96 protein-coding genes (2 of these 96 cut by a window edge) are annotated in these 115,343 nt (G+C 75.1%); 32 read left to right on the forward strand and 64 right to left on the reverse strand.

Annotated elements, in window-relative coordinates; translation table 11 throughout:
* A protein-coding gene (locus CLV92_RS02290) for an endonuclease/exonuclease/phosphatase family protein (protein ID WP_211290781.1) crosses the window boundary here: on the forward strand, positions 1-426 show its 3' portion. Its footprint begins 372 nt before the window's first position; only the last 426 of its 798 coding nucleotides appear in the window; its start codon lies beyond the left edge, outside the window; the stop codon is at positions 424-426.
* Between the two features lie 339 nt (positions 427-765).
* On the opposite strand, the gene CLV92_RS02295 is transcribed toward CLV92_RS02290, so the two are convergent.
* From CLV92_RS02295 to CLV92_RS02325, 7 genes are all read right to left on the reverse strand, one after another.
* Entirely contained in the window at positions 766-3,912 is a 3,147-nt protein-coding gene (locus CLV92_RS02295) for a M14 family metallopeptidase (protein WP_104431109.1), read from the reverse strand.
* Positions 3,913-4,093: 181 nt separating this feature from the next.
* Positions 4,094-4,798, reverse strand: coding sequence for an SDR family oxidoreductase (locus tag CLV92_RS02300; protein ID WP_104431110.1), 705 nt, complete (start codon positions 4,796-4,798; stop codon positions 4,094-4,096).
* 67 nt (positions 4,799-4,865) lie between these two features.
* On the reverse strand, positions 4,866-6,806 hold the full coding sequence (locus tag CLV92_RS02305; protein WP_104431111.1) for an ABC transporter ATP-binding protein: 1,941 nt from the start codon (positions 6,804-6,806) through the stop codon (positions 4,866-4,868).
* 147 nt (positions 6,807-6,953) lie between these two features.
* Complete coding sequence (locus CLV92_RS02310) at positions 6,954-10,328, reverse strand: ATP-dependent helicase (RefSeq protein ID WP_104431112.1); 3,375 nt, start codon at positions 10,326-10,328, stop codon at positions 6,954-6,956.
* Positions 10,325-13,576: an ATP-dependent helicase gene (locus tag CLV92_RS02315; protein WP_211290782.1), complete on the reverse strand. Its 3,252-nt coding sequence runs from the start codon at positions 13,574-13,576 to the stop codon at positions 10,325-10,327. The genes CLV92_RS02310 and CLV92_RS02315 overlap by 4 nt, the downstream gene beginning before the upstream one ends.
* 41 nt (positions 13,577-13,617) lie before the next feature.
* On the reverse strand, positions 13,618-13,977 hold the full coding sequence (locus CLV92_RS02320) for an MGMT family protein (RefSeq protein WP_245886366.1): 360 nt from the start codon (positions 13,975-13,977) through the stop codon (positions 13,618-13,620).
* Positions 13,978-14,202: 225 nt separating this feature from the next.
* Positions 14,203-15,192 (reverse strand): DUF3152 domain-containing protein, encoded by a 990-nt coding sequence (locus CLV92_RS02325; protein ID WP_104431114.1) that lies wholly within the window; start codon positions 15,190-15,192, stop codon positions 14,203-14,205.
* A gap of 174 nt (positions 15,193-15,366) precedes the next feature.
* On the opposite strand from CLV92_RS02325, the gene CLV92_RS02330 reads away from it, so the two are divergent.
* Both CLV92_RS02330 and CLV92_RS02335 read left to right on the forward strand, forming a co-directional pair.
* On the forward strand, positions 15,367-15,591 hold the full coding sequence (locus CLV92_RS02330) for a DUF3107 domain-containing protein (protein ID WP_104431115.1): 225 nt from the start codon (positions 15,367-15,369) through the stop codon (positions 15,589-15,591).
* Between the two features lie 166 nt (positions 15,592-15,757).
* Entirely contained in the window at positions 15,758-16,030 is a 273-nt protein-coding gene (locus tag CLV92_RS02335; RefSeq protein ID WP_104431116.1) for a GlsB/YeaQ/YmgE family stress response membrane protein, read from the forward strand.
* Positions 16,031-16,061: 31 nt separating this feature from the next.
* Here CLV92_RS02335 and CLV92_RS02340 read toward each other — a convergent pair whose 3' ends face one another.
* Positions 16,062-16,763: a ferritin-like fold-containing protein gene (locus CLV92_RS02340; protein WP_211290783.1), complete on the reverse strand. Its 702-nt coding sequence runs from the start codon at positions 16,761-16,763 to the stop codon at positions 16,062-16,064.
* Positions 16,764-16,997: 234 nt separating this feature from the next.
* On the opposite strand from CLV92_RS02340, the gene CLV92_RS02345 reads away from it, so the two are divergent.
* Both CLV92_RS02345 and CLV92_RS02350 read left to right on the forward strand, forming a co-directional pair.
* Positions 16,998-18,920 (forward strand): DEAD/DEAH box helicase, encoded by a 1,923-nt coding sequence (locus CLV92_RS02345; protein WP_104431117.1) that lies wholly within the window; start codon positions 16,998-17,000, stop codon positions 18,918-18,920.
* 202 nt (positions 18,921-19,122) lie between these two features.
* On the forward strand, positions 19,123-20,049 hold the full coding sequence (locus CLV92_RS02350) for an oxygenase MpaB family protein (protein ID WP_158257096.1): 927 nt from the start codon (positions 19,123-19,125) through the stop codon (positions 20,047-20,049).
* A 91-nt stretch (positions 20,050-20,140) separates the two neighbouring features.
* Here the strand turns inward: CLV92_RS02350 and CLV92_RS02355 are convergent, their stop codons facing one another.
* From CLV92_RS02355 to CLV92_RS02410, 13 genes are all read right to left on the reverse strand, one after another.
* On the reverse strand, positions 20,141-20,986 hold the full coding sequence (locus CLV92_RS02355; RefSeq protein ID WP_104431119.1) for a PHP domain-containing protein: 846 nt from the start codon (positions 20,984-20,986) through the stop codon (positions 20,141-20,143).
* A gap of 118 nt (positions 20,987-21,104) precedes the next feature.
* Positions 21,105-24,011, reverse strand: coding sequence for a LysM peptidoglycan-binding domain-containing protein (locus CLV92_RS02360; protein WP_104431120.1), 2,907 nt, complete (start codon positions 24,009-24,011; stop codon positions 21,105-21,107).
* Positions 24,012-24,168: 157 nt separating this feature from the next.
* Positions 24,169-25,359 carry a hypothetical protein gene (locus tag CLV92_RS02365; RefSeq protein WP_104431121.1) on the reverse strand — a complete coding sequence of 397 codons (1,191 nt, stop codon included), beginning with the start codon at positions 25,357-25,359 and terminating at the stop codon, positions 24,169-24,171.
* A complete protein-coding gene (locus tag CLV92_RS02370) occupies positions 25,359-26,012 on the reverse strand; it encodes a hypothetical protein (protein ID WP_146099380.1) in 654 nt (217 codons plus the stop codon). Before CLV92_RS02370 ends, CLV92_RS02365 begins: the two co-directional genes overlap by 1 nt.
* Before the next feature lie 11 nt (positions 26,013-26,023).
* Complete coding sequence (locus CLV92_RS21240) at positions 26,024-26,497, reverse strand: pilus assembly protein TadG-related protein (protein ID WP_158257097.1); 474 nt, start codon at positions 26,495-26,497, stop codon at positions 26,024-26,026.
* Positions 26,498-26,502: 5 nt separating this feature from the next.
* Positions 26,503-26,925, reverse strand: coding sequence for a pilus assembly protein (locus CLV92_RS21245; protein ID WP_158257098.1), 423 nt, complete (start codon positions 26,923-26,925; stop codon positions 26,503-26,505).
* On the reverse strand, positions 26,922-27,398 hold the full coding sequence (locus CLV92_RS21250) for a TadE/TadG family type IV pilus assembly protein (protein WP_281256887.1): 477 nt from the start codon (positions 27,396-27,398) through the stop codon (positions 26,922-26,924). Before CLV92_RS21250 ends, CLV92_RS21245 begins: the two co-directional genes overlap by 4 nt.
* On the reverse strand, positions 27,359-27,619 hold the full coding sequence (locus CLV92_RS02385; RefSeq protein WP_245886333.1) for a hypothetical protein: 261 nt from the start codon (positions 27,617-27,619) through the stop codon (positions 27,359-27,361). The genes CLV92_RS21250 and CLV92_RS02385 overlap by 40 nt, the downstream gene beginning before the upstream one ends.
* A gap of 147 nt (positions 27,620-27,766) precedes the next feature.
* The gene (locus tag CLV92_RS02390) at positions 27,767-28,693 is read right to left on the reverse strand and encodes a type II secretion system F family protein (RefSeq protein ID WP_104431125.1); all 927 of its coding nucleotides are present in this window, start codon (positions 28,691-28,693) and stop codon (positions 27,767-27,769) included.
* The gene (locus tag CLV92_RS02395) at positions 28,690-29,625 is read right to left on the reverse strand and encodes a type II secretion system F family protein (RefSeq protein WP_245886335.1); all 936 of its coding nucleotides are present in this window, start codon (positions 29,623-29,625) and stop codon (positions 28,690-28,692) included. The genes CLV92_RS02390 and CLV92_RS02395 overlap by 4 nt, the downstream gene beginning before the upstream one ends.
* Positions 29,622-30,932 (reverse strand): TadA family conjugal transfer-associated ATPase, encoded by a 1,311-nt coding sequence (locus CLV92_RS02400; protein ID WP_104431126.1) that lies wholly within the window; start codon positions 30,930-30,932, stop codon positions 29,622-29,624. The genes CLV92_RS02395 and CLV92_RS02400 overlap by 4 nt, the downstream gene beginning before the upstream one ends.
* Positions 30,929-31,786 (reverse strand): hypothetical protein, encoded by an 858-nt coding sequence (locus tag CLV92_RS02405; protein ID WP_104431127.1) that lies wholly within the window; start codon positions 31,784-31,786, stop codon positions 30,929-30,931. The genes CLV92_RS02400 and CLV92_RS02405 overlap by 4 nt, the downstream gene beginning before the upstream one ends.
* 5 nt (positions 31,787-31,791) lie before the next feature.
* Positions 31,792-32,508 (reverse strand): SAF domain-containing protein, encoded by a 717-nt coding sequence (locus CLV92_RS02410; protein WP_104431128.1) that lies wholly within the window; start codon positions 32,506-32,508, stop codon positions 31,792-31,794.
* Between the two features lie 262 nt (positions 32,509-32,770).
* On the opposite strand from CLV92_RS02410, the gene CLV92_RS02415 reads away from it, so the two are divergent.
* Genes CLV92_RS02415 through CLV92_RS02425 form a run of 3 tightly spaced genes read left to right on the forward strand, consistent with a single transcriptional unit; the run spans position 32,771 to position 35,620 of the window.
* Positions 32,771-33,289 (forward strand): SigE family RNA polymerase sigma factor, encoded by a 519-nt coding sequence (locus CLV92_RS02415; protein WP_211290784.1) that lies wholly within the window; start codon positions 32,771-32,773, stop codon positions 33,287-33,289.
* Positions 33,286-34,524: a hypothetical protein gene (locus CLV92_RS02420; protein WP_104431130.1), complete on the forward strand. Its 1,239-nt coding sequence runs from the start codon at positions 33,286-33,288 to the stop codon at positions 34,522-34,524. The genes CLV92_RS02415 and CLV92_RS02420 overlap by 4 nt, the downstream gene beginning before the upstream one ends.
* A gap of 4 nt (positions 34,525-34,528) precedes the next feature.
* A complete protein-coding gene (locus CLV92_RS02425) occupies positions 34,529-35,620 on the forward strand; it encodes an amidoligase family protein (RefSeq protein ID WP_245886336.1) in 1,092 nt (363 codons plus the stop codon).
* Between the two features lie 59 nt (positions 35,621-35,679).
* Here CLV92_RS02425 and CLV92_RS02430 read toward each other — a convergent pair whose 3' ends face one another.
* Entirely contained in the window at positions 35,680-36,357 is a 678-nt protein-coding gene (locus CLV92_RS02430; RefSeq protein WP_104431131.1) for a DUF6758 family protein, read from the reverse strand.
* Positions 36,358-36,508: 151 nt separating this feature from the next.
* Between CLV92_RS02430 and CLV92_RS02435 the strand changes: the two genes are divergently transcribed.
* Positions 36,509-38,125 carry an aminopeptidase P family protein gene (locus CLV92_RS02435; protein ID WP_104431132.1) on the forward strand — a complete coding sequence of 539 codons (1,617 nt, stop codon included), beginning with the start codon at positions 36,509-36,511 and terminating at the stop codon, positions 38,123-38,125.
* 143 nt (positions 38,126-38,268) lie between these two features.
* Here the strand turns inward: CLV92_RS02435 and CLV92_RS21855 are convergent, their stop codons facing one another.
* Entirely contained in the window at positions 38,269-39,102 is an 834-nt protein-coding gene (locus CLV92_RS21855; protein ID WP_104431133.1) for a YflT domain-containing protein, read from the reverse strand.
* Positions 39,103-39,207: 105 nt separating this feature from the next.
* Positions 39,208-39,801, reverse strand: coding sequence for a Dps family protein (locus CLV92_RS02445; protein WP_104431311.1), 594 nt, complete (start codon positions 39,799-39,801; stop codon positions 39,208-39,210).
* Between the two features lie 97 nt (positions 39,802-39,898).
* Between CLV92_RS02445 and CLV92_RS02450 the strand changes: the two genes are divergently transcribed.
* The 5 genes from CLV92_RS02450 to CLV92_RS02470 all read left to right on the forward strand — a co-directional run bounded on the left by CLV92_RS02450 (position 39,899) and on the right by CLV92_RS02470 (position 45,947).
* A complete protein-coding gene (locus CLV92_RS02450) occupies positions 39,899-41,227 on the forward strand; it encodes a magnesium transporter MgtE N-terminal domain-containing protein (RefSeq protein WP_104431134.1) in 1,329 nt (442 codons plus the stop codon).
* Positions 41,220-42,110, forward strand: coding sequence for a DUF1003 domain-containing protein (locus CLV92_RS23185; RefSeq protein WP_245886339.1), 891 nt, complete (start codon positions 41,220-41,222; stop codon positions 42,108-42,110). Before CLV92_RS02450 ends, CLV92_RS23185 begins: the two co-directional genes overlap by 8 nt.
* Positions 42,111-43,847: a GspE/PulE family protein gene (locus CLV92_RS02460; RefSeq protein WP_104431135.1), complete on the forward strand. Its 1,737-nt coding sequence runs from the start codon at positions 42,111-42,113 to the stop codon at positions 43,845-43,847. It abuts the gene before it with no gap.
* A gap of 94 nt (positions 43,848-43,941) precedes the next feature.
* On the forward strand, positions 43,942-45,093 hold the full coding sequence (locus CLV92_RS02465; protein ID WP_104431136.1) for an Mrp/NBP35 family ATP-binding protein: 1,152 nt from the start codon (positions 43,942-43,944) through the stop codon (positions 45,091-45,093).
* Between the two features lie 116 nt (positions 45,094-45,209).
* A complete protein-coding gene (locus CLV92_RS02470) occupies positions 45,210-45,947 on the forward strand; it encodes a hypothetical protein (protein ID WP_104431137.1) in 738 nt (245 codons plus the stop codon).
* 72 nt (positions 45,948-46,019) lie between these two features.
* Here the strand turns inward: CLV92_RS02470 and CLV92_RS02475 are convergent, their stop codons facing one another.
* The 4 genes from CLV92_RS02475 to sigE form a co-directional block, all read right to left on the reverse strand.
* Positions 46,020-46,412 carry a sec-independent translocase gene (locus CLV92_RS02475; RefSeq protein ID WP_104431138.1) on the reverse strand — a complete coding sequence of 131 codons (393 nt, stop codon included), beginning with the start codon at positions 46,410-46,412 and terminating at the stop codon, positions 46,020-46,022.
* Positions 46,413-46,421: 9 nt separating this feature from the next.
* Positions 46,422-47,630: a S1C family serine protease gene (locus CLV92_RS02480; protein WP_146099381.1), complete on the reverse strand. Its 1,209-nt coding sequence runs from the start codon at positions 47,628-47,630 to the stop codon at positions 46,422-46,424.
* A 295-nt stretch (positions 47,631-47,925) separates the two neighbouring features.
* Complete coding sequence (locus CLV92_RS02485; RefSeq protein WP_158257100.1) at positions 47,926-48,453, reverse strand: anti-sigma factor family protein; 528 nt, start codon at positions 48,451-48,453, stop codon at positions 47,926-47,928.
* 32 nt (positions 48,454-48,485) lie between these two features.
* Positions 48,486-49,148, reverse strand: a complete 663-nt coding sequence (gene sigE / locus CLV92_RS02490) for an RNA polymerase sigma factor SigE (protein WP_245886340.1) — start codon at positions 49,146-49,148, stop codon at positions 48,486-48,488.
* A gap of 213 nt (positions 49,149-49,361) precedes the next feature.
* On the opposite strand from sigE, the gene CLV92_RS02495 reads away from it, so the two are divergent.
* Positions 49,362-50,009: an O-methyltransferase gene (locus CLV92_RS02495; RefSeq protein WP_104431142.1), complete on the forward strand. Its 648-nt coding sequence runs from the start codon at positions 49,362-49,364 to the stop codon at positions 50,007-50,009.
* 27 nt (positions 50,010-50,036) lie between these two features.
* Here the strand turns inward: CLV92_RS02495 and CLV92_RS02500 are convergent, their stop codons facing one another.
* From CLV92_RS02500 to dapE, 7 genes are all read right to left on the reverse strand, one after another.
* The gene (locus CLV92_RS02500) at positions 50,037-51,806 is read right to left on the reverse strand and encodes a leucyl aminopeptidase family protein (RefSeq protein WP_211290786.1); all 1,770 of its coding nucleotides are present in this window, start codon (positions 51,804-51,806) and stop codon (positions 50,037-50,039) included.
* Positions 51,807-51,907: 101 nt separating this feature from the next.
* Positions 51,908-52,075 carry a DUF3117 domain-containing protein gene (locus CLV92_RS02505; protein ID WP_104431143.1) on the reverse strand — a complete coding sequence of 56 codons (168 nt, stop codon included), beginning with the start codon at positions 52,073-52,075 and terminating at the stop codon, positions 51,908-51,910.
* Between the two features lie 144 nt (positions 52,076-52,219).
* Positions 52,220-53,473, reverse strand: coding sequence for an alpha-amylase family protein (locus CLV92_RS02510; RefSeq protein ID WP_104431144.1), 1,254 nt, complete (start codon positions 53,471-53,473; stop codon positions 52,220-52,222).
* 70 nt (positions 53,474-53,543) lie between these two features.
* Positions 53,544-54,020, reverse strand: coding sequence for an SRPBCC family protein (locus CLV92_RS02515; RefSeq protein ID WP_104431145.1), 477 nt, complete (start codon positions 54,018-54,020; stop codon positions 53,544-53,546).
* Between the two features lie 7 nt (positions 54,021-54,027).
* Positions 54,028-54,438: a DivIVA domain-containing protein gene (locus CLV92_RS02520; protein WP_104431146.1), complete on the reverse strand. Its 411-nt coding sequence runs from the start codon at positions 54,436-54,438 to the stop codon at positions 54,028-54,030.
* Positions 54,435-55,046, reverse strand: coding sequence for an LOG family protein (locus CLV92_RS02525; RefSeq protein ID WP_104431147.1), 612 nt, complete (start codon positions 55,044-55,046; stop codon positions 54,435-54,437). The genes CLV92_RS02520 and CLV92_RS02525 overlap by 4 nt, the downstream gene beginning before the upstream one ends.
* A complete protein-coding gene (gene dapE, locus CLV92_RS02530; RefSeq protein ID WP_245886341.1) occupies positions 55,043-56,209 on the reverse strand; it encodes a succinyl-diaminopimelate desuccinylase in 1,167 nt (388 codons plus the stop codon). The genes CLV92_RS02525 and dapE overlap by 4 nt, the downstream gene beginning before the upstream one ends.
* 134 nt (positions 56,210-56,343) lie before the next feature.
* On the opposite strand from dapE, the gene dapD reads away from it, so the two are divergent.
* Together dapD and CLV92_RS02540 are read left to right on the forward strand one after the other, a co-directional pair.
* Positions 56,344-57,333 (forward strand): 2,3,4,5-tetrahydropyridine-2,6-dicarboxylate N-succinyltransferase, encoded by a 990-nt coding sequence (gene dapD, locus CLV92_RS02535; RefSeq protein ID WP_245886343.1) that lies wholly within the window; start codon positions 56,344-56,346, stop codon positions 57,331-57,333.
* Between the two features lie 10 nt (positions 57,334-57,343).
* Complete coding sequence (locus tag CLV92_RS02540; RefSeq protein WP_211290787.1) at positions 57,344-58,324, forward strand: VldE C-terminal domain-containing protein; 981 nt, start codon at positions 57,344-57,346, stop codon at positions 58,322-58,324.
* A gap of 45 nt (positions 58,325-58,369) precedes the next feature.
* Here the strand turns inward: CLV92_RS02540 and CLV92_RS02545 are convergent, their stop codons facing one another.
* From CLV92_RS02545 to fdxA, 3 genes are all read right to left on the reverse strand, one after another.
* A complete protein-coding gene (locus tag CLV92_RS02545; RefSeq protein WP_104431149.1) occupies positions 58,370-59,659 on the reverse strand; it encodes a citrate synthase in 1,290 nt (429 codons plus the stop codon).
* A 78-nt stretch (positions 59,660-59,737) separates the two neighbouring features.
* Positions 59,738-60,835 carry a succinyldiaminopimelate transaminase gene (gene dapC / locus CLV92_RS02550; protein WP_245886367.1) on the reverse strand — a complete coding sequence of 366 codons (1,098 nt, stop codon included), beginning with the start codon at positions 60,833-60,835 and terminating at the stop codon, positions 59,738-59,740.
* A 53-nt stretch (positions 60,836-60,888) separates the two neighbouring features.
* Positions 60,889-61,215, reverse strand: a complete 327-nt coding sequence (fdxA, locus tag CLV92_RS02555) for a ferredoxin (RefSeq protein WP_104431151.1) — start codon at positions 61,213-61,215, stop codon at positions 60,889-60,891.
* Positions 61,216-61,488: 273 nt separating this feature from the next.
* On the opposite strand from fdxA, the gene CLV92_RS02560 reads away from it, so the two are divergent.
* The gene (locus CLV92_RS02560; RefSeq protein ID WP_211290788.1) at positions 61,489-62,502 is read left to right on the forward strand and encodes a GNAT family N-acetyltransferase; all 1,014 of its coding nucleotides are present in this window, start codon (positions 61,489-61,491) and stop codon (positions 62,500-62,502) included.
* 107 nt (positions 62,503-62,609) lie between these two features.
* On the opposite strand, the gene CLV92_RS22720 is transcribed toward CLV92_RS02560, so the two are convergent.
* The 10 genes from CLV92_RS22720 to CLV92_RS02610 all read right to left on the reverse strand — a co-directional run bounded on the left by CLV92_RS22720 (position 62,610) and on the right by CLV92_RS02610 (position 75,352).
* Positions 62,610-64,607 carry an AAA family ATPase gene (locus CLV92_RS22720; RefSeq protein WP_104431152.1) on the reverse strand — a complete coding sequence of 666 codons (1,998 nt, stop codon included), beginning with the start codon at positions 64,605-64,607 and terminating at the stop codon, positions 62,610-62,612.
* A gap of 234 nt (positions 64,608-64,841) precedes the next feature.
* On the reverse strand, positions 64,842-65,762 hold the full coding sequence (gene mshB / locus CLV92_RS02570) for an N-acetyl-1-D-myo-inositol-2-amino-2-deoxy-alpha-D-glucopyranoside deacetylase (RefSeq protein ID WP_104431316.1): 921 nt from the start codon (positions 65,760-65,762) through the stop codon (positions 64,842-64,844).
* A gap of 246 nt (positions 65,763-66,008) precedes the next feature.
* Entirely contained in the window at positions 66,009-67,916 is a 1,908-nt protein-coding gene (gene typA / locus CLV92_RS02575; RefSeq protein WP_104431153.1) for a translational GTPase TypA, read from the reverse strand.
* 40 nt (positions 67,917-67,956) lie between these two features.
* A complete protein-coding gene (locus tag CLV92_RS02580) occupies positions 67,957-68,475 on the reverse strand; it encodes a (deoxy)nucleoside triphosphate pyrophosphohydrolase (RefSeq protein WP_281256882.1) in 519 nt (172 codons plus the stop codon).
* Positions 68,472-69,101 carry a DUF305 domain-containing protein gene (locus CLV92_RS02585; protein WP_158257101.1) on the reverse strand — a complete coding sequence of 210 codons (630 nt, stop codon included), beginning with the start codon at positions 69,099-69,101 and terminating at the stop codon, positions 68,472-68,474. Before CLV92_RS02585 ends, CLV92_RS02580 begins: the two co-directional genes overlap by 4 nt.
* A 47-nt stretch (positions 69,102-69,148) precedes the next feature.
* Positions 69,149-69,799: a thioredoxin-like domain-containing protein gene (locus CLV92_RS02590; RefSeq protein ID WP_104431155.1), complete on the reverse strand. Its 651-nt coding sequence runs from the start codon at positions 69,797-69,799 to the stop codon at positions 69,149-69,151.
* Between the two features lie 140 nt (positions 69,800-69,939).
* Positions 69,940-71,709: a dipeptide ABC transporter ATP-binding protein gene (locus CLV92_RS02595; RefSeq protein ID WP_104431156.1), complete on the reverse strand. Its 1,770-nt coding sequence runs from the start codon at positions 71,707-71,709 to the stop codon at positions 69,940-69,942.
* The gene (locus CLV92_RS02600) at positions 71,706-72,665 is read right to left on the reverse strand and encodes an ABC transporter permease (protein WP_104431157.1); all 960 of its coding nucleotides are present in this window, start codon (positions 72,663-72,665) and stop codon (positions 71,706-71,708) included. The genes CLV92_RS02595 and CLV92_RS02600 overlap by 4 nt, the downstream gene beginning before the upstream one ends.
* Positions 72,658-73,584 carry an ABC transporter permease gene (locus tag CLV92_RS02605; RefSeq protein ID WP_104431158.1) on the reverse strand — a complete coding sequence of 309 codons (927 nt, stop codon included), beginning with the start codon at positions 73,582-73,584 and terminating at the stop codon, positions 72,658-72,660. Before CLV92_RS02605 ends, CLV92_RS02600 begins: the two co-directional genes overlap by 8 nt.
* 133 nt (positions 73,585-73,717) lie before the next feature.
* A complete protein-coding gene (locus CLV92_RS02610) occupies positions 73,718-75,352 on the reverse strand; it encodes an ABC transporter substrate-binding protein (RefSeq protein ID WP_104431318.1) in 1,635 nt (544 codons plus the stop codon).
* A 723-nt stretch (positions 75,353-76,075) separates the two neighbouring features.
* Here CLV92_RS02610 and CLV92_RS22725 point away from each other — a divergent pair.
* Positions 76,076-78,679, forward strand: a complete 2,604-nt coding sequence (locus CLV92_RS22725; protein ID WP_146099382.1) for an OmpL47-type beta-barrel domain-containing protein — start codon at positions 76,076-76,078, stop codon at positions 78,677-78,679.
* A gap of 104 nt (positions 78,680-78,783) precedes the next feature.
* Here the strand turns inward: CLV92_RS22725 and CLV92_RS02620 are convergent, their stop codons facing one another.
* From CLV92_RS02620 to CLV92_RS02635, 4 genes are all read right to left on the reverse strand, one after another.
* Entirely contained in the window at positions 78,784-79,503 is a 720-nt protein-coding gene (locus tag CLV92_RS02620; protein ID WP_104431319.1) for a F510_1955 family glycosylhydrolase, read from the reverse strand.
* Between the two features lie 200 nt (positions 79,504-79,703).
* Positions 79,704-80,351, reverse strand: coding sequence for a DUF305 domain-containing protein (locus CLV92_RS02625; protein ID WP_104431160.1), 648 nt, complete (start codon positions 80,349-80,351; stop codon positions 79,704-79,706).
* A gap of 78 nt (positions 80,352-80,429) precedes the next feature.
* Positions 80,430-80,903 carry a hypothetical protein gene (locus tag CLV92_RS02630; RefSeq protein ID WP_146099383.1) on the reverse strand — a complete coding sequence of 158 codons (474 nt, stop codon included), beginning with the start codon at positions 80,901-80,903 and terminating at the stop codon, positions 80,430-80,432.
* A 110-nt stretch (positions 80,904-81,013) separates the two neighbouring features.
* The gene (locus tag CLV92_RS02635; RefSeq protein WP_211290789.1) at positions 81,014-81,757 is read right to left on the reverse strand and encodes a M15 family metallopeptidase; all 744 of its coding nucleotides are present in this window, start codon (positions 81,755-81,757) and stop codon (positions 81,014-81,016) included.
* A 151-nt stretch (positions 81,758-81,908) separates the two neighbouring features.
* On the opposite strand from CLV92_RS02635, the gene CLV92_RS02640 reads away from it, so the two are divergent.
* From CLV92_RS02640 to CLV92_RS02650, 3 genes are all read left to right on the forward strand, one after another.
* On the forward strand, positions 81,909-82,520 hold the full coding sequence (locus CLV92_RS02640; protein WP_158257102.1) for a MarR family winged helix-turn-helix transcriptional regulator: 612 nt from the start codon (positions 81,909-81,911) through the stop codon (positions 82,518-82,520).
* 84 nt (positions 82,521-82,604) lie between these two features.
* Complete coding sequence (locus tag CLV92_RS22730) at positions 82,605-84,428, forward strand: sensor domain-containing diguanylate cyclase (protein ID WP_158257103.1); 1,824 nt, start codon at positions 82,605-82,607, stop codon at positions 84,426-84,428.
* Positions 84,429-84,567: 139 nt separating this feature from the next.
* Positions 84,568-86,364, forward strand: a complete 1,797-nt coding sequence (locus CLV92_RS02650) for a sensor histidine kinase (RefSeq protein WP_211290790.1) — start codon at positions 84,568-84,570, stop codon at positions 86,362-86,364.
* Positions 86,365-86,464: 100 nt separating this feature from the next.
* Here CLV92_RS02650 and CLV92_RS02655 read toward each other — a convergent pair whose 3' ends face one another.
* The 7 genes from CLV92_RS02655 to CLV92_RS02685 form a co-directional block, all read right to left on the reverse strand.
* Positions 86,465-87,094 carry an MBL fold metallo-hydrolase gene (locus CLV92_RS02655; RefSeq protein ID WP_104431164.1) on the reverse strand — a complete coding sequence of 210 codons (630 nt, stop codon included), beginning with the start codon at positions 87,092-87,094 and terminating at the stop codon, positions 86,465-86,467.
* Positions 87,091-88,287, reverse strand: a complete 1,197-nt coding sequence (locus CLV92_RS02660; RefSeq protein ID WP_104431165.1) for an S-(hydroxymethyl)mycothiol dehydrogenase — start codon at positions 88,285-88,287, stop codon at positions 87,091-87,093. The genes CLV92_RS02655 and CLV92_RS02660 overlap by 4 nt, the downstream gene beginning before the upstream one ends.
* 50 nt (positions 88,288-88,337) lie before the next feature.
* The gene (locus CLV92_RS02665) at positions 88,338-89,555 is read right to left on the reverse strand and encodes a cytochrome P450 (RefSeq protein ID WP_104431166.1); all 1,218 of its coding nucleotides are present in this window, start codon (positions 89,553-89,555) and stop codon (positions 88,338-88,340) included.
* Positions 89,556-89,588: 33 nt separating this feature from the next.
* On the reverse strand, positions 89,589-90,557 hold the full coding sequence (locus CLV92_RS02670; protein WP_104431167.1) for a PDR/VanB family oxidoreductase: 969 nt from the start codon (positions 90,555-90,557) through the stop codon (positions 89,589-89,591).
* Positions 90,558-90,681: 124 nt separating this feature from the next.
* A complete protein-coding gene (locus CLV92_RS02675) occupies positions 90,682-93,279 on the reverse strand; it encodes a beta-glucosidase (RefSeq protein ID WP_158257104.1) in 2,598 nt (865 codons plus the stop codon).
* A 331-nt stretch (positions 93,280-93,610) separates the two neighbouring features.
* Complete coding sequence (locus CLV92_RS02680; protein WP_104431169.1) at positions 93,611-94,453, reverse strand: IclR family transcriptional regulator; 843 nt, start codon at positions 94,451-94,453, stop codon at positions 93,611-93,613.
* Positions 94,450-94,848 carry an SDR family oxidoreductase gene (locus CLV92_RS02685; RefSeq protein WP_425433553.1) on the reverse strand — a complete coding sequence of 133 codons (399 nt, stop codon included), beginning with the start codon at positions 94,846-94,848 and terminating at the stop codon, positions 94,450-94,452. The genes CLV92_RS02680 and CLV92_RS02685 overlap by 4 nt, the downstream gene beginning before the upstream one ends.
* Before the next feature lie 235 nt (positions 94,849-95,083).
* Between CLV92_RS02685 and CLV92_RS02690 the strand changes: the two genes are divergently transcribed.
* The 7 genes from CLV92_RS02690 to CLV92_RS02720 all read left to right on the forward strand — a co-directional run bounded on the left by CLV92_RS02690 (position 95,084) and on the right by CLV92_RS02720 (position 102,910).
* A complete protein-coding gene (locus tag CLV92_RS02690) occupies positions 95,084-95,995 on the forward strand; it encodes a LysR family transcriptional regulator (RefSeq protein ID WP_104431171.1) in 912 nt (303 codons plus the stop codon).
* A gap of 116 nt (positions 95,996-96,111) precedes the next feature.
* Positions 96,112-97,320, forward strand: a complete 1,209-nt coding sequence (locus tag CLV92_RS02695) for an MFS transporter (RefSeq protein WP_211290792.1) — start codon at positions 96,112-96,114, stop codon at positions 97,318-97,320.
* Positions 97,321-97,494: 174 nt separating this feature from the next.
* Positions 97,495-98,535 carry a VOC family protein gene (locus CLV92_RS02700; protein WP_104431172.1) on the forward strand — a complete coding sequence of 347 codons (1,041 nt, stop codon included), beginning with the start codon at positions 97,495-97,497 and terminating at the stop codon, positions 98,533-98,535.
* Between the two features lie 8 nt (positions 98,536-98,543).
* Positions 98,544-99,716, forward strand: coding sequence for an alpha/beta hydrolase family protein (locus tag CLV92_RS02705; protein ID WP_104431173.1), 1,173 nt, complete (start codon positions 98,544-98,546; stop codon positions 99,714-99,716).
* Positions 99,713-100,723: a cyclase family protein gene (locus tag CLV92_RS02710; RefSeq protein WP_104431174.1), complete on the forward strand. Its 1,011-nt coding sequence runs from the start codon at positions 99,713-99,715 to the stop codon at positions 100,721-100,723. The genes CLV92_RS02705 and CLV92_RS02710 overlap by 4 nt, the downstream gene beginning before the upstream one ends.
* A 26-nt stretch (positions 100,724-100,749) precedes the next feature.
* Complete coding sequence (locus CLV92_RS02715; protein ID WP_104431175.1) at positions 100,750-101,901, forward strand: FAD-dependent monooxygenase; 1,152 nt, start codon at positions 100,750-100,752, stop codon at positions 101,899-101,901.
* Between the two features lie 10 nt (positions 101,902-101,911).
* Complete coding sequence (locus CLV92_RS02720) at positions 101,912-102,910, forward strand: fumarylacetoacetate hydrolase family protein (RefSeq protein WP_104431176.1); 999 nt, start codon at positions 101,912-101,914, stop codon at positions 102,908-102,910.
* A 248-nt stretch (positions 102,911-103,158) separates the two neighbouring features.
* Here CLV92_RS02720 and CLV92_RS02725 read toward each other — a convergent pair whose 3' ends face one another.
* Positions 103,159-103,812 (reverse strand): TetR/AcrR family transcriptional regulator, encoded by a 654-nt coding sequence (locus tag CLV92_RS02725; RefSeq protein WP_104431177.1) that lies wholly within the window; start codon positions 103,810-103,812, stop codon positions 103,159-103,161.
* A 153-nt stretch (positions 103,813-103,965) separates the two neighbouring features.
* Between CLV92_RS02725 and CLV92_RS02730 the strand changes: the two genes are divergently transcribed.
* Genes CLV92_RS02730 through CLV92_RS02740 form a run of 3 tightly spaced genes read left to right on the forward strand, consistent with a single transcriptional unit; the run spans position 103,966 to position 109,822 of the window.
* Positions 103,966-105,816, forward strand: a complete 1,851-nt coding sequence (locus tag CLV92_RS02730; protein WP_104431178.1) for a glycoside hydrolase family 3 protein — start codon at positions 103,966-103,968, stop codon at positions 105,814-105,816.
* Positions 105,817-105,847: 31 nt separating this feature from the next.
* Positions 105,848-107,173: an MFS transporter gene (locus tag CLV92_RS02735; protein ID WP_104431179.1), complete on the forward strand. Its 1,326-nt coding sequence runs from the start codon at positions 105,848-105,850 to the stop codon at positions 107,171-107,173.
* 30 nt (positions 107,174-107,203) lie between these two features.
* A complete protein-coding gene (locus CLV92_RS02740) occupies positions 107,204-109,822 on the forward strand; it encodes a glycoside hydrolase family 78 protein (protein WP_104431180.1) in 2,619 nt (872 codons plus the stop codon).
* 103 nt (positions 109,823-109,925) lie between these two features.
* Here the strand turns inward: CLV92_RS02740 and CLV92_RS02745 are convergent, their stop codons facing one another.
* The 4 genes from CLV92_RS02745 to CLV92_RS02760 form a co-directional block, all read right to left on the reverse strand.
* A complete protein-coding gene (locus tag CLV92_RS02745; protein WP_104431181.1) occupies positions 109,926-112,547 on the reverse strand; it encodes a glycoside hydrolase family 78 protein in 2,622 nt (873 codons plus the stop codon).
* Between the two features lie 75 nt (positions 112,548-112,622).
* Entirely contained in the window at positions 112,623-113,519 is an 897-nt protein-coding gene (locus CLV92_RS02750) for a carbohydrate ABC transporter permease (RefSeq protein ID WP_104431182.1), read from the reverse strand.
* Between the two features lie 2 nt (positions 113,520-113,521).
* Positions 113,522-114,406: a carbohydrate ABC transporter permease gene (locus CLV92_RS02755; RefSeq protein WP_104431183.1), complete on the reverse strand. Its 885-nt coding sequence runs from the start codon at positions 114,404-114,406 to the stop codon at positions 113,522-113,524.
* Positions 114,407-114,484: 78 nt separating this feature from the next.
* Positions 114,485-115,343, reverse strand: partial view of an ABC transporter substrate-binding protein gene (locus CLV92_RS02760; RefSeq protein WP_104431323.1) — the 3' portion only. 461 nt of this gene lie beyond the right edge of the window; only the last 859 of its 1,320 coding nucleotides appear in the window; the start codon falls outside the window, past its right edge — the gene reads right to left on this strand; it ends in the stop codon at positions 114,485-114,487.

The raw sequence follows: 115,343 nt of genomic DNA on the forward strand, positions 1-115,343 counted from the left end.
GGGCGCGGCGTGCTCCCGCTGCCCCTGCCACCGGGCGCGCCGCAGCGGGTGATGCTCGTGCCCGACGAGCCGCGGGTGGCCGTCGCGGCGGTGGTGGAGACCCCCCGGGGGACGCTGACCGTCGTCTGCACCCACCTGTCCTTCGTGCCGACCCGTGCGAGCGTGCAGCTGCTGGCGCTGCGGCAGTGGGCGCGGTCCCTGCCGGCGCCGCGCGTGCTGCTGGGCGACCTCAACCTGCCCGGCCGGCTGCCCGCCGCCCTCACCGGCTGGCAGCGGCTCGCGGCGCAGCGCACCTTCCCGGCGCCGTTCCCTCGGGTGCAGTTCGACCACGCGCTGGGCGAGGAGCTGCCGCTGCCCGTGCGGGGCAGTGCCGCCGTGGACCTGCCGGTGAGCGACCACCGGGCGCTGGTCGTCGAACTGGGCTGAGGGCGACCGACCGGGCGACGGCGCTTCAGCGCGGGGGCTCAGGCGCCGAACATGGAAGTGGCGGTGCCCCGGTCCAAGCCCCGGGCTCCAACCCTTCGTCGCTGTGAGCGACCACCGTGCCGACAGGCGCTTGCGGGGCACCGCCACCCACCGCTCCTCTGGCCGAGGCGCTGTCGCGGATGCGTCCGGCACGAACATCGCCGGCATCCGGAAGCGCATCCCCGGCCGCCGCCGCGCCGCCACGCGGGCGGACGCACGGCGGCCCCGGGCCGGACGTCGCCGGCACCGGGGCCGCCGCACCGCCGCGGGTCGTGCCCGCAGCGGTGCGCCCCTGCGTCGTTACGAGCCCAGCAGGCGCTGCACCGCGTCGCCGGACACCGCGGCGCGCCGGCCCACGTCCACCTGCTCGATGCCGAAGCCGAGGAGGACCGAGTCCTCCGTGGCAACGGCGGCCGTGCGCCCGCCGAGGCCCGTCGAGACCTCGAAGTCCGCTGCGTTGCCGGGGCTGCCCTCCGGCGCGCCGGGAGCGGTCCACGCCCCGAGACCCTGCTCGAAGCCCTCGGCTTCCCGCGCCCCGGCGGCAGTGCCCAGCCGGGTGTCGTCGACGAGGACGCCGGCCCCGCCGACCGCCCCGTCGGTGACGTAGCTGATGCTCACCTCGACCTCCTCACCCGCGAAGCGCGAGAGGTCGAAGGCGACCTGCTTCCAGCCGGCGGAGTCCCCGGTGAGCGCGTGCCACTCACCGGTGGTGCCCTCCGGACGGCAGTCGGCGCCCGGGGTCAGGTAGTGCGCCAGCCGCGGGTGGGTTCCGACGACGCTGCAGTCGGTCGGGACGTCCCTGCTCGTGGCCCCGCCGCGCTCGGGCAGCGTGGTCCAGTCGTCCGTTCCGACGGTGCGCGCCTCCACGAAGGCGCTGTCGTAGCCGGGTTCGATGTCCCACGACATCTGCGCCAGCAGCGCAGGGGCGTCCGCGGCGCTGATCCCGCTCAGGTCGAAGGTCCGGGTCAGCCGCGCGTAGGCGTTGTCCGAGTGCCGCGTGGCGGCCGCGGAGCCGCCCTCGACGGGCAGCAGCGGCCCCTTCGCGCCGGTGTAGTCGGCGATCCCGCGGCTGGCGAACTGCGGGAACTGCTCCACGGGCAGGACATCGCTGGTCACGGTGAAAGCGCCGGGCTCGTCGACCGGGTTCTCCTCGACGGCGGGCCCGCCGAACTCCAGCGACAGCCCGGCACCGGGGCCACCGGGGGTGCCCCGGACGCCCTCCGCCGAGGAGAGGGAGCTGCGGGAGTAGGCACCCAGGTAGTACTGCGTGAAGTCGTCCGCCAGCAGCAGGCAGTCGCCGTACGCGTCGGACGTGACGACGCAGTCCTCCTCCGGCGCCCCGTCGAGGCCGTACCAGATCCCCCCGAGCGCGGTGCCGAGCCTCCCGTAGTACCCGGCGGTCTCCCCCGAGTGGACGAGCTTGCCCCCCTCGTTCAGGTAGTCGCGCATCGCCAGCGTCAGGTGCTGCGCCCGCTCGGCCACGGCGACGTCCTCGTACGGCTGCCCGAAGACCTCCGTGATCCGGTCCTCGGGGTCCTGCGTCAGCCGGTTCTCCCCGAGGTACCACAGCACGGCGTCGTAGTGGCCGAGGACGCCGAGGTCGTGCGGCACGCCCTGGGCGTCGACGTCCCAGGTGTCGGCGGCGATCCCGCGGGCGGCCAGCGCCTCCACGTGGGCGCGCAGGTGCTCCGGGGAGCGGACGCTGTCGGGCTGGTCCGGGTTCACGCCGGTGTAGTCCTCGTTCGCGACGACCAGGACGCGCCGGCCGGTGTCGGAGGCGACGGTGTACGTGAAGTGCTCGCTCTCCACCCGCTCGCGCTTCCGCGACCGCCCGCCGTCGGTCCGGCCCTCGAACCAGACCTCCACGCGGTCGCCGGGCTTCGCGCCGCGGACCTCACCGCGGAGCTCGGCGTAGTACTGGTCACCCTCGGCGCCGTAGCGCTCGCCTCCCTGCCACTGCGTGACCTTCGCCCGCCGGACGGGCCCGTCGCCGATGCGGTAGCGCATGCGCACGCCGCGCAGGGACCGCTTCGCGACGACGGCCACGGTCTGCGGGTCGCCGTAGGAGACGCTGAAGGTGTCGACGAGGAAGTCCTCCGCGCGGTGGCCGACCGCGGAGACCGGGTCGTCCGGGTCGGCGGCGGACTGCGCGACCGACAGCGCAAAGGGCACGTTCCGCTCGAACTCCGCGCTGATGAGCCGCTCGTCGTCGGGGAACTCGAAGACGCTGCCGCACGCCTGCGGCTCCCACGCGTCGCCCTCCACGGAGGCCGCGGCACTGGCGCAGGTCGCCATCTCCGGGGTGAACCCGAGTGTGCCGTGCGCCTCGTGCACGTGCGTGGTCGTGTCGCCGTTCGTGGTGTACAGCTCGGCGGACAGGTCGGGGTCGTAGCCGGGGACCGCCGGCTCGCGGTCGTCACCGGCGAGGGCCGCGTACACGATGTCGTCGGGCGTGGAGGTCGAGACCTGCCAGCCGGAACCGTAGAGCAGCAGCTCCGCGGCGGAGTGGTAGTTGACGAGGAACTCCGGGGTGATCCGCTTCACGAGGGCGTCCAGTGCCTTCGTCTCCGGCTCCGACGCGGGGGACGGCCCCCGGTACGTCTCGCTCGCCGGGTTCGGCGAGGAGCCTTCGTTGTCGTAGCCCCACTTGGTGGGGAAGTTCCGGTTGAGGTCCACACCGTCGCCCGGGGTGATGCGCCCGTCGCCGTTGTTGTCCCGGAGGTTCTTGCGCCAGAGCCGGTTGCCCTCCTCGAACGTGAAGTCGTAGCCGTCGGGGTTGGCGACCGGCACGAACCACAGCTCGTTCTCGTCCACCAGGCGGGTGATGGCGGGGTCGCGACCGTAGGAGTCGAGCACGCGGTCGAGGAGGCGGCGCACCATCTCCGGGGTGATCCACTCCCGGGCGTGCTGCGCGCCGACGTACACCGTCGTCGGCTTCCTGCCGTCGGGGGTGCGCGACGCACGCGCGCTGACCTTGACGGCCAGGATGTCCTGGCCCTGCACGGTCTTGCCGATCGTGACGAGCTTGGTGGTGCGGGGGTGCTCGGCGATCTGGCGGCGCAGTTCCTCGGCGATGCCACCCGGTCCGGAGTAGCGGCGGAACACCCCCTCGCCGGGCTCCTGCTGGGCCTGGGCTCGCGCCTGCGCGGAGGACTCCACCGCGAGGTGGACGCCCTGGGCTGCGAGCCGGCGCGCTTGCTCCCCGCTGAGGACGACCTCCACGCGGGAACCGCCGGGCACCCCGGGCGCACCGGTGACGGCGATCTCGTGGCGGTCGATCCCGAGCCGGGCGAGGGCCTCGAGGCCGGCGACGTCGAGGACGCCGGTGTAGTTGGCCAGGCGGTCCGCGCCGGGCGCGGGTGCCGGGCTCGCCGCGGCCGTGCCCCCGGCGAGCAGCGGCAGGACGAGGGCGAGGGCGGGCAGGGTCGTTCGGATGCGTCGTCGCATGAGTTCCCCGTCGACTGTGACCAGCAGAAACCGGCTCACCGTCCACCCGCTGACTACTCTCTGTCAACGGTCCGTCGGGAGAACTTCTCCCGCGGAGGCGGGGAGCCCGGCGGATGTCGCGCTCCCGCGCGGTCGGGCCCGGCAGAACCGGTGGTGGTGCGCCGGACGCGGGCACGCTCGGTCATCGGTCCGGCCGCTGCCCGGTGGGGCGCACGACGATCTCACCGATGTCGACCTCCGGCGGCTGCTCCAGCGCGAAGAGCACTGCGCGGGCCACGTCCTCCGGGCGCAGGCGCGGCTCTGCCAGCCGGTCGGAACTCGTCTCCCCCGCGTCGACCATGCCCGGCTGGACGAGGGTGACCCGCACCCCGGTGGCCGTCACCTCCGCACGGATCGACTGCGCCATCGCGGTGACCGCCCACTTCGTGGCCGAGTAGAGCTGGCCGGGGACCACCACGCGCCCGGCGACGGACCCGGTGAGGACAAGGTGCCCGCGGGACGCGATGAGGGCCGGCAGCGCGGCGCGGGCCACGAGCGCGGTGCCGAGGACGTTGGTGAGGACCATGTCCCGCCACTGCTGCGGGGTTCCGGTGCCGTGCAGGAACGACGTGGGCGTGAAGGAGCCCGCGTTGGCGAACACGGCGTCCAGCCGGCCGAAGGCGGCGAGGGCGGCCGGGACCAGGGCGTCGACGTCCTCCGCCCGGGTCACGTCGCACGGCACCGCCACGGCACGGGAGGCGCCGCCCAGCTCCGCCGCCAGCCCCCGCAGCGCATCGGCCCGCCGCGCGGCCAGCACGAGGCGCCGGCCGCGCGAGGCGGCCATCCGGGCGGTGGCCGCGCCGATGCCGGAGGACGCGCCGGTGACGAGGAGGACGGGGGCGTTCACGGCGGCGCATCCTGCCACCGCCGCCCCGGTCCCCTGCTCGACCGTCCCCTGCTCGGCCGTCCCCTGCTCAGCCGTGCGCCGGCTCCATCCCCGGCTCGTCCGCCGTCCGGCCGAACTCCGCCGGGCCCTCCCCGTCCCCGGCTTTCCGCTGGTCCGCGAACTGGGTGCGGTGCAGTTCCGCGTAACGGCCCTCCGCGGCCAGCAGCTCGACGTGGGTCCCGCGCTCCACGACGCGGCCCTCCTCCACGACGAGGATCTGGTCGGCGGAGCGGATCGTGGAGAGCCGGTGCGCGATGACGATCGCGGTGCGCCCCGCGAGGGCCTCCCCGAGCGCCTCCTGGACCGCCGCCTCCGACGTGGAGTCCAGGTGGGCGGTGGCCTCGTCGAGGACCACCACCCGCGGCTGCGCCAGCAGCAGCCGGGCGATCGTGAGCCGCTGACGCTCCCCACCCGAGAAGCGGTACCCGCGCTCGCCGACCACTGTGTCCAGCCCCTCGGGCAGGGCCGCGACGAGGTCGGCCATCCGGGCCCGCCGCAGCGCGTCCCGCAGCTGCTCGTCGCCCGCGCCGGGCGCTGCCAGCAGGAGGTTGGCCCGCAGCGACTCGTGGAACAGGTGCCCGTCCTGGGTGACCATCCCGAGGGTGGCGCGGATCGACTCGAACGTCAGCCGCCGCACGTCGACGCCTCCGAGGCGCACCGCCCCGGAGTCGACGTCGTAGAGACGGGCGAGCAGCTGCGCGATGGTGGACTTGCCCGCACCGGAGGATCCGACGATCGCCACGAGCTGACCGGGTTCGGCGCGGAACGACACCCCGTGCAGCACCTCCTCACCGGCCCGGTCGTCGAGGACCGCGACGTCCTCCAGGGACGCCAGCGACACCTCCGACGCGGTGGGGTAGGTGAAGCGCACGTCGTCGAACTCGACCGACACCGGGCCCTCGGGAACGGACACGGCGTCGGGTGCCTCCTCGATCAGCGGGCGCAGGTCGAGGATCTCGAAGACCCGCTCGAAGCTGACCAGGGCGCTCATGACCTCCACGCGGGCGTTCGCCAGCGCGGTCAGGGGGGCGTAGAGGCGGGTGATGAGCAGGGCGAGGGTGACGACCGCCCCGGCGTCGAGGTTCCCGCGCAGTGCCTGGACACCGCCGAGGCCGTAGACCAGTGCCAGCGCCAGCGCGGAGACCGTGGTCAGCGCGGTGACGAACACCGTCTGCAGCATCGCGCGGCGCACGCCGATGTCACGGACCCGGCGGACCCGGCGGGCGAACTCCGCCGACTCCTCCGCGGGGCGGCCGAACAGCTTCACGAGCGTCGCCCCGGGGGCGGAGAACCGCTCCGTCATCTGGGTGCTCATCGCCGCGTTGTGACCGGAGGACTCCCGCTCCAGCTGCGCCAGCCGCGACCCCATGCGGCGGGCGGGGAGCACGAACACGGGAAGGAGCAGCAGCGCCAGCAGCGTGATCTGCCAGGAGATGCTGAGCATCCACGCGAGGGTGAGCGCGAGGGTGACGAGGTTGCCCACGACGCCCGACAGGGTGCCGGCGAAGGCGCGCTGGGCGCCGATGACGTCGGAGTTCAGCCTGCTCACGAGCGCACCCGTGCGAGTGCGGGTGAAGAAGGCGATGGGCATCCGCTGGACGTGGTCGAACACCGCCGTGCGCAGGTGCTCGATCAGCCCCTCCCCGATCATCGCGGACAGCCACCGCGACAGCAGCCCGAAGCCCGCCTCGAGGATCGCGATGACGGCGATCAGAGCGGCGAGGCCGATGACCACCCGAAGCTCGGCGCCCTCGACGATGGCGTCGACGACGTGCCCGGCCAGCACCGGCGTCGCCACGGCCAGCGCGGACGTGATGACGCTGAGCACGACGAACGCGATCAGGCGGCCGCGGTGCGGGCGGGCGAACGTGCCGATGCGGCGCACCGTCGCCCACGAGATCGGCTGCCTGCCCTTCTTGGCGTGCATCACGCTGTAGAGCGAGTGCCACGCCGTGCCCTGCATGTCCATCGAGCACCACCGGTTCCGGTTCGCGGTTCGGGAGCGGAGGCCCGTGCCTCCGGTTGTGCGGCCGTGGCCGTGGGCAACGCCGCACGGGCGGCGCGGATTCCTCCGGACCGGCCCGTGGCGACGCTAGAACCTCGACCGGAGTCGAGGTCAATCGGGCCCTGCGGGCACGGTGGCCACCAGCGCCTCCAGGGCCGCGGCGTCGAGCAGGTCCACCGGGCGCACGGTCTCCCCCGTGGAGGCGTAGAAGAACGCGGCGCTGACGTTCTCGGGGGGCAGGCCGTGCAGCCTCGACCAGGCCAGCCGGTAGACCGCCAGCTGCACGTCGCGCACCCGCGCCCGCTCGCCCTCCGGGGGGCGCCCCGTCTTCCAGTCGACGACGTCGTAGCGCACGGTGCCGTCGGCGTCCTCGGTGCGGAACACCGCGTCGATCCGGCCGCGCACCACCACGCCCGCCACCGGTGTCTCGACGGCGACCTCGACAGCCACCGGATCCCGCGAGGCCCACTCCGAGGCGAGGAAGCCGTCCTGGAGGCGGGCCAGTTCCGCGTCGTCGGCGGCGTCCTCGTCCGCCGCACCGGGCAGCTCCTCCAGGTCGAGCAGGGCACCGGCGCGGAAGCGGCGCTCCAGCCAGGCGTGGAACGCCGTGCCCCGCCGGGTCTGCGGGCGCGGCGCGGCCGGCATCGGCCGGCGCAGGGCGAGGGCGAGGGCCTGCGGGTCCTCCGCGAGCGCCACCAGCCGCGAGGCCGACAGGTGCTGGGGCAGCAGGACCTCCTGCGGGCCGCTTCCCGCGACGCGCTCGGCGAGGAGCAGTTCCGCCTGCCGCGCCCACTCCCGGACCTCCGCCACGCCGTCGTCGCCTGCACCGCGGCCGCCCGTCCCGGGGTGCTCCGTCCCGGGGTCCGTCCCGGGGTCCGCCTCGGGCAGCACGTCGGGATGCCCGCTCCGGGCCGCGGCCCGGACCTGCGCGGCGCCGCGCTCGACCTCGTCCCGGCGGGCCGCCAGCGGGTCCACCGGCCACACCACGCGCTGCGGCTCGGCGGTGCGCGGGTTCGGCGTGCCGGGCTGCGGACGCGGGGCGGGAGGCAGGCTCACCAGGCCCGGCAGCTCCTCCGGCGGCACGGCCAGCAGCTCCAGCAGGAAGCGCGAGGGCTCCCGGGGGGACGCCGGCTCGTCCCACCAGGCGCCGGAGAGCAGCAGCTCCTCGCGGGCCCGGGTGAAGGCGACGTAGGCCAGGCGGCGCTCCTCCGCCATCTCGTGGGCGCCGCAGGCCTGGCGGAACTCCTCTCGGGCCTCCTCCAGCTCCTTCTGCGTGCCCGCGGTGCGCAGCCCCCACGACGGCAGGTGCGCCCGGTCCCCGCGCAGCGGGAAAGGCACCGCGCCGGCGTCGCCGAGCCAGCCCGACGCCGTGTCGGCCGCGGCGGGCAGGACTCCCTCCACCAGTCCCGGCACGGCCACGACGTCCCACTCCAGGCCCTTGCTGGCGTGCACGGTGAGCAGCTGCACCGCGTTGGGGTCCACCTCCACCGCTCCCGGCTCCAGGCCTCGCTCCCGGGCGCGGGCCGCGTCCAGCCACGCCAGCAGGCCCCCGAGCGTCGGGCGCTGGGCCGTGGCGGCGAAGGAGGCGGCGGCATCGGCGAAGGCGTCCAGGTGCGCGCGGTCCGAGCCGGGCGCGGTGCCCGGCCGGGCTGCGACCTCCACGTCGAGGAGGAGGGCGCGCTCCACCTCCCCCACCAGGTCCGGCAGCGCCTGGTGGGTGCGGGTGCGCAGGTGCCTCAGGGTGCGGGACAGCACGTCCATGCGCCGCCTGCCCTCGGCGGAGAAGCGCCGCCCGTCCGGCGCGGTCCACGCCGGGCGGGGCAGGACGTCGAGGGCCTCCACGAGGCTGGCGCCGTCGGAGGTGTCGGGCAGCAGGACGTCGGCGTCGGCCCCGGCACGCTCGTCGGGGCGGCTCACGTGCAGCCGGTCCAGCTCGACGGCCCAGCGGGCCAGCAGCTCCAGGTCGCGCGGCCCGATCCGCCAGCGCGCACCCGTCAGCAGCCGCACGAGGTGGTCCCCGCGGGAGGGGTCGTGCAGGACGTGCAGGGCGGAGACGAGGTCGGCGACCTCCGGCGTGGACAGCAGCCCTCCCAGCCCGCCGACCTGCACGGGCAGCCCCGCCGCCCGCAGCGCGCGCTGCAGGGGGACGAACTGGCTGCGCTTGCGGCACAGCACCGCCGCGGAGCGCCGCTCGGCGCGGCGACCGTCGGCCAGCGCGGCGGTGTCGGCCGCCCAGACCTCCGCCAGCCGCGCGGCCACGTGTGCGGCCTCCTCCTCCACCGTGGGCAGGAAGGCGGTGCGCACCAGCCCGGGCCCGGCGCCCGGCCGCGCCCGCAGCGGCGGCACGACGCCGCCACCGCTGAGGGGCGCGGCGGCGACGTTGGCGACGGCGAGCACGGCCGCGTCGTTGCGCCACGAGGTCGACAGCGGCGCCACGGCCGCCGGGGTGCCGTCGGCGCGGGGGAAGTGCGCGGGGAAGCTCTGCAGGTTCCCCGCGCTGGCCCCCCGCCAGCCGTAGATCGACTGGTTCGGGTCGCCCACGGCCGTCACCGCGTGCCCGTCGCCGAAGAGGGAGCGCAGCAGGACGAGCTGGGCGTGGCTGGTGTCCTGGTACTCGTCGAGCAGCACCACCCGGAAGCGGGTCCGCTCCCCCACCCCGACCAGCCGGACCTCCTGCGCCAGGCGCGCGGCGAGGCGGACTTGGTCGCCGAAGTCGAGCTGCTCGCGCTCCGCCTTGCGGCGGGCGTACTCCTCCAGCAGCGGCACCAGCGCCCGGCGCGTGCGCAGGCCCGCGAGGACCTCGCGCACCTTCGCGTAGGGCTCGCCGGCCACGTGCGCGCCGAGCTTGGCGGCGCTGCGGTCGTCGCGCGGCAGGCGCAGCACGTGGGCGAGCGCGCGGTCGATCCACGCGGCGACGTCCTGCGGCTCCAGCAGGTGCTCCGCGCACTCACCCGCCAGGCCCAGCACCGCGCGCGTCACCGAGTCCGGTGCCAGGTCCACCTCGCCGAGGTCACCGCGCCAGCCCTCCACGACCTCCGTCGCCAGCTGCCAGGCACCGGCCTCCGTGAGCACCGTCGACTGCGGCTCCACGCCCAGGCGCAGCCCGTGGTCGGCGACCAGCGACGCGGCGTAGGAGTTGTAGGTGGCGATCGTCGGCTCACCGGCGTCGAGGTCGTGGGCGCCGGCGCCGCCGAGCCCGCGGGCGCGCAGCATCCGGAGGCGGCGGCGCACCCGCTCGGCGAGCTCGCCGGCCGCCTTGCGGGTGAAGGTGAGGCCGAGGACCTCCTCCGACTGCACGAGGCCGTTGGCGACGAGCCACACCACCCGGGAGGACATCGTCTCCGTCTTGCCGGAACCGGCCCCGGCCACCACCAGCATCGGCGCGACCGGTGCCTCGATGACCGCGGTCTGCTCCTCGGTCGGCAGCGGCCGCCCCAGCCGCTCGGCGATGGCCGCGGCGGAGAGGGCGGCGGTGAGTGCGGTCACGGCGCCGCCTCCTCGCCGGTGTCGACCACGCTGCGGCCCTCCTCCTGCACCGGGCAGCTGCCGCGGACGGGACAGGTGCGGCAGTGCGTGCCGGCCACGGCCTCGAACTGCGCCGCGGCCATGCCGTCGGCGGTGCGCTCGAGCAGGTCGCCCACCCAGCGGGGATCGGCGTCCTCCGCCAGCGGCGCCTGCGCCTGCACCGACACGCCCCGCTTCTCCCCCGTGCCCAGCTGCACCAGTGCCGCGCCGCCGGAGCCGGAGCCGACGTCGCCGAAGCTGCCCTGCTCCGCGGCCAGCTGGTAGACGCCGAGCTGGGCGTGCCGGGCGAGCTCGTCCTTGCGCGGCTTGCTGCCGCCGGTCTTGAGGTCCACGACGACGAGGCGGCCCTGCGCGTCCCGCTCCAGGCGGTCCACCCGTCCCCGCAGGCGCGCACGGCCCACGCCGACGGAGAAGTCCTGCTCCACCGCGACCAGCTCGCGCCCCTCCCGGCCGGCGAGGCGGTGGTACTCGGCGAGCTTGACGACCATCTCGTCGGCGCGTCGGCGGGTGGCGTCGCTGATCCAGCCCGGCGCCAGGCCCAGGCTCGGCCACGCCTCGTCGAGGCGGGCGCGCAGCTCCTCGGCACCCGCGGCGGGCGCCTCGGACGCCACCTGGTGCACGAGGCTGCCCACGGACTGGCCGGTGCTGTCGGCGGGGGTGCCGCCCACGGACTCCAGCAGCCAGCGGAGCGGGCAGTCCTCGAACAGGCCCACCCGGGACGGGGAGACCACCACCTCCTCCCCCGCCTCGCGCAGGGGGCGGGGGTCGGACAGCGGCGAGACCCCGTACCAGTCGTCCGGCCACGCGCCCGGCACGCCCGCCCTGGCCAGGCGCGCCAGCACCAGGGCCGCCGCCGCGCGCCGCCGCGGCCCCTCCACCGGAGCCGGCGCGCACACCACCTGCCGCAGCCGGGCCACCAGCGCCGGCAGCGACACCGCCCGCGGGACCTCCGCCAGCGGCCGTTCCCCCTCCTCGTCCCCCGGCGGGTCGACGAGGTCCAGGAAGGGCGAGGGCCGCTCGTCCTCGGTGCGCACCGAGGTGACCAGCAGCTCGGAACGGGCGCGGGAGACGGCGACGTGGAAGAGGCGCAGCTCGTCCTCCAGCACCGCGCGCCGCGCACCCCGGCCGTCCGCGGGCCGCCCGGCGACCAGGTCGACGAGCGCCTGCGCCCCGAGGACCGATCCCCGCAGGCGCAGGTCGGGCCAGGCGCCCTCCTGGACACCGGCCACGACGACGAGGTCCCACTCCCGCCCCACGGCCCCCTGCGGGGTGGTCAGCGTCACCGCGCCGGTGGCGGGGGCGCGCTCGGCGAGGGTGTCGGTGGGGACCTCCTCGGCCTGCAGCTGGTCGAGGAAGCGCAGGGCGCTGCCCGTGCCGGGGAACCGGTCGACGAAGCGCCCGGCGGCCTCGAAGAGGGCCACCACGGCGTCGAGGTCGCGGTCGGCGCGGGCACCGTCGCGCCCACCGGCCAGTGCCGCACGCTGCCACCGCGGGGCGAGGCCGCTGGCCTCCCACATCGCCCACAGCACGCTCTCCGCGGACGCGTCGCGGGCGCGGGCGGCGCTCCTGCCCGCCTGCAGGACCGCCGCGACGCGGTGCGCGGGCCGCAGGGCGGGGTCGGGCAGGGCCACCAGGCCCACCGGGTCGGCGAGGACGGCCGCCAGCACCACGTCGCTGGAGCGGTTGCCGCCCCCGGCGCGCTCCTCCCGCCGCAGGGCCTGCCGCAGGCGCCGCAGGCCCACGACGTCGGCGCCGCCCAGGGCCGAGGTGACGAGCTCGCGCGCCGCCTCGGCGTCGAGGGCCTCCGGGCGCAGCACGACCTGCAGCGCGGTGCACAGGGGCCGCACCGCGGGCTCGTCGCGCACCGGCATCTCCGCGAGCGGCACGGTGAGCGGCACCCCCGCGGCGGCCAGGCCCCGGCGCAGCGCGTCGGTAGAGCCCCCGGAGCGCACGAGGACGGCCATCTCGTCCCAGGGCACCCCCGCGAGCAGGTGCCGGGAGCGCAGCCGCTGGGCGATCCACGCTGCCTCCTGCGTCGGCGAGGACAGCACGACGGCCTCGACCCGCCCGCCGTCGCCCCCGGATGCGGCAGTCGCCGCAGGACCGGCCGCGGGAGTCGCGGGTCGCGGTGCGGGGTTGCGGTGCACCCCGCCCCCGACCGCCCCGATGCGGACCGCGACCCGGCCCGTGGCCGCGCGCAGCCGCGGCGCCTGCCGCCACGCCGTGGAGAGCACCACGGTGCCCGCGGGCCGGCCGTCGGCGCGGTGGTAGCGGGTGGGCAGCTCGGCCACGGTGCGGGCGTCGGCGCCGCGGAAGCCCTCCGTGACGGCGTCGGGGTCGGCGAAGAGCAGCAGGTCCCGGCCACCGCCGCAGAGCTCGTCGAGGAGCCGGAACCCGGCCTCGGAGACGTCGTGGGCGTCGTCCACGACGACGAGCCGCCAGCGCTCCCGCTCGGCGCGCAGCAGCTCCGGCGAGGTGCGCAGGTGCTCGGTCGCCTCGTCCACCACCCCGGCCGGGTCGTAGCCGTCGGCCCGCCCCAGCGCGTTGACGTCCAGGTACTCCTGCATGGCGCGCGCGGCGGCCAGCCACTCGGGGCGGGAGTGCCGCCGCCCCAGCTCGTCCAGGTCGGCCGGCGTCAGCCCGCGCTCGGTGGCGCGCATGAGGAGGTCGCGCAGCTCGGTGCGGAACGTGCGCAGCGTCCACGCCTCGCGCGGCACGTCCGCCGGCCACCCCGGGTCCGCGCCGGCCTGGTGCCCGCGGAGGAGCTCGGCGAGGACGAGGTCCTGCTCCGCACCGGTGATCAGCCGCGGCGGCGGGTCGCCCGCGGCCGCCCGGACCCGGCGCAGCAGGCCGAAGGCGTACGACTGCGGCGTGCGGGCGGCGGGCTCGGCCATCGTGCGGCGCAGCCGGTCGGTGATGCGGTCGCGCAGCGCACCCGCGGCCCGCCGCGACGGCGCCAGCACGAGGACGGCGTCCGGGTCGGTGCCGTCGCGCTCCACCCGGGCGGCCACGGCCTCCACCAGCGTCGTCGTGGCGCCCGTGCCCGGCGCGGACAGCACCACCAGCGGGCCGCTGCCGGTGCGGGCGGCGACGACCCGTTCCTGCGAGGGGTCCAGCAGCAGGTCGCGCGGGGCGAGCGCCGGCCGCCGCAGCAGGCGGGGCACCCGCGGCAGCGACGCGGCGGGGGCGCCGGGGTGCTGGAGCTTCACGGCCCCCATGGGAGCAGGCGCCTCCGACATCCCCGGCCCGCTCACCTGCGCCCGTCCCAGCGGGCGGCGGCCAGGTCGACGCGGACGTCGGCGGGATCGGCGGCCCGGCGCCGCAGGGGGGTCGCCTCCGCCCGCCAGCGGGCGACCGCGGTCGCGGCCAGCGGTGGCGCCGCGCTGCCGTCGGCGCGCAGGACCCGCCACCACGGGGAGCGGCTGCCGAAGCGGCGCAGCACGGTGCCGACGAGCCGCGGCCCGCGGTCCCCGGCCAGCTCCCCGACGTCCCCGTAGGTCAGCACCCGGCCGGCGGGGATGGCGTCGACCACGTCCAGGATCTCCTCGACGTGGACGGGGAGCAGCGGCGCACCCCCGTCCGCGGAGGGGCTGGGGGGACTGGGTTCCACCCCTCCAGGGTGCCAGCAGCGGGCGGGACGGCGGTGTCGGAGCCCTTCCACCTGTTCCTGCTGCGCGTGCGGCAGGTGGTGCACACGGCGGTCAGCGAGGGCGGCGCTGCCCTGCGGATCCGCTGGCGGCCTCCGCCGGACGGTCTCCGGGAAGCGTTGCGGCAGTAGCGGTATGAACCCTCGGGGGAAGCGGTGCGAACCCCGGGGGAGGGACGGCAGCGAGCGCTACGGGTTCGGCCAGGGGTTGGGGAGGCAGCCCTTGAGCCCCTTGGTCTGCTGCATCATCGTGGGGGCGGGGCGGCCGACCCCGGGGCAGGAGACGTGGTCGTGGCCGAGGAAGTGCCCGACCTCGTGGGTGACGAGGTACTGCCGGTAGGCGGTCCGGTCCTCGCCGTAGTCCTCGATCCCGAGCGTCCACCGGTGGCTCGTCAGGACCACCGTGTCGCCCGTCCGGCACGAGAGCTTCCCGAACGTCTCCAGCGGCCGGCACATGCGCCGGGAGGTGTCCGGGCTGGCGAGCACGAGGCGGATGTCGGCGGGCCCGTCGGTGCGGGCGAAGCTGACGCTCCCGTCGGCACCCCAGCCGCGGGGGTCGTTGAGCGTGGTGAGGACGAAACCGGCGAAGGCCGCCGCGTCCACGTCGAGTCCGCGTTCGACCTCCACCCGCACGCTGCGCTGCGGGCCGGGTCCGGGGGCCTGCGAAGCGCCGGGGACCACGTCGGTCTCGCCGGAGGCCGCCTGCGCCACCTCCATGGTGCGCACCCCGGCCTCGCGGTCGGCGTCGGTCACGCCCGGCGCGCCGGGGGCGTCGGTCACGCCCGGCGCGCCGGGGGCGTCCGCGGACCGAGCCTCCGCGGGGCCGTCCTCCGCGGGGCCGTCCTCCGCGGGGTCGTTCCCCGGTGCGGCGTCCGCGTCCGGGAGCACGCCTTCCGCGCCCTCCCCGGCGGCCCCGGACGGGGTCGGCTCCGGCTCTCCGGGCGGGCTCTGGGTGGAGGCGGAGGGTTCCGGAGCGGTCGAGGTGCTCCCGGAGGCGTCCGGCACCGAGGCCCCTGCGGGCACGCTCCCCTGCCCACCGGTGCACGCCGACGGCAGCAGGCAGGCCAGGGCGACGGCGGCGGCCCGCACGGCCCGCGCGGTGCGGGGCCTGCGCGCGGTCGTCGCGACGGCTCGCCGGGCCGGTGCGGATCCCGTCGCACCGGTCAGGTGGGCTTCCATGCGCCGAGCATCCCAGCCCCGGTCCCCGCCCGTCCCGGCGCCCGCGCCGGCCCGCCGCGTCCGCTCCTCGCGAACCCGCCCGGCCCGGCGGGCCCGGGCGCACTAACCTCGATCACAGCCCCGTGCGGGAGCCGCCCGGCGACCGCACTGCCCCACTCTCCAGGAGGACGCGCGGTGGAAGTTCGCATCGGAGTGCAGGACGTGGCCCGCGAGGTGGTGCTGGAGTCGTCGCAGACGGCCGACGAGATCGCCCAGGCCGTGGCCTCGGCCCTCGGCGAGGGAGGGACGCTGCGCCTGAAGGACGACAAGGGCCGCGAGGTCATCATCCCCGGCCGCTCGATCGGCTACGTCGACATCGGCGTCGCGGAGGTCCGGCAGGTGGGCTTCACGCTCGCTTGACGTCAGCGCTACCACATCGTAGCGCTGGGTTCACTACCACTCACAGGGGTCCCGCCACAAGAGTTCTCGGGTGGCGGGACCTTTGTTTGCCTGCAACAGTTCCGGGGAATTCGGATCTCGCCGGCGCTTCGCCCGAAGCCCGGCCCGACAGCTTTCGGAGGCACTCGTGGACATCGGCGGAATCATCTCTGCGATCATCGTCGGCGCCATCCTCGGCGTCATCGGCCGCGCGATCGCCCCCGGCCGGCAGGCCATGGGCTGGGTCCTGACCATCGTGGTCGGCATCGCGGCGGCATTCATCGGCGGCTTCATCGGCAGCGCCATCGCGCCCGGCAGCTTCCTCATCACGCTGCTCTGCCAGGTCGTCCTCGCCGCCGTCGGCGTCGCGATCGTCGGCGGCACCAGCAAGAGCCGCAACCGCAGCCTCTCGCACCACTGACCAGGGCCTGGCTCCCCGGGCCGCACGTGGTCTAGGGAGCCAGCCCCAGGGCGTCCATCCGGCGGGTGTGGGCCTCGGTGATGCGGGTGAGCATCCGACTCACCTCCACGAGGTCCGCACCCGGCCGGAGCCCGTCGCCCACCAGCAACGACGCCAGCGCGTCGCGGTCCGCCGCGACGCGCTGCGCTTGGTTCAGGGCCTCCCCCATGAGCCGCCGCCCCCAGAGGGCGAGCCGCCCGGCGAGCCGCGGGTCCCGGTCGATGGCCGCCCGCACGGCCCCCACGACGAACTCCGTGCGCGCCGTGCCGGTCGCGACCCGCTGCACGAGTTCCCGGCTGTCCGCGTCGACGTAGGCGCTGATCTCGCGGAAGAAGTCCACCGCGATGCCTTCCCCCACGTACGCCTTCACGAGGCTCTCCGCCCAGTCCGCGGGGGCCGTGCGCTCGTGGAAGGCGTCGACGGGACCGACGAAGGGCTCCATCGCCTCCTCCGGCGCGAACCCCAGCTCCTCCAGCCGCTGCAGGAGCAGCTCCGCGTTGGCCAGCTCCGAGGCCGCCAGCCGCGACAGGGCCAGGCCCTCGCGCAGCGTCGGCGCCTTCCGGGCCTCCCCCGCGAGCTGGGAGAAGGCGACGAGCTGGCCGTAGGCCATCGCCCCGAAGAGGTCGCGCACCGCCGGGTCCGCAGCCTGCACGCGAGCGCCTGCCTGAGCCGAACGGGTGAAGTCTGCGGTCACCGTCCGAGGCTAGGGCAGGGCACGTCCCGGCGGTCCGCCGCCGTCGTACCGCCGCACGGGCGCCCCCCGGACGCTACCCAGGGCTACCATGAACGTGTTCATGGTTGCCCGGTCGCCAGTCACGATCGGCTGCCGACCGCTGCGACGCGGCCCGCGCCCAGCGCCGGAGGACCCTCCGCAGGTGAGGACCCGAGCGCCGGGCCGAGCGGGCGCCGCTCCACCGTACGGAGACGCATGACCGACATCAGCACGAACGACCAGGCCTCCAGCGACCTGGACCCCACCGGCCCGGTCGCCCCCGAGGAGACCGGTTCCGAGACGACCGGCGCGGACGAGGCCGACGAGGCGCCCGCGCTGCACCGCCCCCAGCGGGAGACGTTCGCCGACCACGGCGTCCTCCCCGCGATCGCAGAGGCCCTGGCCGGCGCGGGCATCGTCAAGCCCTTCCCCATCCAGGCCATGACCCTGCCCGTGGCGCTGTCCGGGCACGACATCATCGGCCAGGCCAAGACGGGTACGGGCAAGACCCTGGGCTTCGGGGTGCCGCTGCTGCAGCGCACCGCCGTCCCCGGCGAGCCCGCCTACGACGCGCTCCCCGACCCGGGCAAGCCGCAGGCTCTGGTGATCGTGCCGACCCGCGAGCTGGCCGTGCAGGTGGCCCACGACCTCTCGACCGCCAGCCGGATCCGCAAGACGCGGGTGCTCACCGTCTACGGGGGTCGTGCCTACGAGCCGCAGATCGAGGCGCTGCGCAAGGGCGTGGACGTCGTCGTCGGCACCCCCGGCCGCCTGCTGGACCTGGCGCAGCAGAAGCACCTGGACCTCTCCCGCGTGACCTGCGTCGTGCTCGACGAGGCCGACGAGATGCTGGACCTCGGCTTCCTGCCCGACGTGGAGAAGCTGCTCGCGCAGACCTCGCCGAAGCGCCAGACGATGCTGTTCTCCGCGACGATGCCGGGCGCGGTCGTGTCGCTGGCCCGCGCGTACATGACCCACCCCACGCACATCCGCGCCGTCGACCCCAGCGACGACGGCGCGACCGTGGCAGCGATCACGCAGTTCGTCTACCGCGCGCACGCGATGGACAAGGTCGAGGTGCTGTCCCGCCTGCTGCAGGCGGAGGGGCGTGGTCTGACCATCGTGTTCAGCCGCACCAAGCGCACCGCGGCCAACGTGGCGGAGCAGCTGCAGGAGCGGGGCTTCGCCGCCGCGTCCCTGCACGGCGACCTCGGCCAGGGAGCCCGGGAGCAGGCTCTGCGCGCCTTCCGCAACGGCAAGGTCGACGTGCTGGTGGCCACGGACGTCGCGGCCCGCGGCATCGACGTCGAGGACGTCACCCACGTCGTGAACTACCAGTGCCCCGAGGACGAGAAGACCTACCTGCACCGCACCGGCCGCACGGGCCGGGCCGGCAACACCGGTGTCGCGGTGACGTTCGTCGACTGGGACGACATGCACCGCTGGGCCATGATCGACAAGGCGCTCGACCTGGGCTTCGGCGAGCCGGTCGAGACGTACTCCACGTCCCCGCACCTCTTCGAGGACCTCAACATCTCCGCCGGCATCACGGGCCGGCTGCCGCGCACCCAGCGCACCCGGGCCGGTCTCGCGGCCGAGGAGGTCGAGGACCTCGGCGAGGTCGGCAAGGCCGCGCGCGGGCGCGGCCGCAGCGGCCCCGGTGGCCCCGCCGGCCGCAGCGGCTCCGGTGGCGGCTCCGGTGGCGGCTCCGCCGGCCGTGGCGGCTCCGGCACCGGTGGCGGCTCCGGCACCGGTGGTGAGCGCCGCCTCGCGCCGGGCTCCCTGGCCGGTGGGCACACGACGGAGGACACCGCAACGGCCGACGGCGACCAGGAGGCGCCCGGCACCCGGGCACCCCGCCAGCGCCGTCGCACGCGCAGCGGCCGCCCGCTCGGCGCCGACGACGCCCCCGAGGCCGGCACCGGGGCCTCCACCGAGGTCGGCGCCGAGGCCGAGGCCACCGCCGCCTCGGACGCCGCGTCGGAGGCCGCCGAGGCACCCGCGACCGCCGCGGGCGGGGAGGACGCACCCCGCCGACGCCGCACGCGCAGCCGCCGCCGCAGCGGTGGCGGCGGGCAGGCGGAGGGGCAGGGCGACCCGCAGGGCGGCACGGACCCCGCTCCGGCCCCGCAGGACTGACCTCTCGCCCCTCTCCGGAGGCGGCGCAGCGGAAGTGGCAGCGCCACCCCGCCCCGGCCTGGCACCCTTGTCGGGCCGGGGCGGCGCAAGCCGCGAACGGGGCGGGTGGCGCGGTCACCGCCGCACGACAGGGGCATCACGTGGCGGCCGACACGCCCGATCGGGTGCCCGAACTGCGATCTCGAGGGCAGGAGGCGATCCTGTGGACGTGCCCCGGAACCCGGAGCGGCCCTTGCGGAGCGTCGCGCCCCTGCCTCCCGACCCACCCGGGCCGGAGCACGAGGACGAGCCCCGCCCGCCTGGTCAGCGCTCCCGCTCGCGGCAGGCGGACGACGCCGACGCGGGCTTCTTCGGCCCCGGCAGCGTCAGCTGGCGCCTGCACGCCGACCCCCTCACCGGGCTCGCCGGGCTGGTGGCCGTCCTGCTGCAGGACCTGCACCCGGTCTCGGCCGCCGCGACGGCCGAGGAGGGCGCGGGAACCTGGCTGCGCGTGGGACGCAGCGCGAAGGCGCTCGGCACCACCACCTACGGCAGCCGGATGGCGGCCCTGACCTGCGCCGCGAGATTGCGGGCCGAGGCGGGCATGGTGGCCGGCTTCGACCCCGAGACCGACAGGATCTTCCGCGGCGACGACCCCGACGTGATGGCCTGGCGCCACTGCTGCGCCGTGCTGGGGCGCGTCCTCGTCGCGCGCGCCGCGGACGTGGAGCTCAGCGACGCGGACACCGACACCTACGTCGGCGAGCAGCTCACCGCGGCCCTGCTGCTGGGCCTGGAGCCGGACGAGGTGCCGGCCACGGCCGCGGAACTCACCGAGCACGTCGACGCGGCCCTGCCGCTGCTGCGCGTGCCGCCGGGTGGGCGCGAGCGGCTCGAGGCCCTGCTCGCCGGCGACCTCCCGGCCTCCGGGGCGAAGCCGCCGCCGTGGGCTCCCGTCGCGGGGCTGGCCGTGGCCGCCCTGCCCTCCTGGGCCGCGAGCATCTACGGCGTCGAGGAGGCCGCGGGAGTGGCGGGCCTGCGGGGCGCTGCGTTCGCGGTGGCGCTGCGGACGCTGCGCAGCGCCCTCGCCGAGGCCCGGGCCTCCGGCACGCCCGTTCCGCACCTGCGCCTCGTCGGCACCGACGGCTGAACCGGCGGCTCCGCGGCCACCGGAGGCGCGCGGTCCGTGCGGCATCCACCCAGACCGCACCCGCGGAGCCCGACTGCTGGGAGAGCCCCGCTCAGCCGCCCAGCGGCGCCGGCTGCCCCGCCTGCCCCACCAGCCGCTCCAACACCTCGGGGTCGGTGGTGTGCTCGCCGAGGCGGTTCGGCTTGCCCGCACCGTGGTAGTCGCTCGCCCCCGTGGTGAACAGCCCGAGCTGGCGGGCGAGGTCGTGCAGCGTCCGGCGCTCCGAGTCCGCGTGGTCGCGGTGCTCGACCTCCAGGCCCGCCAGACCCGCCTCGGCCATCGCCTCGATCACAGGGATGCTCACGACGCAGCCGCGCGCCGTGGCCAGCGGATGCGCGAAGACGGGAACCCCACCCGCGGCGCGCACCATCCGCACCGCCTCGATCGGATCCGGAGCCGGGTGGGGGACGAAGAACCTGCTCCCCGCGTGCAGCCACGTCTCGAAGGCCGTCTGCCGGTCCGGCACCACCCCCGCCGCCACGAGCGCGTCGGCGATGTGGGGACGCCCGATCGTGGCCCCGTCGCTGACCTGGGCGAGCACGTCGTCCCAGGTGATGCCCACCTCGGAGCCCAACCGCTCCGTCATCAGCCGGGCCCGCTGCACCCGCGAGGACCGGCCGTCGAGCATCGTCTCGGCCAGGACGGGCTCGGCCGGGTCGTGCAGGTAGGACAGCAGGTGCACCGACCGGCCCTCGATCCGGCAGCTGATCTCCGTGCCCGGCAGCACCCGCACGCCGAGCCGCTCCCCCGCCGCCATCGCCTCCGTCCAGCCGGCGGTGGTGTCGTGGTCGGTGAGCGCGATGACGTCGAGACCCGCCTGCGCGGCGGAGGCGACGACCTCGGCCGGGGGCTGAGTGCCGTCCGAGGCGCTGGAATGGGTGTGCAGGTCGATGCGCACCTGCGGATTTTAGTGCCTGCACCCCCCAGCCCCGCGCGTCGGCGCAGGTGGCCGCGGCGTCGCGGGCCGTGGTCGCGCCTCCGGGCCGACAGCCGGCGCCGCACACCGGTTCCGGGCCTCAGGCGCTGAGGGGACGCGAGGCCCCGGGCTGGAGGTGCCCGAGCAGCAGCGCGCTCTCCTCCTCCAGCGGGACGGCACCCAGCGCGGCGAGCATCCGCCCGGCCGCGTCCGCGGCGTCCTCCGCCGAGCCCGCCGAGCGCAGCAGCGCCCGCCACAGGCCCTGCGCCTGCGGGACGAGACGAAGACCTGCCTCCAGCGCCGTCTGCGCGTCGGCGGGACGGCTCGCCAGCACGGCGAGGTCCGCCGCGCGCAGCGCCACCGCCGATCCCAGCGCCCGGGCGTCACGGCAGAACGCGGCGGCGGCGAGCCACCCGTAGCGCCCCGGCTGCTCGCAGCCCAGGGGCCCACCGCGCAGCAGCCGCAGGGCCTGCAGGAGCCGGTCGAGCTCGGCCTCCGGACCCGCCGCGGTGGCGGCCGCGTCGACGGCGGCGCGGAAGCGGGCCCAGTCGCTGCCCACGTCGCGCAGTCGCAGGCGACCCTCCGCGTCGCGCTCGAGGCGGTCCAGGCCGTCGGCGGTGGCGCCCAGCCAGGCGCGGGTCTGCGCCTCCAGGTCGGCGGCCTCGGCGTCGGACGTGCCGTGCGGCCACAGCGCGGCGCGCCACACCGCCTCGTGGACGCCGCCGCGGTGCAGTGCGGCGGCGCAGACCAGCTCGGTGGCGAGCCCGCGCCGGCGCGGTTCCGGCCCGGGGGCCAGCACCAGCACGGGTCCGAGCAGGGAGACGGTGCAGTCGGCGGGAGCGGCTCCCGCGCCGGCGGGGAGCCCGCGCTCCCCCGTGCTCTGCGGTGCGCCCTCCCCGGCCAGCGCGTCGAGCAGGTGCCCGGACGCGGCCGCGGCGGCCACGGCCCGCTCCCCGGCGCCCGCCGCGGCCCCGGCGCGACGCAGGGCGGCGGTCAGTGCGGCCGTCTCCCGCGAGGCGGCCCGCAGCGCCGTCCCGCGGATCCCGAGGACGCCGAGGTCGATGCTCCCGTCGTGGTCCACGGCGAACCTCCAGCGGGCGCCGGGGGCGTCGCCGACGCAGACCAGCACGAGGTCACCCGCGGCGGCGACCGCGAGCTGCTCGTGGGTGGGCGGCGCCGACATCAGCACGACCTGCCGCCGGCCTGCCGCGGCGGTGCCGGCCAGGACCTCGTCGAGGGAGGTGACGGAGCGGACCCGGTCCGCCGAGGGTTCCGCGAGGGCGGCGGCCAGTGCGGCCGGCTCCCCGGCGAAACCGGCCAGGACGACGGCCACGTCCGCGCACCAGGGGCTCGCCGCCAGGCCGAGCGCCAGGGCCACGACCGCCTCCCGGGCCAGGTCGAGGTCCCCGCCCACCGCCACCAGGCCACCGGCGGCGGCCAGGTCGACGAGCACCGTCTCGCCGGTCTCCGCGGTGGCCACGGCGACGAGCAGCGACCCGGGCAGGCCCGCCGCGGCGCCGGCCGGCGTCATCAGGTCGTCGCGGTGGACGTTCCACGTGCGCCCGGTGCCGGTGCCGGGGGTGCGCCACGGTGCCGGCAGCGCGAACCGCGGCGCGGCGGCCAGGTGCAGGCTCAGCTCGTCGTCGCCGAGGTGGGCGGCCACGGGCCGGGGCAGCGGCACGCCACCCAGCACGCTGACGGCGGCGAGCTCGCCGAGGGCGGCGCAGAGGAGGTCCGCACGGGAGCCGCCGGCGGACGCGCGCAGCTCCGCCTCCACGGCGTCGGGCGTCCCGTAGGAGCCGCGACGGCGCACGAGCGCGGCACCGGCCGCCGCGGCCAGCAGCCCGCCCAGCGCCGTGCCCACCACCGCGGCGGGGTGGAGGCCCTCGGGCAGGAGCAGCCCGCCCCCGCCGTCCATGGTGGCCGCCGGGGCGGGAGTGGCGGTGGCCGCCGGGGCGGGAGTGGCGGTGGCCGCCGGGGCGGGAGTGGCGGTGGCCGCCGGGGCGGGAGTGGCGCTGGCCGCCGGGGCGGGAGTGGCGCTGGGAGCGTCGGGGCGCACCGCGGCCCAGCCCGGCTCGGTGGGGGCGGCGGGCGGTGCGGGGGCGACCGTCGCGGCAGGGGCGGCCGCGGGGACCTCAGCCAGGGCGGAGGGAGCCTCAGCCGGGGCGGGCTCGGCGGGCGCCAGCTCCGCGGGCACGGGCTCGACGGGCGCCTCGGCGACCCCTGCCACCACCCCGTCGCCCCTGGCGTCGGCCGGCAGCAGGAGGGTCCAGCCCGCGCGCAGGAGGTTCGCGTCGGCCAGCCGCCCGCCGTCGGCCTGGATGCGGTCGCGGTTCAGCTCGTAGATCTCGCGGTAGCGCAGCGGGTCGCCGAGCGTCCGCTCCGCGATGTCCCACAGGCAGTCGTGCTGGCGGCCCTGCGGCGGGCGGACCTCGTACCACCGGGGCTCCCCGACGCTCACCGATGCGGTCGCGGGGCCGGTCTCCCCGGCGGCGTCGCGGTCCTGCGCGACGGCCGTGGGGGCGGGCGCCGCAGCGTCCGCCACGACGGTCGCCACCACGCGCTGCGGCGCGGGCGCGGCCGCGGAGGCGGCGGGAGCCACCACGACACCGGCGGAGGACAGCAGCAGCACACCGGCGACGAGCCGCTGGGCGAGGACCTGCGAGCCACCACCCCACGGCGTCCTCGCGGGTCCGCCGTGGCGCCACGCACGGAACTCCACCAGGACGCACGCCGCGAAGTGCAGCCACGCGAGCCACAGCGCCACGGCGAGGACCTGCACGACGGCGGCGGTGGTCAGTTCGGACGTCAGCCAGTCGCGCGTGGGCGGGCTCGTCGGCAGGGGGTTGCCGACGAGCAGGACCAGCGCCGCCGGAACCCCGGCCAGCAGGACCAGCAGCACCAGCGCCGAGGCGGTGCCGCGCAGCAGTTCCCAGCCCCGTCCCCCACCCGGTCCGGCGGGACGCGGCAACCGGGACGCGGGGGCCGTTCGCGTGGTGGTGCTCATGGTGGTGCCTCTCGGGTCGTGCCGCGGACGGCACCGGACGTGTCGGGGAACGACGGGGTTCGGGAACGACGGGGTTCGGGAACGGCGGAATCCAGCGCGGAAGGACTCAGTGCACCGGGAAACTCAGTGCACCAGGGAACTCAGCGCACCGGGGAACTCAGTGCACGACGAGGGTCTGCACCTCGGTGACCTTCACACCCGTGGGCGCGGAGCGCACCAGGTCGATGAAGACGTTCCAGGTGGCACCGCCGTCGAGGCTGTACTGGACCTGCCAGGTGGTCTCCGCCTCCGCGCGGAAGTGGCGGGCCGGGACCATGCCCCGGGCCGGCTGCCCGAGCGAGGACTCCCGGTAGGCGAACCAGCAGACCTCGTCACCGGTGGTTCCGGGCCTCTCCCCGCGCTGCGGAACGCGACCGGCGCCCGCGCACCTCACGGTGCGCCCGTCCCGCGAGCCCGGTGCGACCCTGAGGTCGCGCAGGACCGCGCGCATCACGACCGCTCCGCGCCGGATGGGCGGCGGGGCGCTGGAGGCCGGGGCGGAGAAGGCCACGTCCTGCCGCACCCGGGGCACCGCGGCGGGCGAGATCCGCAGGGCGGGCGTCGGGATGCTGCGCTCCTCGGAGTCGCGGTAGTCGACGAAGGCCTGCTGGCGCGGTGTGAGGTCCCACCAGAACGGGGTGTGCGGGCGGTCGTGGCGCACGACCTCGGTGGAGTGCACGTACACGATCGGGCCGGTGTGGTGGCCCCTCGCGTCGATCCCCTCGATGCAGACCTTCTTGTAGGTGACCGGCGGAGGCGGCGGCGGCGGGGTGGGGACGGGGGTCGGCTGCGTCGCCGGTGGGGTGGCCTGACCGGGCGTCGACGGGCCGGGCGCCACCCCGGGGCCGGGAACCGCGGGACCGCCGACCGGCGCGGGCGCCACGACCGGCGCGGGCGCCACGACCGGCGCGGGCGCCACGACCGGCGCGGGTGCCACGACCGGGGCGGGCGTCACGACCGGACGAGGCGGCGGCACCGGCTGGCGGCCCTCGGTGGGCGAGGCGTCGCCGGCCCAGTCCAGCGGCAGGAGCCAGCACAACTGCACCGGGTCACCGCGCAGGATCTCCCGCGGCTGCGTCACCCGCACCGCGGTGCCGGCGCAGCGCGCACCGAACGTCCCGCTGGCGGCGGAGGCGTACATGTTGCAGTGCCCCAGGCCGCGGTGGTGCGCGGCCGCCGACGAGACGGGCCGGCCCGCTCCGGGTTCCCCGGCGACCGCCGCCGTCGACTGCAGCAGGAGGGAACCCACCACGGCGAGGAGGGCGACGGCCGGGGGCCGCCCCCACCGCCCGAGCGCACCGACGGCCATCAGAACCTCTCCTCCACGACCCGGCCCGCGTCGCACGGGGTCTGCTCGTCCACGACGTCCGCGACGAGCCAGGTGCCCTGCACCAGCTCCACGTCGGCGTACCCACCGCTGTGGTGGGGGGAGTTCACGGGGCGGCCGGTTCCGCGGTCCACCTGCCACCCGCGGACCTGCATGCAGAAGCTCACCCTGGCCGCGGCCGGGGACGGACGGCTCACGTCGAGGACGCCCATCGGGTAGGGGCCCGGCATGAGGTCGCCGAAGTTGGCGCGCAGCAGCGGCAGCGCCCAGTCCTGCGCCGCCGGGGTCAGCGTGGCGCGGAAGACCGCGGCCGTCGGGTCCTGGGCGTTGGCGGCGCGGGCCTGCTCACGCAGGTACGCCCGCAGCGCCTCCACCGCCGGGTCGTCCGCACCGGGCGCCGCGGGCCCGGCCTGCACGGCGGGCCCGCTCGAACCCGCCGCCGTCGCCGGAGCCGTCGCCGGGGCGGCCACGACCCCCTCCGCGGCCGACGGCGGCGCGACCGGCCCCGCCGCCCTGTCGGGGGCCACGGGAGGACGCACGTCGGGTGCCGAACCGGCGCACCCGGCGGAGGCGCCCGCCAGGAACCCCAGCAGCACCCACCTCGTCAGCCGGGCCGGAACCCGCAACCCGCTCACCGTCCTCGTCCTCACTGCACGTCCGTCTCGTCGAGGCCCTGGTAGGGCCTGGCCTTGGCCTCGCCCGCGGCGGCGAGCTCGCGGACGCCCGCGATGCCCAGCAGTCCCGCCGGGATGGCCGTCTCCACCCGCGCAACCACCACCAGCCGCCGCACCGGGGCCTCCTTCGTGTCCTCCAGGCCCTGGAAGCAGTTCCCGGGGTTGCGGATCGGTGCACCCGCCGCGGCGGCGTCGAGGCAGTAGCGGTTCACCCGCTCCGCCACGACGTCGCTGGGGAGCAGTTCCAGCTCCTCCACCTCCAGGTTCACCGCGGCGGCCCCGGCGCGGGCGGCCTCCTCGGCGTAGGCGGTGGCACGCGCCCGGGCGTTGAGCTGCCGAGACCCGTCGATGACCAGCCCCGCCAGCAGGAGCACCACGAGCGCCAGCAGCGGCACCACGGGAGCGATGGAACCGCGGTCGTCCCCCACCCGCCGGCGAGGCGGCACGCCGCTCACTGCACGACCCGGTTCGGGTCGAGCGGGCTGGCGAACGTGCTGCGCGCCGTCAGCGAACCGGGCATCCCCGGCAGGCCGAGGTCGGAGACGGGGTACGTGCAGGACGCGGTGACGGTGACGGGCCGGCCCGGCTCGAACACCGCGATCGGCTCCACCCGCAGGCTGTCGCGGCAGTGCACGGACACGGTCGCGACGGCGGCGGCCAGCACGCGCTCGGCCCGCTGCTGGGCCTGCACCGGCGACCGGGCCTGCGTGGCGGCGCGCGCGGCGTCGCGGACCCCTGCGTCGAACGCACCGTCGACACCGGTGACCCGCCCCGCCGCGAGCAGGAACAGCAGCAGGAGCACCAGCCCCGGCGCCAGCATGGACAGCTCCAGGGAGAGGCTGCCCTCGTCCCGGCGCGACGTGCTCCCGCTCACAGCTCCGCCCTCTCGAACCGCTCGACCTCACCGAACGCCTGCTGCGTCGTCGTCAGCGCCAGACCGGGCACGAGGGAGACGACGCGACCGGTGACCGTCACGGACACCCGCGCGTTGCCGTCGGCCTCCACCACCCAGCTGGAGGCGACCCGCGGCTCGAGCAACGACTCGCCGCCGAGCGTCGATGCGTAGCGGAGCACCCGGTCCTCCACGCGTGGGCGCTCACCGGCGGCCTGCGCCGCGTCGTCGATCACCCGCAACTGCGAGACGCCCTCCCGGGCGGCCTGCAGGGCCACGTTGCGCCCGTGGAACCACAGGCCCACCTGGACGGTCGTGAACACGAGGAGGAGCAGCGCCGGGGCCACGAACGCCAGCTCCAGCGCCGTCGTGCCCTCGTCGCCCTCGCGCGCTCCCCGCCGCGGACCGCGCCCGCTCAGACCGCGCAGGTCGTGTTGACCGGCTGGTTCGCGCAGGTCTCCAGCTTGGTGCTCTTGGCCTTCACCACGCCGTACAGCGCGCCGCCGATCACGGAGGCCGCCACCACGACGATCGCCGCGATGATGGCCCACTCCAGCGCGGAGGCCCCCAGGTCCACCTCGCCCCGCGCCCGTGCCGCGCGGGCCCGCTGCCGGGCCGCCTGCAGGGTCCTGCCGAGGAACCGGACGGGGAACTGCGACGGGAAGTGCGTGCTCATGCTGTGCCTCCTGGGCGTCGTGGCCCGCGCCGGGTCGGCGCGTGCCCTGTGGGGAACGGGTGGTCTGGAACGGCAGCCGCAGCCAGCGGAACCGGTGCGGCGCAGCGCTGGTGCGGTGCGGCGCGGAGGAGGCGCCGGGCACGGCCCTCACCCCTGCGCCAGGAGGCCGTCGACGGCCGGGTAGGCGAGGAAGAGCAAGAACGCGCAGCACAGCAGCATCTGCGCGACGAGCATCGACTGCGAGCGCTCCCCCGCCTGCCCCTCGGAGTCCGACATCTCCCGCCGGCGCATCGTCGCCGAGCGCGCGCTCAGCGAGGAGCGGATCTTCGCGCCGTCGTCGGCGGCCAGGGTCAGCGCGCCGGCGAGGTCCTCCAGCTCCTCCACGCCGATGTCGCGACCGAGGTCGCCCAGGGCCTCCCACGGCGTGGTGCCCATCAGCCGGGCGTTCGCCAGGGACTGCCGGATGCGCACCAGCGCCCAGTAGTCGCTCACGCTCGCCGACGCCAGCAGGGCCTCGGGCAGGCCCCGGCCACCGGCGAGGTTCATCGCCACCAGGTCGAGGAACACCCCCACCACGCGGCGGAAGTCGCGGCGGCGCTGCTCCGCCTCGCCGCGCAGCGCCAGGTCCGGCAGGAACGCCCCGAGCGCGCCGAGGACCAGGCCGAGGACGAGCGGGACCGCAGCCGGCAGCGGAACCCCGGAGACGCGCAGCGCGGCCCAGCAGAACGGCACCAGCAGGAACAGCCCCACCCCCGCCAGCAGCTTCGTCGCCAGGAACGAGCCGAGGGAGCGGTTGACCAGCGCCAGGTCCCGGCGGGTCCGGTGCAGCTGCCAGCCGCGCTCGGCGGCCTGCACCTCCAGGAGGTCGGCGAGCCGGTCCATCCCCGCGCGGGCACCGCCGCCCAGCCCGGCGACGGCCTGGACCTCGCTGAGCGTCTCGCCCCGCAGGGACCGGCGGCCGGCGTCGATGCGCGAGACCAGCACCGCGACGTTGGTCCGCTGCGGCAGCAGGAGCCGGGCGAGCAGGAACAGCCCCGCCCCGACGACGGCACCGCACAGCACGGCGAGCGTCATGCCCCCGCCTCCACCGGTGCGCGCATCCCCTGCGGGAGCAGCGCCCCGGCGGCCCCGGCCAGGAACCGCTCGGTGCGCGGCGGCGCGGAGAGGCGGCGCAGCCACCACACCCCGGCCACGAGCAGCAGAGCGACGACGGCCAGGACGAGCTGGCCCGTGAGGCCGGCGTAGGGCGCGACGTAGGCGCCGTTGAACACGGCGAGACCCCCCATGACCCCGAGGACGATGAGCAGGACGATCCGCACGCTGCGGCGGATGCTGCGCCGCGACGCCTCCACCCGCCGGCGCATGTCCAGCTCCTCGCGGGTCGAGACCGCGAGCGCCGTCAGCACGTCGCGCAGCCCCGGTCCGCGCAGCCGCGCGTTGAGCACCAGGGCGGCGCAGACGACGTCCGCGCTGGGGTCGTCGACGTCGTCGGCGAACGCCAGCAGCGCCTCGGGCAGCGGCTCGCGGATGCGCAGCCGGTCCACGAGGAGGTTCAGCGACGGGCGCAGCGCCGGGGCCGCGGTGGGCGCGGTGGCGGGGATCGCCTGCTCCAGCCCCACCGCTCCGGCGATGGTGTCGCGCAGGGACTCCGTCCAGCTGGCGAGCGCCTCCAGCCGCGCGATGCCGCGGCCCTCGTCGGCGCCGCCGCCGAGCAGCTTGTCCCAGCTCGCCGCGAGCAGCGCGAGGCCGACCCCGGCGACGACCCAGCGCGTGAGGACGAGGGCGAGGAGGCCGACGACGAGCGCGCGCACCCAGCGCCGCCGCCACGGCGTTCCGGAGCCGCTGCGGCGCAGCAGCGACGGGCGCGCGGCGTCGCGCCGGGGCACGCCGGTCGCCGCGAGCACCGCGACGAGGACCCCGGCGCCGGCGAGGGCACCGGGCACGACGGCGAGCAGTTCCGCCGGGACCGGCAGCCCCGCGGGCAGCAGAGCGGAGGCGGAACTCACTGGGACCACCGGGCGACGAGCGGCGCCTCGTAGCCGTGCGCGGCGAGCTCGTCCGCGCAGCTGATCGGGGCGTGCGCCCGCGCGACGCCGTCGGCGGCCAGGGCGAACACCTCCGTCGACAGCACCCGGCCGTCGATGCCGGTGACCTCCCGCACGCTCTCCACCCGCCGGCGGATCGAGCCGTCGGGGGCGGAGCCCTTGCGCAGGAACACGACGAAGTCGATGGCGCCCGCGATGAGCATGTGCGTCGCCTCCACCGGCAGGTGCTCCTCCGCCTGCAGCGCGTAGGTCGCGATGCGGTTGAACACCTCCATCGAGGAGTTCGCGTGGATGGTGGACAGCGAGCCGTCATTGCCCTGGCTCATCGCGTTGAGCATGGTGACGATCTCGTCGCCGAGCACCTCGCCCACGATGACCCGGCTGGGGTTCATGCGCAGCGACCTGCGGACGAGCTCGGCCATGGTGACCGACCCCACGCCCTCCGAGTTCGGCAGGCGCTCCTCGAACGCGATGACGTTGGGGTGCAGCTCCGTGAACTGGTCGAGGCCGAGCTCCAGCGCCCGCTCGACGGTGATGAGGCGCTCGGCCGGGGCGATCTCGTTGGCCAGCGCGCGGAGCAGCGTCGTCTTCCCCGAGTTGGTGGAACCGGCGACCATGATGTTCTTGCGGGCCCGCACTGCCGCACGCAGGAACTCGGCGAGGTCCTCCGTCATGGTGCGCCGGGCCACCAGGTCGTCGAGCCCGACGGCACCCAGCCGCGAGCGGCGGATGCTCAGGGCAGGCCGCTGGCAGACGCCCATCACGGCGGACAGGCGGGAGCCGTCGGGCAGGCGCAGGTCGAGCTGCGGGTTGGCGGTGTCGAAGGGCCGGCTGGTCAGGCCGACGTTCGCGGCGAGCACCTGCACCAGTTCCACCAGGTCCTCGTCGCTGTCGGCGACCGGCCCGTGGAACTCCTCCCGGCCGTCGCCGTAGCTGACGAAGACGCGGTCGCAGCCGTTGATGTCGATGTTCTCGACGTCGGGGTCCTCCAGCAGCGGCTGCAGGCGGCCCACGCCGAACAGGGCGGCGTTGACGGCAGCCGCCAGCGCCTCCTCCTCCGTGGCCGTCGGCGGGGTGCGGCCCGCGTCGATCTCCGCGCGGGCGTGGTCCTCCAGCACCTGCACGACCAGGGAGCGGGCGAACTGCCGCTCGTCCTCGGCGCTCATCGGGGCGTGCCCGACGACCTCGCGGCGACGGCGGTGGACGTTGAGGCGCTCGGCGACGGAGGTGCGCAGGCGGCGCACCAGCACGTGGTCGGTGGTGGTCATCGGGAACCTCCGGCGGCGAGGAGCGCAGCGTCGGCCGCGGGAGCCACCGCGGGCGCGACGGCGCGCCGCTGGGGGCCGGCGGCGAGGGCCGCGAGGGCCGCGACGACCGGCCGCGCGGAGCGGACGAGGAGCGTGCGTTCCGGCCGGCGGACCGCGGCACCGTCGAAGACCGCCGCGCCCCGGGCGTCGAGCGCGAGGCAGCCGAGGTCCACGGCGCCCTCGGCCGCCCGCCGGATCGTGGCGACCGCCCCGGGCAGCGCCGGGACCTCGGTGGGTCCGGCCACGGCGAGCAGCGCCAGGTGCGGGCCGGTGCCGCCGCGCGGTCGCAGCACGGGCGCCAGGGCGCGCAGCCGCTCCCGGGCCTGCACCACCCCGGAGACGCTGGGGCGGAAGACCAGCACCACCACGTCGGAGAGCAGGAGCAGGTCCAGGTGCTCCGAGCGGGTGGAGACGCGGCCCGCGTCGGCGACCACGGAGCGGCGCACGGCACCCGCGGCCGGGGAGGCGAGGTCCGCGCAGGCGCGGGCCAGGACCGGCCACGACGCCGAGGCCGCCAGCGCCTGCTCCGGTCCCGGCACCCCGCACAGCAGGTCCGTGCCGCCCGCGGCGGTCTGGGCCTGCTGCAGCAGCGCGTCGGCCCGCAGGCCGCGGCGCGCCGACGTCAGCAGCGGCAGCACGCCCCGCTCCTGGTCCAGGGGGCGCCCGTCGGCCCCGGGCAGGCGCAGGGCGAGGTCACCGCCGTCGGTGTCGGCGTCGACGAGCAGGACGGGACCGGGCCACAGCGCGGCGAGGAGGGCCGCGCTGGTGGTCACCCCCGGGGAGCCCTTGGCGGAGCACAGGGTCACGAGGCTCACGGCGCTCAGCCCCGGACGAAGTCGATGGCGGGCACGGTGGACTCCGCGAGCTCCGCGAGGGCGATCTGCCCGGCGGCCGCGGCGGAGACGACGTCGCCGGAGCCGGCGGCGGGGACGAGCAGCGACACCGACGCGTTCTCGGCGCCCGTGGCGGCGGAGGCGGAGACGACGCGGGCGGCCTCGAGCAGGACCTGCCCGGGCGAACCCGCGACCGCGCTCGCCGCGTCGCCCTTCACCACGAGGTACACGCGCACGACGTCACCGGTCTGGAGCTGCTCCGCGGGCCGCTGGGTGGGGCCGAGGACGGTGCCCACGACGACCGCGTCACCCGGCACGACCCCGCCGGCGAGGAACATCGTGCGGTTCACGAGCGTCCCCGCCGGGATGCGCCCGGTGGCGTGGGTGCCGACGAAGTTCTCCCGCGCGGCGGCCGGGACGACACCGGCCCCGTCGGTGGCGACCCGCTCGACGCCGAAGTCCTCGGCCGTGATGCGCTGCCCGGCCTCGATGGTGTGGCGGGCGACGAGCACGTCGACCCGGTCGCCGCTGCGGTGCACCACGAGTGCGCTGCCCAGCCCGCCGCCGACGACGAGCAGCGCCGCCAGCGCGGCGAGCGCCGGCCGGCGGTCCCGCACGGGGGCCGGCGGGCGGCGCAGCGGCACGGCGGTAGGCATCGCGGCGGGCCCCGCAGTGGGTGCGACGAGGCTGGACGGGCGCGGCATGCACTCTCCCGGGTCGGACGGGACGGACGGTGGCGAGGGGGTGCCGAGCACGGCGCGGAGGCCGGGGCACACGTCGAACGTAGGTCGGTGCCCCGGCGCGGTCATCGCTGCGCGTGTGCGGTTGCGCCGAGAGGGGGGCTCCGTCCGCCCGATGGGAGCAACGCAGAGTGACGACCCGCCGGGCCACCACCGGCTGGTGATCGCGCAGAGTCGCCGCGGCCGCGGAGTGCACGGATCGGGCGGCTCGCACGTCTGTAGGGGTGTGACCTTCGAAGAGTTCGCCACGGCGCGGTTGCCGGAGCTGCTGCGCTACGCGGCCGCGCTCACGGGCGACCGCGACCTGGCCCAGGACGTGGTCCAGGAGGTGCTGGCCCGGGCGCAGCTGCGCTGGCGCAGCGTCTGCGCCGCCGAGTCCCCCGAGCGCTACGTCCGCCGCATGGTCGTCAACGAGTACCTGTCCTGGCGGCGGCGCTGGTCGGTGCGCAACATCTCCTTCGTGGGCGACCGGCTGGCCGACGTGGGCGACCGGGCACCCGGTGGCCGCGACTTCGCCCGTGACCACGCCCTGCGCGACGACCTGTGGCAGCGGCTCACCCGGCTGCCGCGCAAGCAGCGCGCCGTCCTGGTGCTGCGCTACTACGAGGGCTGCGACGACGAGGAGATCGCCGAGGTCCTGCAGTGCGCCACCGCCACCGTCCGCAGCCATGCCGCGCGGGCGCTGAGGTCCCTGCGGGCGGCTCCCGAGCCCCTGCCCCGACTGACCGTGGGAGAGATCCGATGAACGACCTGGAGCGACGGCTGCGGACGGCGTTCGCGGCGCAGGAGGACCTGGCTCCCGACGCCGACAGCGTGCTCGCCGGTGTGGAGGCCGCCGTGGCCCGGCACCGACGTCGCCGCCGTGCCGTCCGCGCCGGGGGCGCCGCCGTCGCGGCGGGTGCCACCGCGGCCTTCCTGCTCACCGCCGACGGCGAGGGGTTCGGCTGGGACCGCACGGCCGTGCAGCAGCAGACGGCGAGCGGCGACCCGGCGCGGTCGGCCGCCTCGGAGCAGGAGGCCGCCCGGGCCTTCTCCGATGCGGGCTACACCTACGACGACGCCGTGCACCTGTCGGGCCTGTGGCAGACGGCGCAGCCGTGGGACGCCAAGGTGGAGGGCGGCCACAAGCTCCTGGAGGGGCGGACCCTGCCCATCACCCCGGGCACGGCCCCGTCCGCGCAGAGCCCCGACGAGCAGGCGCTGAACGCCTATGTCGGCGCCGGCTACGACTGGGACGACGCGGCGGCGCTGGCCCTGCACTGGGGCCTCGACGACCCCTCGGACGCGAAGGTGAGGGCGGGGCGGCTCCTCCTCGACGGCGGCACCGTCCCGGTCGAGCCGGGCAGCGCACCGCCCGCGGCGGAGGGCAGTCCCGGTCCGGGTGATCCCGGTGACGGCGCGGTCGCCGACCCCGCGAACCAGCGCGCATGGGAGGCGTACGAGCGCGCTGGCTACGACTACACCGACGCCCACCACCTGGCGGCGCTGTGGGTGGGCGAGGTCGCTCCCCGCACCGGCGAGCTGCTCTCCGACGTCAAGGCCGTGGCCGGGGACGAGCTGCTCGCGGGCAACCGGCTGCCGGTGGAGAGCGGCCGTCCCGCCGACGCCCTGGACCTGCCCGCCGGCGCCCTGGAGCGGTTCCTGGACGAGGGCTACACCTCCGGGGACGCGGCGGAGCTGGCGCAGCGCTGGGGCATCGGGGACACGGCCTCCGCCAAGGCCGTCGCCGGGCTCAAGCTGGCCGCGGGCACAGGGCTGCCGTTCCCGGCCGGCAGCTTCGAGGCCCCCGCGTCGGAGCCGGCCCCGGACGCCGCCGGGGAGCAGGCCCTCGACGCCTACTTCGGCGCCGGCTACGGCTACGACCAGGCCGTGGAGCTGTCGCAGCTGTGGAAGGTCGAGGACATCCTCGAAGTCAAGATCACCGCAGGGAAGAAGCTGCTGGCGGGCGAGCGGCTGCCCGTGCAGCCGACGCGGGGCTGAGGCCGTGACACTGCTGCCCGCCGCCGGCGCGCCCGGGCAGGACTCCCCCGTCCTGACCGGGCGCGTCGGCGTCGAGGTCGAGCTGCTCGCCCCGCGCGGCTCCAGCCGGGCGGTGCTGGCCGCCGAGCTCGCACGCCGCTGCGGCGGCACGGTGGAGCCCACCTTCCACGCCGACGCCGAACCGTCCCTCGTGCCCGGCATGGGGCGGTTCCTGCACCTGACGCGGGGCTTCTGCGTGCGCGACCGCGACGGCGCCCCCGTGTGCACGCTCGTCGACGACATCACCCTCCGGGCCGACCTGGATCCCTCGGCCCGCCCGCAGCCCGGCTGGTACCGCATCCTCAGCGACGACGCACGGCTGCTCCGGCTCGTCTCGCGGCACGCCGACCCCGCGGCGGACCTCGCCACCGTGCTGGAGCCGGTGGCCGCGCTCTTCGGCGCTCGGGTCGAGGAGCACGGGGCGGTGCGCCGGCTCAACGACACCGCCGGAGCGACCGTGGCGCTGGCGGCACCCGCGCCCGGGGAGCGGGAGCGCCCCTGCGAGGTCGTGACGCCGCCGCTGGCCGCGCGGCACCTCGACCGGCTGGAGGAACTGCTCGCCCCCGCCCGCAACCTCGGCTTCACGGTGCCGCAGGAGGCTGCCGTCCACCTCCACCTCGACGGCGGCCCCTACCGGGAGGTGTCCGCCTTCCGCAACGTCGTGCGGCTGTTCGCGCTGTGGCGGGAGCCGCTGCGGCGGGCGCTGGCCACGAACCCCGCCTGCACCCGGCTGCGGCCCCTGCCCGCCGCGCTGGTGGACCTCGTCGAGCAGCCGTGGCGCGGCGACTGGCCCGCCCTGCAGCGGGCGGCGCTGGGGACGGGGCTGACGAAGTTCTTCGACGTCAACCTCACCAAGCTGCTCACGGACCGCCCCGACCGCGACACCCTGGAGGTGCGCATCCTGCCCGGGGCCCTGCACGGCGCGGACATCGTGGCGCGTGCGGCGCTGGTGGAGGCCCTGCTGCGCCGCTGCCGGCGGCCGGAGGTCCTGCCCGCCCCCACCACCGCGTCTCCTGCTGCGGCGCAGGCGGAACTGCTGGCGCTGGCGGCGACCTGAACCACCGGGAGCCGGAACCCCGGGTTCCGGGGGCGGCGAGGTTGCGCGAGGTGGGGCCGCTACGACGACGGCTGCGGTTGCCGTTCCCACTGCAGGTGCGGGGACATCGCCCCACAGGGCACGTCCAGGGTGTGGCCGGGATCGCGCACGTCGACCAGGTCGATGTCGAGGTCGAGCACGGGACTGGCGGACGCGGGCCACAGCACCACCCACAGCCAGACGCCACCCGCCTCCCCCACGAACACGGCGCGGTCGCCGGGGTGCCCGTCGACCTCCCACAGCGGCGCGCGGGCGCCCGCAGCCTGCAGCTTCGCCACGGGAGGCCCGCCCAGCAGCCCGTCACCGGGGTCGAGGTCGGCACGCCCGGCCAGGTGCGCACCGAGACCCACACCGGGCACCTCGGAGACGAGGAGCGCGTCGGCGACCGGCTGGTGGGACTGCGGGGTGCGCAGGGGGTTGGGGCCGCTGATCGCCATCGCGACGGCCTGCGCCCGCTCCGTCCTGCCGTCGCGCGCAGTGCGCACCCCCGTGACGAGCCAGCCGTCCGGCAGGGGCCACGGCAGCCAGATCGGCACGTCGGAGCACCCCGCGAGCCACTCGAGGTGCTCGCTGTCCGCCGGATGGGCCGGATGCAGCGGAACGACGTCCCCGTGGACGGCGCACGACCACGAGCTGCGCCAGATGCTGGGCGGACGCACGGCAGCGTCGCACCTCGGGCAGGTTGCCTGACCGCTCATGCTCAACCGTCCTACGGCGGGCCGTGGACGTCAACACGGACCGTGACAATCCGTGCCGTTCCCTCGCCCGGAGAGCGCCTCCTCCGCGGTCCGCGGTCCGCGGAGGAGGCCGGCAGGGACCCCTCCGCGAGAGAGGCGGCGCGGCGCCCCGATGCGCGAGACTGGCCGGGTGAGCGATGCACCCGCCAGTGAGGCCCTGCCCCCCGAGGTCACCGACCCCGCCGCCGCGGACGCGACCGGGCAGACCGACGCGCAGGAGGCGAAGAGCCACCGCTCCCTGCCGCGCTCCGCCGCCTTCCGCCGCTTCATCGCCGAGGGCTGGGGCCCCCAGCCGACCGAACCCACCGCCCCGGACGCCGCCGCGCCGTACGCCGCCGCCCGCCGCGCGGTGCTCTCGGGCACGTTCCCCGGAGAGGCGCTGCTGGTGCCCGCGGGCGGGCTGTCGGTCCGCTCCAACGACACCGACTACCGCTACCGGCCGCACTCGGCCTTCGCCCACCTGACGGGGCTGGGTACGGACCGGGAGCCGGACGCCGTGCTGGCGCTGCTGCCCCGCCCCGACGGCCACGAGGCCGTCCTCTACCTGCGCCCGCAGGGGGAGCGCAGCAGCGAGGAGTTCTTCGCCGACGCCCGCTACGGGGAGCTGTGGGTCGGCCCGCGCCCCACCCTGGCAGGGATGACCGTCAGCACGGGGATCCGCTGCCGCGACGTGGCGCAGTTGCACGCCGACCTGGAGGAGTCGCTGGCCGACGCCGCCACGAAGGGCCTGCGCGTCCTGCGCGACGCCGACGCCCGCGCCACGGAACTGGCCGACACGCTGCGCCGCAGCGGCTCCGCCGGCCACGGCCAGGCGGATGGCGAGGAGGAGCGCGCGGCCCGGGAGGCGGACGAGGAGTTCGCCACCGCCGTGTCCGAGCTGCGGCTGGTGAAGGACGAGTGGGAGGTGGAGCAGCTGCGCGAGGCCGTCGCCGCCAGCGTCCGGGGTTTCGAGGAGGTCGTGCGCCGGCTGCCCGCCGCCGTCGCCTCCCCGCGCGGCGAGCGCGTCGTGGAGGCCGCCTTCGACTCCACCGCACGCATCGAGGGCAACGGCGTCGGCTACGAGACCATCTCCGCGGCCGGGGAGCACGCCTGCACCCTGCACTGGATCCGCAACGACGGACCCGTGCGAGAGGGGGACCTGCTGCTCCTCGACGCCGGCGTGGAGGTCGACTCCCTCTACACCGCCGACATCACCCGCACCCTGCCGGTCACGGGCACGTTCACCCCGGCCCAGCGCAAGGTCTACCAGGCCGTCCTCGACGCCGCCGACGCCGCGTTCGCCGAGGCGCGCCCCGGCCGCAGGTTCCGCGACGTCCACGAGGCCGCCATGCGGGTCATCGCCGACCGGCTCGCCGGGTGGGGACTCCTGCCCGTCGCGGCGGAGCAGTCGCTGGAGGCGGAGGGGCAGTTCCACCGCCGGTGGATGGCGCACGGCACCAGCCACCACCTCGGTCTCGACGTGCACGACTGCGCCCAGGCCCGCCGCGAGATGTACCTCGACGCGGAGCTGCGGCCCGGCATGGTGTTCACCATCGAACCCGGCCTGTACTTCAAGGCGGACGACCTGCTCGCCCCGGAGGAGCTGCGCGGCATCGGCGTGCGCATCGAGGACGACGTCCTCGTCACGGCCGACGGGTGCGAGAACCTCAGCGCCGCTCTGCCCCGCGATCCCGGCGAGGTCGAGGAGTGGATGGCGAGGCTGCGCACCGCAGCGCCCGGGGGGTCCTGACAGCTGCGAGGGGGCCCTGCGGCCGTCACCGCAGGTCCCCCTCGTCCCCTCCACTGCGGGACGGGCAGCGCCCGCCCCTCCGGCCCGCCGGTCCGGCCGTGCGCGGCACGACCACCGGAACGGGCCCGGTCCTCAGCCCGGCGTCAGCCCTGCGAGCCGGGGCCCTGCTCCCGCTCGAGGCGCTCCCGCTCCTCGCGCTCGCGGCGCTCCCGGCGCTGCCTCTCGATCTGCTCCGAGTACGTCGGCCCCGTGGGCGCCGGCTGGGGCTCCTGCTCCCCGTACCCGGGCGGGGGCGGCGGCGCCGCCGACGGGTCGACGGCCGTCCCCGGCGCGGGCGGCGGGCCGTACCCCTGCGGCGGGCGGGTGCCCTCCGGCGGGCGGGGCGCCGGCGAGGAACCGGACGGGCCGGGCCCCCAGGGCGCCTGCCACGTGCCCTGCTGCTGCGGCGGCTGCGGCTGGGGAGCCCCCCAGGCCCCCGCGCCGCGACCGCGCCCGCCCGGCAGCCGCTCCAGCACTTCCACGGCCTGCGGCACGAGCCCCGGCGTGCAGAGCACCGTGTACTCCCCCGCCACGATCTGGCTGGCCGAGGTGAAGTCCCGCCGGCCCCCCGTCAGCGCGAAGGAGATGACGCCGAAGAACATGCCGAACCCGGCGCCGATGAAGAGCGCGCTGAGCAGGCTCGGCACGCCCCCGTCACCGAAGAACGACAGGAGCAGTCCCACGAACAACCCGAACCACGCACCCGAGGCGGCACCCGCCCCGGCCGCCCGCGCGTAGGTGAGGCGGCCGGTGACGCGCTCGACCATCTGCAGGTTCGTCCCGACGATCGTCACGTTCTGCACCGGGAACTGCTCGTCCGAGAGGAAGTCGACGGCGCGCTGGGCCTCCTCGTACGTGGAGTACCTGCCGATCGGGTCACCCTGAGGGGGCGTCGGCAGCGTCGGCCGCGAACCACCCATGGGACTGAAGTTGGACATCTCCCCATCCTCCCCGACCGCGCGCGCCGCACCGCAGGGCCTCGCCGCGGCCCCGCGGTGCCGTCGTCAGGTGCCGTCCGCTCGCCCCCTTCGGGATCGCCCGGCTCAGGCCGCGTCGGTGCTGCCGTCGACGGCGGCCGACGCCTGCTGCTCGGTGTGCGATCCCGCGGACTTCAGCTCCCCGCCGGCCGTCTCCAGGTGGGCGCGCACGAACCAGTGGTACTGCTCCAGCTGCCCGACCTGGCCGATGAGCAGGTCCTCCGTCACCGGGTCCACCTCGCCCACCTCCTCGATGGCCTCGCGGTAGTCGGCGATGACGCCGGAGTACACGAGGTCCAGGGCCGCGAGGTGCTCGATCGCCCCCGCGCGCCCGATGGAGTAGTCGTCCCAGTCGCGGTCGGCGACGATCGCACCGGGGGTCCCGATCGGGGCCACACCGAGGGTCGCGATGCGCTCGGCCACCTCGTCGGCGAACTCCCGCGCGGTGTCCACCTGCGGGTCGAGCATCTGGTGCACCGCGATGAAGTGCGGGCCGACGACGTTCCAGTGGACGTGCTTGAGCGTCAGGTGCAGGTCCGTCAGTGCGTTGAGCCGGTTCTGCAGGATCGCGGAGACCCGCAACCCCTCCTCCGGGGTCAGACCGGGGACCGTGTAGGACGGGACCCCCGCGGACTTCGTCATGTCACTCGCCTTCGCCATGGGCACACGGTAGGAGCGCACCCGCCGCCCCGCAGTTCGGAATCCGCCGCCCCCTTCCGGGACGGGAGCAGCCGACGGCTCGCACTAGCCTGGGAGCATGACTGGTGCGCCGTCCCGGGTGTTCGTGGCACGGCTCGCGGGCACCGCCGTCTTCGACCCCCAGGGCGACCAGGTCGGCCGCGTCCGCGACGTCGTCGCCACGATGCGACCCGGCCGCCAGCCCGCGCGGATCATCGGCCTGGTCATCGAGGTCCCCGGCCGCCGGCGCGTGTTCGTGCCCATGACCCGCGTCACGAGCATGGACGCGGGTCAGGTCATCACCACCGGCCTGGTGAACATGCGCCGCTTCGAGCAGCGCCCCACCGAGACGCTCCTGCTCGGCGAGCTCCTCGACCGCACGGTCACCCTCGCCGACGGCAGCGGACCGGCCACCATCGAGGACCTCGGCATCGAGCAGCTGCGCCCCCGCGAGTGGCGGCTGACGAAGGTGTTCGTCCGCCGCGGCGAGCACGGCCGCGGCCTCAGCGGGCGGCTGCGCCGGCGCGGGGAGACCTTCATCGTCGACGCCGACGCCGTCGTCGGCCTCGCGGTCCCCCACGCCGACCAGGGCGCGACGAACCTGCTGGCGGCCTTCGACGAGCTCAAGGCCGCCGACCTCGCCGACGTCATCCACGAGCTCACCGCCAAGCGGCGCAAGGAGGTCGCGGCCGCCCTCGACGACGAGCGGCTCGCGGACGTCCTGGAGGAGCTGCCCGAGGACGACCAGGTCGAGATCCTCTCCCACCTGGAGGGCGACCGCGCCGCCCACGTCCTGGAGGCCATGCAGCCCGACGACGCCGCCGACCTGCTCTCCGAGCTGCCGCCGGAGCAGGCGGAGCGGCTGCTGGAGCTGATGGAGCCCGACGACGCGGAGTCCGTGCGCCGCCTGCTCGCCTACGACGAGCGGACGGCGGGCGGCCTGATGACGACCGACCCGGTCATGCTCGGGCCGGAGGCCACGATCGCCGAGGCGCTGGCACACCTGCGCCGGCAGGAGCTGACGCCCACGCTGGCGGCCGCGGTGTTCGTCTGCCGCCCGCCGCTGGAGACCCCGACGGGCAGGTTCCTCGGCGTGGCGCACATCCAGCGCCTGCTGCGGGAGGCACCGCACATCGCCGTGGGCCAGGTGCTGGACAAGGACGTCGAGACCCTCGGCCCCGACGACACCCTGCAGAAGATCACCCGCTACCTGGCCACGTACAACCTCGTCTCCGCGCCCGTCGTGGACGAGGAGGGGCACCTGCTCGGCGCGGTGACCGTCGACGACGTCCTCGACCACCTCCTGCCCGACGACTGGCGCGACGAGGACGAGGACCTGCTCGGCGAGCCCAGCGCACCCGGCCGCGTCACCGCGCGCCAGGTCGTGCGAGGAGTGCGCCGTGGCTGAGCGCGGCTCCTGGACCGAGCGCCGCCCCACGGCGGGCCTGGACACCCCCCGGGAGGCCCGGCGCCGCTGGGTGCGCCCCCAGGTGGACCCGGAGACGTTCGGGCGCATCGCCGAAGGCTTCGCCCGCTTCATGGGCACCGCGCGCTTCCTCGTCTACATGACGGCCTTCGTCACCGTGTGGCTGGCGTGGAACACGTTCGCCCCCGTGGACATGCAGTTCGACCCGGAGGCGCTGAACTACACGCTGATGACGCTGATGCTGTCCCTGCAGGCCTCCTACGCGGCGCCGCTCATCCTGCTGGCGCAGAACCGGCAGACCGACCGGGACCGCGTGATCGCCGAGCAGGACCGGGCCCGGGACGAGCGGGCCCTCGCCGACACGGAGTACCTCACCCGGGAGGTCGCGGCGCTGCGGATCGCCCTGCGCGACGTCGCCACCCGCGACTTCGTCCGCGCGGAGCTGCGCTCGCTGCTGGAGGAGGTGCGCGGCGACGAGGGCGGCGCCGCACCCAAGCGCAAGGGCAAGGGCAAGAGCGGTCAGCCCAAGACCGCGGACGGGCCGGGCGACGGCGGGCAGGCGCCCGGGCGCGGCGGTCCCGACGGGGACGGTCAGGACCGGCCGGCGGAGCCCGCCCCGCAGCGGACCGCCCCGCACAAGCCCGGCCCGCAGAAGCCCCCGGGGAAGCGCCCGAGCCTGGAGAAGCGCCCGGCCCCCTCCCGCACGAGCCGGGAGGAGCGCGGCGCGCAGCGGGCCGCGGGCCGGACCCGCCGGCCGGCCGAGCCGCCGCAGGCCGAGCCGCCGCAGGCCCAGCCACCCCAGGCCGGGCGCGCCGATCCCCCTGAAGGACTACACCCGGACGCCGAAGCTGCCGACAACGGCTGAGTGACGACCCTCGGCACCGCGACCACTCCCGGATCGGCCCCCGCTCCCGAGCGCCGCCGACTCGGTGACGTGCTCGTGGAGAAGGGTCTCCTGCTCCCGGAGGACCTGGACCTCGCCCTCACCGAGCAGCGCACGGCCGAGGGCCCGCGCCGCCGCCTCGGGCAGATCCTCGTCGCCCTCGGCCTCGTCACCGAGTCCGAGCTGGCGGAGTGCCTCGCGGAGCTGCTGGGCCTGGAGTCCGTCGACCTCTCCCGCATCGTGCCCGCCCCCGACGTCGTGCGGCTCCTGCCGCGCACGGTGGCCGAGCGCACCTGCGTGCTCGTCCTCGACAAGACGGCCGAGTACCTGCTGATCGCCGCCGCGGACCCCACCAACGTCCTCGCGCTCGACGACGTGAAGCTCTACACGCGCACCCCCGAGCTGCACGTGGTCGTCGGCATGGAGAGCCAGATCCGCGACCACATCGCGCGCGCCTGGTCCCTCACCGAGGACTCCTCCCAGGTCAACGCCATGGTCGAGGACGTCGCCGACGACGACGTCGACGTCAGCGCGATCCCGCAGGTCACCAGCGAGGACGACGCGCCGATCGTCAAGCTGGTCAACCGGATCCTCTCCGACGCGGTGCGGCTGCGGACCTCCGACATCCACATCGAGACCCAGCGCGAGGGCCTGCGCGTGCGCTTCCGCGTCGACGGCATCCTCCGCGACGTCATGCAGGCCCCCAAGCGGGTGGCGCCGGCCGTCACGAGCCGCATCAAGATCATCTCCGGGCTGGACATCTCCGAGCGGCGCATCCCCCAGGACGGCCGCACGCGCATCACCGTCGACGGCGCCGCGATCGACTGCCGCGTCTCCACGCTGCCCGCCCTGCACGGCGAGAAGATCGTCATCCGTCTGCTCACCCGCGGCGACAACGTCCCCTCGCTGGACTCCCTGGGCTTCGAGCCGGACCAGCTGGAGATCGTCGAGCGCGCCCTCACGGTGCCGCAGGGCCTCGTGCTCATCACCGGCCCCACCGGCTCGGGCAAGACGAACACCCTCTACGCGGCCATCCACGCCACGATGAGCCCCGAGAAGAACATCGTCACCCTCGAGGACCCCGTCGAGGTCCAGCTGCCCGGCATCACCCAGGTGCAGGTGCACGCCAAGGTCGGCATGACGTTCGCCGCCGGCCTGCGCTCGATCCTGCGCCAGGACCCCGACATCGTCCTCATCGGTGAGGTCCGCGACCAGGAGACCGCGGAGCTGGCCCTGAAGGCCTCCCTCACCGGTCACCTGGTGCTGACGACCCTGCACACCAACTCCGCCGTCGCGGCGCTGACCCGCCTCATCGACATGGGCGCCGCCCCGTTCCTCGTGGCGTCCTCGCTGACGGCCTCGGTCGCCCAGCGCCTCGTGCGCAAGCCGTGCGACTCCTGCGCCGACGGCTACATCCCCGACGAGGAGACCCTGACGCTGCTGAGCCTGACGATCGAGGACATCCTCGACGCCACCCCCCTGAAGGGCACCGGTTGCCCGGAGTGCGGCAACAGCGGCTACCGCGGCCGCACCGCCGTCTACGAGGTGCTCGACGTCAACGCGGAGATGCGCTCGGTGCTCATGCGCGACCCCAGCGAGACGGCCGTGTCCGAGCAGGCGCGCCGCAACGGCATGCTCACGCTGCGCCAGGCGGCCCTGGAGAAGGCCATGCGCGGGGAGACGACCTTCGAGGAGGTCGTCCGCGTCACCGCCGGCTGACGCCGCGCGGGCGGGAACCCGCCGGCGACCCCGCGGCGGGGCACCGCCGGACGTCCCCGCGAGCGGGCGGGCCGCGCCGACGTAGCCTTGCGGCATGTCCGCCCCCACCACCGCCGCCGTCTACGAGGCCCTGGCCGGAGTCCAGGACCCCGAGCTGCACCGCCCCCTCACGGAGCTCGGCATGGTCCCCGACGTCCGCGTCGGGGCGGACGGCACCGTCGAGGTGGACGTCCTGCTCACCATCGCCGGCTGCCCGATGCGGGAGACGCTGACGCGCGACGTCACCGCGGCCGTCTCCCGCCTCGACGGCGTCCACCGGGTCGGCATCCGCTTCGGCGTCATGACCCCCGAGCAGCGCCAGGCGGTCGCCGCCAAGGTGCGCGGCACCACCGGCGCGGCACCCACCATCGCGTTCAACGACCCCGGGTCGCTGACGCGCGTCCTGGCGGTCGCCTCCGGCAAGGGCGGCGTCGGCAAGTCCAGCGTCACCGTCAACCTCGCCGCCGCGATGGCCGCCGACGGCCTCTCCGTCGGCATCGTCGACGCCGACGTGCACGGCTTCTCCGTCCCGCACCTCCTCGGCGTGACCGGACGTCCGACCAAGGTCGAGTCGATGATCCTGCCGCCGTCCGCGCACGGCATCAAGGTCATCTCCATCGGCATGTTCGTCGAGGGCAACCAGCCGGTGACCTGGCGCGGGCCGATGCTGCACCGGGCGCTGCAGCAGTTCCTCTCCGACGTCCACTGGGGCGACCTCGACGTCCTCCTGCTCGACCTGCCGCCCGGCACCGGCGACGTGGCCATCAGCGTCGCGCAGCTGCTGCCCAGCGCGGAGGTCCTCGTGGTGACCACCCCGCAGCAGGCCGCGGCCGACGTCGCCGAACGTGCGGGGGCCATGGCCGAGCAGACCTCCCAGCGCCTCGCCGGGGTCGTGGAGAACATGTCGTGGCTGACCCTGCCGGACGGCTCCCGGCTGGAGGTCTTCGGCTCCGGCGGTGGGCAGGCCGTCGCCGGGTCCCTGTCGCGGCGCCTCGGCACGGAGGTCCCGCTGCTGGGCCAGGTGCCGCTGGACGTGGCGCTGCGCGAGGGCGGGGACGCGGGGCTGCCCGTGGTGATGTCCGCCCCGGACTCCCCCGCCGCCGCGGCGCTGCGTGACGTGGCCCGCGCCCTGACCCGGCGGGGCCGCGGCCTGGCCGGCCGCAAGCTGGGGCTCACCGTCTCCGGCGCCCGCGCCGACGCGGGCTGAGCGCACCGCGCGTTCACCGGCGCGACACCGCGACGCCCGCCGGCGGGGGTGACGGGGCGCTGCCCGGCGCCCCACCATGACGGCGGGGAACCGCAGGTGACGGACGGAGGCCGCCCATGGCTCGGCGCACCACCGACAGGAACTCCTCCGCCCTGGGCCCGGCGACGGCCGTGGCCCTGCGGCGCTCGCTGGGAACCGGGCCGCGCCGTGCGCTCGCCGCGACGGCCCTGGTCCTCGGCGTGGTCGGCGCGGCGGCGACGTCTGCGGGGCTGCCGCCGGCGGAACGCACCCTCGCCGCCGTCGCCGGGCCCGCGCAGCTGCTGATGTCCGTGCCGCTGCCCCTCCTGGGCGTGCTCCTCGCCCACGACGTCCGGCGCGCACCCCGGCGGGCGCCCCTGGCCCCGACCCTGCTGGCGGCGGTCCTGCTCGCGGTCGGGGCCGGGATCCTCGGCAGCCTGCTCGGCGCCCTCGCCCTGCTGCCCGTGGCCACCGGTGCGAGCGCCTGGCGGGACGCCGGCGCGGTCGTCCTGGGCGGCGTGCTGGTGCAGGTGCTCGCCCAGCTCACCGGCACCGGCCTGGGGCTGCTGCTGCGGCGGGTCGCGGTGGCCGCGGTCGCCACCGCGGCGCTGCCCCTGGGTCTCTGGTTCCTGCTCGGCCTGGGGCCGCTGCGCCCGCTGCAGGACTGGCTGACCCCCTACGCCGCGGCGCGCGGCCTGCTGTCCGGCCGGAGCGGCGCCCTGGAGTGGGCGCAGTGGCTCACCGCCGCCCTCGGGTGGGGAGCGGGGCTCAACGCCCTGGGCGCCGCACGGCTGCGGCGCACGACCCCGGAGCGCACGCCCGCGACGCGGCCCTGACCGCGCGGCGCCCGCGCCGGTCCGGCACGGGTCCCGCCGACGGCACGGGCACCAGCGACGGCACGGGGTGCCTCAGGTGGCGTCCTCGTCGTAGGGGGTGCGCTGCTCGCCCGTGTCCCGGGGCGCGGCGTCCTTGCCGAGGGAGACCCCGGAGCCCTTCCCCGTCGCACCGGGGCCCGGCCTGTGCGCCGGGTCCTCGTCCTCGTCGTCCCAGGCGTCGCTCAGGGCCTCGCGGACGATGCGGCGCGGGTCGTACTGGCGCGGGTCCAGCTTCCGCCAGTCGATGTCCTCGAACTCGGGACCGAGCTCCTCGCGCATCTGCTCCTGCGCGCCCTTGGCCATGCGGCGGCCCTGGCGGACCAGGCGCCCGAGCTGCTCCGCGTAGTGGGGCAGCCGCTCCGGGCCGAGGATCAGCAGAGCCACGACCAGGATGACGACGAACTCGCCGCCGTTGATGCCGAACACCGTCGCAGACTAGCTGTCGGCGTCCAGGGTCACCGCCACGTCGAAGTCGGAGCCGCCCCGACGCACCCGCAGGACGACCTCCTCCCCGACCTCGCGGGACCGGATGTCCACGATGAGTTCCTCCGGGGCCGTCACGGGCCTGCCGTCGACGGAGAGGACCACGTCACCCTCCCGCAGCCCCGCCCGGTCCGCGGGACCGCCGGGGACGACCGCGGGGTTGCCGCTGCCGTCGCCGATGCGGACGCCCTCGCCGCGCCACATCAGGTCCAGGGACGCCCTGATGACGGGGTGGACCGCCCGGCCGTCGGTGATGAGCTGCTGGGCGGTGCGCTGCGCCTGGACGCTGGGGATGGCGAAGCCCAGGCCGATGTTGCCCGCGATGCTCTCGGCGCCCCCCGGGGCGGCGATGGCGCTGTTGACGCCGATCACCTCGCCGCGGGCGTTGAGCAGCGGGCCGCCGGAGTTGCCCGGGTTGATCGCCGCGTCCGTCTGGATGGCGTTGATGAAGGACTGCTGGTCCTGCGCCGAGCCGGTCGTCACGGGCCGGTCGACCGCCGAGACGATGCCCTGCGTCACCGTGCCCCGCAGCCCCAGGGGGGAGCCCACCGCGATGACCTGGTCACCGACGACCACGGCCTCGGAGTCGCCCACGGGCAGCGGCACCAGGCCCTCCCGGTCCACGGCCAGCACCGCGAGGTCGTAGGAGAGGTCTGCGCCCACGATCCGCCCCGGCACCTGCACGCCGTCCGCGAAGACCACGGTGATGTCCCCGCGGCCGGCGCCCGCGACGACGTGGTTGTTCGTGAGGATGAAGCCGCGCGCGTCGAGCACGAAGCCGGACCCGGAGCCGAAGCCCTCCTCGGTCTCCACCTCGATGTCGACGACGGCGGGCAGCGCGGCGGCCGCCACCGCTGCGACGGACGCCGCGGGGCGCTCCATCGCGCCGGGGACGGGCGTCGGCAGGGTGATCGCCGGGTAGGTGCGCGGAGCGGGCTCGTCCAGCCGGTCCTGCAGCGCACCGCCCACGACGCCGCCGAGGACGGACAGGGCCAGCAGTCCCGTGCCGACGGCGATGCCCTTGGCGACCCCCGCCCGTGTGCGGGGACCGGGGCCCGCCCCGGGGGCGGGCTCGGGGAGGGAAGCCGGCCAGGGGGCGTCGGACGGGGCCTCCCGCAGCGGCTCCCCCGGACGCGGCCCGACGGGAGCCCCGCCCCGCACGGGCGCCGGGCCACCGTGCGCGGGCGGGAAGCCACCCTGCGCAGGGGGAAAGTCACCGTGTGCGGGTCCGGGGCCGCCGTGTGCGGGTCCGGGGCCGCCGTGTGCGGGCGCTCCGAACTTCGGCGGGACCGCACGGGGGGGCGCGGCGGGCGCGGGAACCGGCCGGGATCCACCCGTGGGGGTCCGGGGACCACCCGGCTCCCCCCAGCCGCCGGGGCCCGGGAGGTCCTGCCGCTCGCTCATGCCGCTCCGCTCGCTCCCGCCGAGGCCCGTCCGCGGCGCACCACCACACCGCTCACGGGCGGGGGTTCCCCTCCTGCCCGGAGCCGGCCGGTCCGGGGTCCGGGGTGCTCGAGGCCGGCTGGCTCCACCAGGTGAACTCGGCCACCGGGGGCAGCAGGCCGGGACCCTCCTCGGCGCCGCCCAGCAGCACGACACCGGCCAGGCCCGCCCCGACGAGTGAGAAGGCGCCCACCAGCATCGCGGCCAGGGGGCGGCGCCGCCTGCGCCCCGGCCCCGGATGCGCAGCGCGCCCGCGGGGGCGCCGGTTGACGTCCGACGCGCGCGGTGGAGCCACCACCGGGCGGCGCGGCGCACCGGCCATCGGCTGCTCGCGGGGACGCAGCGGCCCCACGGGCCCGCCGAGGCCGTGCAGGCGCTGGAGGAGGTCGTCGGAGGGCTCGGGGCCCAGCAGCGACTGCAGCCTGGCCTTCACCAGGCGCTCGGCCTCCACAGCGTCGGCACAGGCCGGGCAGTCGCGCACGTGTGCCTCCGCGCGCGCGGCGACGTCGGCGGGCAGCCTCCCGTCGACCAGTGCACTCACCCGCACACCGAGGTGGGGCCCGGAACCGCTCTTCACCACGGCTGCTCCACCGCCGCCGCCGCACGGCCCGGGGCCCGGTGGGCGAGCACCTGGCGCAGCTGCGCCCGGCCGCGGTGGATGCGCGAGCGCACGGTGCCCAGCTTCACCCCGAGCGTGGCGGCGATCTCCTCGTAGCTGAGGCCCTCGATGTCGCAGAGCACGACCGCCGCGCGGAAGTCGGGCGCGAGCGAGTCCAGCGCCGCCTGCACGTCGTCGTCGAGGTTTCGGTGCTCGAAGGCGCGCTCCGGCCCGGCGTCGGTGGCCGGCAGGCGCTCGGCGGAGTCGTCGCCGAGGGAGTCGAAGCGGATCCGCTGCTTGCGGCGCACCTGGTCGAGGAACAGGTTGGTCGTGATGCGGTGCAGCCAGCCCTCGAACGTCCCGGGCGCGTAGCTGGAGAGCGAGCGGAAGACGCGGACGAAGACCTCCTGCGTCAGGTCCTCGGCGTCGTGCTGGTTGCCGGTGAGCCGGTACGCGAGGCGGTAGACGCGCGCGGAGTGGTCGCGCACGACCTCCTCCCACGTCGGGGGAACCCACGCGACGTCGGGGACCGTCGCCGTCGCGGCCACCGCAGCGGGCTCCACGACATCCCCGCCGGCCTCCGCCACCTGGGCAGCCGGGGACGCGGCCGGGCCGTCCGGGCCACCGCGTTCGCGCACGGCTCTCCTCCTGCCGATGGCGGGGAAGGGCACCGGAAAGGGCACCGCCAACGAACCCATGGTGGCCTACGTCCTCTCGACCGACGAACCGGGACGGGGCGAAGCGCCCACAACCTCCCCAACGCGAGCCGCCCGGCGCGCGTTCCCGATCTCCCCCCGGCCGGCCCCGGTGCGGCAGGACCGCGTCGTCGCTTCCCGACTAAGGTTCGCAACGTGGTGTCACAGAGCAGCGCCAAGCAGCCCGCGAGCTGGGTCTACGCCGAGGGGTTCGTCCCCGAGGACGACGTCCTGCAGCGCGCCCGGGCGCGGGCGGACGCGCTGGGCTGCACGCCCGTGCAGCCGGGCGTGGGCGCGGTCCTGTCGGTCGTCGCCGCCGCCGTGCGCCCCCGCACGGCCGTCGAGGTCGGCACCGGCACCGGCGTCTCGACGCTGTACCTGCTGCGCGGGATGCCCGAGGACGGCGTCCTCACCACCATCGACATCGAGGTCGAGCACCAGCGCGCCGCCAAGGAGGCCCTCGCGGAGGCCGGCATCCGCTCCAGCCGCACCCGCATGATCGCGGGCAGCGCGCTGGAGGTGCTGCCCCGGTTGACGGACGCCGCCTACGACCTGGTGCTCGTCGACGCGGACAAGTCGGAGTACGCCGCCTACGTGGAGCAGGCGCTGCGGCTGCTGCGCCCCGGCGGTGTGCTGGCCGTGGACAACGCCCTGTGGAAGGGCCGGGTCGCCGATCCCGCCCAGCGCGACGAGCAGACCGTGGCGATCCGGGCGATGGCCCAGGCCGTGCTGGAGGACGAGCGCCTCCTGCCGGCGCTGCTGCCCAGCGGCGACGGGCTCCTGCTCGCCGTCAAGCGGGGCTGAGCCGGAACCCGTCGGGCACCGGACGGGTCAGTCCCCGCTGCGCCTGCGCGAACGCGCGGCCCGGCGGGGCGCGGGCTCCTCGGGAGCCGCCTGGGGGGTCTCCTCGGCGGCCTCGGCCGCGGGGCGGCGCACACCCGGCTTGCGGGCGGGCTGACGCCCCGTCGTGGTCCTGGCCGCGCGTCCGCTCGCACGGGGCGCCGGGGCGGGCGGGCCCGCGAGCGCCAGCAGCCAGGCCAGCAGCACCCGCGCACCGAATCCGGTCGCCCCCCGGGTCACCTCGTGCTCGGCGGAGTCCGCGCGTGCGGGCCCGGCGATGTCCAGGTGCACCCAGCGCCGGTCGCCGGTGAACGCCCGCAGGAACAGCGCTGCCACGATGGCCCCGCCCCCGGCGTCGGAGTCGGCGCTCACCTGCCGGACGTCCGCGATCGCCGAGTCCACCAGCGGTGCGTAGTCGTCCACCAGCGGCAGCCGCCACAGCCGCTCGCCGCTGGCGTCCGCGGCGGCGAGGAAGGCGGCCGCGAGCTCCTCGTCGGCCGTGAACAGCGCGCCGTGGCGCTTCCCCAGCCCGAGGCTGGCCGCACCGGTGAGGGTGGCGACGTCCACCAGGACGTCGGGGTCCAGGTGCGCGTCGGCGTAGGCGAGGGCGTCCGCCATCACCATGCGGCCCTCGGCGTCGGTGTTGGCGACCTCGCTCGTGCGCCCCCCGTAGTGGGTGACGACGTCGCCCGGGCGGTACGAGGACGAGCCGAGGGCGTTCTCCGCGAGCGGCAGCAGCGCCGTGACGCGCGCCCGCACGCCGAGGGCGCCGCAGGCCGCGACGGCGCCGAGCACGGCCGCGGCACCGGACATGTCCGTCTTCATCGGCACCATCGACTCGCGCGGCTTCAGCGACAGCCCGCCCGAGTCGAACGTGATGCCCTTGCCGACGAGCACCACATGCGGAGCGTCCCCGCCCGCACCGTTGCCCGGCACGTGCGTCACCCGCACCAGGCAGGGCGGGGAGTCCGACCCGCCGCCCACGGCGACCAGCCCGCCGAAGCCCTCCGCGCGCAGCCGCTCCACGTCGAGGACCTCGACCTCCAGGCCGCGCGCCAGCGCCACCTCGCGGGCCTGCCCGGCCAGCCAGGCAGGGTCCTTCAGGTTGGACGGCGTCGCCGCCAGGTCCCGCGCCAGCACCGTGGCGCCCGCAGTGGCCAGCGCGCGCTCCACCTCGGCGCGCTCCACGGCCCCGAGGAGCAGCAGGCGGCGGGCGGGCGGGGGCTCTTCCTCCACGCGCTGCCCGGCCCGCGGGGGCGCGTAGGAGGCCAGGACGAACCCCTCCACCACCGCCCGCACGCCGTCGGGGCCGGTGCCGTCGGCCAGGGTGGTCGCGACGTCGTCGCCGGGACGCGCCGCCCGCGCCAGGGCGGCCGCCGCACGGCGCAGCTCCTGCGGCGAGGAGGAGCCGACCCCGACCGCGTAGAGCGCGCGCGGCGAGCCCTCGGGCGCCTGCACGGGTAGTCGCACCACCTGCCCGGCGCTGCCGGTCACCTTCTCGGCGGCGCAGACCTCCGCGAAGCGCAGCCCGTAGCGCACGGCGGCGTCAGCGGCTCCCGGGCGCGGCTGGACGACCGCCTCGGCGCCCTCGGCCGCGGTGTCCGCGCCGTTCGGCTCCTCGGCCTCCGGCACCGCGGGAGCGACCGGCACCGCCAGCACCGCCACGCCCGAGAGGTCGGCGCCCGGCAGGCCGGGCAGGACCTCGACCGCGGGCGGGGTCCAGCGACGCAGGAGCGGCGGGGCCGCCTTGGCAACGGACACGGGCACCTCCGAGTCAGGGGGGTCTGGGGTGGCCGGGCGTACGGCGAGGGGGCGGCGCCCCGGCGCGCTGCGCCGGGGCCGACCGCCGTCCTCGGCTGCGCTCAGCCCACCACCGAGGAGATGGCGTCCCCGAGCGCGGCCGCCTCGTCCGGCGACATCTCCACGACCAGCCGTCCACCGCCCTCCAGCGGCATGCGGAGCACGATGCCGCGCCCCTCCTTGGTGACCTCCAGCGGACCGTCCCCGGTCCTCGGCTTCATGGCCGCCATCGGCGTGAACCCCTTCTCTCGGCGCGCGCCGGACGCGGGTCCTGACCTCGGGCCCGCGCGGCGTGATCCAGACCATTATCCCCGTCCCGGCGCATCGGCGACCGCCACCCGTGCGGCGCGCCGCCGAGCGGGTGAGCGCGCGGCTCACGGAGACCAGTCCGCGGGGGGCGTGAAGTGCCACAGCGAGGCCACCCACAGCACCTGCAGGAACAGCGACGCGCACGCCACCGCGGCCAGCACCCCGACGCCCTGCCCGCCCCCTCCCGCGCTGCCTCCGGGGGCGCCCGACGCAGCCGCCGCGCGCCCCGGGCCGACTTCCAGGAGCGCGCCGAGGGGGAACAGGAGCAGCAGGTAGCGGACGAGGTTGGTGAACGGGTCCTGCACGAGCACCAGGTAGGCGACGTAGGCCAGGCACCATGCCCGCAGCTCCGGGCCCAGCGGCGCCGCCCGCCGCGACAGCAGCAGCGCCGCGTGGCCGCCGAGCACCAGCAGCAGCGCCACCGGGCCGGCCACCTCCCCGAGCAGGTACTGCGAGACGTCCCACCACGGCTGCACGAGGACCACCTCGCCCCCGCCCCGCCAGGCGGCCATGGTGGCCAGGTGGGCGTCGTGCCGGCCCGTCAGCCACCACGTTCCCGCGGGCCACAGCAGCCCGGCCGCCCCGGAGGCCAACAGCAGCACCGCGGCGCGCGCCGCGACCGCCGCCTGCGGCCTCCCCCACGGGCGACCGGCGCGCCACCAACGCACCGCGCGCACCGCGACGTGGGCCAGCACCACCGCCAGCAGGGGCGCCGCCACCGGCCGGGCCAGGCCCAGCAGCAGCGCCAGGGCCGCGGCGGCCAGGTAGCGCCGGTGCACCAGCTGCAGCAGGAACGCGCCCAGCAGGAGCAGCGCGAGACCCTCGCTGTACGGCGCCAGGAGCACCGGCGACGCCGGGTACGTGCACAGCAGCACCACCGCCGCCCACGCGCCCCGGCCCGCGGCGGCCTCCCCCGCGCCGGCCGCCGACAGCGCCGCGTGCACCGCGCGGTGCGCCACCAGCGCCGCCCCCGCCCCCAGCAGCACCGCCACGAGGGGCCCGGCCACGGCGAACGGCACCCCCGTCGCCGCGGTCACCACCCGCACCAGCAACGGGAAGAGGGGGTAGAACGCCAGCGCCGACTGCAGCGGGCGCCCGTCCGGCGTGCGGCTCACCACGTCCGGGTAGCCGCGCTCGGCGATCTCCCGGTACCAGGCGGCGTCCCACATGAGCAGCACACCGCCGAGGCCGGGGTCGGGGCCGGTCCACGGGTTCGGCTCCTGGAAGCGCGCGACCCGGTCGAGCACCGCGGCCGAGAACAGCCGCGACGCCGTGTAGAGCAGCAGCACCCGCACCCACCACGGCCAGGCGCGCACCACCCGGGCCGCCTGCGGGTGGCGCCCGGCCCGGCGGGGCCGCGGCAGCAGCCGCGCGCCGGGGCGCTGCAGCTCAGTGCCGCCCAGCCCCCACCTCCCGGGCCATGGCCGTCAGCACGCGCCGGAAGACGAACGCCGACGCCCACCGCATCGGCAGCCGCAGCAGGGCGGTGGCCGCGCGGGAGGGCAGGCTCACGATCTCCACCCACTCCACGGCGCTGGTCCCGCCGCCCACGTCCCGCACGACGAGCTGGGCGCCACCGCCCAGCACCCGCCCCCGCTTGACGATGTCGCAGCGCCCCGCTCGGCCCGGCGCGGGCGGCTCCCAGCGGACCACCTCCATCGGGTCCTCGAAGGCGAGCGGGCCCGGACCGGTGCGGCCGGAGAAGCGCTCCCCGACGCCGGCGACCGGCCCCGGCAGCCGCCGCACCCGGGTCAGCGGCACCCAGCGGCTGTGCGCCGGCCAGTCCGTCAGCCGCCCCCACACCTCACGCGCGGGCGCCTGCACCAGCACCCGGCACGTGGCGACTGCGGCGTCGGAGCTGGACACGACGTCCTCACTCCCCGCCGGAGCGCGGGCCGGACACCGGGTCGGACACCGGGTCGGGCCGGCTGGGCAGGGGGCGGGTCTCGCGCGCCGGGGCCCACGCACCGTGCTCACCGGCGTCGTCCCCCGCCGCGTCGCCCGGATCCTCCCGCCAGGCGGCGAGCTCCTCGTCGCGCTCGCGCAGCTCCTCGCGCAGCCGCGCCAGCACCGCGTCGACCTCATCCATCCGGTAGCCCCGCAGCCCCACGGAGAAGCGCACCGCGTCCACGTCCTCGGGGCGAACCTCCCCCTCCGGCAGACCGGTGTACGGGGAGGTGGACGTGGCCGGGCCCATGCCGCCGCCGATGCGACCGGTGGCGACGGCTGCCGCAGCGGCCGCCACCGCGAGCACGAGGAGGACGAGGACGAGGACGATCGTCATCTGCGGTCCCGCGGCCAGTCGCTGAACTTCCCCACCGCCTCCGAGGAGGGCAGCATGACCCGCTCCCGCGGCGCCTGCTCCAGGAAGTCGAGCGCCTCGTCCGGGTCCTCCGTCCAGCACACGACGTCCCACACCAGCGGGCGGGCGAACCCGCGCGCCACGAGGTCCTCCAGCCAGGTGCGCAGCCCCGCGTAGTGGCCGCCGGAGTCCAGAACCGCGAGCGGCTTCGTGTGCAGCCCGATGGTCCGGGCCACCCAGATCTCGAACAGCTCCTCCAGGGTCCCCAGCCCCCCGGGGAGCACGATGAAGGCGTCGGCCCGCTCGTCCATCTCCGCCTTGCGCTGGCGCATGTCGTCGGTGACGACCAGCTCGGAGATGCCTTCCGGGGGCTGCTCGACGTCGAGGAGCGCGCGCGGGATGACCCCGATGGTCCGTGCGCCCGCCGTGCGGGCGGCGGCCTCCGCGGCGCCCATGACGGACGTGCCACCGCCGCCGTACACGAAGTCGTGCCCCCGGCGGGCGATCGCCTCCCCCACCCTGCGGGCGAGGTCGATGTGCGTGGGGTCGATCGCTCCGCTCGCGCTGCCGTACAGGCAGATGGTGCTCAACGGACCTCCTCCGGGCCATCTGCTGCCGCATCGAGCAGCCAGGACGTGAGAACGCGCTCGCACTCGCGCAGGTGGGCGACGGGGCAGCGTTCGTCGTCGGCGTGGGCCAGCAGCGGGTCGCCGGGGCCGTAGTTGACCGCCGGGATCCCGAGGGCGGAGAAGCGGGCGACGTCCGTCCAGCCGTACTTCGGGCGCGGCTGCGCTCCGACGACCGCCAGGAACGCCGCGGCCGCGGGCAGGTCCAGGCCCGGGCGCGCCCCCTCGGCGACGTCGGTGACCTCCAGCTCGAACCCGTGCAGCACCTCCCGCACGTGCCGCTCGGCCTCCGCCGCGTCCCGCGCGGGCGCGAAGCGGTAGTTCACTTCGACGGTGCAGCGGTCCGGCACGACGTTGCCGGCGATGCCCCCGGTGATGGCGACGGCGTTGAGGCCCTCGCGGAAGACGAGGCCCTCGACCTCCACCTCCGCCGGCTCGTACGCGGCGAGCCTGCTCAGGATCGGCGCGGCGGCGTGGACGGCGTTGACCCCGCGCCAGGCGCGGGCGGTGTGCGCAGCGCGGCCGCGGGTGGTGACGTGCGCCCGCAGCGTGCCGTTGCAGCCCCCCTCGACGCCCGCGGCGGTGGGCTCCAGCAGGAGCGCGAAGTCCCCGCGAAGCCAGTCGGGGGCGTTGCGGGCGAGCCGACCGAGACCCGACTTCGCGGACTCGACCTCCTCGTGGTCGTAGAAGACGAACGTCAGGTCCCGCGTCGGCTCGTGCCCGGCGGCCAGGTGCGCGGCGGCGGCGCGCGCCACGGAGAGCTGGACGGCCACCCCGCCCTTCATGTCCACCGTGCCGCGCCCGAAGAGCACGTCCCCGTCCTCCGGGTGGGTCTCGCGGCGCACGGGCAGGTTCGGCGGCTCGGTCAGCGGGACGGTGTCGAGGTGACCGGCGAGCACGATCCGCTCGCTGCGCCCGAGGGCCGTGCGGGCCACGACGGCGTCGCCGTCGCGCAGGACCTCGTAGCAGCCGAGGCCGCGCAGGTGGGCCTCGACGGCGTCGGCGAGCGCGGCCTCGTTCCCGCTGACGGACTCGAGGTCGCAGATCTGGCGGGTCAGCTCGACCACGTCGGCTGCGGGGTCCAGCCGGGGGCCCGCCTCCGCGGGCGCGGGGCTCGTCGGCGTCACGGATGCACCCTAGCCGCGGTCCGGCCGACGGCCCCGGTGGGCGGTGGGCGGGGGACGCCGGGCGGGTGAGCGGGGGACGCCGCGGCCGGACGACGAACCTCACGGGTCCCCGCCACCGCCTAGGGTGGGGCGCCGTGAGCACGCACGCAGCAGCAGAGACCCCCGGCACGCAGGCGGAGGCCCGCCGCGCCTGGGGCCACGGCCTGGCCACCGTCACCGAGGGCGGCACCGTCCTCGACGTCTGGTACCCCACGCCCGCACTCGGGCCGTCCCCGCACACCGGCTCCTACGGCATCCCGGCCGAGCTGGCCGCCTGCGAGGGCCGCGACCCGCACCGGCACGTGCGCAGGGTCGTCGTGACGACGGAGATCGACCTCGACGCCCCGCCGGCGGACGCCGCCGACGCCTACCTGCGGCTGCACCTGCTCTCCCACCGCCTCGTCGCGCCCCACGGCCTCGACGTCAGCGGCGTGTTCGGCGTGCTGGCCAACGTGGTGTGGACCAACCACGGCCCCTGCGCAGTGGAGGGCTTCGAGCTGGTCCGCCTGGCCCTGCGCGCCAACGTCGGCCCCGTGCAGGTCTTCGGCATCGACAAGTTCCCGCGCATGACCGACTACGTGGTGCCCGCCGGCGTCCGCATCGCCGACGCCGACCGCGTCCGCCTCGGCGCCCACCTCGCTCCCGGCACCACCGTCATGCACGAGGGCTTCGTGAACTTCAACGCCGGCACGCTGGGCGCCTCCATGGTCGAGGGGCGCATCTCCGCGGGTGTGGTGGTCGGGGACGGCTCGGACGTCGGCGGCGGCGCCTCGATCATGGGCACCCTCTCGGGCGGCGGCAAGCAGGTCGTCTCCATCGGGCAGCGCACGCTGCTGGGGGCGAACTCCGGCATCGGCATCGCCCTGGGCGACGACTGCATCGTGGAGGCCGGCTGCTACGTCACGGCCGGCACGAAGGTCTCCCTCCTCGACGAGTCGGGGCAGCAGCAGCGGGTCGTCGCGGCGCGGGAGCTGTCGGGTGCCTCGGGGCTGCTCTTCCGCCGGCACTCGCAGACCGGGGCGGTGGAGGCGCTGCCCCGCAAGGGCGTGCACTTCGAGCTCAACGCGGCCCTGCACGCGAACTGACCCGCTGCACGTGCCCTCCCCCACCCCCCGGCGCCGCCGCACGCCTGCGTCCGCCCCCCGCCGCCCCGCCCGCCGCGACACGGCGGCCCGCCGGGCGGCCCGGCGGCGCCGGCGGGTGGTGGCCGGGGCGGCGGTGCTCGCGGTGACCGCCACCGCGGTGTGGATGCTGCGAGAGGAGGAGGTCCCGGTCCTGCTGCGGGAGCGCTGCATCGCGACGGTGGAGGGGCAGAGCACCGACTGGTCGCCCGAGCAGATGGGCAACGCCGCCACCATCGTCGGTCTCTCGGTGCGCCGGGAGCTGCCGGCGCGGGCGGCGACGATCGCGATCGCCACCGCGATCCAGGAGTCCACGCTGCGCAACCTCGACCACGGGGACCGCGACTCCCTGGGCCTGTTCCAGCAGCGCCCGTCGATGGACTGGGGCAGCCCGGAGCAGGTGCAGGACCCCGTGTACGCCACGAACGCCTTCTACGACGGCCTGGCGAAGGTCGACGGCTACCGGGACATGGCCGTCACCGACGCGGCGCAGGAGGTCCAGCGCAGCGCCTTCCCCCTCGCCTACGGCGACCACGAGCAGGAGGGCCGCATCCTGGCGTCGTCGCTGACGGGCCACTCCCCCGCCTCGCTGACGTGCCGGCTGCGGCCGGTCGACGACGTCGCGGTCGAGCTGCCCGGCGAGGGCGGGCTGACCCCCCGCGCGCAGCGGGTGGCCGACGAGCTCGCGGAGCAGGTCAGCGAGCGGGGCGTGCGACCGGTGGACGGCGCCCTCGGGCGCGCCTGGCAGTTCGAGGGCGGCGAGGGGGCCGAGGGCGAGCGGCTGGCGTGGGCGGTGGCTCACTGGGCGGTGGCCCGCGCCGACGCCCTCGACGTGGAGGAGGTCAGCGTCGGGAAGCTGCGCTGGCAGCGCTCCGAGCCGGACGCCGGCTGGGCACCGACGCAGTCGCCGCTGGGTCCGTCGACGGTGGACGTGCGCGTCGCCCACGGCGAGTGACCGCCGCGGGCGACGCGAGGAGGGGACGGGCCTGCCGGGGCAGGCTCAGCCGCGGTCGGGGACCGGGACGTAGTCGCGCTCGGGAACGCCCGTGTAGACCTGCCGGGGACGGCCGATCTTGGTCTGCGGGTCCTCCATCATCTCCCGCCACTGCGCGATCCAGCCGGGCAGGCGGCCCAGCGCGAACAGCACGGTGAACATCTTCGTGGGGAACCCCATCGCCTTGTAGATGAGGCCCGTGTAGAAGTCGACGTTCGGGTAGAGCTTGCGGGAGATGAAGTACTCGTCGTTGAGGGCGATCTCCTCCAGCCGCATGGCGATGTCGAGGAGCTCGTCGCGCTTGCCGAGCTTCTGCAGGATCTCGTCGGCGGTCTTCTTGATGATCGCGGCGCGGGGGTCGTAGTTCTTGTACACCCGGTGGCCGAAGCCCATCAGGCGCACGCCCTTCTCCTTGTTCTTCACCCGCGTCATGAACGTGTCGACGTCGTCGTCGCTCTTGCGGATGTCACCCAGCATCTCCAGCACGGCGCTGTTCGCACCGCCGTGCAGGGGCCCGGAGAGGGCGTGGATGCCGGCGGAGACGGAGGCGAAGAGGTTCGCCTGACCGGAGCCGACGAGCCGGACCGTGGAGGTGGAGCAGTTCTGCTCGTGGTCGGCGTGCAGGATGAAGAGCTGGTCCAGCGCCTTCACCATCACCGGGTCGACCTCGTAGTCCTCCGCCGGCAGCCCGAAGGACAGCCGCAGGAAGTTCTCCACGAGCCCGAGCCGGTTGTCCGGGTAGAGCAGCGGCTGCCCGATGCTCTTCTTGTGCGCGTAGGCCGCGATGGTCGGCAGCTTCGCGAGGAGGCGGATGGTGGACAGCTCCACCTGCGTCTCGTCGAAGGGCGAGAGGCTGTCCTGGTAGAAGGTCGACAGCGCACTGACCGCCGAGGACAGCACCGGCATCGGGTGTGCGTCGCGGGGGAAGCCGTCGAAGAAGCGCTTGAGGTCCTCGTGGAGCAGCGTGTGCCGCTGCACCCGCGAGGTGAACGCCGTGAGCTGGTCGGCAGTGGGCAGCTCACCGTAGATGAGCAGGTAGCTGACCTCCAGGAAGCTCGAGTGCTCCGCGAGCTGCTCGATGGGGTAGCCGCGGTAGCGCAGCACTCCCGCCTCGCCGTCGATGTAGGTGATGGCGGAGGTCGTGGAGGCGGTGTTGGTGAAGCCGGGGTCGAGCGTCACCATCCCGGTCTCCTTCATCAGGGAGGAGACCTCGATGCCGGGCTGGCCCGCGGCCGCGGGAACGACCGGCAGGTCGACCTCGCCACCCGGGTGCTTGAGGGTTACGGAGTCCGCCATGTCGCCGACCGTACCCGCCACCGCGGACGGCCGCCCAACCGGAGTGACGGGTCTCTCAGCGGATGATCGCGGGCGTCCTCACCAGCGTGCTGCCGCTGCGGCCACCCGCTCGTCCGTCGCGGTGAGGGCCATCCGCACGTGGCGGGCGCCGGCCGGACCGTAGAAGGAGCCCGGCGCCACCAGCACGCCACGCTCGGCGAACCAGGCCACCGATTCGGCGCTGGCCTCGTCGCGCGTGGCCCACAGGTACAGCCCCGCCGCGGAGTCGTCGATGCGGAAGCCGGCGCGCCCGAGGGCCTCCAGCAGCACCGCGCGGCGGCTGCGGTAGCGCTCCCGCTGGGCGCTGACGTGGGCGTCGTCGGCCAGGGCGGCCGTCAGCGCGGCCTGCACCGGCGCGGGCACGATCATGCCGGCGTGCTTGCGGACCTGCAGCAGCTCCCGCACCAGGACCGGATCCCCGGCCGCGAAGGCGGCGCGGTAGCCGGCGAGGTTGGACTGCTTGGACAGGGAGTACACGGCCAGGAGGCCGTCGAGGTCCCCCCCGCTCACCCGGGGGTCCAGCACGGACGGCACAGGGGACGGCTCCGCAGCGCCGGCCCAGCTCAGCTCGGCGTAGCACTCGTCACTGGCGACGACGGCGCCGTGCGAGCGCGCGGCGGTGACGAGCGCGGCCATCTCGGCCACGTCGAGCACCCGGCCGGTGGGGTTGGACGGGGAGTTCAGCCACAGCAGCCGCACCGGGCCCTCGGCCGCAGCCCGCTCCAGGTCGTCGACGGAGTCCACGACCACCGGTCGGGCACCGGCCAGGCGGGCGCCGACGTCGTAGGTGGGGTAGGCGATGCGGGGGTGCGCCACCAGGTCGCCCGGGCCGAGGCCGAGCAGGGTCGGCAGCCAGGCGACGAGCTCCTTGGAGCCCACGGTCGGCAGGACGCCGTCGGGGTCCAGGCCCGGCACGCCGCGCCGGCGCGCGAACCACGCCGCGACGGCGGTGCGCAGCTCCGGGGTGCCCCAGGTCTGGGGGTAGCCGGGAGCGTCCGACGCTGCGCGCAGGGCCTCGGCCACCACCTCGGGGGTGGGGTCGACGGGGGTGCCCACGGACAGGTCGACGATGCCGCCGGGGTGCGCCCGGGCCGTGGCGGCGGCGGTCGCGAGGGAGTCCCAGGGGAAGTCGGGCAGCGACCGGCCGGGACGGGTGCGGACACCCGCCGGCCGGTCGCCCGCGGTCGTGCTCAGCTGCCCTCACCCTGCGGCGGCAGGGACTGGACGAGGGGGTGGTCGTCCTCGATGAGGCCCATCTTCGCCGCGCCGCCCGGGGAGCCGATCTTGTCGAAGAACTCGACGTTGGCGGCGGTGAAGGGCGTCCACTCCTCGGGGACGTCGTCCTCGTAGTAGATGGCCTCCACCGGGCAGACCGGCTCGCAGGCGCCGCAGTCGACGCACTCGTCGGGCTGGATGTACAGGGCGCGCTTGCCCTCGTAGATGCAGTCGACGGGGCACTCCTCGATGCAGGCCTTGTCCTTCACGTCCACGCAGGGCTGGGCGATGACGTAGGTCACGGGTCTCCTCCTCCTCCGCGGCCGCCTCGGGACGGCCGGGCGGCGCGGCTGGGACGGTGCAGTGCGGTGGCTGCGCGTCGACGGTGCTCTCGGGTCCTGCTGCGCTCCGCACCGGGTGCGGCGCGCCTGCCTAGTATCGCGGACGCCGGGGCGTGCGACCGCTCAGGGCGGGTCGTTCAGCCTCACGGGCGAGCAGAGCCCGTGTGGACGGGGCGCGAGCGGGGCGGAACGGGCCGGGGAACCGGCGGGGAAGGGCACGGGAGGAGCACGGCGATGGGCACTGCGGGCGGGGCGCGCCACGAGGTGCGCGAGGAGGAGCTGCGCCCGGGTGCCCGCGTGGTGGTGCGCCACCTCCTAAACGACGGCTCCGCCTCCGACGCGCTCGGGGAGCTCCTCGCGGCGGACGCGCAGACGCTGGTGGTCGCCACCCGCCGCGGCACCGTGCGCGTCGCCCGCTCCGCGGTGCTCGCCGCCAAGGCCGTCCCCCCGCCGCCGCAGCGCCCGGAGCGCCCGCACCGGGCGGTGGGCGTCGCGGACCTGGAGCGGGTCATGGCGGCGCACTGGCGGGCGGCGCAGGAGGAACCCCTCGGGGACTGGCTGCTGCGCGCCGCGGGCGGCTTCACCAGCCGGGCGAACTCCTGCCTCGCACTCGGCTCCCCGGGCGTCGACCTGCCCGCGGCGCTGGCGGGGGTGCGGGCGTTCTACGCCGCGCGCGGACTGCCCGCGGTCGTGGCGGTTCCGCACGAGGTGGACTCCCCCGACGCCCCGCACGACGGCCCCGCCGGTGAGCTGGACGCCGCCCTCGCCGGGGCGGGCTGGGGGCTGCGCACGCCGACGCTGGTGCTGACCGCTGCCACCCGCCGTCTGCCCCGCCCGCATCCGGCGCCGCCGGGGCTGGCGCTGGAGCTCTCGCCCACCCCGGACGAGGGGTGGCTGGGCGCCTACCGCTACCGCGGCACCCCCCTGCCGGCGGCCGGCCGTGCGCTGCTGGAGTCCGCGCAGGCGCAGGTGTTCGTCTCCGTGCGGCGGGGGGCGGAGGTGGTCGCCCTCGCGCGGGGGTCCCTCTCCCCCGGCTGGGTGGGGCTGACGGCGGTGGAGGTGTCCGAGGAGCACCGCCGCCGCGGCCTGGGGCGGCTGCTGCTGGCCGCCGTCGCCGGGTGGGGCCTGGAGCGCGGGGCCGCCTCGACCTACCTGCAGGTGGCGCAGGACAACGCGGCGGCCCGGGCCCTGTACGCCTCTGCGGGCTTCACCGTGCACCACGGGTACCGCTACCGCGTCGCCCCCTGACCCCGCCACCCCGCCCGCACGGAAAGGACCCCTTCCGTGGTCCAGAGGCGGGCTCTGACCACGGAAGGGGTCCTTTCCGGCAGGTGCGGGGTGGGAGGTGGGGCGCCTCAGTCCGGCCGGCGCACCGGTGCGGGATCGCGCAGGTCGAGGACGCGGTGCCGCGGCCCCTCGGGCGAGCGCTCCGCTCGGCCGGCCTCGGCGGCGGCCTGCGCCGCTTCGAGCACGTCCGTGATCTCGTGCCCGATCAGCTCGTGCCGCTCCAGCAGCGCGTCCCGCAGGGCCTCCACGAGGTGGCGGTTGCGCTGCAGCAGCTCCTGCACGGCTCCCTTCTGCTCGTCCAGCAGCGCCTCGACCATCCGGCGCCCCTCGCCGTCGCCCAGCACGCGGGAGACGAGGTTGCCGTCGGAGAAGGCGGAGCCCTGCACCGCGGCGAAGGAGACGAGGGTGCCCGCCATGCCGGCGGCGCCCACCATCTGCGCGGCGGTGGACGTGGCGTGGACGAGGTCGCCGCTGGGGCCGGTGGAGACGTCGCCGAAGAAGATCTCCTCCGCGACCTGCCCGCCGAAGGCGATGCGGATCATGGCGCGCAGCTCGCTGCGCGAGCGGGTGTAGACGTCCTCGGCGTCACCGTGGGCGAGCAGACCGAGGGCGTTGGCCCGCTTGATGATCGTGAGCACCTCCAGCCGCCGCTGCGGCGCCTCCAGCCAGGCCACGACGGCGTGCCCCGCCTCGTGGGTGGCGATGAGGCGCTCCTCGTGGTCGGTGTAGCCGACCGGCTGGCCGAGGCCGACCTCCGTCACGAGGCGGGCGTGCTCGACGTCGGCCCACGACATGCCCGGCGCCTTCCGGCGCACGGCGTTGACCAGCGCCTCGTCGAGCAGGTTCTCGATCATGACGGGGCTGTAGCCGTTGGTGATGCCGGCGAGAGCGTCGCGGCGCTCGGTGCAGTCGAGCTGCTCCTCGTGGGACTTCCGCTCCAGGAAGTGGTCGACGAGCTCGCGGCGCGCGGCCTTGTCGGGCAGCCCGAAGGTCAGGCGCCGGTCGAAGCGGCCCGGGCGCAGCAGGGCCGGGTCCAGGGCGTCGGCCCGGTTGGTGGCGGCGATGATGAGGATCTCCCCGCCCTCGCTGCGGGGGCGCCGCAGCTGCCGGTGGGCCGGCAGGAAGGCGTTGAGGGCGTCGACCACCTTGCCCCACAGCTTCTCCGCGCCGGTGGGCTCGTCGAAGGACTGCATCTGGACGAGCAGCTCGTTGACGACGCCGCCGACGCCCTCGGAGCTGGCGAGGCGCTCCACCTGCAGCGCGGGGGCGGCGGGAGCGGTGACGGTGCCGGGCAGCCCGGTGAGCCCGCCGCAGCAGACGATCTGCCCGCTGAAGCCCTCCTGGGCCAGCGGCGCGGCGGAGGACAGGCCCCCGCGGGCCATCGCGATGGCGTCGATCTCCTCGATGAAGCCGATGGCGCCGCCCTCCTTGCGGGCGGTCCGGCGCAGGGCGCGGAAGTAGGCGCGGATCTTGCGGGAGGTCGCGCCGTACCACATGGACTGGAAGGAGGTGGCGGAGACGAACAGGAACGGAACGCCTGCCTCGTTCGCCATCGCCTTGGCCATGTGGGTCTTGCCCGTGCCGGGCGGCCCCTCGAAGAGGAGGCCGCGGCGGGGCCGGCCGCCCATGTCCCGGCGGAAGGTCCGGGCGGCGAGGAAGAGGTCGAGACTGCGCGCGACGTCCTCCTTCACCGGCCCGAGGCCCTTGACGTCGTCCATCGTGACGTCGATCTGGTCCGGGCGGTACATCACGTGCGGGGAGCGGCCGGAGAGCACCGTCTGCCCGAGCATCATCACGATCAGCAGGGCGAAGAAGACCCCGACGATGACGTACATGGGGTCCACGGCCGGCATCTGCGGCAGCAGGCCGCGCCCGCTCGCCAGGCGCCAGACGACCACGGCGGCGAGCGCGGCGAGGACGGCGGCGAGCTTGGCCACGCGCCGGCGGCGCTGCGCCTCGCGGGCCCGGCCGACGTCCGCGCCGTCGCGGCGCGAGGGCCGCGGCAGGCGAGCGGCCTCGCCCGGAGGGGCGAAGGGGTGGGTGTCGCTGGCCGGGGTGCGGCGCACGGGGGCTCCTCTCTCGGGGGCCCGCGCGGAGGGCACCGCGGCGGCCCGCCACCACCCTGTCCGCCCACCGGGGCCGCGGCACGACGGCACGGCACCGGGACGGCAGATCGGGTGACGGACTTCACCCGGGTGGCCCAGTCGTCGCGCTCAGCGACCGCCGGGGCCCGCGGGGACCGGCGCACACCTCGTCCGGGTGCACCCGGATGCCGCAACGGTGCACCGTGCGTGAGCGGGTCAGGACGCGGCGACGCCTGCGAAGAGGTCGGTCTCGCGGCCGTCCCCGTCGAACGGCCCTGCGGGCACGCCCCGGGCGAGGACGTAGTGCTCCACCGCGACCAGGGGGTGCGCCACGCCGTTGCTGAGCCGGAAGAGCGCCCCGCGCTCGTCGACCTCGACGACGACCTGGGTGGCGTGCGCGCGCAGGGCGGCCACCTTGGCGTCGAGCTGCTCGCGGGCGTCGACGACGGTCGTGACCCGCTCGTCGGGCACCACCATGCTGGGCATCGGCCCGTCGGGGTCGACGACGTCCTCCACGCCCGCCTCGCGCAGGGCGCGCAGCCGGGACCGCAGCTCGTCCTCGGGCCAGACGCTCCAGTAGAGCTTCGCGACCTCCCAGGGGGCCGCCCCGGCGCTCGCGGCCAGCTCGACGGCGCGGTGGGTGACCTCGTGCACGCGGACGTGGTCGGGGTGGCCGTACCCGCCGCCGGGCTCGTAGGTGACGACGACCTGGGGGCGGACCTCGCGCACCACCTGCGCGAGCCGCTCCGCGACCTCCTCGGGGTCCGCGGCGACCAGGGAGCGGGGGTCGACGTCGTCGCCGGCGGCGGCCCGCCCGGGGGCGGCCCACACCATGCCGGAGTCGCGGTAAGCGGCGTCGGCACCGCCGAGCAGGCGGTGGTCGCGCACCCCGAGGGCCTCCATGGCGGTGGCGAGCTCCTGCACCCGGTGCTCGCCGAGCACGTCGTCGCGGTCGGCGGCGAGGTGGGCGAGATGGGGCGGGATGACCTCGCCGAGCTCCCCGCGGGTGCAGGTCAGGAGGGTGACGGAGGCGCCGGCCGCGGCGTAGCGGGCCATGGTGGCCCCGTTGCCGATGGACTCGTCGTCGGGGTGGGCGTGCACGAAGAGGACCCGGCGCGGGGCGTCGAGGTGCTCCATGGCGGCCTGCTCGGCGGGCGCGAGGTCGCGGGCGGCCTCGTCGACGACGTCCGCGGCCATCTCCAGCACGCCGGTCTCGTCGGCGCGGCCGGCGCCCCCCGCTGCTTCTTCCGGCGTCTGCGGCGTCACGGTCATGCGGGACATCCTGCCCGTCCGCCGGGCGGCGACGACAGCGAGCCCGCGGTCCGGCGGTGGTGCGCCGGTGCCCGCGGGCTCGCCGTGGGGGCGTCCGCCCCGGTCAGGCCGTCAGCTGCGCTTGGCGCGGGCCGTCGCGCGGGCCCGGGTGGTCTGGTCGAGCTCGACCTTGCGGATGCGCACGGCCTCCGGGGTGACCTCGACGCACTCGTCCTCGCGGCAGAACTCCAGCGCCTGCTCCAGGGACAGCTTGCGCGGGGGCACGAGCCGCTCCAGCTCGTCGCCGGTGGAGGAGCGCATGTTGGTGAGCTTCTTCTCCTTGGTGATGTTGACGTCCATGTCGTCGGCGCGGGAGTTCTCCCCGACGATCATGCCCTCGTACACCTCGGTGGTGGGCTCGACGAACATCTGCCCGCGCTCCTGCAGGTTCGTCATGGCGAAGGACGTCGCCGCGCCGGCGCGGTCGGCCACCAGGGAGCCGGAGGCGCGGGTGCGCAGCTCGCCGACCCAGGGGCCGTAGTGGTCGAAGACGTGGTGGGCGATGCCGGTGCCGCGGGTCTCCGTGAGGAACTCCGTGCGGAAGCCGATGAGGCCGCGGGAGGGCACGACGAACTCCATGCGCACCCAGCCGGTGCCGTGGTTGGACATGCTCTCCATGCGGCCCTTGCGCACGGCGAGCAGCTGGGTGATGGCGCCGAGGTACTCCTCGGGGGAGTCGATGGTGAGGCGCTCGAACGGCTCCTGCACCTTGCCGTTCTCGTCGCGCTTCGTCACGACCTGCGGCTTGCCGACGGTGAGCTCGTAGCCCTCGCGGCGCATCTGCTCGACGAGGATCGCCAGGGCCAGCTCGCCGCGGCCCTGCACCTCCCACGCGTCGGGGCGCTCGGTGGGCAGGACGCGGACGGACACGTTGCCGACGAGCTCGCGCTCGAGGCGGTCGAGCACCTGCCTGGCGGTGACCTTCGCGCCCTTGACGCGCCCGGCCATCGGGGAGGTGTTGGTGCCGATCGTCATGGAGATCGCGGGCTCGTCGACCGTGATCAGCGGGAGGGGGCGGGGGTCCTCGGCGTCGGCGAGCGTCTCGCCGATGGTGATCTCGGGGATGCCGGCGACGGCGACGATGTCACCGGGGCCGGCGGACTCCCCCGGCACCCGCTGCAGGGCCTCGGTCACGAGCAGCTCGGTGATCTTGACGCGGTCGATGGTGCCGTCCTGCTTGCACCAGGCGACCTGCTGGCCCTTGACGAGGCGGCCGTTGTGGACGCGGCACAGCGCGAGGCGCCCGAGGAACGGGGACGCGTCGAGGTTGGTGACGTGCGCCTGCAGCGGCATCTCCGGGTCGTAGTGCGGCGCGGGCACGGCCTCGAGGATGGTCTGGAAGAGGGGCACGAGGTCCTCGGAGTCCGGCAGGCCGCCGTCGGCGGGGCGGTTGCGCGAGGCCCGCCCGTTCTTCGCCGAGGCGTAGATCACCGGCACGTCGAGGAGCGACTCGGGGTCGAGGCCCGCGGCGTCGTCGGCGACGTCGAGGAGCAGGTCGTAGGTCTCGTTGACGACGGCCTCGATGCGGGCGTCGGGTCGGTCGACCTTGTTGACGACGACGACGACGGGCAGCCCGGCCTGCAGTGCCTTGCGCAGCACGAACCGGGTCTGGGGCAGGGGCCCCTCGCTGGCGTCGACGAGGAGGACGACCCCGTCCACCATCGACAGGCCGCGCTCCACCTCGCCGCCGAAGTCGGCGTGGCCGGGGGTGTCGATGATGTTGATGGTCATGCCGCCCTCGGGCGCGCCCGGGCCGGCGTAGCGGACGGCGGTGTTCTTCGCGAGGATCGTGATGCCCTTCTCGCGCTCGAGGTCACCGGAGTCCATCACCCGGTCGGCGACGTCGGCGTTGGCGCGGAAGGCTCCGGACTGCCAGAGCATGGCGTCGACGAGGGTGGTCTTGCCGTGGTCGACGTGGGCGACGATGGCGACGTTGCGCAGGTCCTCGCGGACCGCGGTGGCGGGGGCGGCAGTGGTCACGGTGACCCATCCTCCCACTCGCGGGCGGTTCGTCGCGCCGTCAGCGCGCAGCGAGCAGCGCGCGCACCACCGGAAGGTCTCCGGCGAGCCAGTCCACGGACTCCCAGGCGTCCGCCCCGAGCCAGCGCAGCTCGTCGTGGTCCTCCAGCGGACGGGGGTCGCCGTCCACGAGCCGGGCCCACCAGACGCGCATGACGAGCGTGGGCGCGAGCGGCCAGCCGGCGGGGTCGGCGGCGGGCAGCTCCGCGCCGAGCTGCACGCGGACGCCGAGCTCCTCGCGCAGCTCCCGGTGCAGGGCCTGCTCGGGCGACTCCCCCGGCTCGGCCTTGCCGCCGGGCAGCTCCCAGCGCCCGGCGAGGGCTGCCGGGCGGCTGCGACGGGCGGCCAGCAGCCTGCGGGGGGCGCCGAGGTCGTCGACGACGGCCGCGGCCACGACGAGGCGCCGCACCTGCAGCTCCGGTCCGGCCTGGGGCGCGGGGGGCGCCTGCCGCGCGACCTGCACGCCCAGCCCCTGCACGCTCAGCCCCGCCACGCCCGAGGGGCGGGCGAGGGCGCTCACGAGCCCTCCAGGGGCAGCGGCTCACCGCCGCGCTCGCGCAGCAGGTCCTCCAGCACCTTCGACTCCTGCCGCTGCCCGGCGGCGATCGCGCCGGCCAGGTTCCGCACCTGCTCGGTGGTGGCGCGGTCGCGGGCGGTCTCGGCCATCTCCAGCCCCCCCTCGTGGTGGCGCAGCATGAGCTGGAGGAACCGCAGCTGGAGGGCGCGGCCGTCCAGCTCCTGCAGCTCGGCCAGCTCCGCGGGCGTGGCCATCCCCGGCATGGTCGCCGAACCCGCCGCGGCCCGCCCCTCGTGGCCGTGACCGGTTCCCCCGTCCGGGTGCATCCACCGCATGGCCTGCCCGGGAGCGGCCAGCGAGCGACCCCAGGAGATGAGCATCGACTGCATGCGCCCGACCTGGTTCTGCTGGGTGAGCAGGATGTCGAGGGCCAGGGTGTCCACCTCCGCCTCGTCCTCGACGTCCCCGTCGAGGCGCTGCACGGCCGTGGTGGCCATGCCCACCGCCTGGGCGTGGTGGGTGGACATGTCGCGGGCGAAGCCCACGTCGACGGAGGACTCCTCCGGCGCGCTGGGCAGCGCCCTGCCGGCCAGCACGCCGACCAGCAGCGCCAGGACGGCGGCGGCCACCGTGAGGACCGTCGTGCGCTGCGACCGGCGGCCACCCGCCGACGGCATCACGACGTGGGCGTCCCGGTGCCACCGGTGCACGGGGCCCCGGGCTCGGGGGTCTGCGGTCCCTGCTGGAACTTCTTCAGGAACTCGTCGAGGCGCTTGTCGCTCGCGCCCTCCAGCTCGAGCTGGTTGTTCCAGGCCGTGGCCACGACGGGCGCGGGGAGGTCCTCGCGGGGGGCGAGGAGGACGTACTGCTGGTTGGCCACGAGGGTCTTCAGCTCGCTGACCTGCTGCTCCGCCAGGTCGGGGCGGTAGGTGATCCAGACGGCGCCGTGCTCCATGCTGTGCACAGCGTTCTCGTCGCGGACGGGCTCGTCGTAGATGCCGCAGTTCTGCCACACGAAGTCGTGCTCGCCGCCCGCGGGCGGGTTCTCCGTGTAGGCGACGTCTTCCTCGGTGTGCGCGCCGGCCTCGTACGTGAAGGTCTTCACGGCGTCCAGGCTCGGCGGGCGGTGGCTGGCGATGACGCCCGCCACGATCGCGATCACGGCGACGGCGGCGACCGCGATGCCGCCGACGACGAGCAGGCGGCTGCGGCGCTCCTTGCCGCGCTGCTCCCGCTGCATCTTCGCGACGCGCTCGGCGCGCAGGACCCGTGCCGCCTCGCTGTCGCGGTGCGCTGCCTGCTCCGGCCCGTCCGTGGTTCCCGCCATGACCCGCCGTTCCTCCTGGATGCCGTCGTCCGTGTGCCCGGCGGTTGACCGCCGCCTCAAGCGTCGCACGTCCCTCCCGCGCGCCGCCCCCGCCCCCGCCCCGGACGCGTCGGGGGCGGGGGCCGGGCACGGCAGCGCGGTCAGGCCCCCAGCGCGATGCTCCCGCCGGGGATCGCGTCGAGGAGCTGGCGGGTGTACGCCTGCCTCGGGTTCGCGAAGACCTCGTCCGTGGTGGCCGCCTCGACGAGCCTGCCCTTCTGCATGACGCAGACGTCGTCGGCGATCTGGCGCACCACACCCAGGTCGTGGGTGATGAACAGGTACGACAGGCCGAGCTGCGCCTGCAGGTCGTTGAGGAGGGTGAGGATCTGCGCCTGCACCAGCACGTCGAGGGCGGAGACCGCCTCGTCGCAGACCAGCACCTCGGGCTGCAGCGCGAGGGCCCGCGCGATGGCGACGCGCTGGCGCTGCCCGCCGGAGAGCTCGTTGGGGAAGCGGCGCATCGTGGAGGTCGGGAGGGAGACCTTGTCCAGCAGGTCGCGCACCCGGGCCTCGCGGGACTTGGCGTCGCCGACCTTGTGCACCCGCAGCGGCTCCTCGATGGAGCGGTAGATGCTGTAGGTCGGGTCGAGCGAGCCGTAGGGGTTCTGGAAGATCGGCTGGACGCGGCGGCGGAAGTCGAACCGCTGCCGCTTGTCGAGCTTCGTCAGGTCGACCCCGTCGAACAGCACCCGGCCGGAGGTGATGGGCAGCAGGTTGAGCACCATCTGGGCGACGGTGGACTTGCCCGAGCCGGACTCCCCCACGATCGCCATGGTGGTGCCGCGGCGGACGCTGAAGCTGACGTCGTCGACGGCCTTGAGCTGCTCCCCGCGCACGCCGGAGCCGCGGAGGGTGAACACCTTGGTGAGGTTCTCCACGCGGATGACGTCGTGGCCGGTGTCCGCGACGGGTGCGTGGACCCCGTCGGCGGCCTCGACCCGCGCGTGGGCCTCCTCGGCGGCCCGCTCGGCGCGCTCGAGGACCTCGCTGCGCACGGCGGAGGTGATGCGCCGCGACGACAGCGACGGCGCGGCCTGCACGAGGCGCTTGGTGTAGGGGTGCTGCGGGTCCTGCAGCACCTCCAGCGCCGGGCCGGACTCGGCGACGCGGCCCTTGTACATCACCACGATGTGCTCGGCGCGCTCCGCGGCGAGGCCGAGGTCGTGGGTGATGAGCAGGACGGCGGTGCCCAGTTCCCTCGTCAGCCCGTCGAGGTGGTCGAGGATCTGCCGCTGCACCGTCACGTCGAGCGCAGAGGTCGGCTCGTCGGCGATCAGCAGGCGCGGGCGGGCGGCCAGGCCGATGGCGATGAGGGTGCGCTGGCGCATGCCGCCGGAGAACTCGTGCGGGTACTGCTTGGTGCGCCGCTCGGCGTCGGCGAGACCCGCCTCCTCCAGCAGCTCCGCAGCGCGGCGCTTCGCGGCCGCCCCGGAGGCGACGCCGTTGGCGATGAGCGCCTCGCGGACCTGGTAGCCGATGGTCCAGACCGGGTTGAGGTTGGACATGGGGTCCTGCGGGACGAGCCCGATGGACTTGCCGCGCAGCGCCATCATCTCGCGCTGGCCGGCGCGGGCGATGTCCTTGCCCTCGAAGAGGATCTGCCCGCTCGTGACGCGGCCCGTCCCGGGCAGCAGGCCCATGACCGCCATGGCGGAGGTGGACTTGCCGGATCCGGACTCGCCGACGACGGCGACGGTCTGCCCCGGGTAGACGGTGAGGCTCGCGCCCTGCACGGCGGGCACGTCGCGGCCGTTGGAGCGGAAGGTCACGTGCAGGTCGCGGACGTCCAGCAGCGGCTGGGTGTCGTCGCGGTCGGTGCGCTGCACCCAGCCGGGACGGTCGGATCCGGCGGGGACGGCGTGGCTCATCGCTTCCGGCCCTTCGGGTCGAGGGCGTCGCGCACCGCGTCGCCGAGCATGATGAAGCTGAGGACGGTCAGGGACAGCGCCGCGGCCGGGTAGAGCAGCACCTGGGGGGCGACGCGGAGCTGGTTCTGCGCGGCGCTGATGTCGCCGCCCCAGGACACGATGCTCGGGTGCAGGCCGATGCCGAGGAACGACAGGGTGGCCTCGGTGGCGATGTAGATGCCGAGCGACACCGTGGCGATGACGATGACCGGGCTGAGCGCGTTCGGGATGGCGTGGCGCAGCATCGTGGACATCGACGAGGACCCCAGCGCGCGGGAGGCGGTGATGAACTCCGCCTGCCTCACCTCGAGGACGGCGCCGCGCATGATGCGGGCCACCTGGGGCCAGCCGAACACGGTGAGCACCATGGCGACGGTCAGGGAGGTGCGGCCCTCCGAGACCTGCATCAGGACGATCGCGCCGAGGATCAGCGGGATGGCGAAGAAGATGTCGGCCACGCGCGAGAGCAGGGAGTCGAGGCGCCCCCCGAAGAAGCCGGCCAGCGCGCCGACGGTGCCGCCGATGAGGACCGTGCCCAGCGTGGCCAGGACCCCCACGAGCACCGAGGGCCGGGCACCGTAGATGACGCGCGCGTAGATGTCGCAGCCCAGCTGGGTGAAGCCCAGGGGGTGCCCCGCCCGGGGGCCCTGCATGGTGTTCGCCAGGTCGCAGTCGCGGGGACCCTGGTCGGTGAAGAGCCCCGGCGCGACCGCCACGGTGATGACGAGCAGGATGAGCGCAGAGGAGATCAGGAACAGCGGCCGGGTGCGCAGCTGGCGCCAGGCGTCGCCCCAGAGGCTCGCCGGCGGGGCCGTCTCGTCGAGGGAGTCGGTCGCCTGCAGCGGCGTCTCGTCCGGCGGTGCGACGTAGCGCTCCTGACCCCGGCGCGGGGTCTTCGACTGCAGCGGCTCAGGCATAGCGGATCCTCGGGTCCAGGACGGCGTAGAGCAGGTCGACGAGCAGGCTCGCGAGCAGGTAGACCATCACCAGCACCGTCACGAACGAGACGACCGTCGTGCCCTGACCGCGGATGACCGCCTGGTAGAGCGTGCCGCCGACGCCGTTCACGTTGAAGATGCCCTCCGTGACGATGGCCCCGGCCATCAGGGCGCCCAGGTCGGTGCCCAGGAACGTCACGACGGGGATGAGCGAGTTGCGCAGCACGTGCACGCTGACGACACGGGGACGCGAGAGCCCCTTCGCGGTGGCCGTGCGGACGTGGTCGGCGCTGAGGTTGTCGGCGACGGAGTTGCGCGTCAGCCGCAGGACGTACGCGAAGGACGTGGCTCCCAGCACGATGCCCGGCAGCAGCAACTGCCGCCAGCTCTCCTCCTGGCCCACCGTCGCGGGCAGCAGTTCCAGCTTCAGGCCGATGACGAACTGCGCGACGAACCCGATCACGAAGATCGGGATGGCGATGACGATGAGGCTGACGATGAGGACCGTGGCGTCGAAGAACCCGCCGCGGCGCAGGCCGGCGATGAGGCCGAAGCCGATGCCGAAGACGGCCTCGACCGCGAGGGCGATCAGCGCGAGGCGGATCGTCACGGGGAAGGCGTTGGCCATCAGCTCGACGACCGGCCGGCCGGTGAAGGCCGTGCCGAAGTCCAGGGTGAGGATGCCCTTGACGTAGAGCAGGTACTGGACGATGAAGGGCTTGTCGAGGTTGTACTCGGCCCGGATCTGCTCCAGCACACCGGGGGGCGGCGGGCGCTCCCCGAACAGCGCCCTGATCGGGTCACCGGGCAGCAGGAACACCATCGCGTAGATCAAGAGCGTGGCACCGAAGAACACGGGCACCATCTGCAGCAGACGGCGTCCGACGTACCAAACCATCACTCGCCTCCTCGGGGACGATCGCATCGTCGCGAGCGCCCGCGCGGAGACTACCTTCCCGCCGGGCGCACCTCATGCAGGTACGGGGTGGCGGCACCTGTGTGCCGCCACCCCGTACCGGGCCTTCAGCGGGTCACTTCTTCTCGATCTGGTCGTAGATCGGGACGCTGTCCCAGCCGAAGTCCACGTTCGCCACGTTCTCGCTGTAACCACCGGAGACGTTCTGGTACCACAGCGGGACGTGCGGCAGGTCCTTGAAGAGGATCTCCTGCGCTTCCTTGAGGATCGCCTGCTGCTCGTCCTGGTCCTCGGTGGCGGCGGCCTTGGCGATGAGGGCGTCGAACTCCGGGTTGGAGTAGTCGCCGTCGTTGCCGCTGGCCCCGGTGACGTGGATGTCGGCGAGGAAGTTCATCGCGCTCGGGTAGTCCGCCTGCCAGCCGGAGCGGAACGCGCCGCCGACGTTGCGGGCGGTGCGGTCGTCGAGGAACTGGCTGAACGTCGGGTACGGCTTCGCCTCGGCCTGGATGCCCAGGGTCTGGCGCAGGCTGTTGGTCACCGCGTCCACCCACGCCTGGTGCGGGCCGTCGGAGTTGTAGGCGAGCAGGAAGCTGCCGTCCCAGGGCGAGATGGCATCGGCCTGCGCCCACAGCTCCTTGGCCTTCTCCGGGTCGTAGTCGAGGACGTCGTTGCCGGGGATGTCGGGGCTGTAGCCGGGCACCACCGGGGACGTGAAGTCCTTGGCCGGGGTGCGGGTGCCCTGGAAGATCGCCTCGGTGATCTTCTCCCGGTCGATCGTGTGGGAGATGGCCGCGCGACGCAGGCGGCCCTCCTCGCCCGAGAAGTGCGGCAGGTTCTCGGGGATCGTGAAGTCCTGGAAGATCGCGGCCGGCTTGTTGACCGCCCGCTCACCGAGGTCCGCCTCGAAGGTGGTCAGGGCGCCGTCCGGGATCTGGTCCAGGACGTCGAGCTGGCCCTGCTGCAGCTCCGTGTACGCCGCGTCGAGGGAGGCGTAGAAGATGAAGCTCAGGCCGTCGTTCTTCGCCTCGCGGGGGCCCTCGTAGGTCTCGTTGGCGACGAGGTCGATGCGCTGGTCGTGCTTCCAGGCGCCCTCCCCGGCCAGCTTGTACGGGCCGTTGCCGATCGGGTTCTCCCCGAACGCCTCCATGTCCTCGAAGGCGGCCTCGGGCAGCGGGTAGAAGGCCGAGTAGCCGAGCCGCAGCGGGAAGTCGGCGGCCTGCTGGGACAGCGTGATCGTGAAGGTCTGGTCGTCGATGACCTTCAGGCCCGACAGCTCCTTGACGGTCGAGTCCTCCGCGGAGACCTCGTCGTAGCCCTCGATCAGCGCGAAGTAGTAGCTCGACTTGTGGGCGTTGGGCCCGTAGGCGCCGTAGTTCCACGCGTCCACGAAGGAGCTCGCGGTGACGGGGCTGCCGTCGGAGAACTTCGCGCCCTCCTTGAGCTTGACCGTGAAGGTCTTCGAGTCCTCGGTCTCGATCGACTCCGCCAGGTCGTTGACAGGGGTGCCGTCGGCCTTGTAGTAGACCAGCCCCGAGAAGATGGAGTTGATGATCCGGGCGCCGCCGACCTCGTTGGTGTTGGTCGGGATCAGCGGGTTCTCGGGCTCGGAGCCGTTCGCGGTGACGATCGCGGTACCGCCGCTCTCGTCCCCGCTGCCCGCGTCGTCTCCCCCGCCCCCGTCACCGCCGCTGCAGGCGGTGAGCGCCAGGGTGGTGGCGGCGGCGAGCGCGAGGCCCCGGACGCCGCGCATCGAGGCGCGACGGGTCGGGGTCGCGCCCTCGTCGGACGTGGCGGACATGGCCTCGGCCACGGCCTTCCTGAAGATGCTCACGACACAACTCCTCTTCGCTGAGGACGGCCCACGGGTACCCACCCGCGTCCGGACCGCCTGTTGCAGGATGTTTTCCTTCGGCGATCGCGGAGGACGCTAACACCTCCGTCGCCGATGACGAACGCAACGGGGTCCATCCTGCAACGACGGCGCGTCGGAGGGGACCACCGGGGCCCGGTTGACGTGAACGGTAACCGGACCGTGATCGAGTCGTTGCGCGGGGCACGGCCGGCGGAGCGCGCCGGGCCCCGGCCCGGGCGGCCGGGCGATCCGCGCGGCGACGAGCTCGCCGGAGGTGCGCACGCCGGCGTCCACGAGCAGGGAGCCGGCGAGGAAGATCATCACCGGTGTGGCGGGCAGGATCCGGCTCGGCCAGGCGGCCGCGGCGGCGCGCCGCAGGACGACGCACCCGGGCGCCGCGGTGGGCGGGGGTCCGGGTGCGGGTCGCTGCCAGGCGTGGCGCCCGGGCACCGGCGAGCGGGGCCCGCCCGGAGAGGCCCGGGGCGCTGTGGGGCCGGTCGGATCGCTTCGTGACCGACCTCGCGGCCCCCGGGCCGGCGGGCGCCGGCGTTTACATAGTTGAACGCTGCATCCCCCGTCCTAGTCATGTGCCCACGCGGCTCCGCTCCGTAACTTCGGGGCGTGCCAGGCGACGGACGCACGGCGATGGAGGATCTGATGTTCGAGAAGCCCGCCAGCAGCGAGCAGACGCTGACCGCGACGACCCGCACCCCGCGCCGCCGCCGGGTGCTGAGCGCGGCGACCGCCCTCAGCCTCTCCGTGCCCACCGCGCTGCTCCTGGCCGGACCGGCGGAGGCGGCGGTGATCAGCAGCGCCACCTACACGGGCGGCGGGGCCCTGGTCGGCGGCACCTACTACGCGCAGAGCGGTAAGACGCTGACCCTCTCGGCCACCACCACCGGCGACACGAGGTGCATCACCGCCGGCAACGGGTTCTCGACGTCTCGGGGCGTCCAGCACGCGTGGACCGTGACGTCGCTCTCGGCCGCGAAGGGCACCCCGGACGGCCCGCAGTCGCAGACCGTCCTGGCCGGCGACGACTTCAACACCGACAACAAGTCGGGCGCAGTGACGGGCTGCAAGACCAAGACGACCAACAAGACCGTCACCTACGTCCTGGACGACACCGCCCCTGCCCTGACGGGGGCCCCGAAGGGCGGATCGAAGGCCTGGTACAACGACGACGTCGTCATCGAGTGGACGGCCACGGACGCCGGCTCGGGCCTGTTCGCCAGCCCCGAGGACAGCGTCATCGACGGCGAGGGCAGGGGCCTGAGCGCCCGCAGGACCGTCCAGGACGAGGTGGGCAACTCGACGACCGCCCCCTACGAGGGGGTGAACATCGACCGGCACGCCCCGGTGACGACGGCCACCGCTCCCACCTCGACGGACTGGAACAACGTCGACCAGACGATCCTGCTCACTGGCAGGGACCCCCTCTCGGGTGTCGCGTCCACCGAGTACCGCATCAACGGCGGCGCCTGGACCAGGGGGAACGAGGTGGCGTTCCGCGAAGACGGCGTCCACACGCTCACCTTCCGCAGCACCGACCACGCCGGCAACGTCGAGGCGGACCAGAAGGCCACCGTGAAGATCGACAAGACGAGGCCGACGATCAACCACAGCCAGTCGCCCTCGGCGAACGGCAACGGCTGGAACAAGGGCCCGGTGACCGTCACGTTCGACTGCGCGGACCTCGGCGGCTCCGGCATCGCCAGTTGCGGCGTCGGATCGACGGCCGTCAACCCCGTCACGGTGGAACGGGACGGAAAGCAGCAGATCGTCCGCGGCGTCGCGGTGGACAGGGCCGGCAACGACGTCGAGGACGCCGCGAGCGTCAGCATCGACACCGTCGAGCCCACGATCACCACCACCGGGGTCCCGCAGGGCTGGGTCAACGAGGACGTGACGATCAGCTTCACGTACACGGACGACCTGTCCGGCATCGCCTCCAACGACGCGGCGACGACGACGTTCGGCGAAGGCGCGAACCAGGGCATCACCGTCTCCGCCACCGACGCCGCGGGCAACAGCCGGTCCGAGACCGTGACGGGCGTCAATGTGGACAAGACCGCCCCGTCCACCACGTCCGACGCGCCGGAGGGCTGGCAGAACGGGCCCGTGACGGTGAACCTCACCGCGAAGGACCAGGCCGGCCTGTCCGGGGTCGCCTCCACCGAGTACAGCACCGACGGCGGTGCCACCTGGACGACCGGCGCTCAGGTGGAGTTCACCGCCGACGGACGCTACGCACTGTCCTTCCGCAGCACCGACCGGGCCGGCAACGTGGAGCAGGCCGAGAGCGTGACGGTGCTGATCGACACCACCGCCCCGGCCGTCACCGCAGACGAGCCGACCGCTCAGCCGACCGGCACCAACGGCTGGTACACCTCCCCCGTCGCCAGCACCTTCACCGCCACGGACGACGGCTCGGGCCTGGTGGACGCCGGCCAGGCCTCCTTCACGGCCTCCACCGGCACCGCCGAGGGCGAGGGTGTGACGGCGGCCTCGGGCGCTGTCTCCGACGTCGCAGGCAACACCAACCCCGGCGTGCAGAGCAAGGCCTTCAAGATCGACCTCACGGCTCCCTCAGCGCCCACGTTCTCGGGCATCGCCGCCAAGGAGTACACCGCCGCGTCCCTGCCCGCACAGAGCTCCGTCGGCTGCACCGCGACGGACGCGGTCTCGGGTCTCGCCGGCTGCACCGTGACCGGCTACGGGACGAGCGTCGGGACCCACACCCTGACCGCCACCGCGACCGACAGGGCCGGTCGCGAGAGCACCAGCACCCTGACCTACACCGTGGCGCAGGACACCTGGAAGCTGACCGGTTTCCTCGCCCCGATCGGTGAGGCCAACTCGTTCGTCCGCGCCCCTGCCGAGTCCGCTCCCGTCGCCGGCAGCTCCACCGTGTGGAACACCGCGAAGGGCGGCTCGACCATCCCGCTGAAGTTCAAGGCGAACCACAACGGCACCGACAGCACCTCGACCGGCGACGTGAAGTCCTTCGGTTCGGTGAAGCTCCCCTCCTGCACGGGCACCACCACCGACGCCGTCGAGGAGCTGGCGACGGCCGGCAGCTCGAGCCTGCGCTACGACGCGGCGGCCGGTCACTTCATCCAGAACTGGAAGACCCCCACCGTCACCGGCGACACCTGCTACCGGGTGACGGTCACCACGCAGGACGGCTCCTCGATCCACACCTTCGTCCGGCTGCGCAAGTAGCACCGCACCGCAGGCAGGAGGGGCCCCCGCTCATCGAGCGGGGGCCCCTCGCGTTGCCCGCGGTGGCGGCCCGCCGTGTCGGGCGACGCCTCCGGCGGCCGGGGTCAGTACGTCCGTCCCCCGTCCGCGGAGGTCAGCACCATCGCGTCGCCCACCGCGACGACGCTCAGGTCGTCGCCCTCGCCGGAGGCGCTGAGCGCCTGGGGCCGGCCGCCGACCTCGCCGCGCAGCTCCCACGTCAGCCCGGCGTCCGCGCTGACGGCGGTGCGCCCGTCGGGGGTGAGCCCGACGACGGTGGCCCCGTCGGCCCAGTCCACGAGCATCAGCAGCGGCGCCGCCGCGACGCGCTCCCACGTCCGCCCCGCGTCCTGCGAGCGCAGCGGTCCGTCCTCGGTCGTGCCCAGGACGGTGGAGCCGTCGGGCGAGACAGCCAGCGAGAACGGCGCGGCGGGCATCGGCAGTTCCGTCCACGTCTCGCCGTCCGGGCTCGCGCGCAGGGTGCCGTCGAAGCCGAGCACCCCGGCGTCGGAGGCGGTGAGGGTGTGGAAGTCCGACTCGCGCTGCCGCGACAGCGGCTGCCAGGTGGCCCCGGCGTCGGTGGACTCCACCAGCCCCAGCGGGTTCGGCAGGTCGCTGCCCGGCCCGGGGTGGCCGGAGGCGTAGAAGTGGTCCGGCCCGGCGACCGTGAACCCCATCAGGTCGTTCACCCCGCCGACCCGCACCGGCCCGGTCGCGTCGAAGCGGAACAGCCCGTCGTGGGTGGCCACGTAGACGAGGCCGTCCGCCGGGTTCACGCCCACGCCGTGCACGTGGGAGCTGGGCACCTGGCCGGACGCTGCCCCTGCCGGCCCGCCGGACGGGGCGTGGGAGGCGTGGGGCCCGGTCTCCGCGGCAGCCCCGCCACCCGGGCCCGGTGCGGCCGCCTCCTCCGCGGTGGGCGCGCCGCAGGAGGTGAGCGCGAGGGCCAGGGCCCCGCCGGCGAGCAGGACCCGGAGCGTCCGGCGCGGGGGGGTTCCGGTGCGGGTCACAGGTTCCCCAGCAGCTTCTGCATCTCAGCGATCTCCCGGGTCTGGTCCGCCTCGATGCGCTGGGCGAGTTCCTTCGCCTCGGGGGCGGCGCCCTCCGCGAGCTCGGTGCGGGCCATCTCCAGCGCCCCCTCGTGGTGGACGACCATGCCCTCGAGGAAGAGGCGGTCGAACTCCGGTCCGCGCGCGGCCTCGAGCGCGGCCATCTCCTGCCCGCTCATCATCCCCGGCATGTCGCCGTGGCCGGCGTGCCCACCGGACGCCGTCGGCTGCCCCCAGGCCGTCAGCCAGGACGTCATGAGCTCGATCTCGGGCCCCTGGGCCGCGATGATCTTCTCGGCGAGCTCCTTCACCTGCGGGGTGGCGGCGCGGTCGGCGGCCAGCGAAGCCATCTCCACGGCGCCCTCGTGGTGGACGATCATGTCGCGGGCGAAGGTGACGTCGGCGTCGGCGAACTGCGCGTCGCCGGCCTCGGCCGTGGCCGGCGGCGCGCTCGAGGACGCGCTCGACGTGGGGGACGACTGGGCCCCGTGGCCGTCGTGCTCACCACCGGCGGTGTCCTCCCCGCCCCCGCAGGCGGTGAGGACGAGGGACAGGAGGGCGGCGGCCCCCAGGGCCCGGGCGGGCGTGCGGAACGTGCTGGTCATGGACGTGCTCCTCGGATGCGGAAGGGACGGGGACGTGCCGAAGGGGGCGCCCGCGCGGGACGCCGGTTCCGGCTGCTCCTAGGTCCGCAGCACGCAGAGGGCGAACCGGGGCCACGCCCACGGCGGGGGACCCCGGTGCCGCAGGCTGGGCCGCCACACCGAGCCGGGCACGACGAGCACGAAGGCCGCCGGCCGCAGCGCCACCCGCCGCAGCGCGGCGAGCAGGGCGAGCCCGGCGGCGGCGAGGAAGAGGAAGCACTCCACCGTCCCCGGAGGGGCGTCGTCGGCGTCCTGCCCACCGGCGACGACGTGCTCCAGCGGGACGGGGGCGCCGCTCGGTGCGGCGAGGGGCGAGGTGGTGCCGTGCTGCGCGGCGGCGTGCGGGTGCGACGCCGAGGCGGTCGCCGTGACGCGCAACCCCGAGCCGTGCTCCGCGGAGCCGTGGCCGCCGGCGAGGACGTGCATCCCCAGCAGGCCGGCGACGACGACCACCAGCAGGAGCGGGCGCAGCAGGACGGGCAGGGGGGACGCGCCACGACCAGGTCGCCGCACCACCGTCACCTCCGCTCGCCCGCACTCCTCCCCTCCAATGTTCCACGGCGGGACGGTGTTCCCGACGCGGGGCCCGGTGGCCGCCGGCCGCGGCGGGAGGGGCGGTCGGCTCAGGCGGTGAAGGTCCAGTGCCACGGCTCGCGCGGCACGTTCTCCGTGAAGCCGTACTCCTTGGCGTGGGTGCGCATCCAGGCCTGGGCCCGGCCGTCGAGGTCGAGGTCGAGGCTCAGCCCCCAGCCGTGCTCGCTGGTCCCGGGCTTGGCCGCGAGGCCGCCCTGGGAGTACAGGCCCTTGCGGCGGGCGAGGTCGACCTGCTGCTCGTAGGAGCGGTAGGAGTCGGTCACCTTCAGGGTGACCCCCTCGCGGGCGGCGGCCTCGCGCATGCGCTGGTAGTTCGCCGCGGCGGGTGCCCACATGCGGTGCGAGCCGTGGCCGATGGTGCTGAGGGCCTCGGCGGGGACCTTGCCGTTGCCGTAGGCGGCGAGGTCCACCGGGACGCCGTCGGCGCGGCGCGCGCCGCCGCCCACCACGCCCGGGGCGCCACCCACCGCGGCCCCGCCGGCGCCGGGAGCGGTTCCGCTGACGAGGCCGGGGGGCGTCGCCGAACGCGACGCCACGGCCTGCGAGAGGGAGGAGGCGAAGGAGGCCGCCCCCGAGGCAGGACCCGCGCCGGCGGCGACGGGGCCGGACGCGGCGGAGCCGATGCCGACGGGGCTGTACGGAGTCGAGCCGCCCGCACCCGAACCGGTCGCCGCCACGCCGGCGAAGGTGGCGGGCTGCGCCGGCGGCTGCAGGGCGCCGATGCGGGCCTGGATGTCCGCGATGCGGGACATCACCCCGTTGATGGCCTCCACGATCTCCCCTTCCGCCCACGGTCGCGTCGACCGGCTTCTCGACCGTTGAGGGGCGGACCTTGAGCCGAGCGGGTGAGGGGAAGGCCGCAGGACCGGACCGTTCATCCCCTGCACGGTTCAGGAAACGGCCGTTGCGCCCGATGGTTCACTCGTGAACGGACTGCCCGAACCCCGCGTCACCCCGGACGGGGCCGCACCCGACGCCATCCCGGCCGCCTCCGAGGAGCTGGACGCCGACGCCCTCCACGCCATCGGCCGGGCGCTGGTGGACGCCGGGCGGGCGGTGACGGCCCGGCTGGAGTCCGTGCTGTGCGCGTGGGAGCTCAGCCCGGCCCGGTGGCAGGTGCTGCGGAGGCTGTGGAGCACCGGCGACTGCAGCTGCTCGGACCTCGCGGCGTCCCTGCACGTGTCCCGCTCCCGCATCACCGCCGTCACCGACGACCTCGTGCACGCAGGGCTCGTCGAGCGCGAGCACCCGTTCGGCGACCGGCGGATCGTGCTCGTGCGACTCAGCGCGGCCGGGAGGGAGCGGGTGGAGGCGGTCCTGCAGCAGACGACGACCGAGTTCGGCCCCGTCTACGGCCACCTCGACAGCGGCCGGCGCGCGGAACTGGTGAGCACCCTCGAACTGCTCACCCGGCACCTGTCGGCCGCCCCGCAGCCCGCCGCCCGGCGGCCCGGCTCCCCCGCCCGCCCGCGGCACGCCGAGCCCGCGCGGGTGCCGACCGCCCTGCGGACCACCGCAAGCGGCTCCCGCACCTGACCGGCCGCCGAACGACGGCCGGGACGGGGGCCCGTTGGGGTGAGGTGCGCTCCTGCCGGGCCCACGGCGTGCCGATGCGACGTCGTGCGCCTCTCCGCGAGCGGCGGTCAGCCCGCGGGGTCCGGGGCCACCGCGCCCCCCACCCGGCTGCTGCACCTGCTGCAGCGCAGCACCGCCGTCTCCGTCCTCGCCCTCGGCGCGGTCGTGCTGAGCCTGCTCGTGGCCACCACCTACCTGCTGGAGTTCACGCAACCCACCGTGGAGCGCAGCACGGCCGTCACCCAGGAGCTGCGCCTCAACCACGAGGCGATGCTCGACCAGGAGACCGGGCTGCGGGCGTGGGTCGTCACCGGGGACGAGCACCTCCTGCAGCCGTACGAGACGGGCCGGCGCGCCGGCACCACCCACACGCGGAACCTGCGCGGGATGGTCGCGGACGACCGGCTGCTGGCGGTGGAGGTGGAGGCGCTGCTGGCCGCGCAGGAGGCCTGGCACCAGGACTGGGCATCGCGGGCCCTGGTCCGGGGCGCCTCGACCCCCACTGCGAGGGGAACCGACGCCGACCGGCGCACCGCCGCCTTCTTCGAGGAGGGCGCGTCGGGCTTCCGGAGCTACCGCGCCGCGTACGCACGCGCCGTCGGCCACGCCGCCGCCCAGCGCGACGCGGCGGTGGCCAGCCAGCGCACCGCCCTGCGGCTGGAACTGGCGCTGAACGTCCTGATCGGCGTGCTCGCGGTCGTGTTCCTCGTCGCACGGATGCGCCGCCTCGAGCACCTCCTGAGCCGGCCGCTGGCCCTGCTGCACGAGGCGATCGCCCGGGTCCGCAGGGGCGAGACCCTGGAGGGGCTGCCCCGCCTGGCGGTGGAGGAGTTCGACGAGGCCACCGCGGCGCTGGCGCAGCTGTCCCAGGAACTGCACCTGGAGCGCGCCAGCACCCACGCCCGGGCCGAGCAGACCCGCCGCGTCAGCGAGCAGCGCCGGGAGATGCTCCTGGCGACGCAGGCCCTGGCGGCGTGCACGAGCGTCGAGGAACTCACGGAGACCCTGCTGACGCGGGCCACCGAGCTCAGCGGCCGGACGGCGTCGCTGTGGCTGCCGGACGGCTCCGGCGGCTTCGCCTGCACCTCCTGGGCCTCCCTGCACCACGCCTCCAGCTTGAAGACCGCTGCTCTGGTCAGCCGCGCCGGGGAGGACGGCCTGCTGCGCCGGGACCGCACCGGAGCCACCGGCCTGCCGCTGCGGGTGGCCGGCGCGACCCTGGGGGTGCTCCACCTCGAACCCGACGCCCGGATGGGGGTGCGGGCGGGTGTCGACGACGCCCTCCAGGGACTGGCGCTCAGCGCCGCGGCGCACCTGCAGGTGCTGCACCTGCTGGCGGAGACCCGGTCGATGGCCAGCACCGACCAGCTCACCGGCCTCGGCAACCGCCGCCGCATGGACGAGGACCTCGCCGCGGAGTGGTCGCGGAGCAGGCGCCACCGGCGCCCGCTGAGCTTCGCGCTGCTCGACCTGGACCACTTCAAGCGGGTCAACGACACCGCGGGGCACCTCGTGGGTGACGAGTGGCTGCGCCTGGTCGCGACCATCGCGCAGGCCGCGGTGCGGGCCAGCGACCGGGTCTACCGCTACGGCGGGGAGGAGATCGCCGTCCTGCTGACCGAGACGGACGAGGAGGCTGCAGCGGGGGTCGTGGAGCGCATCCGCGAGGCGGTGGAACGCGCGAGCGGCCCGGAGCAGGTCCCGCACCTGACGACGAGCGCCGGGCTGGCGCAGCTGCATCCGGACATGGCGGACGTCGGCGACCTCCTGGGCGCCGCGGACGCCGCCCTCTACGCCGCCAAGCGCGGCGGGCGCAACCGCGTGGTCCGCGCCAGCGCGACCGCCACGGAGACCCTCTCCACCGCCTGAGCCCAGCGCGCCCGTCCAGGTCGCGTTCCGGCGCCGGAGGGACGCCGACCCTCAAGGCGCACCCGCTGCGGGCCGACACCTTCCGGAGGTGAACGGCGCATCCGGGCACCCACGCCCGGAGGAAGGTGACCGTCGAGACATGGCCGAGACCGATGCCATGCAGCGGAGCAGCAGGAAGCTCGCGGAGGCCGCGCGCCTCGCCGCGCTGCACGAGTACCGACTGCTCGACACCCCGGCCGACGACGAGCTGACCGCCATCGTGCGCGTCGCAGCCCTCGTGGCCGGTGTGCCCTACGCGACCCTCAACCTGATCGACGAGCAGCGCCAGTGCCAGCTCACGACCGCCGGCTTCGACGGCGCGGACTCCTCCCGCGAGGACTCCATGTGCGCGCTGCACTTCGCCGACGGGGAGTTCGTCCACATCGTCGACGCCAGCCGGGACCCCCGCTACGAGGCCAACCCCTGGGTGGACGGTCGGCTCGCCGAGGTCCGCTTCTACGCCTCCGCACCCCTCATCACCCCCGCCGGTCACGCGCTCGGCTCGCTGTGCGTCTTCGACACCGAGCCGCGCGCGATCAGCGAGGCGCAGATCGGGCGCCTGCAGGACCTGGCGCAGGTCGTCCTCGCCCTCTTCGAGCGCCGGCGCGTGGCCCGCCTCAACGAGCAACTGGCCCTGGAGGCCACGGAGCTGCAACTGGCCGCCGAGGACGCCCGCGCCGAGGCGGAGGACGCCCGCGACGTCGCCCAGTCCGCCTGGTCGGAGGCGGAGGCCCGCTGGGAGCTCAGCGAGGCGATCCTGGAGACGATCGACGTCGGCGTGGTGGTCGCCGACCCCCTCGGCGAGCTGATCGGCCTCAACCGCGCGGCCCGGGAGTGGCACGGCGCCGGCGCCGGCCCTGACCTGAGCCCCGCCGAGATCATCGGCGGCTACGACCTCTACGAGGCCGACGGGAGCACCCCGCTGCCGCTGCAGCGCACCCCGATGTACCGGGCGTTGCACGGCGAGGTGGTCACCGCGTCGGAGATCGTCGTCACCTCAGCCGACCGGGCCGCCATGCGGGTCGTGTGCTCGGGACGGGCGCTGACCCGCGGCAACGGCGATCCCCTCGGCGCGGTGGTGGCGATGAGCGACGTCACCGCGGCCCGTTCCCGCGAGGCCGCGCTGAGCGCCGCGCACGAGCGGCTCCGCGAGCGCGAGCACCAGCTCAACCGGGCGGTGCAGGAGCTCGAGCGCTCCAACGCCGACCTGGAGCAGTTCGCCGCCATCGCCAGCCACGACCTGAACTCCCCCCTGCAGGTGGTCGCCGGCTACGTGGAGCTGATCGGCGAGGTCTACGGCGAGCAGCTCGACGAGCAGGCGCGCGGCTGGGTCACCACCGCCCTCAACGGCGTCGGGCGCATGCAGGCGCTCATCACCGCCCTGCTCTCCTACGCCCGCGCCGGGGCGAGCCAGACCACGCGCGAGCACACCGATGTCCGCGAGGTCCTCGACCAGGCGGTCCTCGACCTGCGCACCTCCATCGACGCGTGCGGCGCGCGCGTCGTGGGCGACGAGCTGCCGCAGCTGTACTGCGACCCGGTGCTGCTGCGCCAGCTGCTGCAGAACCTGATCGGCAACGCGGTGAAGTACCGGCATCCCGACCGCCCCAGCCGGGTCACGGTGACCGCGGAGCCCGATCCGGATGCGACCGAGCAGGCGTGGGTCCTCACCGTCACGGACAACGGCCGCGGCATCCCCGCCGGCAAGCGCGACGAGGTGTTCGAGATGTTCGCGATGGTCGACCCGGCCGCCCGCACCGGGCACGGCATCGGCCTGGCCACCTGCCGGCGCATCGTCGAGCGCCACGGCGGCCGCATCTGGGCGGAGGAGGGCGAAGCGGGTGGAACCGCCGTGCGCTTCACCCTCCCCCAGCGCCAGGGGCAGCGGACGTCCTGACCCGGTGGGTCCGCTCCCCACCGGGAGCGGACCCGGCCCCACCGCCCGCGGCGGCATCTCGTGCCCCGGTCGGTGCGGGTGGGTGGGTGGTGCGGGTGGGTCAGGAGCCGCGGCGGATCCACTCGTGCAGGTGGGGTGCCTCGTCGCCGATGGTGGTGGAGTCGCCGTGGCCGGTGAGGACGCGGGTGTCGGGGGGCAGGGCGAGCAGCTTGTCCCGGATGGAGTCGATGATGGTGGGGAAGTCGCTGTAGGAGCGGCCGGTGGCGCCGGGGCCGCCGTTGAAGAGGGTGTCGCCGGTGAAGACGGTGGCGAGGTCGGGGGCGTAGAGGCAGACGGAGCCGGGGGTGTGCCCGGGGGTGTGCAGGACGTGCAGTTCCGTGCCGGCCACCTCGAGGCGCTGCCCGTCGGACAGGTCGGACGTCGCGGCGCCGTCCTGGTGCGTCATGCGCCACAGCTCGGCATCGGCCGGGTGCAGGAGCACCGGCGCCTGCACGCGCGCCGCCAGCGCGGGGGCGTGGCGGATGTGGTCGTCGTGGGCGTGGGTGGCGACGATGGCTCGCACGTCCCGGCCGGCGACCGCCTCGGTGATGGCGTCGGGGTCGTGGGGGGCGTCGATGACGATGCACTCGCGGTCGTCGCCGACGATCCAGACGTTGTTGTCCACCTCGAAGGTCTGCCCGTCCAGGCTGAACGTGCCCGAGGTGGTCAGGTGCTCGACCCGCGCGCTCACGCCGCACCCCCGTCCTTGGAGTTCCCGTCCTTGGAGTTCCCGTCCTTGGAGTCCCCGTCGGTGGGGTCCATGACGACGACGGAGCGCAGGACCTCACCGCGGGCCATGGTCGCGAAGGCCTCCTCCACCTGCGACAACGCGATCCGCTCGGTGACGAAGGCGTCCAACGGCAACCGCCCGGCGCGGTGCAGCTCCAGCAGGGCGGGGAAGTCCCGCTCGGGCAGGCAGTCCCCGTACCACGACGACTTGCATGCACCCCCGCGACCGAACACGTCCAGCAGCGGGATCGACAGCTGCATGTCGGGGGTGGGCACCCCCACCAGCACCACCGTCCCGGCCAGGTCCCGGGCGTAGAACGCCTGCCGCCACGTCTGCGGCCGCCCCACCGCATCGATCACCACATCCGCACCGAAACCATCGGTCAGCTCCCGCACCGCCGCCACGACACCGTCCTCGTCCAGACCGGAGGAATCGATGGTGTGGGTGGCGCCCAGCCGAGACGCCCACACCAGCTTCTTCGCGTCGATGTCCACCGCGATCACCCGCCGCGCCCCGGCCAGCACCGCACCCGCCACCGCCGCGCACCCCACCCCACCGCAGCCGATCACGGCCACCGTCTGCCCCCGCCGCACCGGAGCGGTGTTGACCGCCGCCCCGATGCCCGCCATCACCCCGCACCCCAGCAGCCCGGCCACCGCCGGGTCCCACCAGCCACCCTGTCCATCGCTTCCACGCAGCGCCGCGGTGTCGATCCTCGTCGCCTGCCCCGCCGCCACCAGCGTCTTCTGCGCGAACGCCCCGATCCCCAACGCCGCAGACAGCGCAGTGCCATCGGTCAGGGTCATCTTCTGCGCCGCGTTGTGGGTGGCGAAGCAGTACTGCGGCTCACCGCGCCTGCACGCCCGGCACCCCCCGCACACCGCCCGCCAGTTCAACACCACCCGGTCGCCCACCGCCACGTCACTGACCCCCGCACCGACCTCGGCCACCGTGCCGGCAGCCTCGTGCCCCAGCAGGAACGGGAACTCATCCGAGATCCCGCCCTGGCGGTAGTGCAGATCCGTGTGGCACACCCCGCACGCCGCGACGTCGACCACCACCTCACCCGGCCCCGGATCCGGCACCACGATCTCCACCAGCTCCACAGGCACACCCTTGGCGCGCGAGACGACTCCGGTCACGGTCGACGGCACAGCTGCTCCTCGCTTCGACAACGGTTCACGACGACGGGACGTCGCCGGTTTCAGCTCACCCGGACGCGGACGGGGATCGACTCCCACGCCCGCAGGGTGTTGTTGTGGTGCCGGACGGGCGCCCCGGCGAGCTCGATCGTCTCCACCCGCTCCAGCAGGGCGGTCAGGACCGACTCGGCCTCCAGCCGGGCCACGTGCTGCCCGACGCACTGGTGGATGCCCATGCCGAAACCGACGTGCCCGGAGGGGTCCCGGGTCAGGTCGAACTCGTCGGGCCGCTCCCACCGGCGGGGGTCGCGGTTGGCCGCCCCGAGGAACATGAGGATCTTCTCCCCGTCCGGGACGACCGTGCCCGGGAGGGGAACGTCCCCCTGGGCGGTGCGGAAGAACGTCTGGACCGGCGACTCCCAGCGCACCGCCTCGTCGAACGCGACGCGCAGCAGGCGGGGTTCGGCCCGGACCCGGCGCCACTGCTCCGGGTTGGCGGCGAAGGCGTGGAGGATCGCGGCGAGGCCGTGCACGGTCGTGTCGACTCCGGCGGACAGCAGCGAGCGCACCACGAGCGGCGCCTGCTGGGGCGTGATGTCACCGCGGTCGGAGGCCGCCCAGATCTGCGCACCGAAACCCCCGGGGGCGAGGACCTCACGGGCGCACTGCGCGTCCACCCACGCGGCCAGCCGGCCGATGTGCGGGTTGCCACGTGCGACGAGCTCGTTCGGCGGGCCGAAGGCGTTGAACAGGTGGTCACCGTAGGGCAGCAGGTTCTCCCGGCCCTCCTGGGGGAGGCCGACGGCGTCGGGGAACACCCGCAGCGGGAACGCCTGCGCGAGCGACGGCACGGCGTCGAACTCCCCCGTCCCCGCGACCCGCCGCAGCAGCTCGTCGACGAGGAGGTGGGCGTCGGCCGCCCACTGCTCGCGCAGGCGCCGCAGCGCCCGGGGGCTCAGCACCCGCTCCAGGACCACCCGCGGGGCGTCGTGGCGCGGCGGGTCCGTCTCCAGCAGCAGGCTGGGCTTGCGCCACGGCGTCTCGTGGCGGAAGTTGCTCAGCCCCACTCCCGCGCCGGAGGGGAAGGACTGCCAGTCCACCAGCGCCGCGTGGACGTGCGCGTAGCGGGCCAGGGCGTAGGCGCCGTACCGCGACAGGAACACCACCGGCCCGGCCTCGCGCAGCTCCTCGTGCAGCGGGGCGGGGTCCTCCAGGACGTCCGGCGCGAAGGGGTCGGCGTCGCTGACGGGCACGTGCGCCGGGAGGGACGTCGTCGTCATGGCTCTCGCTCCGGAGGTCTCAGCGGCAGGGGTTCACAGGTCGAGGACGAGCCGGTCGCTGCACGCCCGCGAGACGCACACGAGCATGCAGTCGCCCGCGGCGCGGTCGGCGGCGTCGAGGACGGAGTCGCGGTGGTCGGGTCGCCCCTCCAGGACCGTCGTCTCGCAGGTCCCGCACAGGCCCTGACCGCAGGAGGTGAGCACGCGCACCCCCGCTCCCTCCAGTGCCTGCAGGACGGTGGCCGACGGGTCGACGGTGAGACTGGTCCCGCTGCGGGCCAGGACGACCTCGAAGGGCGCGTCACGCACGGGGGCGGGCTGCTGCGCGGCGCTGAACCTCTCCGCGCGGACCGATCCAGCCGGTCGCGGCGCACCGGCGCGTTCGACGGCCTCGACCATGGCGACGGGGCCGCAGCAGTAGATCCTGGCCTCCGCCGGCGCGGCGGCCACGAGCGCCGCCACGTCCAGACGCGGGCCCTCGTCGCGGGGGTGCAGCCGGACCCGGTCGCCGTGGCGGCCGAGCTCGTCGAGGAAGGGCATCGAGGCCCGGGAGCGCCCGCAGTAGTGCAGGGTCCAGCGCGCGCCGAGCACCTCCGCCTGGGCGAGCATCGGCAGCAGCGGCGTGATGCCGATGCCGCCGGCGATGAAGACGTACTCCTCCGACGGCACCAGCGGGAAGGTGTTGCGGGGACCGCCGGTCGGCAGCAGCCGGCCGGTCCGCACGGAGTCGTGCAGCCACGCCGATCCGCCTCGGCCGCCCTCCTCGCGGCGCACGGCGATGCGGTAGGCGAAGGGGTCGAAGCGGTCTCCGCAGAGGGAGTACTGGCGCATCTCGCCCGTGGGCAGGACGACGTCGATGTGCGCGCCGGGGGCCCAGTCGCGCAGCCGCCCCCCGCCCGGCTCCACGAGCGTGAGTGCGACGACGTCGTCGGCGACGCGGTCCTTCTCCGCGACGAGGAGCGTGGCCGTCGCGGCCGGCTGCGCCGTGCGTCCTGTACCCATGTCTCCTCCTCGAGCAGGGACCGCAAGTCTGGAAGGGGCGGAAGCGGGCGGCCACCTCCCTCTCGGTGTGCGAGAGGGAGGTGGCCGCCCGGGTGGCGGGGCGGGGCGCGCCGCCACCGCGCGATCAGCTGATCGTGATGGGCGTGGTCAGCGGGGTGTCCGTGGCCGAGGTGCCGATGGAGGCGAGGACCCGGCCCTTGGGCGTGACCCACTTCTTGGTGGCGGTGTCCCAGAACTGCAGGGACCGGCGCGGGACCTGGACGGTCACGGTCCGGCTCTCACCGGCGGCGAGGTCGAGGCTGACGAAACCGGCGAGCGCCTTCGTCGGGGTCTCGACGATGGTGGGCAGGGCGCCGACGTAGACCTGCGCGACGGTGGTGCCGGCCCGGTTGGAGGTGTTCCGCACGGTGAACGTCACGGGCACGCTCTGGGCCGTGCCGGTGCTGCTGATCGTGCCGCCCTGGGCCCCCGAGTACGCGAAGCTCGCGTAGGACAGGCCGTGGCCGAAGGGGAACAACGGAGTCTGGCCGTTCTTGTGGAAGAGACGGTAGCCGGTGTGGATGCCCTCCGCGTAGGTGGTCGTGCCCCCGGTGCCCGGGTAGGAGGCGGCACCCTGCGCGACGACGCCCTGGCCGGGGCCGGTGGGGAAGGTGACGGGGAGCCGGCCGCCCGCGTCGGCGTCGCCGAAGAGGACGTTGGCCGGGCCGGTGCCCACGGCGGCACCCGGGTACCAGACCTGCAGGACGCCCTCGACCTGCGACAGCCACGGCATGGTGACGCCGCCGGGGGTGTTCAGGACGACGACGGTGTTCGGGTTGGCCGCCGCGACGGCGGAGATGAGCTCGTTCTGGTCGCCGGGCAGGGCGAAGGACGTGTCGCGGTCCATCCCCTCGCCGCTGGCCTGGTTGGCGTAGACGACCGCCGCGTCGGCCCCCCGCGCGGCCGCGACCGCGTCGGCGATGAGGGACTTCGGCTGCCAGCCGAGGTGCAGCTCCGGGGGCAGGAAGCCGTTGCCCTGGGTGGTGTAGCTGACCTCGATGTCGGCGGGCTGGCCGGCGGTGAGCTGCACCTTCCCCTGGAGGGGGTAGTTCACCGGGCTCATGCCGAGGAAGTTGGTGAACTCCCGCTGCCCGGCGATGACGGTCTGGCCGTTGACCTTCACCGTCACCCCGCCACCCACGAGGGCCGAGAGGCGGACGAGACCCGAGTGCGTCGGGATGATCTTGCCGGTGAAGCGCGCCGACCAGGTGGCGGGCAGCCCCTGGGTGAGGGGCTCGCCGCCGTGGAACTGGTGGTCGAGGGTCGCCACGTTCGCCGTCTTGACCGGGGTTCCGGAGAAGGTGCCGTTGCCGTAGAAGGTTGCGCGGAGACCGGCGCTGCCGTCGGGGGCCCGCAGGGCGCTGCTGGGGACCACGGGGAGCGCCACGTCGCCGAGGGAACCCTGGGCGGCGGTCACGGTCGCTCCGCTGCCGGCCTCGGCCCGGATCGCGGCCAGCGGGCTGGTCACGGTGCCGGGGATGACGTAGGAGGAGCCGCCCACGCCGGTCATCGCGTCGGCACCGGCGGGGCCGATCACCGCGATGCGCTGGGAGACGTTCTTCCGCAGCGGCAGGACGCCGGAGTTCTTCAGCAGGACGGAGCTCTTCTCCGCGACCCGGTTGGCGACGGCCCTGTTCGTGGCCGTGCTGACGTGGTCGTCGTTCTCCGCCGGTGCGGGGTTGTCGAAGACACCGCTGTTGAAGATGGCGAAGGCGACGCGCTTGGCCGCCTCCTCGAGCCGGGTGGCGGAGATGGCGCCGTTGGTGAAGGCGTCGCGCGGGAAGTAGGGCCACAGGATGGTGGAGTCGACACCGGCGTTGAAGCCCTTGACGTTGTCGGTGCCGGCCATGAAGTCGGGGATGATCGCTCCCCTGAAACCGGTGGCTGCGCGCAGCTCGTCCATCAGCGCCTTGTTCTCGCAGGCGAAGACGCCGTTGACCTGCGGGTAGGAGCACATCGCCGCATCCGCACGGCCCTTGGTCACCAGCTCCTCGAACGGGGCGTTGTACACCTCCTTCAGGGCGCGCTCGGAGACGTTGATGTTGCCGTAGTTGCGGTTGGTCTCCTGGGTGTAGGCCCCGAAGTGCTTGGCGGCGACGAGGACGTCGTTGCTGCGCATGCCCCGGGACACCCCGGCGCCGATCCGGCCGCTGAGCAGCGGGTCCTCGCTCAGCGACTCCGTCTGGCGGCCGGACAGCCCGCTGCGGATGACGTCGACCGTGGGGGCCAGCATGAGGGTCTTGCCCTGCGCACGGGCCTCCTCGGCGGCCACGTCGCCGTAGCGCTGCGCCAGCTCCACGTCGAACGTGGCCGCCAGCGCCTCCGGAACGGGGAGGGCGGTGGCGCCCCCCGACTCGTTGCGGACGCCGCTGGAGGTGTCCGCGGCGATGATGTTCGGCACCCCGAACGCCGAGAGGGAGGCGTAGTCCCCCGTCACCAGTGCCACGCGCTGCGCCTGGGTGAGAGCAGCCACCAGGTCGTTCGCGCGCTGCACCGAGGAACGGGTGCGGTCCCGCCACGGCTGCGTTGTGGTGGTCGTGGTGCTCCGCCAGTCCGCCCGCTGGCCGGAGGAGTAGGAGCCGTCGCCCGACGGCTGCGGGGCAGCCGCGGCGGTGGGCAGGACGACGGGGGACATGACCAGAGCCGAGGCGGCGGTGGCCACGGCCAGGCGTCTGCGGATCATGCGCTTCCTCTCGGTGGCAGGAGGCATCGCCGGGCATCGACTGGAGAGGGCGCTGCGGCCGGTGCCGGGGTCTGTCCGGCTGGTCCGCAACGCGTTCCGGGTCACGAGCGCCTCGAGGGACGGCCCTGCCGGGCCGTGCGGATCCGCCCACCACGACTGCGTGGTGGGCCCGGTGCGGCAACGCATCCGGGGTTCGGTCCGTGGTCCGGTGGCAGGACTCCCGGCGCTCGTCGCTCGGTGAGGCACCGCTCGGGGTGCCGCTCCTGGGAGTGCTCGAAGCGTGCCACCGGCGCGGTCGGCACCGGAAGCACCGATCACCTGATGCGAGGCATCACCTGTGCTGATGGGCCGGTCGCACCGGGCTGCGGCCGCCGGCCTCACCGGCGCCGAGGCGCCGGGTGACGCCCCGGGAGGCCGCGTGCAGGGCCGGCACGACGGACTTCGCGCCCGCGTCGTTGGGGACGATGGCGGAGAGAGCGGCGATCACGCGCCCCGTGGCGTCGCGGATGGGAACCGCCACCCCGGTGGCCTCCGGGTGCACGAGGCCGGCGCACAGCGCGAACCCCTGACCGCGCACGCGGGCCAGTTCCGCCCGCAGGCGCACGGGGTCGGTCACGGAGGCGGCGGTCGTCGCGGTCAGGGGCCGGGACAGGACCCGCTCGAGCAGGTCCGTCGGGCCGTGCGCGAGCAGCACCCATCCCGACGAGGCCAGGTGCAGCGGCAGCCGGCCCGCGATGCGGGTGAGGCTGACGACCGCCGCGGGCGCGCTGAGTCGTTCGAGGAAGAGCGCCTCGTCGCCGTCCAGGACGCTGAGCTGCACGTGGTGGCCGACCGCGTCGTGGAGGTCCTCCAGCGACGGCATGGCGGCCTCGCGCAGGCTGAGCGCCGGCGAGGCGCGCATCGCCAGCTCCCACAGCCGCACGCCGGTCCGCACGCGCCGGTCGGTGCCGCGGGTGAGGAGCCCGTGGGCGACCAGCTCGGCGACCAGGCGTGAGGTGGTGGCGACGTGCAGCCCGGAGCGGCGGGCGATCTCGGTGACGGTGAGGGACGTGTCACCCGCCTCGAAGGCCTCGAGGATGCGCACGACGCGCGAGACGAGGGACTCCCCCGTCCGCTCCTGCCCGGCGCCCGGGGACGGGGGCTGCGGCCCGCCCGGCAGGGGCTGCGCGCTCATGTCGCACCCGCCGCGGCCTCGGAGATCGACTTCACGCCGCCGTGGGCCGTCATGCCCCCGTCGACGGGGATGTCGGCGCCGCTGATGAAGGAGGAGGCGTCGCCGACGAGGAACACCACCAGCGCCGCGACCTCCTCCACCGTGCCGGTGCGGCCCAGCGGCGTCTCCGCGATGCCGGCGGCGCGGAAGCCCTCGGGCGCGGACTCCGTCATGGGGGTCTCGATGAACCCGGGGTGGATGGCGTTGACCCGGTGGACCCGCTCGAGGTCGTCGACGGCGAGGTCGGCCAGCCGCGCGCGCCAGGTGGTCCCGGCGTCGTTGACGAGGGCGTCGACGCGGCCCGCCCGTTCGGCGGTGCCGGCGGCGACGACCCGGGCGCCCTGCGCCGCGAGCATCCTCGCCTCAGCGGCCCCCTGCCCGCGCGCTGCTCCGGTCACGACCACCAGTTTGCCCGCGACGTCGCGCCCGGTCCCCTCGTACCGGCGCACCGGGTCCGACGCCTCCACGCGCACTCCCACGCCCCTACCGTGGGGTGGCGCCGCGCCCCGCGCAAGGCACCATGTCGGTATGGAGCACATCAGCCGCGTCGATGCGGCCCGCCCTGCGGATTCGCGGCGGCGGGAGCGGACGGTGCACCTCGCGAACCTCGACCTCAACCTGCTCGTCGCGCTGGACGCCCTGCTGCAGCGGCGCAGCGTCACGAAAGCCGCCGCCCAGATGGGCCTCAGCCAGCCGGCGCTGTCCGCGTCGCTGGCCCGGCTGCGGCGCCACTTCGACGACCCGCTGCTGACCAGGGTGGGCAACGAGTACCACCTGACGCCGCTGGCGCAGCAACTGAGAGAGCGGACCCGGGTGGTGCTGGCGGGCGTGGAGCGCGTGTTCGCCGCCGAGCCCGACTTCGACCCCGCCTCCTCCACCCGGGAGGCGACGCTCGTCACCAGCGACTACAGCGAGAGCGTCCTCGGTCCGGCCCTGAGTTCGCTGCTGGCGCAGGAGGCACCGGGGATGCGCCTGCGCCTGCTCGCGAACACCCCTCAGCTCGTGGACAACGCCGAGCGCGTCCTGACCGGGGTCGACCTGCTCCTGCTGCCCCACGGGTTCCTCACGGACCTCCCGCACGAGGACCTGCACCGCGACCGCTGGATGTGCATCGTCTCCGCCGACAACCCCGCAGTGGGTGGGGAACTGACGCCGGAGCACCTGCGCACGATGCCGTGGGTGGTGACGTACCACGGGCCGACCGCCTCGACCCCGGCCGCACGGCAGATGCGGATGCTCGGCATCGAACCGCGCGTGCAGGTCGTCACCGAGCACTTCCTCGCCGTGCCGGGACTCGTGGCGGGCAGCGGGCGCATCGCCCTGCTGCAGGAACTGCTCGTGCGCCGTCTGCCGGCCGACTCCGGGGTCCGGGCGCTCCCCTGCCCCGTCGAGCTCGGGCCGCTCATCGAGGCGATGTGGTGGCACCCGGCCTATTCCGCGGACCCGGAGCACGAGTACCTGCGCGGACTGGTGCTGCGCGCGGCCCGGTCGCTGCGCGCCTGAGGGGTCGCATCGGCGGCGTGGATGCCGTCCATCACGAGGAGTTGTTGGCCGTTCGGGGGCGGGGTCGGGAAACTCCGGAAACCGGCCCGCGACGGTGCGGGCCCGAAGGAGGTCCCGTGTCCGGAACCCTGTCCCCCGATTCCACCAGCGCCTCGTCGGCCTCGCCGGCGTCCCGGCGAGAACCGGGAACCCCGCAGGGGCTGCTCCTCGTCGGCCTCAGCTGCCTGGCCGTGCTCGGGGCGGTGCTGATCGCGCCCATCCAGCCCAGCATCGCCCGGCACTTCGCGGACACCCCCGGCGTCGGCGCCCTGGTTCCGATCTCGCTCACCGTGCCTGCCCTGGCCATCGCGCTCCTGGCGCCGGTCGCGGGCCGCATCATCGACCGCACCGGGCGCATCCGGCTCCTGGTGGCGTCCCTGGTGGCCTACGCCGTCTTCGGGACGGCGCCCCTGTGGCTGGACTCCCTGGAGTCGATCGTCGCCAGCCGCGCCCTCGTGGGCGTCGCCGAGGCGGGGATCATGACCTGCGCCACGGCCCTGGTCGGTGACTACTTCACCGGCCGCCGCCGCAACCGGTACTTCGGCCTGCAGACCGTGGCTGCGTCCGTCTCCGCCGTGATCTTCATCGGGGCCGGCGGTGCGCTCGGGGCCCAGGACTGGCGAACCCCGTTCTGGCTGTACGCGGTCGGCCTGCTCGGGGCGGTCCTCGTGCCGTTCGTGCTCCGCGAGCCCGCGGCCGCACCGGCCGGCAAGCTGCCGCCCCTGGACCTGGAGCGGCTGCGCCTGCCGCTGGCCGTGACGTTCGTCGGCGGCATCGTCTTCTACACGCCGATCGTCGAGCTCTCCTTCGCGCTGGACGCCCTCGGCGTGGAGTCCGTCGCGGTCATCGGCGGCGTCAGCGCCCTGGCAGCGGTCGCGACGGCCGTGGGTGCCGCCTCGTTCGCCCCGATGGCCCGGCGCGGTCCGGCGGTGCTGCTGCCGGTGGCGTTCGGCCTCGCCGGCGTCGGCCTCGTCGTCGTCGCGCTCGCCCCGAGCGTGCCGGTGCTGCTGGCCGGCGGGATCATCGCCTCGGCGGGCACGGGCCTGATGCTGCCCACGCTGCTGTCGTGGACGCTGTCCGACGTGTCCCACGACCAGCGCGGCCGGGCCACCGGCATCTGGACGGGCTGCCTCTTCATCGGGGAGTTCATCTGCCCGCTGGCCGTCCTCGCCATGTCCGCGGTCCTCGGCGGGCTCTCCGCGGCCCTGGTCGCCATCGCCGTCCTCTCCCTGGCCCTGGCCGTCTTCGTGCGGCTGCGCCACCCGCGCCCCGTCCTGACGCACTGAGGGGAGGCCCTGCGGCATCAGCAACATCGATGCGTCTCATCGGGAAGTCGCTGTTCCCTGATACCCGCTGATGTCGCACAGTCGTCAGAGGACACGCACCGCAGCGCCGGCCGCACCCCGGGCCCGGCGCTGCGGTGCGGGTCCGGCAGGACCCACATCCCGAGAGGATCAACGATGATCAAGCTGCTGGCCCACCTCGCCCACCTGGAGATCTCCTCCCCGGACGTCGCGGCCACCGCCGCCTTCCTCGAGCGCGGCTTCGGCCTGCGCCAGGTCGAGCGCGACGACGACGGCTCGGTCTACCTGCGCTGCTGGGGCGACTACCACCCCTACAGCGTCATCGTCTCCCCCGGCGAGCAGCCCGCCCTGGTGAACATGGCGTGGCGGACCTCCAGCGAGGAGGCCCTCGACGAGGCCGCCCGTCGCGTGCAGGCCAAGGGCGTGAGCGGCACCTGGTTCGACAAGCGCCAGGGCCACGGCCGCTCCTTCCAGTTCACCGGCCCCTACGGGCACACCATGGAGCTGTACTGGGACGTCCCGCAGCACCAGGCGCCGGCCGAGCTGCGGTCGGTCTTCCCCGACCGCCCGGAGAAGCGCTCCTCGCACGCCGCGGCTCCCCGCTTCCTCGACCACGTCACCGTCGCCAGTGCCGACGTCAGGGGCTTCGCGGCCTGGTACAGCGAGGTCCTGGGCTTCCGCACCATGGCGTTCACCGAGCTGGACCACGCGGACATCACCGTCTTCAGCGTGCTGACCACCAACGAGAAGTCCCACGACCTCGGCGTCGTCCTCGACTCCTCCACCCTGGGCGGGCGCGTCAACCACATCGCGTTCTGGACCGACTCCCACCAGGAGCTGCTGGTCGCGGCCGACGTCCTCATGGAGAACGGCGCGCACATCGAGTACGGCCCCTCCATCCACGGCATCGGCGAGCAGACCTTCCTGTACTTCCGCGAGCCGGGCGGGCTGCGCATCGAGCTCAACACCGGTGGGTACCGCAACTACGTGCCCGACTGGCAGCCCCACACCTGGAAGCCCTCGCTCGGCTCGAACAGCATCTACCGCAACTCCGCGATGCCCATGTCGATGACGGAGTGCTTCCCGCCGGACCCCGGCAAGCCGTCCGCCACCGAGGAGGGCGTGCTCCCCGGCACCGAGGAGGCCCTGCTGCAGGCCGCCATCGCCAACCCCTACGCGCAGCACGGCCAGGGCTGAGGAGCGTCGTGTTCCAGTACTTCCCGGGCAACTACGTCTGGAACCTCTCCGTCAACCTCGCGATGGAGATGGGCGCCAGGGTCGGCGAGGTCGACGCCATCTGCCGGCCCCTGCTGGAGGCGGCGCAGCGCGGCGAGGACGCCGGCACGGAGGACTTCATGGCCTCCTGGGAGCGCCACGGCGACCGGCTGGTGGAGCTCGCGGCGGACGACGAGGCGGTGGGCCGGTGCCTGAGCGCCGGCGAGAAGCTGGGCCGGGCGGCGACGTACTTCCTCACCGGTGAGCGGATGCAGGCCGCCGACCACGCCCCCCGGCGCGCCCTCTACGCCAAGTTCCTGCACACGTTCCGCCGCGGCGTGGAGCTGGCCGGCGAGGACTGCGAGCGGGTGGAGGTGCCCTACGGGGGCGCGCACCTCGCGGGGCTGCTCACCCACGCCCGCAACCCCGACGGGAGCCGGGCCGAGGGCCCTGCGCCGCTGCTGGTGATGGTCAACGGCCTGGACTCCACCAAGGAGATGCTCTACCGCACGGGCCCCGGGGCCAAGCTCGCCGCACGCGGGGTGGCGAGCCTCTGCCTGGACCAGCCGGGCACCGGCGAGGCGCTGCGCCTGCACGACCTGCACGCGGTCGTGGAGGCCGAGCAGTGGGCGAGCGCCGTCTACGAGGCGCTGGCCGCCCGCGACGACGTCGACGCCGGCCGCATCGGCATGCTCGGGGTCTCGCTCGGCGGCTACTACGCCCCGCGCGCGGTGGCGTTCGAGCCGCGCTTCGCCCTCGGGGTGGCGTGGGGCGCCAACCACGACTGGGGCGCGGTGCAGCGGGCCCGCCGCGCCGCCCAGGGCGAGCGTCCGGTCCCCCACTACTGGGACCACGTCCAGTGGGTGTGGGGGACGAAGGACCTCGACGACTTCTTCGCGCTGGCGGACCGGGTCACCCTCGACGGGGTCCTGGACCGCATCACCGTGCCGTTCCTCGTCACCCACGGGGCGCAGGACCGGCAGATCCCCCTGCAGTACGCCCACCGCACCTACGAGCAGCTCGTCAACAGCCCGGAGCGTGAGCTGAAGGTCTTCACGGAGCGGGAGGGCGGCGTGCAGCACTCCAGCGTCGACAACGGCTCGGTGGCCACGGACTTCATCGCCGACTGGGTGGCCGAGCGCCTCGGGGGGCGGACGTCGTGACCACCCGGGACGCCGCGGGGGGCGTCCCCGCGCCCGACCGCACCGACCCCGAGGGGGCCATCGCCGCCGCCGCCGCGCGCTGCTCGAACTGGGGCCGCTGGGGCCCCGACGACGTGCACGGCACCCTGAACTTCCTCACCGACGACCTCCGCCGCGACGCGGCCCGGCTGGTGCGGCGCGGCGCGGCGTTCTCCCTGTCGCAGCCGTTCGACATGGCCGGCCCGCAGCGGGGCTGGCGGCGGCGGACCAACCCGGTGCACACCATGCTCGACACGGGCACCGACGCCGAGCGTGGCCAGGGCTTCCCCCACGGCCTGGGCGGCGCCGACGACGTGATCGCGATGCCGCTGCAGTGCTCCACGCAGTGGGACGGCCTCGGGCACATCTTCGACCACGGCCGCGCCTGGAACGGGCGGCGGGCGGGCGACGTGGTGACGTCCCAGGGGGACGCGGTCACCGGCATCGAGACGGCGGCCGAGCGCATCGTCGGCCGGGGAGTGCTCCTCGACGTGGGCCGCCGCTTCGGGCGGGACGTGGCAAGCTCGGGTGGTGAGCTGCCCGACGGGTTCGCCGTCACGCAGGAGCACCTGGAGGCGACGATCGCCGCCCAGGGGCCCACGTCCGCCGTGGGCCGCGGTGACCTCGTGCTCGTCCGCACGGGGCAGTACGCCCGGGCCCGCCGCGACGGCTGGGGCGACTACGCCGGCGGCCCGGCTCCCGGGCTGTCGTTCACGACCGCCGACTGGCTGCACGGCACGGAGATCGCGGCGATCGCCACGGACACGTGGGGGTTCGAGGTCCGCCCCAACGAGTTCGACGACGCCTTCCAGCCGCTGCACCAGGTCGTCATCCCGCACATCGGCCTGTTCGTCGGGGAGATGTGGGACCTCGACGCCCTCGCCGCGGACTGCGCCGCCGACGGTGTCCACGAGTTCCTGCTCGTGGCGGCCCCGCTGCGCGTGACCGGGGCCGTCGGCGCCCCCCTCAACCCCATCGCCCTCAAGTGACCCGTCCTCCCGGAGGTGTGGCGACGATGCCCGCAGTCCGCAACGTTCTCGTCCTCGGCGGTGGCGCCGCCGGTGCCGCCACCGCGATCCTGCTCGCCAGGGCGGGGGTGTCCGTCGAGCTGGCCGAGGCGCGCCCCGCCCCTCCGGAGGTCGGCTCCGGCATCACCCTCCAGGGGAACGCGCTGCGCATCCTGCGCGACCTCGGCGTGTGGCCGCAGGTGGAGGCCGCCGGATACTCCTTCGACTCCCTCGGCATCCGCCTGCCCGACCCCGTCGGGACCCTCGTCGCCGAGCTGCCCGACGTGCGCTCCGGCGGCCCCGACCTGCCCGCCACGGTCGGGATGCACCGCCCCGTGCTGACCCGCATCCTCCTCGACCGGGCGGCGGAGGTGGGGGTGCGCCTGCGGTTCGGCACCACCGCCGTGGCGCTGCGGCAGGGCGGGGAGGTCGACGGCGAGGGCGTGGAGGTGGACTTCGCCGACGGTCCCACCGGCCGCTACGACCTCGTCGTGGGCGCGGACGGCATCCGCTCCTGGACCCGCCGCGCGATCGGCATCGACGTCGAGCCGCGCGCGACCGGCATGGGCATCTGGCGGGTCTACGCACCCCGCCCGGCCGAGATCACCCGCACCGACCTGGTCTACGGCGGTCCCTGCTACATCGCCGGCTACTGCCCCACGAGCGAGGACAGCCTCTACGCCTACCTCGTCGAGGACGCCCAGGACCGGTTCGTCATGTCGCAGGCCGAGAAGATCGCCACCTTCCGGCAGCTGGCGGCCGCCTACCACGGCCCCTGGGACGCCCTCAGGGAGGGGATCAGCGACGACACCCACATCAACTACACGTGGTTCGAGACCCACGTCGTCGAAGGCCCCTGGCACCGCGGCCGCGTCGTGCTCGTCGGCGACGCCGTCCACTCCTGCCCGCCCACCATCGCGCAGGGCGCCGCGCAGGCGCTGGAGGACGCCGCGGTGCTCGCCGAGCTGCTCCTCACCGCGGACCGCCTCGACGAGGACCTGCTCGAGCGCTACAACGCCCGCCGGCAGGACCGGGCGCGGCAGGTGGTGGACGCCTCGGTGCAGATCGGGCGGTGGATGCTCGAGCACACCCCGCGCGAGGAGGCCGACGTGGCGGGGCTCATCGGCAGGATCTGCAAGCTCGTGACGGACCCCGCGTGAGGGCTGCACCGTGAGGCTCGCCCGCGTCGAGGCGCCGGGCGGGCGGTTCAGCGGCGTCGTCGTCGGGGGTCCGGGCGAGGAGGTCGTCCACGCGCTGCCCGGCGGCACGACGGTCCTCGACCTGGCCGCCGCCGGCCTGGACGCGGCGCGGGAGGCCGCCGCCGCGGCGCGCCGCTCCTCCCCCGCGGTGCCGCTGTCCGCGGTGCGGCTGCTGCCGCCGCTGGAGCCGCCCTCGGTGCGCGACTTCGTCGCCTTCGAGGAGCACGTGGAGGGAGTGGTGCGCAGCGTCGGCGGCGGCTCGGGCGGAACCGTCCCCGACGCCTGGTACGAGGCGCCGACGTTCTACTTCGCCAACCCGCACAGCCTCATCGGGGCCCACGACGACGTCGCGGTTCCCCCGGGGTGCACGGTGCTGGACTTCGAGCTCGAGGTCGCGGCGATCGTCGGGGCGGCGGGCACGAACCTCAGTCCCGCGCAGGCGCGCCAGCACGTCTTCGGCTACACGGTGTTCAACGACTGGTCCGCCCGCGACCTGCAGGGCAGGGAGATGCGGGTGGGGCTCGGGCCCGCCAAGGGCAAGGACTTCGCCACGACCCTGGGCCCGTGGGTGGTGACCGCCGACGAGCTGGAGGACTTCCGCGACTCCGACGGCCACCTGGCCCTGGAGCTGACCGCGGAGGTCGACGGGCGGCGGGTCGGCCACGACCTGCTCTCCAACGCGGGGTGGACGTTCGAGGAGATGGTCGCCTACGCCTCGCGCGGCACGTGGGTGCGCCCGGGTGACGTGCTCGGGTCGGGCACCTGCGGCAACGGCGGCTGCCTGGCGGAGCTGTGGGGGCGGGCCGGGGCGCAGGAGCCGCCGCCCCTGGCGCCGGGGAACCGGGTCCGTCTGCACGTGGAGGGCATCGGCGCGGTGGAGAACCTCGTCGTCGCGGGTGAACCGCTCGGGGCGGTCCCCGTCGTCCCGACGGCCCGGCGCAGGTCGCGGGCGCGGCACCGCCCCGACTGACGCGGGGACGCCTTCCGGGGCGGGGACGTTCGGTCGGCGACTCGCGGCGTGTCGCGTGCGCAACGTCCCCGCCGAAACCCGGCACGCCCGGGGCGGGGACGTTCGGTCGGCGACTCGCGGCGTGTCGCGTGCGCAACGTCCCCGCCCCGGGCGCGGGTGGTGCAGGTGCCAGATGCGCAAGCGCGTGACCTCGGCGCGCAGGGCGCCGGCCAGCTGGGCGAGCTGAGCCGCGGCTGCGTCGACAGCTCTCAGCGCGGCGGCGCGGGCGGGCGCAGCAGCTCTGCGAACGCTTCGACCTCCGCGACCATGTCGATCTCCGGGTCGAGCAGCCACTGCACCTGCAGGCCGTCGAGGAGGGCGGCGAACTGCCGCGCGAGCAGTCGAGGGTCGACGTCCCCGCGGATGCGCCCGAGCCGCTGGTCCTCGGCGATGCCCGCGCTGATGACCTCGACGTAGCCCTGGTAGTGGGAGCGGAAGAACTCGTGGGCCGGGTGTCCGGGGTCGGTGGACTCGGCGGCGACGGTGGTGTGCAGGGCGACGATCCCGCGCGTGGTGGTGTTCTCCCGGACGTTGGCCACGACCGCGGGGACGACGCCCTGCTCCCTCGCGATCCGCTCGATGCCGGGGGTCTGGACCTGTCGCCGGCGCAGGAGGACGGCGACGAGCAGTTCGTCCTTGGAGCCGAAGTGGTGCAGCAGGGAGGTGTGGCTGACGCCGACCCGTTCCGCGATCTCGCGCAGCGAGCTGCCCCGCAGGCCCTGGGAGGCGAACACCTCGAACGCGGCGTCGAGGATCTCCTCGCGGCGCTGCGCGGTCTTGGCGTAGGGGCCGCGCCGCCCGCCCGACCTGGCCGGTGCGGGGGCCTGCGCCCCGGCGGGCGTGGCCTCGCTGCGTGCCGTCATCGCCGGCGTCCCCCTCCCCGCGGGCGGCGTCCGCACGCGCCCCTGCGACGGTACCCCGCCGACCGGGGTACGAATATTGACCGTCTGGACATTTTGCGCCTACCGTCGATCAGGACGCGGCCACCGTGGACCGCCCGAGCAGTGAGGTCCCCGATGAGCGTGGACAGCCACCCCCGCACCCCTCCCTCCCCGGTGTCCCCCTCCCCGGGGAGGGAGGAGCCCCCAGCCGGCGCGCCCTACCGCGACGCCGCCCTGCCCGTCGACGTGCGCGTCGAGGACCTGCTCTCCCGCATGACCCTGGAGGAGAAGGCGGGTCAGCTCTTCCACACGATGGTCACCATCGGCGAGGGCGGGCGGCTCGCCGGGCCGGTGCCCGCCTTCGGCATGGCCGGCACCGAGCAGATGGTGCGGGAGCAGCACCTGAGCCACTTCAACCTCGTCGGGGACGTCACCTCTGCCCGCGAGGCCGCCGAGTGGCACAACCGGCTGCAGGCGCTCGCGCTCGGCACGCGGCTGGGCATCCCCGTCACGGTCTCCTCCGACCCCCGCAACGCCTTCGCCTCCAACCCGGGCACCGCCGCGCGGGCGGGCGCCCTGTCACAGTGGCCGGAGCCGCTCGGGCTGGCCGCCGTGCGCGACCCCGACCTCGTCCGCCGGGCCGCCGACGCCGCCCGCCAGGAGTACCTGGCCCTCGGCATCCGCTGCGCGCTGCACCCCCAGGTCGACCTGGCCACCGAGTACCGCTGGTCCCGCATCGGGCAGACCTTCGGGGAGGACGCGAAGCTCACCGGTGAGCTCGTCGCCGCCTACATCGAGGGCTTCCAGGGCCCGCGGCTCGGCCCGGCGTCCGTGGCCACGATGACCAAGCACTTCCCCGGCGGCGGCCCGCAGAAGGACGGCGAGGACCCCCACTTCGCCTACGGGAAGGAGCAGGTCTACCCGGGCGGCAACTTCGAGCACCACCTGGAGCCGTTCATCGCGGCCATCGCGGCCGGAACCCCGCAGATCATGCCGTACTACGGGATGCCCGTCGGGACGGACCTGGAGGAGGTCGCCTTCGGCTTCAACCGCCAGGTCCTCACCGGCCTGCTCCGCGAGCGGCTCGGCTTCGACGGCGTCGTCTGCACCGACTGGGGCCTCATCACCGACGCCGAGGTCTTCGGACAGCCGCTGCCCGCGCGCGCCTGGGGCGTGGAGCACCTCACCCCCCTGGAGCGCGTCGCCAGGGCCCTGCACGCCGGCGCCGACCAGTTCGGCGGCGAGACCCGCACCGACCTCGTGCTCGAACTCGTGCGCTCCGGCAGCGTGCCCGAACGGCGCATCGACGAGTCCGTCCGCCGGGTGCTGCGCCTCAAGTTCACCCTCGGCCTGTTCGACGATCCCTTCGTGGACGTCGAGGCCGCCGAGTCGGCCGTCGGCCGCGCCGACCTGTGCCTCGCCGGGTTCGAGGCGCAGGCGGCGTCCGTCACCGTCCTGACGAACCGCCCTGCGCACGCCGAGGACGAGCCGACGCGGCCGGTCCTCCCCCTGAACCCGGGCGTGCGCGTCTACCTGGAGGGCCTGGACGCCGCCGTGGTGGCGCACGACGCGGTCCCCGTCGCCTCCCCCGAGGAGGCCGACGTCGCGCTGCTGCGCCTCGAGGCCCCCTACGAGCCCCGCCCGGGCGGCTTCGAGGCCCACTTCCACGCCGGCTCCCTCGAGTACTCCCCCGAGGAGCTGGAGCGGATCCTGCGCATCGCACGCACCGTGCCCACCGTCGTGGACGTCCACCTCGACCGCCCGGCCGTCCTGCCCGAGATCGCCGAGGTCGTCGCCGCCCTCGTCGCCACCTTCGGCGTCGGCGACGCCGCCCTCTGGGAGGTCCTCACGGGCCGCGCCGCAGCCCGCGGCCGCCTCCCGTTCGACCTGCCCCGGTCCACCGCCGCCGTGGCCGCCAGCCGCAGCGACGTCCCGTTCGACACCGCAGACCCCCTGTTCCGCTTCGGCGACGGCCTCGTCGGCTGAACGCCCCCAGCACCTGGTTCGAAGGAGAATCGTGAACAGCAGCGCCGCACCCTCCGCACCGGCCTCCGGGCCGGCCCCCGTGTCCCCGCGCCGGGCCTGGTACATCGCCGTCGTCGCCGGCATGGCCTCCTACCTCGACGCCGGAGCCATCGCAGGCTCCGCCACCGCCCTCGCCCTCTACAAGGAGGAGTTCGGCTTCAGCGGGGCGCAGTACTCCCAGCTCGCGGCCCTGCTCACCGCGATGATCGCGGTCGGCGCCCTCATCGGCGGCCGCCTCGGGGACCGCTACGGACGCAAGCGCGTCTTCGGGCTGACGATGGTCCTCTTCGCCCTCGGCGCCGCACTGCTGACCTTCGCGCCCGGCGTGGCGTTCCTCTACGCGGGCGTCGCCGTGCTCGGCTTCGCCGCCGGCGCGGACCTGCCGCCGTCGTTGGCGATGGTCGCCGAGAGCGCCCCGGTCGGCAAGAAGGGGAAGATGATCGCGTTCTCGCACGTCCTCTGGATGGTGGGCGTCGTCGTCGTCATCTTCCTGCAGATCGGCGTCGGCGCGATGGGCGTGACCGGGGCCCGCATCATCTTCGGGCACCTGCTCGTCGTCTCCCTCATCGTGCTCGTGCTCCGCTTCGGGCTGCCCGAGTCCCTCGAGTGGTCGGCGGCGCGCAGCGGCGCGACGGCCGAGGTGCAGCACGACGCGATCGACTTCACCTCCCTCAAGGGCCTCTTCCGCTCCCGCTACGCCGCTCCCCTGGTCGCCACCGGCCTCTTCTACGCCCTGGCGAACATCGCGGCCAACACCAACGGCCAGTTCCAGACCGTCCTCTACACCCAGTTCGCGGGCCTCGACTTCCCGACCGCGGGCATGTACAGCCTCATCGGGCTCGTCTTCGTGTTCGTCGGGATGTTCACGCTGATGCGCCTGGTCGACACCCGCTACCGGCGGCCGGCCTTCATCGTCGGCGCGGTGCTCGCCGTGACGGCGTGGATCGTCCCCGCCGTCGGCGGCATCTCGGTGGCCACCCTGCTCACGATGAGCGTCCTCTTCGCCCTCGGCGGCGCGATCGCCGGTGAGCCGATGTACAAGGTGTGGTCGCAGGAGCTGCTGCCCACCCTGTACCGCAGCACAGCGCAGGGCATCACGATCGCCTTCGCCCGCATCGTGGCCGCCGTCGTCGCCCTGGTGACCTACCCCATCCTGGAGGTCGGCCCCAACGCCCTGTTCGGCTTCCTGGCCGTCACCACCCTCGCAGCCTGCCTCATCGGCCTGCTGTGGATCTCGCGGATGCCCAAGGCCGAGTCCGCGACCGGCCCTGCCCTCACCCCGGCTCCCAAGGCAGCACAGCCCTCGCGCGCGCTCTGACCCCTCCCGGCACTCCCGAAAGGCCCCAGCATGTCGACGCCCCGCCCCGCCTCCGTCCGCTTCGAGCACCACCAGCTCGGGCGCCCGGGGGTGGGGCGGCTCGGCGTCGGCGACACCCGGCCACGGCTGTCGTGGCAGGTTCCCGAGGCACCCGCCGGCTACCTCCAGCTCGGCTACCGCGTCGAGGTCGCGTTCGAGCCGCCCGTCGGGCGACCGCAGACCTCGGTGCACGAGGTCCGCGGGAACGAGCAGCTCCTCGTCCCCTGGCCCGCCCGCGACCTCGCCTCCCGCGAGCGCGTGCGGGTCCGCGTGCAGGTGGAGGGGCCGGACGGGTGGGGCCCGTGGAGCGAGCCCGCCGTCCTGGAGACCGGCCTGCTGGCGGCCGGGGACTGGAGCGCGCGGTTCGTCACCGCCCCCTGGCCGGAGCGGGCGGGCACCGACCGGCGTCCGTTCCTGGTGCGCCGGGAGTTCACCCTGCCGGCCGACGCCCGCATCGCCCGCGCCCGCCTGTACCTGTCGGCGCACGGCCTGGCCGAGGCGGAGGTCAACGGCCGGCGCGCCGGCGACGAGGAGCTCACCCCCGGCTGGACCAGCTACGCGCACCGCCTGCGCTACGCCACCTTCGACGTCACCGACCTCGTGCGCCCGGGCGCCAACGCGATCGGCGTCTGGCTGGGCGACGGCTGGTGGCGCGGGCGCATCGGCTTCGAGGGCGGCGTGCACGACGTCTACGGCACCGACCTCGCCGCCCTGGTGCAGCTGGAGGTCGTGACCGCGGACGGGACCCGCCACACCATCGCCGGCGACGGCGGGTGGCAGGCCGGCCCCGGCCCCCTCCTCTTCTCCGGGCTCTACGACGGTGAGCGCTTCGACGCCCGCCTCTACGACCCGGCCTGGTCGCTGCCGGGATTCGCCGCCGCGGGCTGGGAGCCGGCGCGAACCGCGCCCCTCGACGCGGGCGTCCTGGGCGCACCGACCGGTCCCCCCGTGCGCTGCACCGAGGAACTGCGCCCCGTCGCGGTGCAGGACAAGGGGAACGGGCGCCACCTGCTCGACTTCGGGCAGAACCACTCCGGGCGGCTGCGCCTGCGCGTCGACGGCCCCGCCGGCACGGAGATCACGCTGCGGCACGCGGAGGTCCTGCAGGACGGGGAGCTGTGCGCCCGCCCGCTGCGGGAGGCCGCCGCCACCGACGTGCTCGTGCTGCCCGGCGGACCGGTGGAGTGGGAGCCCCGCTTCACGATCCACGGCTACCGCTACGCGGAGGTCTCCGGCTGGCCGGGCGACCTGGAGGACGGGGCGGTCGTCTCCCGCGTCCTGCACAGCGACATGGCGCGCACCGGCTGGTTCTCCTGCTCCGACCCCCTCGTGGACCGCCTGCACGAGAACACCGTGTGGAGCCTGCGCTCCAACTTCGTCGACCTGCCCACCGACTGCCCGCAGCGCGACGAGCGCCTCGGCTGGACCGGGGACCTGCAGGTGTTCGCGCCCACCGCCGCCTTCCTCTACGACGTCAGCGGTTTCCTGCACTCCTGGCTGGCGGATGTGGCCGCGGAGCAGGCGGAGCACGGCACCGTCCCGTTGTACGTGCCGTGGATCCCCCTCGGGCTGTGGGGGCGGTTCCCGATGGTTCCCGCTGCCGTCTGGGGGGACGTCGCCGTCCTCACCCCGGACGTGCTGCACTCCCGCACCGGCGACACGGAGGTGCTGCGGCGGCAGTACGCCAGCGCCCGCGCCTGGGTCGAGCAGGTCGCGACCACCGCGGGGCCGGACCGCATCGCCGACAAGACGTTCCAGCTCGGCGACTGGCTGGACCCCGCCGCGCCGCCGGACTCCCCCGCGCAGGCCACCACCGAACCCGGCCTGGTGGCCACCGCCTACTTCGCGCACTCCGCGCGCAGGCTCTCCGCGGTCGCGGCCCTGCTCGGGGAGGCCTCCGACGCTCGGCGCTACGCGGACCTGGCCCAGGAGGTCGCCGCGGCCTTCGCGGGACGGTTCGTCCGCGCCGACGGGCGCCTGAGCAGCGACACGCAGACCGCCCACTCCCTGGCGCTGCTCTTCGACCTGCTGCCCGGGGACGACGCCCGCCGGGCCGCCGCGGACCGGCTCGCCGACCTGGTGCGGCAGGCGGGTGGTCGCATCGCCACCGGTTTCGCCGGCACCCCCGTCGTCACGGACGCCCTCAGCTCGACGGGCCACGTCGCGGAGGCCTACCGGCTGCTGCAGAGCACCGCCTGCCCCTCCTGGCTCTACCCCGTCACGATGGGGGCGACGACCGTCTGGGAGCGCTGGGACTCGATGCTGCCCGATGGCAGCGTCAACCCCGGCGACATGACGTCCTTCAACCACTACGCCCTCGGTGCGGTCGCCGACTGGCTGCACCGCGTCGTCGCGGGAATCGCGCCGGACGCCCCCGGCTACCGCCGGATCCGCTTCGCCCCGCGCCCCGGCGGCACCCTCACCTCGGCCGCCGCCGCGCACCTCACGCCGTACGGGCGGGCGTCCATCAGCTGGTCGCTGGACGGCGGGCTGTTGCGGGTCGCCGTGGAGGTCCCACCGGGCGCCACGGGCGTGCTGGACCTGCCGGGCACCGAGCCGCGCGAGGTCGGGCACGGGCGCCACACCGCAGAGGTCGCCCTCCCCGCCTGAGGTCCGGGGCGCCCCCCCCAGGCGGGGACGTTGCGCGGACGACTCGCCGGTGTCGCGCCGCCGAACGTCCCCGCCCCGAGCGCGCGGGCAGCGGGTGCGGGGTTCAGCCCCGGCCCGGGACCTCCACGTGGCGACGGCCGGCGCCGCTCGCGCAGGCCGCGGTGAAGCGGTGCGCGCCGGACCCGACGAACTCGGTGCGCCCGTCCGGCAGCACAACCCGGCCCGTGGCGCCGGTGGGGACCTGCACGGTGACGGTGAAGTGGCCCGCCGCCAGCGTCCAGCTCACCGAGGCCGTGCCGTAGGGGGTCTCGTGCCGGGCGGTGGCGGAGGTGATCCCGTCCCCGGGACGCGGGTGGAACAGGATGGAGCGGTACCCGGGCGCGTCGGGCGCCAGACCGGCGACGACGCGGTGCAGCCAGTCGGCGACCGCACCGAGGGCGTAGTGGTTGAAGGAGGTCATGCCCCCCGGGTTCACCGTGCCGTCGGGCAGCAGGCTGTCCCAGCGCTCCCAGATCGTCGTGGCCCCGCTGAGGACGGTGTACAGCCACGACGGGCAGCCGCGCTCCAGCAGCAGCGCGTACGCCTCCTCGACGTGCCCGGTCTGGGTCAGCGCGTCGCAGATGACCGGCGTGCCCGCGAAGCCGGTCGCGATGCGGTTGCCGGCGTCGCGGACCAGCTCGGCCAGCCGCGCACCGGCGGCCTGCTGCTCCTCGCCGGAGACGAGGCCGAAGCGGATCGCCAGGGCGTAGGCGGTCTGCGCGTCGGAGGTCAGCCGCCCGTCCGGGCGCACGTGCTCGGCGAGGAACGCCTCGCGGACCTCCTCAGCCAGCTCCGCGTAGTGCTCCGCGTCGCCGTCCTCGCCGAGGATGCGCGCCGTCTCCGCCAGGTGCCGCGCCGACCAGGCGAAGTAGGCGGTGGCCACGAGGTGGCGGTCGGTGCGCGCGTCGGCGGGGTCCTCCGGCGGGGCGGCGGGGTCGAGCCAGTCGCCGAGCTGGAAGCCGGAGTTCCACAACCGCGACGGCCCGGCGAGCCGCTCGACGAGGTCCACCCATCGCCGGGCGCTGCCGTACTGGGCGGCGAGCAGGCCCAGGTCGCCGGTGCGCTCGAACAGCGTCCACGGCGTGAGGACCACGACGTCGCCCCAGACGGCGCCGGGGCGGATCGGCGTCCACTCCTCGCCGCCGGGGATGACGGGCACGTACCAGGGCACGGTGCCGTCCTCGAGCTGCTCGGCCTCCACATCGCGCAGCCAGGACGACAGCATCCCCGTGACGTCGAAGAGGAACGCCGCGGTGGGCGCGAAGACCTGGATGTCCCCGGTCCAGCCGAGGCGCTCGTCGCGCTGGGGGCAGTCGGTGGGGATGTCGACGAAGTTGGACCGGGTGCTCCAGACGACGTTCTCGTGCAGGCGCTCCACGAGGGGGTCGGAGCAGCTGAACCAGCCGGTGCGCTCGAGGTCGGTGTGCAGCACGCGGAAGACGACGTCGCCCGGCTGCAGGGTCTCGCCGGGCCAGCCCTCCACCTGCGCGTAGCGGAAGCCGTGGATGGTGAAGGCGGGTTCCCACTCCTCGGTCCCGCCGCCGCGCAGGACGTAGGTGTCGCGCGACTCGGCCTCCCGCAACGGCCGGGTGCACAGCTCGCCGTCCTCGAGGACCTCCGCGTGGGTGAGGGTCACGACCCGGCCGGCCTCGCCGCTGACCCGGATGCGCAGCCGGCCCGCGGCGTTCTGCCCGAAGTCGAGGAGGAAACGGCCCTCACCGCGCGGCTCCACCCGCACCGGCTCGAGCTCCTGCGTGCACCGCACCGGCGGGCCGGTGGGCGCGACCAGGCGGGAGGCGTCGACGGGCGCGCTGCGCACGGGCGTCCAGGCGGAGTCGTCGAAGCCCGGCTCGGACCAGCCGTGCGGCAGCTCCCGTGCGTCGTAGCGCTCGCCCTCGTAGAGGCCGCTGAACAGGATCGGGCCGTGGGCGGCGCGCCAGTGCCCGTCGGTGGCGAGCACCGCCTCGGTGCCGTCGTCGAAGGTGACGTGGAGCTGGGCGATGAGGGCGAGGTCGGTGCCGTAGAGGTTGCGGTACCCGCCGTCGAAGCCGATCCGCCCGCGGAACCAGCCGTCGGCGAGCCAGGAGCCGATGGCGTTGCCGCCCTCCCGCAGCAGGTCGGTGACGTCGTGGGTGGAGTAGCGCAGCCGCTGCGGGTAGACCGTCCAGCCGGGGGCCAGCTCGTCGGTGCCGACCCGACGGCCGTTGACCTCGAGGCGGAAGAGGCCGTGCGCGCTGGCGTAGAGGCGCGCGGAGCGGACGGGGCGGTCGAGGACGAAGCTCCTGCGCAGCAGCGGCGGCCGGCGGTCGGAGTCGGGGTCCTCGGGCCACGCCGGGCCCACCGCGGCGGCGCGCCAGTCCTCGGGCAGCAGCAGACCCGCCTCCACCGCCGCGGGCTCCGACCACCCGGACGGGTCCTCCTCCCCCGCGCCCCAGACCCGCACCCGCACCGACGCCCTCTCGCGGGAGCGCAGCGGTGCCCACGGCCACGGCAGGAGCACCGAGTCCGGGGTGGCGGTGCGCCCGGTCGACTCGGTGGCACCGCCGCGGGTGATCTCGAACTCGTGGGCGGCGGGCAGCCAGCCGGCGGGCGCCGTGGTCCTGAAGGAGATGCGCGGGCACGGTTCGCCGGTCCCCAGGGGCTCGCGGTGGTGCTCGAACGTCGGGCGTGCGGGAACGGCGCTCATGCCGGAGGGGTCCTCACGTGTCGGAAGAGGACACCGGCGGCGGCCGACCACGGCCGCCGCCGGTGCAGGAGGGGATCAGCCCTTGACCGCGCCGCCGGCGAGGCCGGCCATGATGCGCTTGTTCAGGACGAGGTAGATGGCCAGCAGCCCGAAGACGTTCATGCAGATCGCGGCGAACAGCGGCCCGTAGTCGGTCGCCCCGAACTGGCCGTTGAAGTTCAGCAGCCCGACCTGAACGGTGCGTAGCTCGGTGGAGTTGGTGAAGGTCAGCGCGATCAGCAGGTCGTTCCAGATGAAGAAGAACTGCACCAGTGCGACGGTGAACACGGCGTTGCGCACCATCGGGAAGCCGATGGACACGAAGGCGCGCAGCACCGTCGCCCCGTCGATCGCGGCGGCCTCGAAGACCTCGCGCGGGATGGCCCGGAAGTACGTCGCCATCATGAACACCGTCAGGGGCAGGCCCGTGGCGGTGTACGTGATGATCAGCGGCCACAGCGAGCCGGTGAGCCCGAGCTGGAAGTAGGCGCTGAACAGCGGCAGCAGGATCATCTGGCCCGGCACCATGATGCCGGCGAGGAAGATCAGCAGGACGGTGCCGCGGCCCTTCCAGACGAGGACCTCCAGCGCGAAGCCGGCCGCCACCCCCAGGACGATGATCAGTGCCAGGGACGGCGCGACGGCGAGGACGCTGTTGCGCAGGTAGAGCCCGATGTTGCCGGTCGTCCACGCCTCGGCGTAGTTCCCCCAGGCCAGCGACGAGGGCAGCGACCAGAAGGGCTCCTCGACGAACTCCCGCCGGGTCTTGAACGAGCTGAGCAGCAGCCACACCAGCGGGTAGACCTCGATGACGAGGATGACCGCGATGAGGGCCCGGACGGGCAGGCGCCGCAGGAACCCGCGGCTGCGGCGGACGGGTGCGGGCGGCGGGACGGGGCGCACGCTGCGCTCCGGCGCGAGGACTGCGGACATGCTCAGGCCTCCGTGAGGTCGCGGCGCGAGGAGCGGAAGACGAAGACGGTGACCAGCAGGCACAGGACGGTCAGCAGCAGCGCGATGGTGCTGCCGTAGCCGTACTCGCCGTAGTTGAACGACGTCTGGTACATGTACAGCGTCAGGGGGGTGGTGGCGTTGCCCGGGCCGCCGCCGGTGAGCGCGACGATCGTGTCGAACACCTTCAGCGTGCCGTTGATGCTGAAGATGAGCGAGGAGAGCAGCACCGGGAGGGACAGCGGCAGCACGATGCGCCAGATGAGCGTGAGGCCCGTGGCCCCGTCCAGCCGGCCGGCCTCCAGCAGCTCCTCGGGGATGTCGAGGAGGCCGGTGTAGAGCAGCACGGCGTAGAAGCCCATCGAGCGCCACAGGTCCATGAGCACGATGACGGCGAAGGACGTGCCGGCGGTGCCGAACCAGTCCACGGCGCCGATGCCGACCGCTCCGAGGAGGGAGTTGACCAGCCCCTCCTGGGGCGCGATCTGGAACATCTTCTGGAACAGCAGCGCCACCGCCACCGTGGGCAGGACGACCGGGAAGAAGACGAGGGTGCGGATGACGCTGGAGCCGTTCTTCAGGACGAAGACGTAGAGCAGCGCGAGCAGGTAGCCCAGCAGGATCTGGCCCACCGTCACCACCGCGGCGTACTTCACGGTGAACCAGAGCGCCTGCCGGACGGCCGGGTCGTTCGCCAGCTTCACGAAGTTGTCCGCACCGACGTAGGTGAAGCCGATGATGGCGTTGCCGCTGAAGAGCGTGTACCCCAGCGACCACAGCACCGGCAGCAGCATGGCGACGGAGTACACGAGGAGGGCGGGGCCGAGCAGGACGGCGATCGCCTTCCTGTCGCCGAGGATGTCGTTCATGTGCGGTGCGGAACCTTTCGCTCCATGGTGCGGGGGCGCCCGCCGTCGCGGCAGGCACCCCCTCTCTGTCTCAGTGCCTCACCGGGCGTCGAGGTCGGTCTGCACCAGCTCCATGAACTCCTGCGCGGACAGGGTGCCGCTGACGAGCGGGGCGGCGTTGGTCTGGCTGGTGTCGGTGGCCTTGGTGGGGAAGTGGGCCTCGAACCACAGGACCGTCTCGTCGGTGGAGGCGATCTTGTCCTGGACCATCTTGGTCAGGTCGTCGACCGGGGCGTCGCTGTCCGCGACGAAGCCGGAGATCGACTGCTTCTCCTCCAGCAGGGCGGAGCCGTAGTTGTCGGCGATGCAGCCGAGCCAGGCGCCCGCGTTCTCGTCGTAGGCCTTCTCGGACATGGTCATCGGGAGGCCGACGTTGGAGGGGAGCTGGTCGATGCTGCCCTTGCCGCCCGCGACCGCGGGGAAGGGCATGAAGCCGACGTTCTCGACACCGATCTGGTTCTGCTCGGGGTCGGTGAAGTTGCCCAGCGCCCAGCTGCCCATGTACATCATGCCGGTCTCGCCGCCGAGGAACTGCGCCATCGCGGTGTCGTAGTCGATGCTGCCGACACCCTGACCGAACCAGCCCTTCGCGCCCAGGTCCGCGACGGCCTGGGCCGCGGCGACGTACTCGGGGTCGGTGAGCTTCGCCTCGCCGGCGGCGACCTCGTCCATCGCGTCCGGGCCGAGGGAGCGGAAGAGGTAGCCGCTGATCATGCGGGTGATCGGCCAGCCCTGCTCGCCGGAGGCCGCGAACGGCTGCACACCGGCGGCCTGGAGCTTCTCGGAGGCGGCGACGAGCTCGTCCCACGTGGTGGGGACCGCGATCCCGTTGTCCGCGAAGATCTTCTTGTTGTACCAGATGCCCTCGACGTTGTACTCGTACGGCAGGGCGTTGAAG

Source organism: Kineococcus xinjiangensis (assembly GCF_002934625.1).
GTDB classification, from domain to species: domain Bacteria; phylum Actinomycetota; class Actinomycetes; order Actinomycetales; family Kineococcaceae; genus Kineococcus_A; species Kineococcus_A xinjiangensis.

Excerpts from the sequence above, each read along its gene's own strand:
- CLV92_RS02755 (WP_104431183.1), bottom strand. The coding sequence starts at position 114,406 with ATGAACGACATCCTCGGCGACAGGAAGGCGATCGCCGTCCTGCTCGGC.
- CLV92_RS02650 (WP_211290790.1), top strand. The coding sequence starts at position 84,568 with ATGGCCGAGACCGATGCCATGCAGCGGAGCAGCAGGAAGCTCGCGGAG.
- CLV92_RS02360 (WP_104431120.1), bottom strand. The coding sequence starts at position 24,011 with ATGAGCACCACCACGCGAACGGCCCCCGCGTCCCGGTTGCCGCGTCCC.
- CLV92_RS21855 (WP_104431133.1), bottom strand. The coding sequence starts at position 39,102 with ATGTCCAACTTCAGTCCCATGGGTGGTTCGCGGCCGACGCTGCCGACG.
- CLV92_RS02600 (WP_104431157.1), bottom strand. The coding sequence starts at position 72,665 with ATGCCTGAGCCGCTGCAGTCGAAGACCCCGCGCCGGGGTCAGGAGCGC.
- mshB (WP_104431316.1), bottom strand. The coding sequence starts at position 65,762 with ATGGAGCACCTCGACGCCCCGCGCCGGGTCCTCTTCGTGCACGCCCAC.
- CLV92_RS02390 (WP_104431125.1), bottom strand. The coding sequence starts at position 28,693 with ATGACGCTCGCCGTGCTGTGCGGTGCCGTCGTCGGGGCGGGGCTGTTC.
- CLV92_RS02465 (WP_104431136.1), top strand. The coding sequence starts at position 43,942 with ATGTCCGCCCCCACCACCGCCGCCGTCTACGAGGCCCTGGCCGGAGTC.
- CLV92_RS02445 (WP_104431311.1), bottom strand. The coding sequence starts at position 39,801 with ATGGCGAAGGCGAGTGACATGACGAAGTCCGCGGGGGTCCCGTCCTAC.
- CLV92_RS02545 (WP_104431149.1), bottom strand. The coding sequence starts at position 59,659 with ATGGCGGACTCCGTAACCCTCAAGCACCCGGGTGGCGAGGTCGACCTG.
- CLV92_RS02520 (WP_104431146.1), bottom strand. The coding sequence starts at position 54,438 with ATGACGATCGTCCTCGTCCTCGTCCTCCTCGTGCTCGCGGTGGCGGCC.
- CLV92_RS02700 (WP_104431172.1), top strand. The coding sequence starts at position 97,495 with ATGATCAAGCTGCTGGCCCACCTCGCCCACCTGGAGATCTCCTCCCCG.
- CLV92_RS02430 (WP_104431131.1), bottom strand. The coding sequence starts at position 36,357 with ATGAGCGGTCAGGCAACCTGCCCGAGGTGCGACGCTGCCGTGCGTCCG.
- CLV92_RS02400 (WP_104431126.1), bottom strand. The coding sequence starts at position 30,932 with ATGACCACCACCGACCACGTGCTGGTGCGCCGCCTGCGCACCTCCGTC.
- CLV92_RS02590 (WP_104431155.1), bottom strand. The coding sequence starts at position 69,799 with ATGGCGGGAACCACGGACGGGCCGGAGCAGGCAGCGCACCGCGACAGC.
- CLV92_RS02305 (WP_104431111.1), bottom strand. The coding sequence starts at position 6,806 with ATGGACATGCAGGGCACGGCGTGGCACTCGCTCTACAGCGTGATGCAC.
- CLV92_RS02295 (WP_104431109.1), bottom strand. The coding sequence starts at position 3,912 with ATGCGACGACGCATCCGAACGACCCTGCCCGCCCTCGCCCTCGTCCTG.
- CLV92_RS02670 (WP_104431167.1), bottom strand. The coding sequence starts at position 90,557 with ATGGGTACAGGACGCACGGCGCAGCCGGCCGCGACGGCCACGCTCCTC.
- CLV92_RS02450 (WP_104431134.1), top strand. The coding sequence starts at position 39,899 with ATGACTGGTGCGCCGTCCCGGGTGTTCGTGGCACGGCTCGCGGGCACC.
- CLV92_RS02595 (WP_104431156.1), bottom strand. The coding sequence starts at position 71,709 with ATGAGCCACGCCGTCCCCGCCGGATCCGACCGTCCCGGCTGGGTGCAG.
- CLV92_RS02730 (WP_104431178.1), top strand. The coding sequence starts at position 103,966 with ATGAGCGTGGACAGCCACCCCCGCACCCCTCCCTCCCCGGTGTCCCCC.
- CLV92_RS02345 (WP_104431117.1), top strand. The coding sequence starts at position 16,998 with ATGACCGACATCAGCACGAACGACCAGGCCTCCAGCGACCTGGACCCC.
- CLV92_RS02505 (WP_104431143.1), bottom strand. The coding sequence starts at position 52,075 with ATGGCGGCCATGAAGCCGAGGACCGGGGACGGTCCGCTGGAGGTCACC.
- CLV92_RS02560 (WP_211290788.1), top strand. The coding sequence starts at position 61,489 with ATGGGCACTGCGGGCGGGGCGCGCCACGAGGTGCGCGAGGAGGAGCTG.
- CLV92_RS02715 (WP_104431175.1), top strand. The coding sequence starts at position 100,750 with ATGCCCGCAGTCCGCAACGTTCTCGTCCTCGGCGGTGGCGCCGCCGGT.
- CLV92_RS02420 (WP_104431130.1), top strand. The coding sequence starts at position 33,286 with ATGAACGACCTGGAGCGACGGCTGCGGACGGCGTTCGCGGCGCAGGAG.
- CLV92_RS02625 (WP_104431160.1), bottom strand. The coding sequence starts at position 80,351 with ATGACCAGCACGTTCCGCACGCCCGCCCGGGCCCTGGGGGCCGCCGCC.
- CLV92_RS02385 (WP_245886333.1), bottom strand. The coding sequence starts at position 27,619 with ATGAGCACGCACTTCCCGTCGCAGTTCCCCGTCCGGTTCCTCGGCAGG.
- CLV92_RS02685 (WP_425433553.1), bottom strand. The coding sequence starts at position 94,848 with ATGCTCGCGGCGCAGGGCGCCCGGGTCGTCGCCGCCGGCACCGCCGAA.
- CLV92_RS02435 (WP_104431132.1), top strand. The coding sequence starts at position 36,509 with ATGCGCGAGACTGGCCGGGTGAGCGATGCACCCGCCAGTGAGGCCCTG.
- CLV92_RS02325 (WP_104431114.1), bottom strand. The coding sequence starts at position 15,192 with ATGGAAGCCCACCTGACCGGTGCGACGGGATCCGCACCGGCCCGGCGA.
- CLV92_RS02365 (WP_104431121.1), bottom strand. The coding sequence starts at position 25,359 with ATGGCCGTCGGTGCGCTCGGGCGGTGGGGGCGGCCCCCGGCCGTCGCC.
- CLV92_RS02725 (WP_104431177.1), bottom strand. The coding sequence starts at position 103,812 with ATGACGGCACGCAGCGAGGCCACGCCCGCCGGGGCGCAGGCCCCCGCA.
- CLV92_RS02610 (WP_104431318.1), bottom strand. The coding sequence starts at position 75,352 with ATGCGCGGCGTCCGGGGCCTCGCGCTCGCCGCCGCCACCACCCTGGCG.
- CLV92_RS02605 (WP_104431158.1), bottom strand. The coding sequence starts at position 73,584 with ATGGTTTGGTACGTCGGACGCCGTCTGCTGCAGATGGTGCCCGTGTTC.
- CLV92_RS02745 (WP_104431181.1), bottom strand. The coding sequence starts at position 112,547 with ATGAGCGCCGTTCCCGCACGCCCGACGTTCGAGCACCACCGCGAGCCC.
- CLV92_RS02680 (WP_104431169.1), bottom strand. The coding sequence starts at position 94,453 with ATGAGCGCGCAGCCCCTGCCGGGCGGGCCGCAGCCCCCGTCCCCGGGC.
- CLV92_RS02750 (WP_104431182.1), bottom strand. The coding sequence starts at position 113,519 with ATGTCCGCAGTCCTCGCGCCGGAGCGCAGCGTGCGCCCCGTCCCGCCG.
- CLV92_RS02665 (WP_104431166.1), bottom strand. The coding sequence starts at position 89,555 with ATGACGACGACGTCCCTCCCGGCGCACGTGCCCGTCAGCGACGCCGAC.
- CLV92_RS02675 (WP_158257104.1), bottom strand. The coding sequence starts at position 93,279 with ATGATCCGCAGACGCCTGGCCGTGGCCACCGCCGCCTCGGCTCTGGTC.
- CLV92_RS02470 (WP_104431137.1), top strand. The coding sequence starts at position 45,210 with ATGGCTCGGCGCACCACCGACAGGAACTCCTCCGCCCTGGGCCCGGCG.
- CLV92_RS02410 (WP_104431128.1), bottom strand. The coding sequence starts at position 32,508 with ATGCCGCGCCCGTCCAGCCTCGTCGCACCCACTGCGGGGCCCGCCGCG.
- CLV92_RS02740 (WP_104431180.1), top strand. The coding sequence starts at position 107,204 with ATGTCGACGCCCCGCCCCGCCTCCGTCCGCTTCGAGCACCACCAGCTC.